The organism is Rubripirellula tenax, assembly GCF_007860125.1.
GTDB classification, from domain to species: Bacteria; Planctomycetota; Planctomycetia; order Pirellulales; family Pirellulaceae; genus Rubripirellula; species Rubripirellula tenax.
The window spans coordinates 94,372-209,714 of the sequence record NZ_SJPW01000004.1; the positions used below are offsets into that span (position 1 = coordinate 94,372).

Sequence of the window (115,343 nt, forward strand, 5' to 3'; positions counted from 1 at the left end):
AGCCCACCAGGCCCGAGCGAAGGGCCAATGTGCTCGCGGGCAAGCGATGACACCAAGAGCGAGATTGCAGCGGCATCGTGTGTGCTGGCATCGCGAATGTCTACGTGCATTTCAGTCGGATAACGCTTGCCATCACCGGGTGGCGGGGGACGACGTGACTTCGAGAAAACAAACGACCGCCACTCCGGTGCATGGCTTGGTTATCTGACTGCTGGGAACCGGGAGGCCGAAGAGCTTCGGATCAACCGACATTCTAGAGATGCAGCGTTGAGAGTGCAAATCGGAGACCCCGACGCCGGACCAGAAGTTCAAAACGGCTCTTCCCGAATAGCTAATGTCGTCGAGGCGGACTTTCCCCGCATCAGGCCGAACCCCACACTGGGCAAATCCGCGGCCAACCGAGATAGAGCCGAAGTCACCTTACTGCGAACGGGCGCGATCTCGAATATAGAACGACGACGCCATTGGAAGCAAGCCAATGTTCGGCCAGTGGAAGCGTATAAAACGATCTGAGCGGCGACGACGGTTGACGACCGTTATGACAACGCTCGCGTTCGGGAGAAAACGCCTGGAGCGACACGTTCAGATAACGGTAGCGATATGCGGGCGGCGGGAGAACGGCAACCATTTCGAACAACTGACCACCGCCGCTCCGTATCATCGCATGGTTCCACGCTTTTGTGCAGCGGCGTCAACCGTTGCGACCCATTCAATTTACACCATCGCCTGGGTTCATTGCAAACTCATCGGGAAACCGCGCTGGCCGAACGAAACGCTCGTTGCACTATTCGATGTTAAATGTATTGACGTTCGGAATCACGACAGCCCAAAAAGCGTCGGGAAGAAAGTAAGCAATTGCAACCAGTGCAATCGCAAAGGCCGCACAGATCACAAGTCGTCTTCGTCGTGGGGGCCGCGGATTCGGTTTCGGATCGTTGAGTGATGCGTTGGTTTGCATAAGTCACATCATGAATCACGCAATCAAGTTGCGATCGAGGTGTCCGGTTTAGTCCGAGCGATCGAACAAGCAGTGCAGCGCGAACAGCGATGTGTTGGCATCATCTATTCGTCGTGGAACGGCAGGGTTCAGCGGGGCCGCGCGAACGACTCACCACTTCAAAAACGTCAACTCGCGGCCTCCGTTGCAACCCATGGTTCGCCGTCCGTCGTCTGTTCGATGCTTTGACCCTGTGGCCGTACGACGATGTGTGTCAATGCTCCAACACCAGCAATCAACGCCGGTTCGAGGGCGTAGTACGAGGCATAGAATCCAAGAATAGAAACACCACCTCGAACGTACCCATACGCCAGCATGCTGAAGTAGGTTGAATACAGCAAAGAGTTTACCACGAGCGGCAATGCTGTATGGTGACGCGATAGGGTGCGAGACACCGATTGTGGAAAAACCACTGAGCAGCTGATCGCGAGGATCACGCAACAAATCGCAATTGGAATCATTCTGCCTAAGATTCCCCAGATCGTCGTTGAAAACGGCATCGCCAAAAACAAATGACAATACGTTGCGTTGCACAGAGGCGCGATAAAGGACATACCGAAACCAATGAGAGCCGATTCGAGATAGGTCCGTGACGTCCTGTACGCGGGCGGTACAAACGTGTCGGCAGCGAAAGGCGTTGGAAGATATGGATTCATCGCTTAAGTCGGCGAACGGTTGCAATCACCCGGTCGCGACGAGAGATTCTCAATTGCCAAAACGCCCGATTTCGCGACTCGGGTGCATTGCTTGGTTCGCCGCAATTATTGGGCCAAAATCCGTTGACGGCCCTGAGGCATTGAAGCCGGCTACGGACCGTCCACAAAGTGCGACACGAGCACCGATCCCTCGGTCACGTGTCCGTCGAGAAGTATAGCAACGTTCCAAATCCGTGACATCAAGAAACCAGCATTGCTGTTGGTGCGGCGGCACCGAATAAAGTCCATGTTGTCGTGGTCGGGTCCATCATCTGACCAATGCCTCATCTCACGAAACGTACCATTCCGGGTCAGGGTGCAGTCGAATCCCTCGTCTTCCATACGTGCGATTGCGTCATCAATTGATATCCCGGCTGGCACGAGCGAAGCGACGGACGTTTCCATAGCCGTTGGGTCTTCGTGACGCCAGGTGGCTCGTTTCGCGGTGCCGACGCAGCCCGCGAGTTGTGTGGTGACAAGTAACACGGTGGCTACCTGTAGGCAGTGATGTAGCGGCATCCGTGCTTCCTTCATCGGCGAACGACTAAAATCACGCGGTTGCGGCCAAGTGACTCTCCATCAGGAAACGCGCGATCCGCAACTCGCGTGCATTTTTTTGTTCTGCTGCTTTCAGCGCCAGTTTCGGTTGTCCGATGGCTTAAATCTGTTGAACAAAGACTCGTATTCGTAACCGTCTTCCGCAACCAGGACGCAGTCCGTTCCGTGGACATTGTCATGCAGAACCTTAATTGGATCATCAAGCGTTGGAATCGGCAACACATCCATGATTCGTTGCCGCGCTTCCGGCAGGTCACCGAAGTCCTCTGCGTATTCTTTCTCCATGAAGGTCGCGGTTTTGCGCATTTCATCAAGATCGCCGCCGCCAGAGAATTTGAGCAAGTCCCGCCAATACGGAATTGCCATAAGAATGGGGAGCCATTCCGTCAGGTTTGATGCCACCTTTCCGGCTTGACCTTCGGACGTGCCGTGCAGCACGGGCAACACTTCCACGTCACCGCTTCCGTAAGCAAGGAAGACGCCGCCCGTCCCGTCGCCCGCAATCACGGTGAAAGGTGTCTCGGGTTTTAGATGGATCCAATCGGAATCATCGTCTGCACGTGGCAACGAGAAATCAAACGGCCAATCGAGATCTTCGACGACTCTTGGAGACGATTTGATGTCAGCGATTGTGATCATTCGACCTTCAGCAGAACGGTGGCCATCACCGGGTGGCGGCGGTTGACGCGATCTCAAAAAAACGTGACCACCGCCACTCCGGTGCATGGCATGGTTATCGGCATTTATGGACGGGCGTTGATCGAACATCGGGAAGTGGCAACAACGCTGCCACAGCTTAACGGGCATTGGTTCGGGCGGCAAGCAATTTGGCGTTGACCGGGCCGGCAAGTAAACGGGCATTGTCGTCCGACGGCGTTTGCAGACGTTGAACGAAAACTGGAAAACGGGGTCGATGGAAAAGCAAACGACAACATCGAGCACCATCGAGGACTGGGAGCGGCGTGGGTTGTGGCAATCGCCAACGGAGGATCAAGACGTCCGAATCGGCGAGTCGCTAACGCAAATGCCGAACGACGCACCGATGACCAAGCGTTGCAGCAATCGTTTGTGCAAGCGAATACGCGGAACATCTGCGGAGTCAGTCCGATAACGTCCCGCATCACCGGGTACGGAGAGTAAAATTGACCATCAGTAAAAAGCATGCAAGCCGTACTCCGGTGCATGCGTTTGTTATCCGCCGTTGTGTGGAGCATATAAGGGACGCCAAACAAGATCGAGTCCGAAGTACACAAAACTACCATGCTCGGCGATTCCTTGGTGCGGGCGTAGTTGCGAAAGTGCGTTTTCACCTCGCTCCCAGGCGTAAAGGTATCCTAGATCGCGTGATGATGCAGCCGAAAAGGCATCAAAGAGTGAGAGTTCCGTACCGTGAACAGGGCGACGTCGAAATCCGGATGAACTTTTCATCTCAAGTTGTTTTTCATCTGACTTGATGGAAAGAGTCTCGTAAGGGACGTCAATTCCGTTGACTTCCCGTGATAGTTCTGGTTCGTTAAAGAATCCGTCGCGGTCGAGTGTGTCGACAACGCGTTGAAAGTGCCCCAGATCTACCGTGCCGGAAAGAAAGTTGTCTCGATTTTCGTGAGTGCCGGAAGACGCCCAGAGGCAAAACCCGTCGGGCCAAAGAGCGAATTTCGCGGACGGAAACAGCGCATTCCTCCGAAGCCGCCACGTTACCGGCTTCAGCGAGTGGTAAGCCATAGCGGACGCAAGACTCCTGTCATTTTCTGCGAGTCGCTCTATCGTTGTTGGCAGTTCGTAATTCATTTCAGTCGGATAACGCTAGCGATCACCGGGCCGCCGAAGAAAAGCTCTCCATTGGCAAACCGCGCGATCGGCGGCTCCGCGTGCATCGTATTGTTCTGCTCCATCTATCTTTGTTGTTTCGATCGAGAGTAAGTGTATACCTCGCCTTTGTGTTGTGACAGAAGTCTACAAACCTCAGTCACAGATTGGACGGTCAATCGTGCAAAGTGCATTGTCTGACTCAGCAGGTTGATCTTTCTGTCATACGTAAAAGTTGCTAGCTTCTTGTCGTTTCCGTCTCGCCGAAAAATCATGTCCGGTAGATAGATGTTAACAACTATTTTCTCGTTCTCGCGGCGGAAATACGCACGGGCGAATGAATCGAGCCAGTCGAAATTGCGAGTTAGATCATTGACTTCGGATTCATGTCCGTCCTCTATTACGATCGCCTGATCGGCAGTTGCAAATGTACGATGATGGACAAGGCAGTTGCGCAGATCAATCAAGTAAGAACAGTCATCGCTCTGCAATAGTGTATCGTAGATTGGACAGTCAGTTTTGTTTTGAAGTATGTCGGTAATCGATTTTGGTATCTGGCCGAAGTCGGTCGCGAATAGCGGACGAAGAAACACTCGAAGATTGTCGAGCGTGATACGAGCGAGATTGAGTCCCGCATAGAATTCAAACATCATCTCTTGGTAAAGAGAGGCCGGCATAAATATGGCATTTGGTTTTGGTTCAATGCTCGCTCTCATGACCACGCCATGCGCGAAGTCGGCGTATTTCTCTATGACGCTGTGCGTGTGATGAATCACGCCTTTACCGTGCCATTCGGCTTGATGGGCGAATAGACGTCGGTCTGGGAATTGTTCGGCGACCAATCGGCCTGCCGTTTGAAGCGAGTCTCGCGATTTCTCAAGTTCGTCGATGAATTGTTGAATGGAGGTGGCCAAAGATTACAACTCAACTTTGGTAGCAGAACTTGTTTCTCACCTGTCGCGGTGGGTGAGTACACCGTGATTTGGCTTATTATCACTGGTTGGACCTTCGGTAGCGTGGGGGGCGGTCAGACTTATTATCACCTGACGGGCTCTCGCTACCGGATTGGACATGCACCTATTATCACTGGTTCCGGTGGGGGATGCAATCACTCACCGATCACGGCCGCGGTGGTCTGTTTGGGAGTTTAGGGCGACTGGGTTGTGATTGAATTGGGGAGAGTCATCGGGCTCGGGTGTTGATGCCACTCACCCGCGTTTCGAGCCTGTATTGCCGCTAGCGTTCGGAGCCACTCTGCGTTGCGGGCGACCGCATGAAGATTCTTCATCCAAATGATTGTTTGTGATGCTGGGCTGTTGCGACCCTTCTGCGGGGCGGTGTACGTTAATGCAGTTGTCCGCAATTCTGCCGCTTGGGCGTTTTGGCGGCGAGCGGTGTTTGTTTTGGCGGGCTAGTCGGTCTCATTGCCGGTTGCCGCTTTGGTAAACGGTGGTCTAGAGGGAGCGGCGAACATGTCGATGTTTGAGAAGCCATCGCAGGCTGAGCAGGAACTGAAATGGGCCAAGATTTGGTTCAAGCAGTTCAGTCACTTCCATAAACGCGGCGGCAAGGCGAATTGGGATTTTTCGCCGGACGATGTGATCCTGTTTCTGCGATCCAAACGTGACCAGCGGATGCCCGCTTGGAAGCGAATGAAGATCCTGAAGGGACTGCTCGTCTACCGTCGGTTCGAACAAGAACTGCCGATTGATCCGTTCTCTTTCATCGTCGAGAAGATGAAGGAAATCGTGGCAAATGAGCGGGCAAAGCAAGACGGATACGACACGATCGAGGATGTGGTTGGCGTGATTGATCCGACGGAGCCGGACGCGATCCAGCAGTTCAGGCGGGCCCTTCGCAAAGACGGCATGCGGTTACAGACGGAGCGTTCGTATGTCGGCAAGGTGAAAGCCTTCATGGCGGATCGTGGCCTACGTTGTCTGGCCGATTTTGCGTCGGTGCGAGCATCGGACGTCGAGGCTCATCTGACGGATCTTGCAGTCGACGGCAATGTTGCCGCGTCGACTCAGAACACGGCGTTCCACGGCTTACTGAAGTTCTTTACGTTGGTGCTGAAGCGTGACATGGGGCCCATCGAAGCGATACGTGCGAGCAAGGGGAAGCAGGTGCCGACGGTGATGAGCACTCGCGAGGTGGCGTCCGTTTTCGAGGGACTCGAGGGAGTTCATCTGACGATCGCCCAGTTGTTGTATGGATGTGGAATGCGGATCAGTGAGGCAATCCGTTTGCGGGTGAAGGATATCGACTTCGACAATCACTTGATCGAAATCCATGGTGCGAAAGGAGGCAAGAGTCGCCTAGTGCCGCTGCCGGATGAGTTGGTGGAACCGTTGCAGCGATTCGTCGAGTCCCGCCGGGCTCTTCACGAACATGACATTGCCAACGGTACGGCGTCGGTATGGTTGCCGTATGCGTTGCATCGCAAGTATCCGTCGGCTCATCGCGAGTTCCGCTGGCAGTACTTGTTTGCTTCGCATCGATTGTCGCGGGACCCTCGCACCGGCGAACGCCATCGGCACCACATTCATTACGAAACATTTCCGCGACATTTGAAAGTGGCGGTTGATTCGGCGGGAATCGATAAGCACGTGACAAGCCACACGTTCAGGCACTGTTTTGCGACACACTTGCTTTGGTCGGGGACCGACATCCGAACGGTGCAGGAGCTGCTCGGGCACAGCGACGTCAAGACGACGATGATTTACACCCACGTGATGAACCGGCCGGGCGTGCGGATCGTTAGCCCGCTGGATCGACTGTCGGAGGCAACCGGCCGGCAGCCCGCGGGGAAAAGTTACCAGGAAGGCCGGATCGCCTACGCGGCGGGCTGAATCGTCCAACAGCCTGCTGTGTCGAACGGGCAGAAATTTTGAGTGCGATCGCGAATTCTTCACAGGTTTGCTTTACGCCATCCAGATGGCGGCATCGAAACGCCGTCGGCTCTGTGAAGCTGTCGTCAGTCGACACCTGTTAAGCGGTTGATCTGCCAACGCGTGGAAGGGTGCGAATCATTGTCGGCAATTCTGACGTCGGATGTTGGTTCGGCTGAAACTCGCCTTCGACTTGGGGTTGGCTTCCCAAGTGCATCGAAATTCGACAGAACCTTCGCGGACGTAACACGCAACCGGAACTGCCCCTTCTTGGACCGGGCTATTTGATGGCCACGATGAGCCTTCGCCGAAGACGCGTAACCTCCCGGAGGCCGGCAGTTGCGTTATCAATGGCTTCGGCATTTTGTCGTTTGGCTCGATCTTTGGATTTACCGGTTGTTATTACTGGCTCTTTTCGTGGTCCGCACGGGGCGGCGATCGCAATCTCAACTATAGCGTTACAACTCGGTCTGGATCATCTGAAGGTGACGCACCGCTGCGAAGACCAATTGAAGTTTTTCTTCGAGCTCCGTGTTCAATCGTTCAACTTCAATCGTTTTTGAAAAACCTTTTACCCTCAAGAAGTAACGCTTTCCCCGCTGCTTGACGACAGCCTTTGGATTGAGAAGGGTTCCAAACCTTCCAGCTCCTTCGAGGCTTCTCCATCGAGACCCGTCGTATAGCTCGTACACATTTCCCATGAATGACCCTTCAAAAGTTCCGTAAATGTATGAGTCGCTAATTACCATCTTGTTCTGCTGCTTTAAATATGAGTAACGGAAGGTCTCGTTGAGCATTCTGCCCAACAGTCTTGGAATGTCTTACGGTTAGTCGATTCGCCATTCCGTTGGCCGGTATTATCAATCGAGTGTTGCTTGGATGTCGTCAAATCGGTCGTCGATTGACGCTTTGGCAATCTGGAATTAGGCTCCGGGCCGACCATCGAAATCGCTGGAAATGGGAAGCCCAGTGATGAGCACTTCTCGGCGACCTTCCCCTGCGATCGACAGAAAACACCGCTTGCTCATCACCAACAAAGCCGCTTCCGGCTGATGACGATAGCTCCGGGATTCCAAACCCGACGCCAACGTGCAGCTCATACCGTTTCGAAGCAGGTACTGCACGTCGCGGCGCCAACCATTGAAATCGCCGACGACGGCAGTCTGGACATAGTCGAACATAGTATGGCGACCTGCATGTCGGGCCCGAAAATACCCCAGAGGCACGCACGTCGTGCCATTCAAGGGATGAGTGTTGGGTTTTATCTGGCAACCACCGATCCGCAAAATACGTAACGCGGTAAGAGTTCAAGCACACTTGCTTTGCGAAGTTGCGGCTGCGTCACGCACCGACCAAACGCCAAGTAAGGTGCGTGCTCGCCACGCACCACCACGGCTTGCTTAGAGGCGGCGCCTGATGCGTGACGGGCACGCACCCTACCTGAACTATCAGCATCGCTACTTGATACCGTTGGACTCAGTGGCCCACGTCGTGATGGGATCAAGTTCCGGTCGAGGACTGGTGATTTCTCCGCAGGTCGGCCATCGGCGGCAGATTCCGAATTGTGAAACCAAATCGATGCACGCCTTCAATGGCGTAGTCACTTGCGGCGGTTTGAATCAGATCTTGATAGACAAGGCAATTGGCTGCTTGGCGGCTGTAACGGGCGTGAATGACGTCACCAGAAACGCTATCAAGTTCGAGCAGCTCTGTCGCGAGTTCGTCAACGCATCTCCATACCACCGGATCGCGTAGAAGCTCCTCGGCAATTGTCGCACAGTGATCCAGTAGCAACTGCACGTCATCCCGGTCTGCTCCCAGAAACAAGCGAGCGGCTCCTACAGCGGATTCGTAGTCTTCGTATACGCCGATTCCGTCGTAGTCCTCCTCAAACAGCCCTCGTTCTATTTGATCGTCAAGATCAAGATCACCGAAGAATTCTGCTAAAGGCCCTATGCCGCGGCGAGCGCTCAGCTGGTTTGGTGAATCGTCGTCGACTTCGAAATCGAGATCCTGGGACAAAATGAGAAGTCGATGCTCCGCTGCAAAGCCGGCATAGCAATTGACGATATACCGAACGACGGTCCGTTCAATTACATCATCCGGAAGTCCCTCGTAGATGAAAGTTTCAATGTCGCACAGCATCAGGGAAAATCCCGGTTTCAGCTTTGTCAGTCCAAGCTCTTCTTCGGTTCGGCCGGTAATGGTCGCAAAGTCAATACACTCGCCATCGCCAAACAAACAGAAGATGATTGCGTGTGCAGCTTCGTGATACGCGGTATCTCGCCGCACTCCTAGGTCAACATCTTCAATTTCAACGCTACTCATGATCGCCTCCTTCAAGTGGATCTTTTGATTCGGGCTAACGATTGCTATGCCAGCCCAAGGGATAGACTTTGAAATCATTCTTAGTTTCCTCTTCGGCGACGCCGGTGTGAATGAGTATTTGCATTACGCATCGCAGATCGAATCGCCTTATACTTAGGTGTACACGACCGTCCGTGTTCTCCAAGTCCAGTTCGTCGTCCCGCCTCGTTGTTGCGTGAACCAGCATTGTCAAGCGAGTGATCGGGCCTTGCCTTGTCGCGTCAAAATTGGCACCCCTGTCCTTTCCTGCTCCCTCTTTTCCTGGTCGCGTCGCGGCTTTGGTGCGCCCATTTTGTTGAACGAATCGATCTCGCTGGACTTTCCGCGGCTGTGGGATGACCGGACACTGGCTTTGTCGGTTGCTCGGAAAGTGACCAGCAATTGCGACGCGCGATCCGAAGGTCCGACTTCGGGAATCGCTCGGCGACGAATTGCTAGTGCCTCGTGGCCGCGGCCGGCTTCCTCTTGCCCAGGCACGTGCCTGGGACAAGTGAGATGGAATTCGTAGGGCAGTGGAAGTATCCTGTGGGGACGATGTAGCCATTTTGAATCCGTTACGTGGAAGTTCACTCATTGGTGTATCAATGGGTCGCTCGATTTCTTACAAAGCGACAGTCAATCATCCGTTATTGTTCGAATCCAACCGCCAGTGCCGCCGGCGAAGGCCTCATTTGCCATGACAAACCAGAGTTCGGTACCAGACTTGATTTCAGTCTCAACGAAGGGTTTGAAGCAATTACTGTCGAAAAGACTTAATGCAGCAAACGAGTCAGCCGAGGAGTATCTGCGGAGACTCATCGAAAACGACTTGGGCATTGCAGCCAAACCTACCGCTGTGAGCCATCGTGGCAGGGAAGCGTCTGGTAGTAGAACAATCCAGTGGCGTGCGATCGCGGCGACGGATGGAAAGTACGAGGTGAGTGACCGGGGAGCAGTGAGGCGTACGGGATCGACGAAAAAGCTATCGGTCCAATTTCGTCGTGGACGTGCCGTCGTCCATTTGCAGGTAGCCAGCGCCACGAAGACGTTCATTGTTCGCCGGCTTGTCGCGGACGCATTTCTGGGCCCGCTTCCGCCCGGTTGCTGGGTGATGCACCGAGACGGAAACATGAGGCGTCTTTCCGTTTCAAATCTGATCGTCGTTCCTGCCGGCGAAGGGCCGGTGAAGGCGGCTGAATTGACCACGCAGCGGGCGGCGAAAGCCCGCCGCAAGAAATCTAAAACGAACACTTGAGATCTCACGGCGACGTTCAGGTGACTCGCCACTGGCATCGCTTTGAACGGTCTCCAATCAATGGACGACGGCTGGAGGCGCAGCCGCAAGCGGCGGCGTGCTCATGACTTTCGCGTAGTGTGGCGACGTCAACAGGTGGCAAAGTGCGGCTGCTTTTTCGATGTCAATGGACAAGAACGACGACCATTCGCTGCGTTCTCTAGCACGTGTCACCGGCGTTGCCTCACGACGCCCCTGGCCTTGAACATGCAGGGTGTGCTTGCCGTTCTCGAATCGGACTTCGACTTCTGGTTCGTAGGCGTACGCCTTCGTTTCTTTTTGCGAATGCGTCCTCCAGCATGTCTTGTCGTGCAGGATGTAGATATCGCCAGATCGCCATCCCATGAAATCACCGACCAGCTTCGTCTGATACTGAGCAATCATCGTATTCTCTCGTCAAATTGGCTCTGCCTCTAAATCGGGCTGCGAATGGGCGATCGCCGTTTCTACTTATGAGCCGACGGTTTGTTTCTACACGCCGTTCATGGTTTGCCAAAATTCGTTTCGAGTAATAGCGTACGACGACTCTGTGATTCCGCCGAAAAACAATTCCTTGGACACGGAGTACCAATCATGTAACCAAGTCTCGCGGACAATTGCCGATGATCGGCAACCAGCTCAGACATTACCGCGGGGGTTGATGGCGGGTCAGAGGTCTTGTACGGATCGCTGGAACCGACGGGTTGCCCGTTCCGCCAAGGATCGAAAATGGTTTGCGTCACCCGCTCTTTGATAGCTGCGGGCGGCAAGAACGCTACATCGCAGCGCATCAAGCCAAGCGATCGCGGCGATCTCGGCTCGCATTTGCTGAATCATGCCACCATCACTTCGATCCATGATCTCGGCGACCCGATGATCAATCTCAAGCCGCGTCGCCTGAGATAACAAAATGTCCCCGCAGGTTAGTTCGTCAATCACCATTCGTTTGACGGATTCAACGACGCGAAAGAGTGATCGCAAAAGATCGGGTGCAAGTTCAGTCAGTCGGTCGAGTTCGCTGGATGCCGCCGCGTCACCTCGCTTGGCTGCACGTCGAAGTTCGTTGAACGCATGAAATTTAGGAATCGATTCCAAAGCCATTTCGATCGTTTCGTCGGCATCGACTCCGTCGGCTTGCGCCTCATTCAGATCGCATTTCATATCGCTTTGAAGTCTAAGGCAATTCGTTATCAACTTGGAAAGGACCCTGCGCACGTTTGACGCGGAAGCCAGGATCAGCATTTTGGTTTCGATGGACTGACTGATCCGTCGATCAGCAACCGCCAAGCGTACATTCGCGGCTCGCTCGGCTTTCCGGAGTCTTTCGGTTCGAAAGACTAAAGAGGCAACGGGATCGTCGACTGCGCCGATGTGGGAACCGACCAACTTTTCGCCGACCCTTTTCGTCGCTCTGATATAGGACCATCGCCCTACGATTCGAACATTATGCGACATCTTCAGGACTTGGCCAACATTTTTCGATTTCTTCAAAACCGTCATCAGTCTTGATTTGCGATTCTTGATGGTCGTGGAGAACCCAGTGAGCGAGTTCGTCCAGTACTCGTTGATCGGTTTCGAAGCGGAGACCACCGGTGGTAGGCCTCGAAAATTCTTCGTCCGACCCCAACTGATGCAGCGCACTCACCTGCCGCAAACTCAAATTTTGCATCGGTTGAAATGATTGGAAATCGAGTTCGAGTTGTACGCGCTGCCGACCAACTTCAGTCGACATATCATGGTGGATACCGACTCCGACAAAGCGGTAGTGGACCAGATAGTGCTCGCATACGATGGGGCCGCCCCGATAAGAGTTTTGTAGGATTACTGAGGTCAGCGACACCGGCTCCCCATTATGACCATCGAAGACGTGGCTTGCGATCCAAGATCTTGCATTCATCTTGCCGATGACATCAAAAAATAGCTGAATGTAGGTTTCGACGGCGTGCGAGCTCACGTTACTAAGTGCGGCAATACGCTCGGTCGGCTGCTTGGACAATAGCCTTGCCTCGACCTGAAGCCGAAGCTCTGCGTTTTCATGAATCTCAACCGCACCGGTAAAATCGTGTTCTGTCGTATGCCTATGTGTCACGTGCCCGTCTTTCGATGTTTGAAGCCATCGTGCCGCCGACAATGTGAATTCATCATCTTGCAAATCCGACTTCATTTCCAGCTTGCGGGCAAGTCGGTTCGCTCGGACCCATCGCCAACGTGGTCCGTGCAACATTTCGCCGACGTAGGATGCATGCACCGTTGAAGGCTCTGATTTTTCGTTGTTGGTGTGGTTTTCTAGATCTGATTCTCGCGCCGAAGTTGCCATGATGTTGGCCTCATTTTAAAAGGTTTTGTAAGTGTGGTCGGGATGACTGGTGCAGATCAATGCCTGCGCTAGCCAACTCCACGGCACGAATCTATCGCGCATTCCGCGATCGCAAAAAAAGGCGCGGGATTGAGTGTTCGCGTTGACGAGTCTGCAGAATCATCGATGCGAGACAGCCTGTTTGCTGTTTTTCAGCAACCGCACCTGAATTCCGTCGTAATCTGCGCTACATCTAGGTGACGGTGGCACTGTAGCCACCGTCGTTACCTTTCTTCCAACTCTTTGGAGACGTTTATGTCGCATGTGGTGCAAATTAAGACTCAGGTTCGGGACGCTGCGGCGGTTCGGGCGGGGTGCTCTCGACTGGGGCTCGATGCGCCGGTTGAGGGCGAAGTGAAGTTGTTCAGCGAGACCGTGACCGGGCTCGCTGTTCGATTGAAAGACTGGCGGTACCCGGTTGTGTTCGACACCACGACCGGCGAATCCAAATTCGACAACTACCAGGGCCGATGGGGGCGGCAGGATCGTTTGGACGAGTTCCTGCAGGCCTACGCGGTTGAGAAGACCAAGATCGAAGCCGGCCGCAAAGGCTATTCGGTCGCCGAACAACGCTTGGCCGATGGTTCCATCAAAGTGTCGCTTCTGGTCGGGGGTGCCTCTTGAAAACCATTGACGTGATCGTCTCGCCCGTGGGTGCTTCTCGCATCGAGACGAATGGATTCACCGGCGATCAATGCCGGCAAGCGAGTGCGTTCTTGGAGCAGGCCCTCGGGCTGGCCGAGAATGAACGCCTCAAAGCGGAGTTCTACAAAACCGAAGTCCGCGATCACCAACAAGCCCGGCAGTCGTCTTAGCACGCTGACCGGGCTTTTCTTTTCAACGAACACCAACTTGTCCCAGGAGGACACACACAATGAAACTTACACAACGAATGAATGAACTGATCCGAGCCTGCTTTGCAGGCATCTGGATCGAGTCACACGAACACCTCGATGCCATCGCCGAACTGTCGGCGATGTGCCGTGACGAAGATTGGCGGTTGGCCGTTTGGGACATCGACCAAGGCCTACGGCATCCCAACGGGTCGGCGATCGACGTCGAGGTCGCCGATCCGTTGGCGGCGGTTCGGGCGATCGGATCGCTTGCGGCGGGGGATGCCCCGGTGCTGCTGGTGCTGCAGAACTTTCACCGGTTCATCGGTTCGGCCGAGATCGTGCAAGCGATCAGCCGGGCGGTCGGTGATGGCAAACAGCAACGTGCCTTCATTGTCGTGCTGAGCCCCGTGGTTCAGTTACCAGTGGAGCTCGAAAAGCTGTTCGTCGTGGTCGAGCACCCGTTGCCCGATCGACAACAACTGTGCGAGATGGCGGCCGGCATCGCGACCGAACCGGGTGAGATGCCCGATGGTCGCGAACTGGATGCGGTCTTGGACGCCGCGGCGGGCTTGTCTCGGTACGAAGCCGAGAACGCATTCAGTTTGTCGCTCGTTCGCAGCGGCCGACTGACGCCTGATGCGATTTGGGAGCTGAAGACGCAAGCCGTGAAGGCCTCTGGATTGCTAACGCTGCACCGTGGCGGCCAGACCTTCGATAGTCTCGGAGGCCTGGAGTCGCTCAAAGCGTTCACGCGGCGATCACTGCTGCAACGTCATCGCGACGCTGGCCAACCGAGAGCTCGCGGCGTGATGCTGCTTTCACCGCCAGGATGCGGCAAGAGCGAGTTCTGCAAGTGCGTCGGCAACGAGGTCGGTCGTCCGGTGCTGACGCTGGACGTGGGCAGCTTGATGGGATCGCTGGTCGGTCAATCCGAGGAGCGGACGCGTCAGGCGCTGGCGATCGTCGATGCAATGGCACCGTGCGTGCTGATGATCGACGAAGTCGAAAAGGCCTTCGCCGGTGTCGGCGCGGGCGGCAACGACAGCGGTGTGTCGTCGCGAATGTTCGGAACATTTTTGTCGTGGCTGAACGATCACACGTCCGACGTGTTTGTCGTCTGCACGGCGAATGATGTTCAGCGATTGCCGCCGGAGTTCAGTCGTGCCGAACGATTCGACGGCGTGTTCTTTGTCGATCTGCCCGATCGAGAGCAGAAGGATCAGATCTGGCGTTTGTATCTCGATCGATACGGGCTCGATGTGGACACAGCAAAACCGGATGACGACCAGTGGACCGGCGCGGAGATCAAGTCTTGTTGCCGGTTGGCGGCACTGCTGGACGTGTCGCTGATTCAAGCGGCGGAGAACGTCGTGCCGATCGCGGTCACGTCCAGCGAGTCCGTCAGTCGGCTTCGCCAATGGGCGGACGGTCGATGTTTGTCGGCCGATCACGCGGGCGTTTACCGGATGGCGACGAAGACATCTCGCAGGCGTAGCGTTTCGACTAAGCCGTCAGTCAATTGATTGTCAGATGCTATTCCAAGCCCGGTCGCCACGTTGGTGACCGGGCTTTTCTCGTTTAAGGAGACCGACCTTTGACCCCCTTACTGTTCGTTTGCTTGACGCTTTCGTTCTCGCTTGCGGTCGCCTCCGCGATGGTGTGGCAACTGCGACGACAACGACGCGGCCTGCAATCGATCCTCGAACGACTCGTTCGCAAGGAGTTTCATCATGCCGACCAAGACGACGTCGACGTGGGCGCTGATCGCGATCGTTAGTTTGCTTGGTACCGGTTGCGGACCAAGCCCCCGCGAACTGAGTGACGCTCAGTGGCTCGACCTGCAAACCGACATGCAGCAAGAGCGAGCGGAAGTCGGTCGGCAACGAGACCAACTCGAAGCCGATCGTCGCCAGTGGGACCAGCGGGAACGCACGGAACCCATCCTGGCCGCCGCAGTGGTATCCGCCGCGATGTTGATCGCGTGCGGCCTGCCGCTGATCGTGGTCGGCATTCTGTTTTGGCCACGCAAGGAACCACCGGCCAGCGACGCGATGTGCGAGGTGCTGATCGATGAAGTCGTCCTGCACGTCAGCGAACCAAAACGGATCGTGCCCTCAAGCGATCCGCCAAAGCTTGCCAGCGGCAAGTAGCGACTCCGGCCTTACGCCGTGAGTCTTTCAAGTCTTCCAAACTTTCATCCGCGCCCCGCCAGTCGTCTGACCGGCGGGGCGTTTTTGTTTTCCACTACCAACAAAGGCAATGACCATGTCCACAGACACACTCTCCCGCGAGACCGCGTTGTCGGTATCGCCAACTTCGATGGATGCACCGACACTGACCAACAGCGATGCCACGGTCGGCGAGCGGTTGCAAAACGAAACGACCGCGGTTCGGTTGAAGATCCACTGGCCGGGCGTTCGCAAGACGCTCAGCCAAGACCAAACCCGTCAAGCCGCCGGAACGTTTGACGCCGACATCAAGTCGGTGTCGGCGTCGAAGAAACTGCTCGACACCGGTCACCCGGCGTTCCGCGCCGCATCGGCCGTTCGCACCCAAGCGGCCGACCACTGGAAACAGTTGACGCTGCCCTACGTCGAGCCCGGAATGCGATTGATCCGTCGCCGCGACATTACAGCGTTCGACGATCGCATGTCGACCGTCCGGGATGAACTGGCAAGCGCCGTCGAACAACTCGAACGTCACTACGACGAGATGATCGATCAGGCACGCGAGCGACTTGGTGACCTGTTCGATGCCGGCGATTACGCGACCAACTTGCGGGATCAATTCGGCATCGAATGGGACTATCCCAGCGTCGCACCGCCGGAGTACCTGCTGCGGGTCAGTCCGCAGTTGTACTACAGCGAATGCGAACGGGTGCAGCAGCGTTTCGACGAAGCGGTGCGATTGGCCGAGCAAGCGTTTGCCGATGAGCTTGGCCAGTTGGTCAGTCACTTGGCGGAGCGACTGAGCGGCGAGGCGGACGGTTCGCCGAAAGTCTTCCGTGATTCGGCGGTAACGAACCTGCTGGACTTCTTTGATCGGTTCCAGCGTTTGAACATTCGTTCGGACGAGGATCTTGATCGGCTGGTCGAGCGGGCCCGCGGCATCGTGACGAATGTCTCGCCGCAAGACCTGCGTGACCGCGTTCCGATGCGACTTCGGGTGGCCAATCAGTTGGCGGCCGTCGAGTCGTCGCTGGACGATTGGATGACCGATCGTCCGCGACGAAGCATCCTGCGTCGGTCAAGGTGACAGCGATGGAACTCGTCATCACCACCGACGGCGACGTGCGGATGATCTACGCCGAGTCGATCGATCTGCACGCGATCGGGTTGCCATCGATCCGTCGTGGTTCGCACGTCGAACCAACGGCGGGCGGCTGCTGGACGGCAGATCTGTCTCCCGTCGGCGGTCCGGTACTCGGACCATTCCCGATTCGATCGTTGGCACTCGATGCCGAGATCGACTGGCTCCATCAACACTGGCTCTTGCCCAACTGATGAGCTTCCCATACCAATGTGCCGGTGACGTTCACCGGCACGCCCTTACGCCTGAATCCCAAAAGAAAATTCCATGAACGTCCCCAAAATCACGGTCGGCCTGCAACAGAAGATCGGACAACCCAACTTCGGCAGTCTAGGAGCGAGCTGCGTCGTCGAGGTCCAGCTCGACCAATTCGAATCCGAAGACGGCGAAGCCATCGAGCAGCGGGTGCGTCAAGCATTCGCCCGCTGCCGCCGCAGCATCGACGACGAGCTCCGAACGCTATCGCCGGCGACGGCCAAAGGTCCCGGCTGTGACAATGGAGAAACGCCACCGTCGCCAGTCAGCCGCCCTCGAGGCCACCGTCCGGCAACCGACAAGCAGATCCGAGCGATACAGAAGATCGCTGGCAAACAGGGCATCATGTTGGCCAGTGAACTGCAGGCCCGCTTCCACGTCACGTCGCCAGACCAACTGTCGATCAGCCAGGCCAGTGCCCTGATCGACGCGCTGAAAGAAACCGGAGCGGCCGTCTAACCGAGCCGCCACTCAACCGATCGCAGTGCCCTCACCGGCACCGCGATCTTCTTTAGCCCCCAGCTCTTCAAGGCTATGAGGCACCTAATCACGTACCCGACATGATTCAAAGGCCAAAAAGTGAATCCCTGGAATGGGATTCACTCGCAAAGCCGGAAAGACTAGCCGACGACGATCTCGAATTCACTGCAGTTAAGGCTGAAGCCAGAATCCGATCTGCGACTGCTTGCCCAGGCACGTGCCTGGGCAAGCAGTCGGCCAGAAGTTTGAAATCGAGTACTACTGCCGATCTATTTGACTCGGAGTAAGTTGTCCTGCAATCGCATTTTCAACTTGTTGGTTCCAAAGCTCGCAATTGTCTCGCTGCAATTGACGAATCGCAAATACATGTTCGACCCAATAAGGCAAGTCATTTTCAAATTCATTGCTTTCCGAGACATAAGCTGGAATGACGGGGCGACTCTTGAAGAAGCGACCATACTTGAGCACCGGCGTTGGCGACGGAAGCGAACCATCGTCAAGTTTTCGAGCGATCGAAATCCAGTGATTCCAAGACAACTCTTTGAACGGACGTAATGGGTAAGATATGGCCGGTTCACCGTTGATTTGCCAAATCGGCGCCTTAATAGTCAGCAACCCAAGGAAGTATCCGATCATGATGGTTGATTCGGCAACGACGTTTGCTCTCGCTACCCCCTGGGCTCTGAGTCCGCGGCGCAGTGCTTCCATGGCGTGTAGATGCCGCAGAACGGCAACTTCCTGATTCGGTTCGGTCACGAAGGGATACATAGTTTCATTCGACGAGAATTTCGCGAACCTAACGGACGCCAAAAATGCCAATTTACTATTCGCGGCGGTGTTGTCACTTAAGGAGGTTGCAATGGTCTTTGCGAAAGGACGGCAAGCTTTCAGAAAGAAGTCTTCACCAATCCAAACATTATCAGGCAGAAAGATCACCTCTCGATTTCTCGGATGATTTGTTGCTCTAGGCATAGTCCGACACTCCTTTGAAACTAGACACAAGTGTTTCTGCAGCGATCAGTTGATTGGTAAAAACTCTTGGATAGTCATCCGTCGCGACGGGCAGGTAGCCCTCCCGGTCAAGTGGAAAACAAAGTGACCGATCATTGTCTGCGGTAGGGGGAAAGCTATTCGGTAGCTGCAACTTTGGCGGATCTGTCGAATCATCAGGACTACGCCGACTGATGGTCGAGAGAGCACCAGTGTCAAGTTGTTGGATAAGGTTTGCACGCATCCGAATCAATTCCGATGGGTCTGTGATGCGATTGGTTCGCAGTGCGTACGCGAATTGATTCTCGAGGTGGTCATAGGTAACTATCTGGCCAGTTTTTCCAGCTTTCATCTTTTGATCAGACAGTTTTTTACGCCCCAGCCTGCCCTCGTGACGGTAGCAGACTTGGGGCGAGTCGCTAAATGGTTTCCTGAAGAGGGCGGCCAGTCGGTCTGTAAGACCTCCCTGCTTTAAATTCCCGATGTTTGCATGTCGGCCGGTGACCAAGAAAAGGTGGAGGTGGCTCCAAAGTAAATCCGGATTGGTTTTAACCGGTTCTAGATGCAGACCAATGGCATACTCATGGATACGTTGGTTCAGGGTGGTATTGAGCTTATTGTAGGCTCCTATCGCTACGGCAATCCTGCCACGGCCCTCGTTGGCGAAGTTGGCCGACCGTAGCTCGTCGCTTTTGTTATTCGGTTTCGGCGTCGTGAAGACGTAGCTATGAACTCGAAGTCCACGCCGTGGGACCCGACCAACGACTATTTCGGAACGTTTCGCTTGCTGAATGGATTTGCACATTAGGCAGTAACCAGTGCGGCGGCAGTAGTTCCTGCGTTTGAAGATGGTCTGATCCCGGCTTTTTGGATTGTTTCCTACGAACCGACCGCAAATCAGTGCTTCGGCAAGAGCGGTCAGGCTGAAAGCCCGCGACTCAGCTCTGAGTTGAATGTATTGCAGGTTGGCTTCTAGTTGTTTTATGTACTGGGCTGCGGTGTGGTGGTGTTGGCCTATTTCTATAGTCGGATTAGCAATCTGACCTGGGTGGGTTGTTGATAAAAGATGGGTTTCCTTAGAGGACATTTGATACCTGTATCTAGTGGCGGATATGTACTAGCGGCCCGTGCCGCAGATAGACATGGTTCTCGCACAGAGTTGCCAGGAACCAAGGCGAGTTTTTCAACAGTCGCGATATGGACCAAGGCATCGACTTCTTGGCGTTCCTACCACACATCTGTTACCAAGCAATGTCAGTTTTTGCGGGCGATTTGGGGTAGCAGCCCGACCGACCGGCGCTATGGCAAACTGCTGTTAGCAGAAGTTCCCAAGCACTCAAGGGGAGTTTTTTACAGTTGTGCGAACGTCAGAACGCCTCGATCGCAAGGTCTGTTGTCACCACCAACTCGTTGAGATTGGTGGTTGGCTTTCTTGGTCCTGTTGGCAGCGAAGAACACAACTTGGTGATTTCAAAATCTATGCAATAACCAAGTGACCCCAGTCGGACGCCGGACGCTGACGGGAAGGCAAAGATCACACACCGGCTCATTCAGAGGTAGGCAGTACTCATGAGAAGCCATTTGCGGAACCCAATACTCATGCCTGGCGAGCGGCTAGCCTGGTTCACAACTGCGGATGGCGGTGTGCAGTCTTGTTCGCCGCTAGCAGAGGCCGCGTTCCCTGCAACTTCTGATTCCCACGACCAACCTTGCCAAGGAGATGTCTCGTGGCTGACTTGTTAATTCGCGACACAGATCGCGACGAATTGATACGGGACACAGCCGAAGCGGTCGCCCAGTTGCTCCGGTCGGAGAGCGCGTCGGAAACTAAGCCGATGCTGGTCGATGGCGATGAAATGGCGCGGCTGGCGAGCATCTCGCGTCCAACAGTAGATCGCGGGGTTCGGTCTGGATTGATTCCCAGCGTCATGATCGGTCGAGCCCGCCGGTTTCGGCCGGATGCGGTGATCGCCGCGTTGGAGTCAGCGGGCAGTGAGTGAATGACCCGCAGTGATCAGCGGCGACTCGGGTCATGTTGCCCTGGGGCAACATAATGCGAACAAATAGTACATGGATCTTGGAAATGGTCCGCTGGAGTTCGATGGGTGGGCAGCCCTGCGTGGTTTGTCCACGAGTGATTTGAAAAGGGTTCGTTGGATGGCATCGTTAGAGTATTTTTCATTCGAGGGTCGGAATTGCTATCGCCTTCGGTTCCTGATGGGCAAGAAACGCAAGAGCCTTGGACTAGGGCCGGTGGATGAAGCTGCGGCCGTGATCGCCAAAGAGCATGTCGAGCACCTGCTGTCCCAGGGGAAACGGGCCCGACCGCCGCACGAGCGAACGATTCAATGGACAGAGTCGCTCGACGATGATGTTCATGGGCGACTTGCCGCGATGGGGCTGGTCGAGGCGCGTGAGCGATGCGAATTGCCTCGTACCGTCCTGGCGTTCATGCGCTCGTATATCCGGGGCCGAACCGACTGGAAGAAGCCCGCGAACCATCGTCAGTCAGTGGATCACCTTGAGGGGTTTCTCAAGAAGCGAGACGTACCTTTGTCGTCGCTCACCCGAGGAGAGGCCGAGCGATGGCACCGATGGATGATGGACCCGAAACTGGGCCCAGGCCTTTCCGCGAACACGGCAGGCCAACACATCAAGCGGTGTCGCCAGATGATGCGTCAGGCCGTAGACGAACGGCTGATCGAGGCCAATCCGTTTACTGGCATTAAGGTCGACTTGCGATCGGACGTCTCCAAGAATCGGTTCATTGACGCCAACAGTGCAATCGCTATTGCCAACGCATGCCCTGACCAAGAATGGCGAACACTATTTGCACTTGGTCGTTACGGCGGCTTGCGTTGTCCGTCCGAAGTGTTGCGGCTTCGCTGGTCCGATATCCATTGGGACCGTGGGAGGTTCAAGGTGACGGCACCGAAGACCGAACGGTATGGGAAGGGCGAGCGGATCATCCCATTGTGGCCCGAGCTCGTGGCTGAATTGAACGATCTATTTGGTATCGTCCAACCCGGTGTCGGCTGTTCAGCCGACAGTTTCGTGATCACTCGGTACCGCAGTTCGGAAACCAACCTGCGAACGTCGTTCAATAAGATAGTTGCCAATGCCGGCATCGCCGTGTTCCCCAAGCCGTTCATGGCACTCCGAGCGAGTCGCCGCACCGAATTAGAACGTACCGGTCGGTTTGCGAACCACGTGCTGAATGATTGGTTTGGGCACTCTGGGGCGATCGCAGAAACGCACTACCTGCAAACGACCGAAGCCGACTTCACCGAAGCGACGATTGCCCTACCACCTTCCGTCGTAGGGCAACTCGTAGGGCAATCTGGCGGCACGCAGGAAGCATCTGCAGAGATCAACCCACAAAAAAAGCCCGGTAAAACCGGGCTTAAAGGCTCTTCAGAAGGGCCAGGGTCGGCCGAAAAATACACCCGGCAGGATTCGAACCTGCAACCCTCGGTTCCGAAGACCGATGCGCTATCCAATTGTGCCACGGGTGCGTCTTCCCAGAGTTTAGCGTTTCTTGGAGTGCGCTTCTAGAGGCCCTGTGACGTGCCGTTACTTTAATTTCACTGTCGGTCTTGCTGGCGCGATCGTCGCCGTGCTTTGGACGAACTTCTTGACCAATGTCTCGTTGCCCTCAATGCCGATCAGTCCTACAGCGATCGCGTCATCCCGAATGGAAGCGAGAATTGCTACACTTCGCTGCTTCGCCCATGATCCAGACTCGAACCAGAGATTTATCCGATGCCGAATATTGGTCGCATGATTGCCGCTTCTGCTCACCGCGGAATTGCCTATGCCGAACGTTTGATCGTCGGTATCGAGTCCAACGATTTTGCGAGTTTCGCTCGCGTCGGTGACCGCGTCATCGAGTCGAATCATCCCGCGTTCATCTGTGGCCACCTCAGCATCTATCCTGCAAACATCTTGCAAAATCTGGACGTGGACGCTGGCCAGATCGCTCCCACGGACGAGTTCTCGCGTTTGTTTTCTCACGAGGCCAAATGCGTCGACGGCCGAAATGGGGATGTCTATCCGGCGATGGACAAAATCACTGATGCGTTTTTCGCCGCTTACAAGGTTGCGACTGCGGCCATTGAATCGACGGATGACGAGGTCTTTTTGCGTGAAAATCCGAATGAACGGATGCGAACTATGTTTCCCACCATCGGGGCGATGCACGCGTTCTACGTCGGCGGCCACTTCATGATGCACATGGGGCAATGGAGTGCTTGGCGCCGCGTGATGGGGATGCCCGCGGCCTAAACGCCGTTCACTGCAGTCGCCCGGTTGACCCCAAGCAATTTCGCGGCCAAACGCATGCTTGCGGAAATGGATTCGGCGACGGTGTAGAATTCTGATCGGCAATGCCCTACTGCTTCCCACCGCTTCCTATCGCCCCTTCATCGAATTCATGCATACACTCACGCGTCATCATCTCTCGATTGCCGTTTTGGTCCTGACTGGCCTCCTTGGGACCGCCAACGCCCAGGAACGTCCGAACATTCTGTTCATTATGTCGGACGACCATACCGCCCAAGCGATTGGCGCGTATGCGACTCTGTTGAAGGACTTAAATCCGACACCCACGATCGATTCCCTTGCCGCCGAAGGCATCTGCTTCGACAACGCCTTTTGCACCAACTCGATTTGCACTCCGTCGCGTGCTTGCATCATCACGGGACAGTACGACCATGTGAACGGCGTTTTTGATCTCGGCGGCAAAATCAAACCAGCCGACCAGGCATTGCCGATTGCAATGAAGAAGGCCGGGTACCAAACCGCAATGATCGGTAAGTGGCATCTCGGCGAGGAACCGAACTACGACTATTACAAGGTGCTACCCGGACAGGGAAAGTACTTCGATACCGAGTTCATCACGCAGGGTCAAAAGCCATGGCCGAAAAACACGGTCGCATACAAAGGTTCGCACTCGACCGACGTCATCACCGATTCGACCCTTGATTGGTTCAAGAACGAGCGAGATCCGTCGAAGCCGTTCTTCGTTTGCCATCACTACAAGGCGCCGCACGATTACTTTGAGAGTCATCCGCGGTACGACAGCTACCTTGCCGACGTGATGATTCCCGAACCGAAATCGTTTTGGAAAAAGCCCGACACTTGGGGCTCCATCGCTACTCGCGGACACAACGATGAACTGGTTCCGCACATTGGAACTTCGATCGGCCGGCGAAACCCAAGGCGTTCGTACGCTGCCGATTTGCCGAAGGAATTTCCGAACGAGTTTAAGTGGGACTATAAAGATCCGACGCTGTCCGATGCGGACGTCAAGCGATTGGCGTATCAGGCGTATCTGAAGAAGTACCTACGCTGCGTCAAAGGCGTCGACGACAACTTGAAGCGTCTGTTCGACTATTTGAAGTCGGAAAATCTGTTCGATAACACGGTGATCGTCTACACCGGCGACCAGGGATTCTGGTTGGGCGAAAAAGACTATCAAGACAAGCGTTGGGCCTACGATCCTTCCGAGCGAATGCCGTTCATTGTCCGCTATCCCAAGTCCGTAAAAGCGGGAACGCGTAGCGACGCGATTGTTGAAAACGTTGACTACCCTGCGTTATTGCTCGACTTCGCAGATGCTGAGATTCCGGCGACGATGCAAGGAAAATCTTTCCGGTCCATTTGCGAAGGCCACGGCGAACCCGACGACTGGAAGAAGGCGACGTACTATCGCTATTGGATGCACATGGCCCACCACGACAATCCCGGCGAGATGGCGATTCGTACGAAGACACACAAGCTGATCTACTTCTACGGATGCGACTACCAGGGCGGCGATCAAACGCCACCGGCGTGGGAATTGTACGATCTTGTTCGCGACCCTGATGAATTGAACAATGTCTACGACGACGCAAACTATGCCGAAGCGCGCGACGAGCTGAAGTCGCAATTTGCTTTGCTTCGCAAAAAAGTTGGCGACGACGGGTCGCACTTTCCCAAAGCCGAAGCGGTCGTCCAAGAGTTCTGGGACTACGATCAAGACGATCGCAAGAAAGCGATAGAAATTTCCAGTGCCTTTCTCCAGCGGCGGGAAGCCAGCTTGAAACCGAAGAAATAGGTAAGGGGCATGCGTTCTTCTTTTCGGTGGCTGTGCTTGATAGTTGCATGCCTCGCCTACTCTGCGGCGCGAGCCGACGAGGGGCTACGCCAACGTGCGATCGATACGATGCGGGCGGCATCGAGTTACTTTCATGGGAACGTCGCTTCGCACGGCGGCTATGTCTATCACTATTCGCTAGATCTGGCCGACCGCTCGGGCGAGGGCGTGACCACAAAGGATCAAATTTGGGTTCAACCGCCGGGCACACCCACGGTGGGATTGGCGTTTCTAAGTGCATACGCTGCGACGGGCGATCGCTTCTCTTTGGACGCCGCGATCGACGCAGGCAATGCACTGCGGTATGGACAACTGAAATCGGGCGGTTGGACCAGTTCGATCGACTTTGATCCCAAAGGCACGCAATCAGCGGACTACCGAAACGGACGGGGGCGAGGCAAGAACTATTCGACGCTTGACGACGGAAAGAGCCAGTCAGCGATTCAGTTTTTGGTTCGATTAGACGAAGCAACGGAATTCAAGAACGAAGAAATTCACGATGCCGTCTCGTTCGGATTGAACGCGATGATCGGCGCTCAATTTTCAAACGGTGGATTCCCTCAAGCATGGCCGGGTGCCAATGGCCCGCGTCCGGGACTGCATGCGGACTTCCCCGACTACGACTGGCGGATCGAACACCGAATTAAAGAGTATTGGTTCCTTCCGACGCTCAACGACGACGTTCCGGGTGAGGTTGCCCGAACCTTAGTGGAAGCATATCGCGTCTACAAAGACGAACGATTCATGGAATCGCTTCGTCGTCTCGGTGATTTCTTGCTGTTGGCTCAATTGCCGGAACCCCAGCCAGGCTACGCCCAGCAGTACACATCGGAAATGAAGCCGGCGTGGGCTCGTAAATTCGAACCGCCTGCAGTCGCGAGCGACGAGACCCAGGAGGTGTTGTTCACATTGATGTTGATCGCCCAACAGACGAACGAAAGAAAATACTGGAAGCCGATCGAGCCAGCGATGAAATGGCTGGAACGTTCGCAATTGGACGACGGATCATTCGCAAGATTTTACGAATTGCAAACCAATCGTCCACTCTATATGAACCGTTCCGGCGACACGTACTCACTGACTCACGACGATTCTGACCTGCCAGGTCACTACAGTTGGAAGATCAAATCAAAGCTGCCTCAACTGCGAAAGTCGCTGGACCGATTGCGGGCTGGCCAGTCGCTTGAGAGCTTCGATTCCCTTTCAACGCTGACAAAGAAAGCGGTCACCATTGTTGACTCATTGGACGAATCGAAGCGGTGGGTTGATGTTTCGGATGGTTCGCGAATGGTCGGTCAGTTCACAATGGCTAGCGGCCAACGTTTTCTGTCTAGCGAGACGTTCAGCAAGAATCTGACAACCCTAAGCCAGTTCGTCGGGGCGTCGAAGGAATAGCGTCCGCGATTCACTCGTTTTGGTAGAACCGGATGTCGCTGGTGGTTGCCCCGGTCAATCCGCAAACACGTGAGGCGAATTTCACGGCATTGGGCAAGATCTCGGCCAGCGGACGGGAATGGACCAATCCCGCGATGGTTGCCGATGCGAAGGCATCACCCGCGCCAACGGTGTCGGCGATCTTTTCGAGCGGTTGAACCGGCGCGTGGGTCTGACCGTCGGGGCCAATCCCGTATGCGCCTTTGGATCCGCATGTCACCAGAACTGTATTGATCCCGAACCGCTTGCGCAGCGTGTTTGATGCTTCGTAGATTTGCGATTCGTGCTGGCATGGCTCGTCCACCAATCGACTCAGCTCATCCTCACTCAGCTTCACCCACGTCGCGTCACCGATCAACGTGCTTAACCACTTCGCATCGAAGAACGGGTCACGGATGTTGATGTCGACGAAACGGCGTAGACTGCTTTGACGGATCAAATCTGTAATTGTCTCTCGCGACTGATGAGACCGGCACGCAAGGCTGCCGTAGGCGAGGATCGAGAACTCACTTGGGTTGACTTGAAAGTCAGGTCGGGAAATAAAATCGAAAGCAACGTTTTCGACGATTTCGTACTGCGGCTGGCCGTCGACAATGGTGACCGCGACGCGACCGGTTGGGCGGTCATTCTGTTGCAAACCTCGGGTGTCCATTCCCCAACTGAACATTGAATCGCGAATCTGCTTGCCGTCATCGTCATTGCCGATTGCCGACAAGAACACCGGTGGAAGGCCCAGCCCCTGCAGATTCCAAGCGACGTTCATTGGCGCTCCGCCAAGGATGCGTTGGCCATCGGGAAAATGGTCAAACAGAACTTCGCCGGCGATCAGAGGAGGCAGCGTTTGTTGGATTTCAGTCATGATGGCCTGCTTCACAAGAGAGAATCGGATCAGCAATCAGCGTCCACTGATATGCGTTCGCAGTCAAGCGTTCGAGGAGAAGGAGTTTCGATCCGTGCGCAGGATGCATTCCGATTGGAAAGCAAATGGCACGAAGGGATCATGTCAATTTGGCTCGAATTCGCTGAGCGATTTCGGTGGTCGCTTCGATCCCCGTGTCAAAAAAACCGGCGAAGTGAACAAAGCCGTGGAGCATCGAGTCGTAGCGTTTGGTCGTGGTGGTGACGCCTGCGGCGGTTAGCATTTTGGCATAGGCTTCGCCTTCATTGGAAAGCACATCGTATCCGGCCGTGATCACGTGAGCTTCGGGAAGACCGGCATGCGAGGCGGCACGCGACGGTACGGCCAAAGATGATAAATTCGGATCCCTCGGATCCTGTTCCCCCAGATACTGACGCCAAAAATACTCCATCGTCGCTCGCGTCAGCCCGTGTCCGGTGGCATAGTCTCGATAGGATTTCGTTTCGAAGTCGGGCGCGATGACGGGATAGATCAGCACTTGAAGTCGGATCGCTGGCCCGCCTTGGTCTCGCGCCTTGATCGCAACGGCAGCGGCGAGCGTGCCACCAGCGCTGTCACCGGCAACTGCGATCTTGCCAGCATCGATCGCGAAATCGGCTGCAGCATCGACGACGGCCGCCGTGGCTCGAAAGCACTCGTCCACCGGGCCCGGAAACGGACTTTCGGGCGACCGTTGGTAATCGACCGAAATGACGGTGCATTGCGACATTGCCGCTAATCGCCGGCAAACTGCATCATGCGTGTCAAGGCTACCGAGGACCCAACCGCCGCCATGGAAAAACATGACAAGCGGCGAGGCTTGACCGACAACGTCACTGTACAACCTCGCCCTGATGTCGCCCGCCAACGTGATGTCTTCGACGCGTTTGATGTCTGGACCGGTTCCGAACAACTCGGTCAACCCGGCGAACGCAGCTCGCGCCTCGTCTGGCGTCAGCTCCTGCCATGCGGGCGGATTTCTTTCGGCAATGGAATCGACGAATGCTTGAGCTTGGGGATGGAGCGACATGGATTGGATTGGTTGAGCTGAGGTGATTGAGTAGGCGAGAGATGGAGATAGCGAACGCGTTTGCAAGCAGTGTCGCCAGTCATTTTGCCTCTCATTTTCAAGCGGCGAAAGACTGTCCCATCCGAAATGTGGGCGTGCCTTCAAGCAAGTGTTCGCATTTTCCAATTCTATAAATGACGAGCTTGCGAGGTTCGAGTTCCGTTGTCAAAAGACCTTACGACTGGCTATGGCTTAGAATAGTGTCGGTAATTCCACTTCACTGAATTTCGGCGTTAAAAAATGATTCGTTTGCGTGTTATCTGTTCACTTCTCGTTGCAATTCTGGGCGCCGTGTCCGTTCAAGCACAGCCCGTTGCGAAGCAGACCAAGAAGCCCTCCCCACCGTTTCAATGGGTGAATCCACCGGCTGGAAAAATCGCGGGCGTGACGCATCACTCGTTTAAAAGCACGTCACTGAAGCAGCCTGTGGGCTACTGCCTGTACCTTCCGCCGAGCTACCGAGAGACCGGTGATGCCGTCGAGCAGAAGTATCCCGTCGTCTATTACCTTCACGGTGGACGCCCTGGATCGGAAACCAAGTCGATTCGTCTGGCAACCTATATCGATGCAGCGATGCGTGCGGGAGAAGTTCCCGAAATGGTGTACGTATTCGTCAACGGCGGGCCGGTCAGCCACTACAACATGCCCGACGATCCGACAGCCCAGGGGCAAGGCGTTTTCCTGAACGAGTTGATCCCGCACATCGAGCAAACCTATCGCGTGATTGCAAACCGTTCAGGTCGTGGCTTGGAAGGGTTCTCGCAAGGAGGACGCGGCACGAGTCGGATAATGTTCAAACATCCGGAACTCTTCTGCAGCGCGGCGCCCGGTGGCGGCGGTTACTCGACCGAGAAAAATATCTCGGAAAACAATGGCGAAGAGAACCCAAAGCTGATCTTTGCACCGGGCGACAACACTTGGGATCTCGCACGCGCCTACGCTAAGAATCTGCAGGCAAGGTTCCCGCTGCGTATTCAGTTCCACGTCGGCACCAAGGGATTCAATTACGAAAACAATCTCGCGTTCATGAGCTTCCTGGCCGAGAAGGGGATTCCCTTTGAGAAGGTCATCGTTCCGGATGCCGGCCACAGTGCAATGCAGATCTACGAAACCCGTGGCAATCAGATCATGAACTTTCACGCCAAATCATTCGGCCTGGACACGGACGTGGCAGAGTGAGCCTACAATGAACGCTCGAGGATCGGTCAAGTTTCCGGCCGCACCATCGGTTTTTTCTAATCCAGGTTGGCGGATCGATAGGCTGAATCGACATCAACGCCGCAGGCGCGGCTAGCTGAAAATTGCGGCCTCACTGTCGTCACTCAAACGGATCAAAATATTATGAAATCGAGTCTGTCTTCCTTCGCCGTCCTCGCGACCGTCGCCATCTCGCTGGCTTTTCAAACCGATGCCCCCGCCCAGGATGGCTCGCCGGCTCAGTCGAACACGACCACGCAGCCCGCCACGGGTTCGAAGGCGCAAGACTTTAAGCTCACAGCCGTTGCCGGCTCAATGGAAGGCGACGTTCGGTTGAGCGAACTGCTGGAAGATGGACCTGTCGTGTTGGTTGTACTGCGAGGTTTTCCCGGATATCAGTGCGGTATTTGTTCCCGACAGGTCGGTGAACTGATGAGCAGCGCAAAAGCATTCGCTGGGAAGAATGCCAAGGTCGTCATGGTCTATCCTGGCGCTGACGATGGCTTGGAGGCTCGCGCCCGCGAGTTCCTCAAAGGCAGCAATTTGCCGGAGCCTTTCAGCCTGTTGATCGATCCGGGCTACGAGTTTACCAATGCCTACGGCTTGCGATGGAATGCCCCACGCGAGACAGCTTACCCATCCACGTTCGTCATCGGCACGGACGGCGTGATCAAGTACGCCAACATCAGCAAGGGACACGGCGGCCGAACGTCCGCGAAGGATATTTTGGCGAATCTATAGTTGAAGAAGGGCTCGTGCCGAACTCTTCGAGGCTTCTGTTGTGACGTTCACTGCCGACTCTTCGACTTTTGGCGTCGCTCGTTCTGATCGAGCGCAGCCTGCATCAGACGTTCCAATTGCGTTCTGTCGGCTATGCCGAATCCAGTGACACCTTCGCTGGATATGGCGCCAAAGTCGCATTCGCAATCGCCTGCGGATAAAGGACACTCAACAACGCCGCGAACCGAGGAATGAATCTGGTCACAGCCGGTTTCGCGGACGATGGTTTCCAAGTTTTCAGCTCGCACGCCTCCACCCACGACGAACTGGATCTGGGAGCCGAAATCACGAATCAGTTGTTGAGTCGTCCGGATGCCCGCGACGGCGGTCGTAGACCCGCCACTTGTCAAAATTCGGTCGAATCCGACATCAATCAGTTGGCGAGCCGCGAGATGCAAGTCGGACGTTCCATCGAACGCCTTGTGAAACACAAGCGTTGCCGAAGAGCATCGGCGTCGGATGGCTGCACATCGCTGAACATCAATCGACCCGACCGAGGTGAGACAGCCGATCGCGATGCCATTGATACCCGCAGCCAGCAGAACTTCGCAGTCCGCCAGCATCAGATCGAATTCAGCATCTGAGTAAGTGAAACCAGCTTCCCGCGGGCGAACCATGGCCACGATCGGCCCGCTGAACACTTGCCGAGCGGCACCCACTAAGCCTGGCGATGGTGTGAGGCCCCCGAGAGCCATGCCACTATTGAGTTCAATCCGATCGATTTGCAGTTCCGCCGCCAGCAGAACATCGTCGATGCCACCTGCACACAACTCGATCAACAGCCTGGGATGCGTCGGCGAGTTTTTCATGGAAACGGGACAGGATGAGGGACGGGGTCAAGCGGCCGTTTCTAAGACGGCGGAGCTGTTTTCTAGTTGCTCCACGACGGCACAGCCGCAGGCATCGCTCCATACGTTGACGCTGGTACGGGCCATGTCCAGGACTCGGTCAACGGCCAGGATGATGCCCTGCATTTCGATCGGTAGACCGACGGCTTGCAGGATGATGACCATCATCACTAAGCCCGCGTGGGGGATGCCGGCGGCACCGACGCTGGCGAGTAGCGCGGTGATTGCGACGATGATCTGCTGGGTCAGCGGCAGGTTTTGTCCGAAGTGAAGTTGAGCGATGAACAGCACTGCGATGGCTTCGTACAGCGCGGTTCCGTCCATGTTGATCGTTGCACCGAGCGGCAGGACGAAAGATCCGGTCTTGTTGCTGATGCCGGCACGCTTTTCGACGCTTGACATGGTCAGCGGCAGCGTGCCGTTGCTGCTGGCGCTGCTGAACGCGGTCAACAAAGCCGGCGACATCGCTTTGGCAAATTCGATGGGACTGCGTTTGGCAACGAACTTGACGATCAGCGGAAGTGTGATGCAGGCGTGGATCGCCAGCGCGATCGTGACGGCTAGCACGTACCAGCCGAGCGCCTTGAATACGCTTGGACCTTGGGTAGCCGTCACGTAGGAGATCAAGAAAAAGACTCCGACGGGCGCAAGCTTGATGATCGCGGTCGTCATCGCCATCATCACTTCGAACCCTGCCTTGGCTGCGTCGGCGATACGCTGGCTCGTTTCGCCACCGACCGCTAACGTGAACAATCCGATCGCGATCGTGAACGCGATGATGGACAAGAAGTTGGGTTCGACGAGGGCTGCGATCGGATTCGATGGAATCATCGCTTCGACTTGTTGAAAGAGTATCTCGCCAAGGGAAGCGGCTTCACCTGTCGCGTGAGGTTTCGCGGGTGCCGCGTTGCCGTTCAAGCCGGGTCGTACGATGTTTACGACGACCAATCCCGTCGTGATGGCGATCATGCTGGTTGCGACGTAATACAGAATCGTTCGGCGAAACATTCGCCCGACGTCGTCGGCACCACCAAGGCCCAAGATTCCCGTCAACAGTGAAGTGACGATCAACGGCACGGCGACCATCTGTAGCATGCGCAGAAAAAGCCCGCCGATCTTCTTGAACCAGCCACCGCATTGTTTGGCCATGCTCTGGCCGTGCGAATAGTAAAGCTCAGCGGCAACGGGATCGACTTTGCCGAGTTCTTCGACGGTGCGAAACGTTTGCTCGTCTTTCGCGAGCGGATCAACAGCTCTTTCTACCGTGACGCCATCGGTGCGAATGTATTTGATGAACGAGTGGTCCGACGAATCATCGATCAAAGCGGACTGGATGCCGACAGGCAAGTTGTCGCTGACCGAGACGCTGCTGGTCGACGCGGCAAGGTTCAGTGCGACGCCAATGATGGTGCCGGCGACCATGCCGATCAGAATTTGCCAGTGCAAGGCGAGACGGGTCATGGGGAGGACTTTGGTGCTCCCGCGCCGCCGCTCGCGGGCCATGAGCGGTTTTCTCGCTCACCATGACACATCCCCGCGAGCGGCGTCGCGGGGGTACGCGAATGTGCGAAAGTTATGACTTGGCGGCTTTGACGACCGAGTCGGCGTTGATGCCAAAGTGGGCATAGACTTGGTCGAACGGACCGCTGGCACCGTAGCCGCTCATGCCGACGAACTTGCCGTTGCTGCCGATCCAACGATCCCAGCTCATACGAATGCCCGCTTCGATTGCGACGCGGTTGGTGACCGACGGTGGCAGCACTTCGTCGCGATAGGCTTGCGATTGTTCGGCGAATAGGTCCATGCAAGGCATGCTGACGATACGAACTTTCTTGCCTTCCTTCTTCAGCGTTTCAGCCGCTTCGACGCACATGCAAAGTTCGCTGCCGCTGCCCATCAAGATCACGTCGGGGGTGCCCGCGCAGTCTTCTAAAATGTATCCGCCCTTCGCACAACCGGCCGCGGCCGCGTACTTCGTGCGATCGACGGTGGGCATGTTTTGACGTGACAGCACGAACGCCGATGGGTTCTTTGTCAGTGTCATCGCCTTGCGGTAACACTCGGCGACTTCGTTGGCGTCACCGGGACGGAAGACCATCAAGCCGGGGATCGCACGGCATGCGGTCAGGTGTTCGACGGGTTGGTGAGTCGGTCCGTCTTCGCCGACGCCGATTGAATCGTGCGTCAAAATATAGATGACTGGTTGGTGCATGATGGCTGCCAACCGCATCGCACCACGCATGTAATCGGTGAAAACAAAGAACGTCGCACAGTAGGACTTCAAACCGGAAAGCGACAGTCCGTTGGTGATCCCCGCCATCGCGTGTTCACGGATACCGAAGTGCAGGTTGCGGCCGGCATATTGGCGAGGCAGAAATTCGCCGGCGCCTTCGAAGGTCAGGTCGGACTTGTTGCTGGGCGCCAAGTCGGCGGAGCCACCGATCATGAACGGGACATTCTTGGCGATGGCGTTGAGGACTTTGCCGCCGCTGTTGCGAGTCGCGTCGCCCTTGTCGCTGGCTTCGAAGACGGGGATGTCTTTGTCCCAACCACTGGGCAATTCGCCGGCGAAGATCGATTTTAGTTCCGCGGCTTTCGCAGGTTCGGCCGACTGGTACTTGGACCAAACCGTTTGCCATTCCGCATACGATTTCGCACCGTTTTTGCCGATATTTTCGGCGAAGTGGTTCATGACGCCGTCGGGCACATAGAACTTTTCGTCGGCGGGCAGACCGTAGGATTCTTTGGCCAAGGCGACTTCGTCCCAGCCAAGCGGTGCGCCGTGGGCGCCGTGCGTGTTCTGTTTGTTCGGGGCACCGTAACCGATGATGCTCTTGACGATGATCAGCGTTGGCTTGTCATGACAAGCGTGGAACTTGGCGACGGCTTTGTTGATTGCATCCAGGTCGTTGGCGTCAGCGACTTTCACCACATTCCAGCCGAGTCCGGTGAACTTGGTCGCCATGTCTTCGCTGAAGGCAAGTTCGGTGTCGCCTTCGATCGTGATGTTGTTGTCGTCGTACAACCAACACAGATTGTCCAGCTTCAAGTGGCCAGCGACCGATGCGGCTTCGCAGGCGATGCCCTCCATCATGTCGCCGTCGCTGCACAGGGCGAAGACGTTGTAGTTGAACAACGCCAAGTCTTTGGTGTTGTAGTTGGATGCAAGCCACTTTTCGGCCATCGCCATCCCAACGCTATTGCTGACTCCGGCGCCCAGTGGGCCCGTTGTCGTTTCGATGCCAGCGGCTTCAGCGAATTCGGGGTGACCGGCACAGACGCTGCCGATCTGGCGAAACGTTTTGATGTCGTCCATCGTGATCGACGGTTTGTTGGTCGGTTGGCCTGTTTTCTTATCGACGGCTTTGACGCCGGTCAAATGCAGCGTGCTGTAGAGCAGCATCGAAGCATGGCCGCACGACAGCACGAACCGATCGCGACCGGGCCAATGCGGTTGGGCCGGGTCGTACCGCATTTCGTGGTTGAACAATTGGTAGGCGATCGGTGCGAGCGCCATCGGCGTGCCGGGGTGGCCGCTGTTGGCGGTCTGAACCGCGTCCATACTGAGGGCGCGGATGGTGTCGACGGCAAGGGTTCGGATGTCAGTCGATGCAGTGCTCATCAGCTTGTCCACACACGCGAAAAAAGAAGGGTAAGTCGTTGGCAAAAGGGTAATGCGAACGTGCCGGTGTCGAAAGGGGCGACTGGGGCACCCGCAGCGACGACACGACGTGAAGGGCTACCCCTTCAGCCCCCAATTCTTCATCGACTCGAGTAGTTTCCGTTCGGTCAGGTCGAACTGCAGCGGTGTCAGCGTGCAGTTGCCGGCTCGCAGTTGGCTGACGTCGGCGTCTTCGGGCGGCGCGATTTCCGGTTCGGACCACAGTGCCCAGTAATACGGCCGGCCCTGAGGATCGTTTCGCTTTTCATAGCTGCGGCCGTACTGAGCCAAGCCCATCGGCACAACGTTCACGTCCTTGGGAGCCAGCGTTGCCGCGGTGGGAACATTCAAATTGAACAGTCGCCCCTGGGCCTCGGGATGCTCGGAAATCCCTCGCACCACATTGCGAGCGATCACGGCGGCGGCGGCGAAATCGGCGTCCTCGTCATATTCCAGCGACACCGCAACACTGGTGATTCCGAAAAACGCGCCCTCGATTGCCGCGGCCACGGTGCCACTGTAAAGGACGTTGATGCCCGAATTCAGGCCGTTGTTGATGCCCGAAACCACGATGTCGACCGGATCGTCCTTGAACAGTTCGCCGATCGCCAGCTTCACACAATCGGCCGGCGATCCGTCAACGGCCCAGGCCCAGTGGCGGCCGTCACGCCGAATGGATTTGCACGTCAAAGGCGTCAGAAACGTGATCGCGTGCCCCACTCCGGACTGTTCGGTGGCGGGTGCGACGATCACGACTTCGCCCAAATGCCGCAATTGCTGCTCCAGGGCCGCAATGCCCGGCGCGAAGACTCCATCGTCGTTGGTCAGCAGGATTCGCATTCATTGTCTCCTGGGTTCAGTCCCGAATCTTCGGCGGGGGCGAGCAAATGAAGGACTACGCCGTCAGCCCCTTTAGGTTTTCACTCGCATTTTCTACACTCCGTGATTCGATCCCGCGACTCCTGATGCCAAAGCGCCGGCGCCCATGCCCCAAATCGAATCCGTGTCCGTGGACTTGCCCGAAGACTTGACGGGCCAACGTATCGTCGTGCTCGACTTTGGGTCGCAGTACGCACAATTGATTGCACGCCGCGTTCGCGACCAGAACGTTTACTGCCAAATCCTTCGCCACGACATTGCCGCCGAGCGATTGGCTGAGCTTGCGCCCAAGGGCATCATCCTGTCGGGCGGTCCGTCGAGCGTTTACGCCGAAGGTGCCCCGAAGTGCGATCCCGGGTTGTTCGATCTGGGAATTCCCGTGCTGGGCATTTGCTACGGCATGCAATTGACTTGCGAAGCACTCGGCGGCAAGGTCGACAATACTCCGTCACGTGAATATGGCCCCGCGAAATGCAAGGTCGGTCGACAAGACGAACTGTTCGCCGACTTACCTGCCGAGATCGATGTCTGGATGAGTCACGGGGACCAAGTCAGTTCGATCAGTGAAACGTTTGACACGATCGCATCAACACCCACGTGCCCGTACGCGGCCATTCGGCACCGCACGCTTCCCGTTTTCGGGATTCAGTTTCACCCCGAAGTCACGCACACGCCACTTGGCGGCAAGCTGCTTGAGAACTTTGTCGTTGGCGTTTGCGGTTGCGAGCCGACGTGGAAATTGGATGACTTTGCCGATGCCGTGATTCAACAGGTCCGCGAGCAAGTCGGTGATCGCCGCGTGATTTGCGGGTTGTCCGGCGGCGTAGATTCGTCCGTGGTCGCGGCGCTGTTATACAAAGCGATCGGACCCCAATTGTCGTGCATCTTGGTCGACAACGGATTGCTTCGCAAAAACGAACAGCAGCTTGTGATCAACGAATTTACCAACCACTTCAAGGCGGACCTACGAGTCGTCGAAGCGGAAGACCGGTTCCTGGCATCGCTTGCCGGAGTTACCGAGCCCCAGGAAAAACGCCGACGGATTGGCAGCGACTTCATCGAATGCTTCAAAGCCGAAGCCACGCAAATCAAAGACGCCCATTTTCTGGCACAGGGCACGCTCTATCCCGATGTGATCGAAAGTGGTGCCGACCCGGACGGGCCTGCCGCGACGATCAAGTTGCACCACAACGTCGGTGGCCTGCCCGCGGAACTGGGATTTGAGCTGATCGAGCCGTTGAGAGATCTGTTTAAAGACGAAGTTCGTCGGCTCGGGTTGGAATTAGGACTACCAGAATCGTTGGTGTGGCGTCATCCTTTCCCAGGCCCCGGTTTGGCCGTGCGTTGCCTCGGCGAAGTGACGCGAGACAAATTGGTCGTACTGCGAGAAGCCGATGCGATCGTGATCGAAGAAATCGAAAACGCGGGCCTGTATCGCGAAACCAGCCAAACGTTTGTGGTTCTGTTACCGGTGCAAAGCGTGGGTGTCATGGGCGACGCCCGTACCTATGAAAACGCAGTCGCGATCCGCAGTGTTGATACAAACGATTTTATGACGGCGGATTGGAGTCGCCTGCCCTACGATTTGCTCGCTCGGATGAGTTCGCGAATCATCAACGAAGTCAAAGGAGTGAATCGAGTTTGCTACGACATCAGCAGCAAACCGCCCGCGACGATCGAGTGGGAATAAGATTCGTCGAGAATTGCCGCCAAGACGGCGCCGATGAAACGAACACCGAGAACCACGTTCACACAAATCCCAACTTAAAAGCCACCCAACTGTGCAAGGTGCAAGGGACGGTTTCAAACCTAAACCCCAAAACCTAGTACCTAAAACCTATTTTCAGTTATGTCAAAACAATACATCTATCAAGTCGAAAATCTCGTCAAAAAGCACGGCCAGAAAGTGGTGCTCGATGACGTTTGGTTGGCCTTCTATCCTGGCGCTAAAATTGGCGTGCTCGGCCCCAACGGTGCGGGGAAATCGACCTTGATGAAAATCATGGCGGGCAAAGACACCGAGTTCGAAGGCTCGGCACGTTTGGCCAATGGTGCAACAGTCGGATACTTGGAACAGGAACCGCCACTCGACGAAACCAAGACGGTGTTCGAGAACGTTCAAATCGCTGTCGCGGAACGCCAAGCGATCCTGGATCGCTACAACGAAATCAGCATGATGTTGGGTGAAGTCACCGACGATAAGCAGATGACGAAGCTTTGCGATGAAATGGCAGTGCTGCAGGACACCATCGATGCCGCCAACCTTTGGGAACTGGACCGCCACGTCGAAATGTCGATGGCGGTGATGAACTTGCCGCCCGGCGAAGCAAGCGTCAAGAATTTGTCGGGTGGCGAGAAACGCCGCATCGCACTTTGCCAATTGTTGATTCGCCAGCCTGATTTGTTGCTGCTGGACGAACCGACCAACCACTTGGATGCGGAAAGCGTTTCCTGGTTAGAACAGCACTTGGCCAAGTACCCCGGAACCGTCGTCGCCGTGACGCACGACCGTTACTTCTTGGACAACGTGGCCCAGTGGATTTTGGAAATCGACCGCGGCAAGGGAATCCCCTTCGAAGGCAACTACACCGCTTGGTTGGAAGCTCGCGAAAAGCGAACTCAAATCGAAAAGCGACAAGCCAAGGCACGCGATCGCATGTTGTCGCGAGAATTGGAATGGATCCGGATGAGCCCAAAGGCTCGCCAAACCAAGAGCAAGGCGCGGATCAAAGCTTACGAAGAAATGTCGGCGCAAAAATTCGATGAGCAGAACGCCGAATTGGAAATCCAAATTCCGCCAGGCCGTCACTTGGGCGACTTGGTGATCGAAGCCAAGGACATCAAGAAGGGATACGGCGATCGTGTCTTGATGGATAATCTGAATTTCCGTTTGCCACCCGGTGGTATCGTCGGCGTGATCGGTCCCAACGGTGCCGGCAAGACGACGCTGTTCAAAATGTTGACCGGCCAAGAAGAGCCCGATGCGGGATCGTTCAAAGTGGGCGACACGGTCGATTTGGGCTACGTCGACCAGAGCCGCGATTCGTTGGATCCGGACAAGACGGTGTTCCAAGAAATCAGCGGTGGAACGGAAACGATCGTATTGGGCGGACGCAACGTCAATGCGAGATCCTATGTTTCGAAGTTTAATTTCAAGGGTCCCGACCAAGAAAAGAAGGTTGGCATCTTGTCAGGGGGGGAACGAAACCGAGTCCACTTGGCCAAGTTGCTTCGCAGCGGATGCAATGTGCTGTTGCTTGACGAACCGACCAATGACTTGGACGTCGACACACTTCGATCGCTGGAAGAAGCGATTGCGAACTTTGCCGGCTGTGTCGTCGTGACGTCGCACGACCGGTGGTTCCTCGATCGACTGGCGACGCATATCCTAGCGTTCGAAGGTGACGGGAAATTGACGTGGTGCGAAGGAAACTTTGACACGTACGAACGAAATCTTCGCGAGCGTTTGGGACTCGATCCAGAAGACGAAGAAGCGATCACAAAGTCTCGTTATAAGAGCATCCACGCTGGATAGCGTGTTCAGGCCTGTGCAGGTTGCGCGAGCCAAGCAGTTTTTCCAATCAAGTAAAAGTAAAAGAGATCAATGACGATTCTTAGAGTGGGAACCAATGACGCGTATTCCAGCGGATGGGATACGGCATTCGGTGGGAAGTCGGCAAAAAAATCGGCTTCGAAGCCAACGACAACCAAGAAAACTACGAAAAGCAAAAAGAAGTCGGCCAAGGTAACGACGGCCGAGAAAAAATCGGCTGGCGTGAAAAAGAAGCCGACCAAGAAGGCAAAGACGACCACGAAAGTTGCTGCGAAGGTCAAAGCAAAAGTGACGAGCAAGGCTGTGAAGGCCAAAACCGCTAAGTCGAAGCCGGCGAAGTCGAAGCCGGCGAAGGCCAAGGCAGTGAAGACTAAAACTGTGAAGACCAAACCAGCGAAGAAGAAAGCGAAATCGGCCAAGCGAAAGTAGCCGCGTCTGCCGCAGCGAGTGCCTGTCACAAGCGTTGCGGCGAATTCCGCTTGGCTCTATTAATCCCGCCCGCAGAACCCACTGCACGATGTCGACACCCGAGCCACCTGTCATTCTCAGCGAAGCGTTGTGCCGACTGGCTGGCTATTTGAATTTTGGGTCGGGCACGTCCGACGCGGCAACCCGTGCGGCATGGAACGAAGTCTATGACGTCGCATCCCAAGGGCGTCCGTTGTCTGGGATGCCTGCATGGTTGGTGGTTCATGACTGGGTTGTTGAAACGTTGCAGCAACTCGGCCGGGAAAAACCTGCTTTCCGTGACGCCAACCAAGCGACGCGTTTGATCAAGTTGCTTTGGAGCGAGTTGCTTCCCGAGTATCTGGACTTCCATCGGGACCTTTTGTTCCACCAAGCACCCGAGTTGATCTTCAACGGGTTCTTCATGGCGCGGGCAGCGGATGCGATTCTTTCGGTGGGTTTGGACAGTGACGATTCAACGATCGTGTCATCAGCCATCGACCGATTGGACGATTTCGTAGGCTACCGTCCGGTGGCGATGTTGGAAAATCGCCAATGTCATCCGTACCGCCATGAATTCGTTTGTCCGGTGCCGTTGTACATGGCGGGGTCGGGAGTTTCGGCGGGACCCTATCGCGAAATCGTCGAATTGGCGATCGAAGCGCTGCATCAAACGGATCCCGATGTGCTGCGGGCGGCGTCGTTTGATCCTGGGCGGATGGCCGAATTATCGCTCGATCCGCGTGCGTATGATTTTGACCATCCGGTGAACCGTCGGCCCAACTATCACTTTGGCGGTTGGGACGAACGTTCGATCTCGGGGGATGGATACTACAACCGCTTCGTCGTTCGCCAAGTCACGTTAGATGCTCTATTGCACCGACTTGATGACGAGCCCGAGGCGGATCGCGGAGAGCTGATGGTCGAAGCTGCGACCGTGCTGGCGGGCACGATCCTGATGGCATCAGGGATCAGTGGATGGGGACCGGGAGCGTATACAAGCGACATCACGTTGGGGTCATTGATGAAGCCCATCGCGGGCTATCGCGACGCGTACTACGCCGGTCGCTTGTCACATATCAAAGGCTCACACGGGAAACGGTTGGTCGAAGAACAAGAACTTCGTCGACAACCCTTTGGTGCCGTTCGCCAGCATCTCAATGCGGCACTTGCCCAAAGGCGGGCCGCCCAATTGCAACACGTCGGACTTGCCCGTCTGTACGCACGAATGGGTTACCCCGATGCTGCGGCGCGTCAAACGGATACTGTCGCGGCAGCATCCGCTCGCATGATGTGCCGAATCGATTGTTTGATGACGCATGGGTTGCGACGACTGCGTGTCGGTGATTTGAAAGTAGCGGTCGCTGTTCCGAACGAGGCTTTTGATCTGATCAAACGTGGGATCGAATGCGGCGCCTTGATCGATCCGTGGGACATCTTGGGTTTCGGCGCCAATTTCAGTTTGTATCCCGGTCCGGAAAGCGGCGTGCACGATTCGCGTGCCGATAACTTGATCTACTTGACCGAGCAATTGTTCGGATACATCGCGCGGGTCTGGAGCGAGGCTGCTGCACAAAACAACAAGCCCGTTTTTGAAGCGATGGAGCTGAGCTACCGCGAAATCGCCGAGTGGTGGCGTTTGTATGCGGCGCACACGGTTGAGTCGATCGATGCAACGGATCCGCTTGAATCGTATGACTCGGCGAAATTGGTCGCACAGGCATTGCGACTTTGGCACCAAGGCGGCGCCGAAGCCGGCGATGTCAAGTTTTGGGCGCCGCACGCCGATCTGTTTGATTCGCCGCGCGCCTATTCGTTGGTCATCCAAGCGCTTCTTGAACGCGAAGACTTTGTTCCGGCGATGGCATTGCTGGTCCACTGGTTGAGCAATGCCGATCAAATCGGACTCCGGTCCGGCGCCAGCTCATTGCCCCGATTAGCCGAACGCTGGCTGCTGAAACTTCGCAGTTCGACAGAGACCAAACGCGAGTACGGCGAGCCATCGATTGACCAAATCGATCCGGGCGACACCCGCCATGTTTGGTCGCTGGTTCGAAAGTTTTTTGACTACTTGGAAGCCAACGCCGAAGAGTATTGGTCGGCACCGAAATTCGACTTGGGGCCGTCACGAACGCGCCGGCGAGATTGGGATGTGGAGTTGACCGCCATCGACGATAAAGGCGACGACGACGGCCTATTCGATGCTGCGTACGAGGGCATGACCTATCGCGATACGACCGACGATGGCATTGATGGTGCGATCCACGAATTCGGCGACGAGAGCAGCGGCGATGAATTGGAGGCCGAGTCGAAACGGTTGGTCCTGCATCTCGATTTCCTGCAGTCGCTGGCACGAATGTGGTCGGTCGCGGCGGATGTTGCGGTAACCGACCAAAATCGCGACGATCTTTCCAGTCGATGGGAATCTTTGCGTGGTTGGGCGAAACGCGCACGCGAGAACCGCATCGGACTGCTCGAATTGTTGGATGCCGTTCGTGGATTTAACATCGCACCGGCAGGCAGCGACAAGGACTCGATGCGATCGTACGACCGGCGTCGCGTCCTGCGAGATTCGTTGATGGAACGGATTATCGGCACCGCGGTGGAAATGTCGGATGCTCGGCGATTGATCAGCGGCGTGATTTCGGCGATTGCCGATGACGCGGGCATGGCAGTCGAAAGCGAAGATGAAGCGATGGCGGAAGACGATGCGCAAGCGGTTCAAATGTTTGCGGCCTTGATTGCCAGCGATCAGGAAAAGGCACAAGCGTTGTTCCCGGCGTTCTTAGAAGCCGTTCGCGACAAGAACTTGCTTTACATTCCGCTGTCGCGAGGCGGTGATCCGGTCAAGATTTATGTGGCCCGACTTCGCCAACGTGTGTTGCGTCACTTGATGCACTGGTTGCCGCGACGCGGTTTGATTTGCGAGACGTGTCGGTTGGTCGAAATGGCCCGCGAGATGGAACAGCAAAATCCGATCGGGATCGGAGCGGTGACGGAATTTGACGGACTATTTCAAGCCGGATTCCGTTCGCTCGTTGCATCGCTGGTCGAATCAACGCGACAGAGTGTTCAAGGTTCGTCGGAGTGTTCAAAAGAAGTGGATCGCGAGATCGCCGATCAATTGATCCCACTGCTGGAACGCTTGACCGAAACGATGCTTGCGAGTTGGTTGGCGCACAGTCAAACGCTTCGACTGTCGCCCCTGGAATCCGTTGCCGATCCGCGCAAGTGGGAGAAATTAGTCGCGTTCATCAAGCGTTATGGCGATCCCATTTTTACGCAAACGTTTTTACAGCTGGGGAATGTTCGCGCGATCCTGCATCAAGGCGTTGGTGCTTGGTTACAGCGAGCGGTCGAAGAAGGCGAAACGCACTTCAGTGAAACGCAGTTGTTCCAAGACTTGGAGAACGGCGTGATCGAAGTGAAGGATGTTGAACGACCGATCACACTGGTCTACGAAACGTTGATCGACCATCACGCAGAATACTTGGACTACAACAGCACCACGACGCAAAGTGACCGCGGCGATCTCGTCTACATGTTTTTGGATTTCTTGCGATTGCGAGTTCGCTACGAACGCATCGCTTGGAATTTGAAGCCCGTAATGTGGGCACATGAAGTGTTGGTCCGCAGTGGCCTCGACAATGCGGCCACAGTGTGGCGAAAAAGCCTAAGTGATCGGATCGGAAGCGAAGCAGACATCTACGTCGATAAGCTGCGGCAGTTGCAACACACGTATGCCATGCGGATGCCGACGGTGGCCGACCGAATCGCCGAACGATTCGTTCAACCAATGACGATCGATCGAATGCGAGCGCTCGTTGGGCCGGCGATGGTCGATGCAGAAGTCGGTGCGGAGGCAGGCGCAGCGACAGGTGGCGAGAGCCGTTTCTTCGACCTGCTGCAGAGCGACTCAGAGGCGTTGACGAGGCACCCGACCGGCGTCGGCTTGGATGTTCCGGCTTGGTTGGAGGCACTGGAAGAGGAAGTCGAACAGCTAGCAAAGCGGAAAGCGAGCAGCGAAATTGATCCTCAATGCCTGATGACCATTGCGATCGTTCCTATGAAAATCGAAAAATTGAACGAACAACTCAACACGGCAAAGTTTCAAGGACGACGCTTGCCGCACATGAAGTAACAATGCTGACAAATCGGCGGGCAAACTTTCTGTTGATCTGGCTTTACAAGTCGTCGCCTGCTGCCGATACTGCCGCCTCACTTGCGAACGACAACTCTCTCTTCGGTGAGACCAAGCACACGGATGACTACGCTTGCAATCAATCAGCTTTCAACCTTGCGTTGGAGCTTTCAAGAAGATGTCGCTGCTTACGCGGCGCGTGGATTCAACGGGATCGGGATTTGGCGCCCGAAATTAGAAGATTTTGGTCTCGACCGAACCATCGAATTGCTTGCCGAAGCGTCGATGTCGGTGACTTCCCTTTCGTGGGTCGGCGGCTTTACCGGCAGCGACGGACGAGCCGTTGACGACGCTGTCATTGATGCGATCGCAGCGGTGCGTGACGCGGCGAACTTGCGAGCCGATACGCTGGTGGTGTTGGCGGGTGGCCGGAATAATCACATTCGCAATCACGTCAAGCGAACGTTTTGTGATGCGTTGCAAGAGATCGCCGCAGTCGCCGAAGATTTTGGCGTGCGTTTGTCGATCGAACCGATCCATCCTGGTTGTGGCGATGAGTGGTCGTTCGTGAACGATTTGCAGTCGACGCTCGACATCATCGAACGTGTCGGCAGCCCCAACCTTGGCTTGGTGCTCGACACGTATCACGTCGGCATGGACGAAGAAGTGATGGGGTGGTTACCCGACGTGATTCCGCACTTGCATTTGGTTCAGTTCGGTGACGGCCGGCATTCGCCGATTGGCGAAATGAACCGATGTTTGCTGGGCGAGGGTTCGGTTCCCCTGCATACCATTTTTGAAACCCTGGCAAAGCATGGCTACGACGGTCCGATGGAGATCGAATTGATCGGTGAAGACGTCGAAGCGATCCCCTACGACGACATGCTTGATCACACCAGAAACTTCTTTGATCGCATGACCGGGTCGGTGAAGTCGTAGCCGACTCTATTCCGGTCGAGTAGCGATTCTTGGTTGGAACAGCGGCAAGCGTTGATCTTCGGGCAAAAATTTTCGATTGACTCGCTCGGGGTCTTCTTGCGTCCACGTCTCTCGCATCTGCGCCGCCGAAACTTGTCGTAGCAAGCCCGCGTCGTGCCACATACACTGGTAACGGTCGGGGTTCCAATGACGCGAAGGAAGCTGATTTTCGTGCTTGATCAATCGCCATGCTCGAACGTGAAAACGACGATGACTTTTCGACCAATCGTAAAAGACCAATTGGCGAAACACTTCACGTCCTTCATCGTCGACGAAGTGATTCAATTCGATCAGGTCGACTTCTTGGCGAAGCGACGCATGGCCGCTCGAATCGCCACCCGGCGCCAGACTGATCAACAAAAGCGATGCCATGGATAACCACGATTCCATCGTCGGTTCCCTGTTCGGGGTATGTCGGACGAAACAGATTCTCGTCCGTCGACGGTTTGGAAATGCGACGGACTCTCGATCGTTAGCAACCTGTCGATTCGCGTGTAAAGCCCGATTGAGCGTGCCCCCCGGCGTTTGCCGCATCATGCTTGCATTCTTCGCAGCGATTCTCACGTGCTCGTGCGTCCCTGCTTTCGGCGAAGAAATCGCTTCGCTTGACATATCGGCATTGCCGCCGCCACCGCCGATTCTGGCCGAGCGGATTGAATCGGGGCGTGTGACGTTCGAATTTGGCGACCGCGATCCGTCGCTTGAGTCCACACAAGGCCCCCGGGTTTCGGCAGAGACTCGCTATCGAATCGCCTATCACTTTCAGAGCCATTCCAGTTGGCGTATTCGAGGCGGAAAAATTGTCATTCGAGTTCGATTCAGCCAAGTGCGATGGGAGCCCAATCATGTGATTTGGTTTCGTGCGAAGCCGCGTATCGAAGGTTTTTGGGACGATCGACTGGTCCGGCACGAGTTCGATCATGTCGAAATTTCCGACGACCGGCGAATCGAAGCCCTATTTCGACGACGATTGAAAGAATTGGTCGTGATTCAGCGACCGCACAATCTGGGAGCCCGAATTCGCGAAGCGGACGTCGACAAAATCATCGAAGACACGGTTCGTGAAATTTTCGATGAAGTCAGCGAATTGGTCGCCATTCGATACAAAGAACTCGATCGAGTCACCCGACATGGGCAATTGCCTTTGCCGCCGGATGACGAACTTTCTTGGCGGAAATCCGATGCCGTGACCAGACGTGTCAACGCCGCATCAGATACTAGAAGTGTTCAGTGAGGAAACGTCATCAGATTGAGTTGTCGAGCCGCTGAGCAACCGGTACTATAAACACGTTCACTGATCGCTTGGCCGAGTGACCAAGTCCATTGGTGGCAGCTTTTCACGATTTTTCGCGACAAAGGGACTATGGAATGGCAGCCAAAAAGAAAGCAACGTCGGGCAAACCCAAAATTGATCCAGCACTGAAGGAGATTTTGGCTCGCGAGCCGGGGTTGAAAACGACGCTCGAGCAAATCGACAAGGCGTTCGGCGATGGCGCGATCATGCCGTTGGGGGCATCGCATCACTTGGACATCGAAGGGATTCCGACGGGCAGCCTGTCGCTTGACATGGCACTGGGCGGCCAGGGCGTGCCTCGTGGGCGGATGATCGAAGTCTTCGGACCAGAATCCAGCGGAAAAACGACGCTGGCACTGCACATCGGTGCGGAAGCTCAAAAGATGGGCGGCATCGCGGCCATCATTGATGCCGAACATGCGTTCGACCCAAGTTGGGCCAAGAAGATTGGCGTCGATTTGGACACGTTGCTGGTCAGCCAACCGAGCAGCGGTGAAGAAGCAATGCAGATCTGCGAAATGCTGGTCAAGAGTAACGCGGTCGACGTAATCATCATCGACTCGGTTGCCGCTTTGGTGCCCAAAAAAGAACTCGAAGGCGAGATTGGCGACAGTCACGTCGGACTTCAAGCTCGTTTGATGAGCCAGTCGATGCGAAAATTGACCGGTGCGATTTCGAAGAGCAAGTGCACGGTGATTTTCATCAACCAGATTCGTGAGAAAATCGGTGTCATGTTCGGCAGCCCCGAAACAACACCGGGTGGTCGCGCATTGAAGTTTTATTGTTCATGCCGAATCGATGTTCGCCGAATTGGTGCACTGAAAGACGGCGAAGAACAAGTCGGCCAACGCGTCAAAGTGAAGATCGTCAAGAACAAAGTTGCGCCACCTTTCCGCGTTGCCGAGTTCGACATGATGCACACCAACGGAATCAGTTACGAAGGCGACTTGCTGGACTTGGGTACAACTCATAAAGTAGTCGACCGTAGCGGATCGTGGTTCAAGTACGGCGAGACATACTTGGGTCAAGGCAAAGAAAAGGCTCGCAACTTCTTGATCGAAAACTCGGACGTTGCCGAAGAGATCAAACAGAAAGTCATGGCGGCTGGCGGTTACACCGGACCAGTCGAACCAGACAGCGGTGCTGCTTCGGATGACAGCGAAGAATTGAGCGAAGCCGAACTTAGCAACAGCTGAGTTCAGGCGTCTCTAAAAAGCAAGGACGGCGGGGGCGGGCGTTTGGAGAAACGCCCGCCCTCACTTTTTTGTGGACCACACAACCAACCTTCGTACGCAGGTCCGTCTCATTGAGACGGATGCCGAAAGGAAAACAACGCCGAAGTTGCGATCGGTGCGAGTCCCGACGTAAGTCCCCTACATGAGCGAAGTTGGCTGCTATTCGGTCTTGCCCTTCGCTTCCATCTTGCCCCATGTATCGCGCAGAGTCACGATGCGATTGAAGACTCGCTTATCGGGAGTGCTGTCTTCATCAACAATGAAGTAGCCGAGCCGTTCAAACTGCACCCGGTCACCGACGGGCAACTCGGTCAATTCGGGTTCGACATGGGCCTTGATCACCGTCAATGAATCAGGATTCAAGTGATCGACGAACGTTTGCCCTTCGTCGACCACGCTGGGGTCTTCGACGGTGAAAAGTCGGTCATACAGTCGCACTTCAACCTCCTTGCCGTGGTTGGCATCGACCCAGTGGATCGTGCCCTTTACCTTGCGGCCGGATGTATCTTCGCCGGATTTCGTTTCCGGGTCGTACGTGCAAAGCACTTCGATGACGTTTCCTTCGCTGTCTTTCACCACATCATGACAATCGATGATGTATCCGGCACGCAAGCGGACCGAACCGCCTTTCTTCAAGCGAAAGAATTTTCGGGGTGCTTCCTCACGAAAGTCTTCCTGCTCGATCCACATCGAACCCGAGAACGCCAATTGCCGATTGCCAGCGGACGGGTCTTCGGGATTGTTTGTCGCTTCCGTCATCTCGACGTGCCCTGCTGGCCAGTTCGTGATCGTCAACTTCAACGGATCCAGCACCGCCATCCGCCGCGATGCGACTTGGTTCAAGTGTTCGCGAACCGAATTTTCGAGTCGGATCACGTCGATGGTGCCGGGGAACTTTGCGATGCCGATATCAGCACAAAAGTCGCGAATCGATTCGGGGGTATAGCCGCGACGACGGTAACCGCGAATGGTCGGCATGCGTGGGTCATCCCAGCCGCTGACGAGTCCTTCTTTGACCATTCGCAACATATGACGTTTGCCCATCATTAGCGTGCTTAGCTTCAGTTTCGCGAACTCGATTTGCCGCGGATGGTGAATGCCCAGCTTCTCGCAGTACCAGTTGTATAGCGGGCGGTGGTTTTCGAATTCAAGCGTGCAAATTGAAAACGAAATGCCTTCGATCGAATCGCTTTGCCCGTGGGTCCAATCGTAGGTTGGATAGATGCACCACTTGTCTCCGGTGCGATGGTGTGTCGCGCGAAGAATTCGATACATCACCGGATCTCGCAGATTGATATTCGGCGAAGCCATGTCGATTTTCGCTCGCAGCGTGCGGGCGCCGTCCGGAAACTCTCCGGCACGCATTCCACGAAACAGCTTCAGGTTCTCGTCGACTGTGCGATCGCGGTGCGGGCTGTTGCGTCCCGGTGCGGTCAGCGATCCTCGATACTCACGAGTTTCGTCGGCGGACAGATCACACACGTAGGCGTGGCCTTCGGTGATCAGCTTTTCGGCCCATGCGTAGAGTTGGTCGAAATAGTCGCTGGCATAGTGCAGGTTGTCCCACTCGAACCCCAGCCAGCGGATGTCGTCCATGATCGAATCGACGTACTCCACATCTTCTTTGACGGGGTTGGTGTCATCGAAGCGAAGATTACAGGTGCCGCCATAAGTTTTGGCGAGACCGAAATTCAGGCAGATGCTTTTCGCATGTCCGATGTGAAGGTACCCGTTGGGTTCCGGCGGGAAACGGGTGAAGACGCCATCGAAACGCCCCGACGCCACATCGGCTTCGATCGCTTGCTCGATAAAATTTTTAGATTCGCGGGGTTCGGGAGAGTCAGTCATCGGATTCGCTTCCATGTTGCGGTCATTTAGGAACGCATCAAGGTTAGCGAATCCGTCGTGAAACGCCGACCACCCTTCGCGGGGCGCCAAAAGACACGGGTCGTTACATCGCCGCCGATTCGGGCGTTTGGATCGAACGGATGAAGTTGATCAGGTGCCAAACGTCGTCCTGTTCGAATTCACCATCGACAAATGTGGCCGCGGGCATGGGAGTTCCATCGATGCCTTGGGTGATTCGTCGATACAGATCTTGCGAAGACGAACCGCCACGGAAAATGCCTTCGGCAAAATTTCGCGGCAAGGCATTACGGGGCTCCAGGGCTCCGCGTGCCATCATTGGTATCAATGCGTCGCGATCTTCGGGTTTCAACCCAACTCGCGTCGTCCAGTCCTTGGTCCAGTCGTCGTAGTCGGTCGTCTGGCCGTTCCCGAGGCCATCATCGCCGTGGCATTTGTTGCAAGCGGCCAGCTTTCCGACGAACAGCTTCTGGCCTCGTTCAACCGATGCCTTGAACGCTTCGGCTTGCTTGCCGGTCGAAAACTTGACGACATCTTGTTGGTTTTCTGCCAACGGCAGATCCGACGGGGGCTGGGGAACCTCTAGCACTTCCTCGTCCGATTCCAACCACGCTTCGCCGATCTCACCGGCATAGTCTTCGGCATATTCCCAATCTTCTTCATATTGTTCGTAGATGGCCAATTCGGATTTGACGTCTTCGGCAAGGGTGTCTTCATCCGCATCGGCGGCCGCTTCCATCGCTGCTTGAAGCGATTCGTCACCCCGAAGCTTTTCGGCGAATTCCGAATTGATGATTCGGCCACCGTCTTCGATGATGCCATCGAACATGGCACCATCGACAGCTTGTCGTTCAAGTTCGCCTCGCCAAGACAGGTAGATGACATAGTCGACCAAGGCCTTGATGTCGTCTTCGGTCAAGCTCGGAATCTTGACCATGGCCGTGCCACCGATGCCATGACGGATCAGTTTGGCGAGGTCGTCTTTGGTCGGCTTAACACCGCGCGGTGTCGATTTGAACTTAAAAACGCCCATTCGATAATCGCGTGGGTACGGCATTTGAATCGCGCCCGTTGATCCGCGACCGTCGCCCGTCACGCCGTGGCAGACGACGCAGTGCTTTTGGAATAGGCCACGACCTTCGGCGTCCGCCGGACCAGACGCTCGCGTTAGATTTTCCATCGAAACGATCGACGCCAAGTCTCCGTCGGCAACCACCATATCAGGCAATTTCGGATCGGTCGGCGTACCGAACATCGTTGTCGCCAACCAATAAGCATCTTTGGACGCTTGGTCCATCGATACGTCTTTTTGAATTTGGTACTTCATCGTGTGAACCAGGTTCGGCTCAAACGCGAGCGGTTTTTCCGGTCGGATTCCACATCCGGAAAACCCTAAAACCGAAAGGGCCAAGGCGGCGAGGCTCGCCTCGCGTCCAAATTCACGACCGCGACTAGAAATATTCATGATTCAAACACTTTAAAGCGGGAAATCGATCCTTTGATTTTATAACGACGGCAACGGCTATGCGCCGGTGCACATTGTCGCGGCCGCCTGCAGGGCTCGGTCGATTCGGATCGCCACCTCTTTAGAACCGATAATTGCGAGCGTTTCAAACATCCCAAATCCGGCGGGTGTCCCCGTCGCGGCGACGCGAAGCGCGTGAATGATGTCCGTCAGTTCGACGCCTGCCGCATCGCAGAACCCATGAACCGCGGAATCGGCTTCCTCGGAACTGGTCCACGCCAAGCCGTCTTGGATCGCGCCGCGGAAACCGGCTAGCAAGTCGCGGGCGTTTTCCGGTTTGCAGATTCGCTTTTGAAATGCCTTTTCGTCGAATTCAAAGTTGCCTGAAAAGCAGTAATCGAAGTTCAGGATGTCTCCGGCCATCTTCAATCGGTCGCCGGCGCCTTCGACAATCAAGCGAAGCTTTTCATCGGCACCGTCGCCGTCGAGCAAGCCCGCGGACTTCGCGAACGGCCGCACTCGGGCCAGCCGCGTTTCGGTCGGCAACGCCGCGAAGTAGTCACCTTGAAACGACGTCAATTTACGAGGGTCGAACGATGCCGGTGCCTTGTTGACTCGCTCGAGCGTGAAGTGCTTGATCATTTCCTCGACAGTGAATTTCTCCGTTTCGCCGTCAAGCGACCACCCCAGCAGCAGCAGGTAGTTCAAAATGGCTTCCGGGTCGAAACCGATCTCGCGATAGAAGTCGATGATGACCGGATTGAACGTGTCGGCTTCGGTCGGAATGTTGCATCGCGCGGCGATCGCACGACCTTGGCCCAACAGCTGGGCAAAGTCTTTGTTCTTTTCGTACTTGGCCAGTTTCCGTTTGCTCAGTTTTGCTGAACCACCGGGCTCGGCGACGTACGGCAGGTGGGCGTATTGGGGACGTTCGTAGCCGAGCGATTCGAGAATGAAGATCTGCCGCGGCGTGTTGGGGAGGTGTTCTTCGGCGCGAACGACGTGGGTAATTTCTAGATCGTGGTCATCGACGACGGTGGCCAAGTGATACAAGCAACTGCCATCGGCACGTTGAATGACGTGATCCTGTTCGGTCGCCCATTCGACAACCACTTCGCCACGGACAAGATCGTCGATGATGCATTGGCCTTCGCGTGGCATCTTCAAACGCACGGTTGCCGTTCGGCCTTCGGCTTCGAAAGCCTTTGCCGCCGCATCGTCGGCCGCCATCCAACGTCGGTCGTAAAAGAACCGACCGCCCTTCTTTTCGGCTTCTTCACGCAGGGCTTGCAGTTCCTCGGGTCGCGCATAGTCGCGATAGGCGTGTCCGGACGCCAACAGCTCTTCGGCGGCGGCTTTGTGCGATTCGCTTCTTTGAGATTGGTAGTACGGTTCGTGAGGTCCGCCAACGTCGGGACCTTCGTCCCAATCCATCCCAAGCCATTTGAAACCGTCCAAGATCGGTTGCAGTGCTTCGGTCACGTTGCGTCCCGCGTCGGTGTCGTCGATTCGCAAAACGAATTGGCCACCGGATTGCCGAGCGAGCAGCCAATTGAACAAAGCCGATCGAACGCCACCGATGTGAAGGTAACCGGTCGGCGAAGGGGCAAAGCGGGTTCGAATCATGGAAGTGGGTTTCGGGTATCAGGTGGCCAGGTTCAAATGCCTGGGGAAGATGGACGCAGCCATGGTTTTAACGCTGCGGACGGACTCCTGAAACCTGACGCTTATTGTCACGTGACTTCGAACAGTTCGGCGGTATCCAAGATCGCTTGCGGTCGGCACTGGGGTGCCAATGGATCGGGAGGGACGACGACGCGAATACTTCGGTAATGTTTTCCGTCGCTGGCGGTCATGACGTGGATTCGGGATGCCGGCACGTCAACGACCCAGTATTCGGAGACGCCACTTTCGGCGTAGATGTCTGCTTTCTCCCGCAAATCCAACGACAGGCTGCTGTCGGAAACTTCGATCAGCAGCAGAACGTCATCGGCCGTGGGGCGAGTTCGCCCGTAGCGCCGCGGCTTTAGCCAGAGTAGATCCGGCTCAGGCCGATTGTCGTCGCACACGAAACCGCATTGAACGCGAATGGTCGCGTCAATCGCGGAGGTGTTCGTGGTTGACCAGCGTGTCAGGAAGTCGATGTAGTCATCGTGAATGGGTCCAGACGGGTTCATAAAGCGCAACGCGCCTCGGATCAGTTCCATTTTTCGAGGGCCGAGCCCATCGAAGGCACCACGATCAACCATCGAGTCGAATTCCGAACCCGTAATATTGGTCGATGTACACATGCTTGGCCTCCCGGATCTATTTCGTCATTCGTTTCTTTCAAGGCATTCTTCAGTAAAGGTCGACGCGGTGGGCTAGCCTAATTGTTCTCGCAGCGTCTTCATGCCTCGGTGCATCAGGCCGGCGATAGCGCCGGTTGTCTTGTCCATTTGTTCGGCGACTTCGGCCAACTTCATGCCTTCGAGATAGTGAAGCCGGATGGCTTCGGCTTGGGCGGCTGGCAATCGCTCGACGGCATCGGACAATTTTACGATGTGTTCGCCGATCATCACGTTTTGGCTGGGCGTGGGCGAATCGCCGGCGAGCAAGCCTTCCAGCCGTAGCGAGCTTTGGGCCAGCTTTTGTTCCATCGATTGTTCGCGGCGAACATCGCGTTTGTCGCGGTGCATGTCGCGATCGAGGTGACACAGATGGTGGGCCAGAATCTGACGCAACCACCCACGAAACTCGGCTTCGGTCCCGCCGCGAAATCCATCGAGTCCCTGAACGGCCTGCATCATGACCTGCTGGACCATGTCGGATGCACCAACCTTGGCTTGATAGGCTTTGCGAGCGTTGGTCCGGGCGAGCATCCGCAGGTACGGTTCGTACTTGGCGATGATCGCGGGGTCGCTGACGTCGATGGGTTCAGAATCGTTTTCGTGCATGTGTTTTTCTCGCCCCTTCAAGGCTGTTGATCGAGAACCTGTTCGATCGATTCGATCACCGCACTCGCCAGGATGTCAAGCTCTTCCATTGTCGCCACGAGCGGTGGCATCGCGACGATGACATCGGTCAACGGTCGAACCCAGACGCCGCGATCGACCGCGGCTCGGCAGACGTTGCGGCCTATTTGTCGATTCGAGTCAAACGGTGTTTTTGTTTCTCGATCAGCCACGATCTCGATTCCCACCATCAATCCTCGGCCGCGAATGTCGCCGACGTTGGGGTGGTTCAAGAGTCCCGACAAACGCTTCCGCAAATGATTCGCTTTTTGATCGACGGAAGCGACCAAGTCGGTTTCGTCGAACAGTTCGATCGACGCAATTGCCGCAGCGGCGGCCAAAGGGTTGCCGCTGAACGTGTGCCCATGAAAAAACTGTTTCGAGTCTGTGGCCGGCGCCAGGAACGCATCAAAAACATGAGGTCGAGCAATCGTCGCGGCCATCGGTAAATAGCCGCCGGTCAATCCTTTGCCCAAGCACAAAATATCGGGAGTCACCGATTCGTGTTCGCATGCGAATAGGCGCCCGGTGCGTCCGAATCCCGTTGCCACTTCGTCGACGACCATCAGCACGTTGAACTCGTCGCACAGTTCGCGAACGGCCGACAACAGACCGACGGGGTGCGTGATCATGCCGGCGGCGCCCTGCACCAGCGGTTCCATGACGACGGCGGCAAGCTGGTGATGGTGGTCGTGCAACAGTTCTCGGAATTGGCTGAGATAGAATTCCAGGGGATCAACCTCCTCGGGGACTCGATAGGTACACGGAACGGGGCCGCGGATGGGCGAAAACAGGATCGGTGCAAAAAGTTGGTGAAAGTACTCGATGCCGCCCAGCGACACCGCGCCGGTCGTGTCGCCGTGGTAGGCTCCGCCGAGGGCCAGGAATTGAGTCTTTTCGGGCTGCGGCATGGGCGTTTGCCGCCAATACTGGAACGCCATCTTCAGTGCCGCTTCGACCGCCGATGCCCCGTCACTGCTAAAAAATGTGTGGGCAAGGTCGCCGGGGGTGACTTCGGCCAACCGAGTGGCCAAGATTTCGGTCGTCTCGGCCGACATTCCCAGCGTCGTCACGTGGGCGACACGGTCGAGTTGGTCACGGATCGCGGCGTCGATTTTGGGATGCCGGTGTCCGTGGACGTTGCACCAAAGGCTGGAAACGCCGTCAAAGAGACGTCTGCCGTCGGTCGTGGTCAGCCAGCAACCGTCGGCTTTGCGAACGACGATTGGGTCGAAGTCGGCCATTGGCGTGAATCCTCGCCAATGAGCGTCGGTGGTTTTGCCAACTGCTAAATTCATCGCGTTTGAGGTTCGCGTAGACTGGGGGAAACGGTAAAGTTTGGCTGTGTCGCGGTAAGTGAACAGCGTCGCACGAATCGAACAAGGGAGTGAACACTCGATGGCACGTGAAGCAGTCTACCAACAATCAGATCCCGAGACCTCAGTCGCAGAGGAGTTGCCGCGCGAGCCCGACACGTCGCTGCGTCCGCGCCGTATGGATGAAATGGTTGGCCAGCGGGATGTGATCGAACGGTTGAAGATCGCCATCGAAGCCGCCCAGAAACGCGGCGAGCCGCTCGGGCACATTCTGTTCGACGGACCGCCGGGGCTGGGCAAGACGACCTTCGCGACGGTGATCCCGGCGGAAATGGGGACGTCGGTGCAAATGGCAAACGGCGCGGGAATGAAGGCGCCAAAGGATCTGCTGCCGTATCTGACGAATCTGTCCGAAGGCAGCGTCTTGTTCATCGATGAAATTCACCGCATCCCCAAAGCAGTCGAAGAATATCTTTATACCGCGATGGAAGACTTTCGGATCGATATCGTCCTGGGCGAAGGCGTCAGCGCGCGGACGCTGAACTATGAACTGCGTCCGTTCACATTGATCGGCGCGACGACGCGTGCGGGGATGCTGAGCGCGCCGCTGCGAGACCGTTTTCAAATCCGTGAACACTTAGGTTGGTATGCGGATCAAGAGTTGTGTGAGATCGTGCGTCGCAATTCGGTCAAGTTGAATATGCCGATCGACGATGACTCGGCCGCGGTGATCGCCGCCCGCAGTCGTCGCACGCCGCGGTTGGCGAACAACCGCCTGCTCTGGGTTCGTGACTACTCGCAAAGCAAGGCTGAGGGAAAAGTCACCGGGCCGATCGCGACTGCGGCGCTGGACATGATCGGGATCGACACGCTTGGGCTGGATAAACAGGACCGAGGATATCTGGATACGCTGATGCGAGTCTTTGTCGGCGGTCCGGCGGGACTCGAGGCGATCGCACACACGATGAACGTCAGCGGCGATACGCTGGAAGACGAAGTCGAACCGTTCCTGCTTCGCAGCGAATTGATCGTGCGTACCCGGCGCGGGCGAATGATGACGACGAAGGGATACGCTCACATGAAACAAACGCCGCCCAACCGACCGTAGTTGTCGATCGAGCAGCGTGGTCAAAACCGTTACGACGCCGGGTCTTTCCCGTCGATCCACGGTCCGCCCAATTTCATGTAATCGGGTTCTTCCAGCGTGCTTCCCGTGTCACCGGCGGTCCATCCGGAGATGTGCTTGGCCGGCATTCGCTTTTTCGAACGTTCTTCCCATTGCTTGGCCCAAGTTGCATCGGCTTCGCGAACGGTCAATTCCGTCGGGTCGATCATGTACGCTTTGCCTTCGCGATAACTCTTGGCACCCAGGATCACCGTCGCAATCGCGGCCGCACCCAGCAACGGGTCGTTGTTGCACATCGCCGGGTCATTCGCTTCCATCGCGTCGATCCAGTTGGCGAAGTGCGCGTACGTCGTATCGCCGACTTTTTCCGTTGCGATGCGTTCGGCCTTCAGCTTGCTGTCGCGAGTCACTTGAGATCGTTCGGGAATGAAATCGAACCCGTCGAACTGTTCGCCGTTACCAAATTCGAACGTTCCAAAGTGGCCTCGAATCGATTGTTTGATCGGCGTTTCCTGGCAAGCCATCGTGGCGGTGACCAAGCCTTGGACGCCTTCGTTGAAATCGGCAACCACGGTCGCGACATCAGGAACTTCGCGTCCATCGTATTCCACATAAATCCCGCCCGCGCCGACGACGCGACCGGGGAAACGCAATCCGGTTGCCTTCAACATCGACGTCGTGCGGTGGACGAACAAGTCCGTGAACATGCCCGATCCAAATGGCCAGAAACGACGCCACTGCTTGTAGACTTCGCGGTCAAAGTCTTGGTGCTCTGCCAAGCCTTCTTCGACGCCCAGCCATTTTTTCCAATTGATGTTGGTCGGGTTCATTTGCGGTTCCAACTTGTAGTACCGCCATTGACCCTGGGCCGAATTGCGGAAGTACTCGGTCTGGTACATCAAGACCTTTCCGAGCTTGCCGCTGGTCAGCAATTGATTGACTTGGTTCCAAACCGGCAAACTGGTCGACTGGACGCCGACCTGCATCACCTGACCGGTTTTCTTCCACGTGTTCATCACATCAATCGCTTCCTCGACCGTTTTCGTCATCGGCTTTTCACAATAGACGTGAAGGCCTGCGTTGAGCGAGTCGATCGTTTGCTTGGCGTGCCAGTGATCCGGCGTGCCGATGCAAACAGCATCCAAATCTTCCATCGCGATCATGTCGAGATAGTCTTCGTACTTCGTCGGCGCGACGCCCGTTTCTTTTTCGATGTGCTTGGCGGCTTTGTCACGGTGCTCGCTGTAGACGTCGCAGACGGCGACCAATTCAATGGCTCGGCCTTCGACTTGCAGTTTTGCCAGCGTCTTGACGTGTGCTCCGAATCCTCGCCCCCCCGGGCCGATGAATCCGATTCGAAGTTTGCTGTTCGCATCAGCAGCGTGGGATGAAGCGGGCTTGGCAACGGCGGCTCCGACAGTGGCGACTGCGGCACCGGCTTGAATGAATTGCCGACGGGAGGGTTGGCTAGCGGATTGGTTATCTGACATGGCGGGTTCCTGAAAACAGTGATGGGGAGAGGCTGACCATCGTAAACGAAACCCTTGCTCATTTCACGTCGTGTGATCGATTACATTGGGGAGGATTCTCCGTGCGAGACTCCCCCCTGACGAATGAACTTCGATCCTCCTGAAACGGCCCCGCCATGAAACCGATTTTCCAAGCGTTCGCGATCCTGCTGGTCGCGATCTCTCAAGCCCATGCCGCCGATCGGCCCAATATTTTGTGGATCACCAGCGAAGACAACGGGCCAGAGGTGGGTTGCTATGGCGATAGTTACGCCGACACGCCAAACATTGACGCATTCGCGGCCAAGTCGATGCGGTACCGAACATGTTGGTCCAATGCGCCGGTTTGTGCCCCGGCACGAACCACCATCATCAGTGGGATGTACGCACCGGCACTGGGCGGCGAACACATGCGTAGCGGGGTGAAGCTTCCGGAAGGAATGAAGTTGTATCCGCAAGTTTTACGCCAAGCCGGATACTACTGCACCAACAACAGCAAGACCGACTACAACTTCGCGTCCGATGAAGCCGGATGGCACCAGTCCAACGGTAAGGCGCATTGGCGAAATCGTCCCGACAAGGAAACTCCTTTCTTTTCGATCTTTAACTTCACGGTTAGCCACGAGAGCAAGATCCGCGTTCGGCCGCACACGCCAGTCCACGATCCTGCCAAAGCGGTGCTGCCGTCGTACCATCCCGACACCCCCGAAGTTCGTCGTGACTGGGCACAGTATTACGACAAAGTTACGCAAATGGATGGCGATGTTGGACGGGTTTTGAAGCAACTCGAAGCCGACGGTTTGACCGATTCGACCATCGTGTTTTATTACGGTGACCACGGTTCCGGCATGCCGCGCAGCAAGCGATGGCCGTTCGATTCGGGGCTGAGAGTGCCAATGGTGCTGCACGTGCCTGAGAAATATCAAGACCTTGCACCGGAGTACTATTTGTCCGGCGGCGTATCTGAACGATTGATTTCGTTTGTCGACTTGGCGCCGACAGCGATCAGTTTGGCCGGTGGCGAAATCCCAAGCAATATGCAAGGCGTCGCGTTCGCCGGTCCTAAAAATGGACCCGCGAAACCGTATGTGTTCGGTTTCCGCGGCCGTATGGACGAGCGTATTGACATGGTTCGATCGTGTACCGATGGCCGTTACGTCTATATGCGTCATTTCTATCCTGAGCGACCGTACTTAAAGCATGTCGCGTACATGTTCGAGACGCCGACGACTGCGGTTTGGAAACGCATGTTTGATGCCGGCGAACTGAATGAAGTGCAAGCGAAATTTTGGAAGGCCAAGCCGGTGGAGGAAATGTTCGACCTGGAAAGCGATCCGGACGAAACCGTGAACATCGCGACTCTTCCCGAACATGCCGCTCGCGTGACCCAGATGCGAAACGCGATCAAAGACTGGATGATTTCGATGGGCGATGTGGGACTCGTTCCCGAAGCTGAAATGCACCGACTTGCCGGTGACACGGCGCCAAGGACTTGGGCGATGGAACACGTCGACTTTAAGAGTCTGGTCCCGTTGGCTTTTGATGCATTGGACATCGAGGGTGGTTTGCCAACCGAAAAATTGGTCAGCTTGGCAGCGGACGAAGATTCGATCGTTCGTTGGTGGGCAGTTCGCGGGTTGTCGCTGCGACCGTCCAGCCCCGATCGAAATTCGGCGTTGGTCAAAGCGATGGCCGACGAATCACCCAGTGTCGCAATCGCGGCCTGTGACGGGCTAGTGGCGTCGCCCGATCATCGTGAAATCGTAATCGAGCGTTTGACGCAGCTGTCCGATGTCAACAAGTTCGGTTCCTACGCACCGATCGCGGCGTTGAACGTCCTGGACATGAACGCCCATTTGGATGCGGACGAAAAGTCTCGCTTGGTCGAATTGCCTCGGAAGACCAAACTTTCGCCCAAACGGGGTGGCGAGTATGTCGGCCGATTGCTGGATGACCTGAAGTAAGGTTTGATAGGAAGCTCTGGACAAACTTACTTCGAGGAACTGACATCGATGGAAATTCTTGGCGGGCCGTTCTACAGCGTCGCCGGCGCCGGCGAATCACACGGGCCGGCCGTGACGACGATCGTGATGGGTTGCCCGCCAGGACAATACATCCGGCGATCCGACGTGCAAGCGTTCTTGGATCGTCGCCGCCCGGGCGGAAACAAACATGGCACGCCTCGAAATGAAAAAGACAAAGTCATTTTCTTGTCAGGACTGTACCAGGACGACCATGAAAAACTGTTGGGCGGATCGTCGTTGTCAGCAACCGTGGACGGCGGCACGTTCGAAACCGAAGGGTTCGAAGAGGGTTACACGACGGGCGAACCGATCGCGGCGATCGTACTTTCGACGAGCAAGAAATCCGGCGACTACACCCAGTTCGCTGGCCCAACGGGCGAGGTCCGACCGGGTCACACCGATCTGGTCAAGTTTCACAAGTCGGCCGGGTTCGTCGATGTCCGCGGTGGCGGTCGATCGAGTTACCGAGCCACGATCACGGACGTCATCGGTGGCTCGATCGCCCGCCTATTGCTGCAAGAAAAGTTTGGCACGGTCATTTTGTCGTCGATCTCGCAAGTCGGTTCACTGAAGGCAAAGCAAAGCCTGGCCGATCGGTTCAATGCGTCCCCGACGCCTCGGATCGGCCGGGAACAAATCGAATCCACGCTTGCGGAACTCGCCGCCGCAGAGATCTCGTCAATCGACAAGGACTTTGCCGACGAAGCGGCCGATTTGATCAAGGAGACTCGAAAACGCGGTGATTCGCTTGGCGCGGCTGTCGAAGTGGTTGCGGTAAATGTGCCGCCGCTGTTGGGCGATCCGCTCTATCAAAGCCTGAAGGTGCGGTTGATGGGTGCGCTCGGTGGACTCAACGCGGTTCAATCGTGCGAAGTCGGTTCCGGGATCGATGTCATCGAGCGTGTGGGCAGCCAGAACAATGATCCGATTCGATCGAAGGGCTACACTAGCAACACGCACGGTGGTTTGCTGGGCGGAATGACGACCGGAATGCCATTGGTGTTGCGAGTCGGTTTTAAGCCCACGTCAACGATCAACATCGCTCAGAAGTCAGTACGGAAAAACTTGGAAGAGATCGATTTCGAACTGGAAAAAGGTCGCCATGATCCATGCGTCGGCGTGCGAGCGGGTGTGACGCTGGAATCGCGCGTGGCGATCGAATTGCTGAACGCCGCACTGAGCCATCAGGCCGGTAAATTGACCAGCGACGTGTCGAAACTGTTTTAGGTCGTTGCTTTTGGTACGGTTGGCTGGGCCGATCGTTTTTCGTATCGCACGCGATAGACCGGGATGTGCTGCTGGATGCTGCGGCGTTCAAAGTGGGTGCGGTAGTCCAGGTCGTGGGTCGCCTCGACTTCCTCTTCCGGAATCGGCACGCCAAACTCGGGTGCGATTTCCGCGATCAACTCGATCGTTTGTTCGAAGTAATCCAGCACGTCGGTCCAGAAGTGGAAACGCCCGCCAACGCGAAGAGCTTTCGAAAAGTTTTGAACGCTGGTGGTGTTCACGACACGTCGTTTGCGATGCTTTTTTTTCCACCAGGGATCGGGGAAGTACACGTGGACGGCTTCCAAGCTCTCGGCCGCAATTTTCTTCTCGAACAACGGTTCGGCATTCCCGCTGATCATGATTGCATTGGTGACGCCAGCCTTCCGTAATCGGCCGGCCGCATGCGAGGCGTACTTGCCGATGATTTCGACGCCCAGAAAATTGTGTTTCGGGTGTGCGGCGGACTCGGTCGCCATGAACAGCCCCTTCCCCGAACCCACTTCGATTTCCAGCGGCAGGTCGTTGCCGAACATCGTTTGGCTGCTAAGCGACTCAGGAAGTTGCTCGATTTCTCGAAACACGGCCGTTAAATCCACGTTCGGTTTGGGGCTGCGGATCTGTTGGCGGGGCATGGTTGACGAGGGTTGAGGGAGTGAAATGGTCGAAAGTGGAAGCTCGAAAACGGCTTTCCGAGCCACAATCGTAACTTTCTTGGAATTCCCTACAATGCTGGACCGTTCCTGCCCCCGACCCCCTCGATGCGTGCGACACGATGCCCAAGGCTGATGCCGACTTTAGCGGACTCCAAATCGCGGCCCTGGAAAGCCGTCGAGCTGCCGACATGAATCGCATGATTCGTCGCTGTGGCGGCACCGCGCACGTCAGCCCGTCGATGCGAGAGGTGCCGATCGAGCCCAATCGTGGCGCGATCGACTTTGCCTACCGCGTGATCACTGGCGACATCAACATCGTAATCCTCATGACCGGCGTCGGGTTTCGTTACCTGCTGAAGGCGATCGAACGGCATCTGGACCAGCAGCGATTTCTCGATTCGTTGTCCGACGTGATCACGATTTGCCGCGGCCCGAAACCGGCTGCCGCGATGCGTGAGTTTGGTTTGACGTCGACGCATCGAGTCCCCGAGCCCAACACGTGGCGTGAATTGCTGCAGACGATCGACGCCCACGTTCCGGTCGCCAATCAAGTCGTGGGATTGCAAGAGTACGGCATTACCAACGCATCTTTGGTCGCCGGTTTGGAAGCCCGTGGGGCCACCGTTGAACCGGTTCGCGTATACGGATGGGAGTTCCCCGAAGACGTCGCGCCGTTGGAAGCGAACGTCCGCGCCATCGCCGCGGGCGAGCGCGACATGCTGCTGCTGACCAGCGCCCACCAAGTCGTCAACATGCTTCGCATGGCCGAGCAATTGGATTTGGTCGAACCGCTGCGTGCCGGACTGCATCGAACCGTCATTTCGTCCATCGGTCCGACGACATCTCAGATGCTCGAAGAGTGCGATATCCACGTCGATTTTGAACCGAGTCATCCCAAAATGGGACACTTGGTGACGGAATCGGCCGCACGCTGCGAAGCGATGGTGGCATCGAAACGTCGGCTATTTTCAACTTCCCCCCAATACCGGAGCCAACCTGTGCCGCACGTTTCTGACCAGAGTCTATTCATGCGAGCATGTCGCGGCGAAGCGACCGAGCGGACGCCGGTGTGGTTGATGCGCCAAGCCGGTCGCTACATGGCGGAATACCGGGAAGTCCGCGCCAAGCAATCATTCTTGGAACTGTGCGCCAATCCGACGCTGTGCAGCGAAATCATGTGTACGGCGGTCGATCGATTGAAAGTCGATGCGGCGATCATCTTTTCCGATCTGCTGCCGATTTTGGTGCCGATGGGTTTCGATTTGGAGTTCGTTGCCGGTGACGGGCCGGTGATCCACAATCCGATTCGCGAAGCCGACGATCTGGCCCGCGTCAAGGAACTCGACGATCCACAGCAGCTCGATTTTGTCTATGAAACCGTCCGACAAACGCGAGCCGATTTGCCGGAAACGATTCCTCTAATCGGCTTCGCCGGTTCGCCATTCACCTTGGCCAGTTACGCGATCGAAGGTGGCGGCAGCCGGCAATACACCAACACGAAACGGTTGATGCAAACCGACTTCGGCGCGTGGAATGCCTTGATGGAGAAATTGTCCGGCGCGATCACAGTTTATTTGAATCATCAAATCGATGCCGGCGCCCAGTGTGTTCAGTTGTTTGACAGTTGGGCGGGGTGCCTTTCGCCGACCGATTACGTAAAGTTCGTTTTGCCGTGGATGAAACAGATCATTGCGGGCATTTCGCCCGGTGTTCCGGTGATCAACTTTGCAACCGGCAATCCCGAATTATTGCCGTTGTTGCGAGGCGATCGTCGCACCGTCGTCGGCGTCGATTGGCGGATCGGACTCGATACGGCCTGGCAGCGCATCGGTCACGACTGTGCCGTTCAAGGCAACCTCGATCCGTCGGTCTTGTTGGCCAATCCCGATGTCATTCGCGTTCGTGTCGCCGACGTGCTCGGTCAAGCCGGTGGCCGGCCGGGTCACATCTTCAACCTCGGACACGGCGTGCTCAAAGAAACTCCGGTGGAACATGCGATCGCCCTCGTCGACGCGGTGAAGGAACTTTCTCGTCGAGAGCCCGAAGCGTCGTGAATCCTCTCGCCATCGTCTGTCCGTTCTGCCCGCTTCATTGTGACGATCTCCTCGTCGACAAAGACGGTGAGCTGAACGTCGCGTGTTCGATCGCGTCGCAGGCGTTTGCTGCGGCCGTGGAACCGAATCCGATCGCACGCGAAGCCGTGATGCCGCCCCCGAGCGGCGTCGTACGGTTGGCGGCGTCCCAGGTTTCGCTTTCCGAAGCTCGCGACTTGGCAGGCTTGCTTCGCACCGGCCGAATCGAATTGACGGTGGACGAAACGCCGACCCAAGCAGCCCTTCGCGCCGCGATCGCTCGGGACGGCAACATCTCGGCAACGTTGGGAGATGTGCGTAAACATGCCAACGTCGTTTGGAGCGTTGGTGATTGCACGGCCTCGATGCCGCGGATCTGGGAACGAGTCGGTTGTGATCCGGTCATCGTCGACGCAATCGGTGCGAACGAATTGGCCGACCTGGTTTACGAAATCGATTCGGGCGCCACGCAGGTTGATACGCTTGGAAACGCTCTCAAATCAGCGAAGTATCTGGCCGTCATCGTGTCGCCCAGTGCTTTTCGATCCGGCGAAGAAACCGTCACGGCCGAATTGCTGGTCCGCGCGGTGTTGCGATGGAACCAGGCTTCACGTCGCGCGGTGTTGGTGTCGCTTGACCCGGCCGCGATGCTTCGTTCGGTTGCGGGTTGGCATACCAATTTGCGATTGCCCCGAACGACCGGGCCGGTGGATGTGCGTATGGGGACGCCGATAACTGGTGCGTACCCCGCGGAGTTACAGATCGGCGGGATCGATCCGGGGACACCCTTAGCTGCCTCGTACGTTCCCGCTGCGGTGGCCGGAGTTCACTTCGCTGATGCGATCATCCGAGGCGACGCAACGGTAACACTGCCGCTCGATAAAATCACGGCCGGCGTGAACGAGCGGCGTTCCGGGCGAGAAATCCTAGACGCATGCGGGCTGTTTGGGATGAACGAAAAATAAGTGTCCGCCCCCTTTTGTGCGAAGCACACGAAGGGCCGCTGTACCACTACGACGCCGACGACCGACTCGAAGGAGTCAGCCTCGATTACGTCAACCCTCAAGACGTAAGCCAAAGACCTCACTACGCCTATCACTACGACGAACGGGGCAACCAAACCGGCATCGTCGACCCGCTGGGCCGCGAGACCCGTTTCACCTTCACCGACCAAGGCCAACAGGAATCCCGCACGCTGCCGCTGAGTTTTGGCACCGACGGCATCTCCGGAACCCCCGACGATCGGTCAGCGAAACATTCAGCGATGCGAAAAGAAGCGAACTGCTCCAAAATTTGTTGCCACTTGCCTGTCCTTTTCCTTGCCAATGGTGTGGTGCAACTGAAATTCGTCGACCACGGCGTCAGAGTGACCCAGGTTGGTCATGTCCGCCAACACGTCCTTGCAACCATTGCGGCGACAGTTTTGCCGGTGTTCGCCGGTGCTAAAAAACAGGTGAGCGATGCTGTATTTGGGAAGTAAAATCTCGCGACAGCTTCGCGCGGCACACGTAAAAAAAGGGGATGCACCGCCAGATTCGGTGGCAACTTTACTCTCGGGTCCAAAGTAGAGTCTCTTTGGTAAATAGTGTCCGTCCAATTTGCATATCAAAAAGGACAAGCTGCTCGGCTGGCAAATTGAAGGGGGCTTCGGTCAACCGGATCGGTCGAGATCCTCCATCGGTTGTTTCTGAATTCGGCTCTTGGAACTCTCGCATTTTCCCAAGAAAATTCAATCGACTGCGTTTCATTTTGCGATAGTCATTGGTCAACAATGCGTAACGATAGCGATTGAGATTGCCCGACAAAAATTTTTGCACCGACTCGTTCGACAAATGCTGGAGCACGTCTTTGCAAATGCACAGATCGGCAGACGGCAATTCGTCACTGGTCAGATCCGCGCAAGCGAATCGTATCTTATCGCCTCCGTGTTCACGATTGAGTTCTTCCGATAGCGACGGAACGATGTCGACGCCGGTGTAGTCAACACGCGACCAGTCAATGTTTCTAGAAAAACTCCAGTCGCCGCAGCCAATATCAACAACGGATTGGATTTCTTCTCGCGCCACCACTTTCTCCAAACAGTCCACGTACTCTTTTAGTCGAAAAGGCTCGGAACCGGGCCCGCTTCGCGAAGTGCTTCCCCATTCGTGGTTGTTGTAAATGCTTGCAAATTTGGATTGGCGGTTCATAGCTTTGGACATTTTTGTGATGTGGGCGAGCAACCGAGTTTCGCCTTGTCCGCTTGGCACGCGGAGGGAAACTCGAAGGCCAATAAAATGCTTTGGTGTCGATACCTGTGAAGGCGATTTTAAAAGGTCGATTTCGGCCCTGCGTTGGCAGTCCTACGATATCTGGCAAGTGGCAGCTAGTCGGATCGCAGCGGGTAACTTGCTATTCTTGAAGATTTTTGATTCCTCCACAACTGAAACCTGATCGCGAAACAGGCCAATCGACATGCATTGAATCGAAACACTCTCCACCGCGAGCGTCGAAAGCTGAACAAGGAAAGGTGTCAGGACTGAATGGCACTGCCGCTGGCTTCTGACGTTTTTGGCGCAGCATTAAGAACCGCGAAGGCGACGCGTTTGTGAAAATTGAATTTTTGTCAGTGCGAACATTTTTCCTGTTCCGACGTGGACCAGTCTGCCTGTATCATTCGCATCGACGTGGCCTTCCCTGGCGTTTGGTGTATGAAAACTTTGGTCAGGGAAGGCCCATGTCGTTTTACTCCAAGTTTCCGCGTGACGCATCGTCATTTCGCATCTTCAGCGATTCGATGCTGCAAGATTCATCGCTTCCGCTCAGTGATGTGATTGATCAATCCGTGTTCGATGAGGCGTTTGAACTCTTTGATGTCGATTTCTCTTGCGACGACGATGCCGTTTACACACCCGCGCTGGTGCTGTGGGCGTTGCTCTCGCAGGCGTTGTTCAAAGATGAGCAGCGAAGCTGCAACGCCGCCGTGACACGAATCGCTGCGTGGTGGGCTGCTCAAGGCCGGGTCGTTGATGACACCAACAGCGGCGCGTATTGTCGAGCAAGGCAGAAAATCTCCGATGAGCTCGTCGCGCACTTAGTCCGTACCATCGCACAGCGTGCCGAAAAATCGAGCGACCTTGCCGAACCGCTCGATGACGAGCAAGCTGAAGCGATGCTCACGCCAAGAGCGATCGCCGACGTTAAATCCAAGCCTCTCGCGGGCCGCGTTTTGATGGTTGATGGGTTCACGGTCGACGCTGCTGATACGCCGGAGAACCAAAAAGAGTATCCGCAAAATCCTTCGCAAGAAGAGGGCCTCGGCTTTCCCCTGCTGCGATGTGTTTCATTGGTTTCGATGGCGACGGGAATGCTGGTGGATCTAGCGATCGCACCCTACTGTGGCAAAGAGACCGGCGAGACGGCATTGCTTCGACAGATGATTGATTCACTTGGCCCCGGTGACGTGTTGGTGGCTGATTCCTACTACTGCACTTACTGGTTGCTGGCGATGTGCCAGGCTCGCGGCGTCGAAGTGGTGATGAAGAATCATCACAAACGTGATGACCACCCTGAGGACGCCGTGCGAATTTGCAAAGGTCAGCGAAAGGTTGTTTGGCCCAGGCCGCAGCGTCCAACATGGATGAGCCGAGAAGAATATGCGTTGATGCCAAAGCAAGTTGAAGTCCGCTTGGTCGACATCAAAGTAGACGAACCAGGTTTTCGTCCGGAAGGATTTACGATTGCTACCACCATCGTCGATCACCGAGTCTATACCGATACTTGGATCGGTTCGGTCTATCAGAGTCGTTGGCTGGTTGAATTAGATATTCGCTCAATCAAGTGCTCGTTGGGAATGGACATCTTGCGAGCGAAAACACCGCCAATGGTTCGGACGGAATTGTGGTCGTGCCTGCTGGCCTACAACTTAACTCGATTGAAAATGTTGCAAAGTGGCATCGACGGCTCCCGCGACGTTCGGTCGATGAGCTTTACTCGGAGCATGGTTCTGCTGGGAACATCGTGGCTGCTCTGCGGCGCACGGGGCGTGAATGATTCATTGGTCGAACTTGGGCAAGCTCAGCCACTCGACGAGCTCGTGGGTCATCGCGAAGGCCGCATCGAACCGCGAGCGAATAAACGCAGGCCGAAAGTTCTCAAGCTATTGACCGCCCCACGCGCCGCCTATCAAGTTCAACTGGGCAGCGCCGCGTGAACGTAAATCATTTGATACCAAGCGGCAGTGCCATTCGGGTCAGACCCCTTTGTTTTAGCGGGCTTCTACCAACGCATCAGTGCGGTGCCCCAGGCCAGGCCGGCGCCGAAACCACACAGCAGAACCAGGTCGCCCGATTTGATTCGACCACCACGGACCGCTTCGTCGAGTGCAAGCGGGATACTCGCTCCCGATGTGTTGCCGTAGCGGTTCAAGTTGACAAACACTTTCTCTGGTGCAACGTCTAGATCAGAAACGGCTGAGTCGATGATCCGCTGGTTGGCCTGGTGAAGAATCACCATATCCAGGTCTTTCGAGTCGATACCGGCATCGGCAAGCACGTCTTTTGCACTCTCGTCAAATACGCGTACCGCCCATTTGAAAACGTTGCGACCGTCCATTGTCAAGTATTGCAGTCCTTCGGCGATCGTTTGCGGCGTCAATGCGGTGCGAGTGCCACCGGCCGGAATGCAGAGCATGTCGCCGCCACAGCCTTCGCTGCCGACTTGGTAAGACAGGATGCCTTGAGGATTCGATTCGTCCGCCACCAGCAGTGCGGCACCGGCAGCATCACCGAACAACGGATAAGTTTTTTTGTCATCTGGGTCGACGGTTCGGCTCATCAAATCTGCGCCGACCACCAGCACGCACTTGCTGTTTCCAGCGGCGATAAACTGTGACGCTGTGATCAGACCGTACATGAACCCGGCACAGGCGGCGTTGACGTCCATTGCCGGTGCGGTGGCACCGAGTCGTCGCTGCAGGTGACACGCCGTCGAAGGCGTCGGATGATCGGGGGTGATGGTGGCGACGATGATCAAGTCGATGTCATCGGCCGTCACGCCGGCCTGGGCCATGCATCGGACGGACGCTTCGTAACAAAGATCGCTCGTCGCTTGATCGTCGGCGGCACGGCGACGTTCATGGATTCCGGTTCGGCGAACGATCCATTCGCTGTCGCAACCCAGCGCCGCCAAGTCTTCGTTGGTCACGATGCGTTCGGGCACATACGAACCCGTCGCGGCGATCCGGACACTCGCGATTTTGCCCATGCGTCCGCGAGTCGGAATCGGTGACTCTCGAGTTTCGCATTCGGGAGAGTCAGTGGGTGCGGGAGACGTCGATTCGGTCATGCTGGCCGCGTGATTACAAACGGAACGGGGTACAATCGAAACAAGATCAGGCGCCCCGCCGGAGCGCCCGTAAACCGGAAGTATAGCGAGATTGAATTTTCCTTGTTAGATCACGCCAGAACCATACGTCGAGCCATTATTGGTGCAATCCTGTTGGCGATCGGTATCGTCGTGCATTGGACGCTGTCGGCCCCGAAACCGGATATCTTTCGTATCACAGGTGCCTCGATGGCACCCACGATGATGGGGGAAACACGCCAAGCTCGGTGCCAGCCATGCGGACTGGATTGGCCGGTCGACGCAGCGATGGCCGACTACGGCGTGTGCTGGCACTGTGGCGAGCCGGTGAAAGCCGACGAGCCGAAGGCGGGTGACCGCGTCGAGGTGCGGGCGATTGATGAGATTCGCACCGGTGACCTCGTCGCCTTTCATCGCGACGATCTTGCCAGCGTCAAACGCATCGTCGGTGTTCCCGGAGCCACTATTGGACTTCGCGGATTAGAATTGCGGGTGAATGATCGGGCGATTCGAAGCGAGGCTCGATTACCGGTTGACTTGGACGATCATCGTGCGGTGTCGCGATGGCGTCCGACCATTCGATCCGAGGATCGACATTGGAGCTTGGATGCTCGCGACGCGACATGGATCGTTTATCACCACGCAAGCGTGCACGACCAAAACCGCCCCAGTCCCGTGTGGGACGACTATCCGGTCAACCTGGGCCTGTCTCGTCCACTTGAATCGGTTCAAAATCTTGAACTCTGCTGCGACGTGATCGACGCTTCGACGGATGCCGTGTTGCGAGTGCTTCAGTACGGCGACTCAGGAATCTGCTTCGCGGACGTGATGCTTCGTGCGGGTGAGAAGGTTTATATCTCGGCGGACCAACTGTTCTCCGGCAAGCTACATGAGCTTGCACCGGAGACGCCCATCGCCTTCCGCATCCAGTCTGGTTCCGCCGCCGTAGCCGGTTTGTCGATCTACCGATCGGTGTTGTACCGACTTCGGCGGCGTGACGACCGCAGCCGATATCCGATCGCCCTCGGCGACGGGCAATACTTTGTCCTTGGCGACAACGTACCCATTTCGATCGACAGCCGCGATCATGGCCCGATCCCCGAGTCTAAAATCATCGGCAAAGTGGTCGTGCTGCCGTCCTCGCCTTAGGTTGATTGGCAACGGCGGTGGCGAGTCTTCTTTCCGGCCCTTATAACCAACGACGATAGAAATCGGCTGTTTTGGGAGTCTCGTCGACGATGCAACGTAGCGTTGGTTTAATTTTCTTTGGCGTCTTTGCGATTGCCGGACTGGGACTTGGTGTTGTCACGCTTGGCGGGCTGGCCCGTTGGTTCGGTGGGCTGGGTTGGCAGTCCGTGCCAGCGACCGCCGAGGTGTTGCGGATCGACGAAGACCGTGATTCCGAGGGAACGTCCTATCGGATCGAGTGTCGCTATCGGTATCAGTTTGGTGCACAGGAATTCGTGAGCGATCGAGTCAGCTTCTTTGACGTCGGTTCGTCCAGCGACACCTACGCAAGAACATTGCATCGTGAACTGTACGCTGCCAATGAGGCCGGCACGATGACTTGCTTGGTCAATCCCAGCGATCCGTCGCAAGCGGTTCTTGATGGTCGGATTCAATCGGCGATGCTCGGTTTTACGCTCTTGTTTTTGATGTCGCACGGCAGCGTCGGTGTTGCCGGACTGGCGTATTTGTGGGCGACTGTACCACCGCGCCTGGACGATGGGCGTTATCGGTTGGTTTCCGATCACGCGGGCAAACGCTCGTCGTCGATCGCGATGCTGGGTCTGCACAGTGTTTCGTTGGCCATGGCCGTCACGATCGCGATTTCGGGAATTGGGGCTGGGCAATGGGGCGCGATCGTGCCGATGGTTTTGGCGGCGGTTTCCGCCGTGGTTGTCTACTTTTGCTGGCGATACGTTTTCGAAAAGCAGCCTTCGATCGGCCGGCTTTGGTTGCCCGACCAGGACGGAAAAACCATGGGTTTGAGATTGCCGTGGTCGGCTGCGGAACCGATCGATTTGGAAATCCGATGGGTTTTGCCGCCGCGTGATTCCGAGCAAACCGGCGTGGAAAACATTGAATCCCCCGGCGAGTCGGTGCAAGGTCGCGTCCTAGATCAGCGGATCGAATTCGATGCTTCCGCACCGCCGTCGCAGTGGTGGGATAAGGCCGCTTCGGAATCGCCGACGAAGGTGAAGCTAGAAATGGTGGGGACGATTGCCGGCCGCGGCTACCAAGACTCGTTCACATTGACAGGGGATGCGTTGGCGGCGGTGCGACCGTCGCCTACTTGAGCTTCGGCGTCGATACGCATCAACTGACGCATCACCATCCGCCGCGTTTCAACCGGAGCCATCGACTTGTCGGCCAAAGAAGAACATATCCTCGTTATTCCCGCTTCCGTCATTGATGCGATCGGCGATCTCAATGGATTCGAGCCCGATGTGGATCGATTCTTGCAACCGATTCTGGCCAGTGATGCGTTGGCGTTTCACCCGCGCAGTCAGATGGAAACAGATCCGTCGTTCAAGCAATTGATCCCGTACGTTTTGCTGGAATGGACCGACGGCGACGGAGTCGTCCACCTGTTCACGTACACTCGGGGCGGCGGTTCAGGTGAAAAACGCCTTCACGCAAAACGTAGCGTCGGCATTGGCGGTCACATCAGCGAAGAAGACGCCGCCGGCGGTGCCGATCCATACGCGACCGGAATGCAGCGAGAACTCGCCGAAGAAATCCAGCTCGCCTCGGACTACACCGAATCAAAAGCCGGACTGATATACGATCCGTCCAACGACGTCGGCAAGGTTCACGTCGGCGTCGTCCACCGATTCGTGTTGAAGAGTCCGGAAGTAAAAAGTAACGAAGCCGACTTGGCCGACGGCGGCTTCGTCGCGGTCGAAACGCTGAAGGCAGAACGCGACGGTTTGGAAACGTGGAGCCAATTGGCCATCGACGCAATCTACGGTTGATCGAACGCTCATGATTTATCTGGACAATCATTCGACGACTCGCTGCGACACTGCGGTCGTCGATGCGATGTTGCCCTGGTTGACCCAGGAATACGGGAACCCACACAGCAGCCACGCCGCGGGGATTGCGGCCGCGGACATCATTGGTCGATCCATCGCCACAGTGGCTGGCCTTGTCGGTGCGAAGCCCGACTCGATCGTTTTCACCAGCGGCGCGACCGAGTCAAACAACTTGGCGATTCGCGGCGTGTGTTTGCATCCTCGCCAAAAACGCCGCCACATTGTGACTGTCACGACCGAGCATCCGGCGGTCTTGGATGTGGTCGAGGACCTGAAACGAGACGGGTTTCGCGTCACCATTGTCCCTGTGATTCAAAGCGGTTCGCCCGGCGCCGGCATCGTCGACATCGATCGATTGGCCGCGGCGATCGATGACGATACGGCCATCGTTTCGGTGATGGCCGCGAACAATGAAGTCGGCTCGATCGCCCCAATGCGAGCGATCGCGGATCTGGTTCATGACCGCGGCGCAGTGCTGCACTGTGACGCGACCCAAGTATTGGGCCGCTCGCCGATCGACATCGCGGCAATGGATATCGACTTGGTCAGCGGTTCGGCGCACAAATTTTATGGGCCCAAGGGAATCGGTGTGCTGGTGGTCGGCGGAGGCGATCGACGTATCCGGTTGCGGCCGCAAATCGTTGGCGGCGGCCAGCAACGAGGCATCCGAAGTGGCACGATGGCACCGGCGATGGCTGTCGGTCTGGCGCGTGCCCTCGAAATCTGTACCGAATCGATGGACGCCGACCGAGTCCGTATTCGGGCGATGCGAGACACGTTGTGGCAGCGACTGTGCGACGGCATCGCGGGCATCGAATTGAACGGGCCCGCGCTCGGTGGCGACGATCGGTTGGCGGGAAACCTGAACTTTCGACTGCCGACGATCGAGGGCGAATCGTGGATGGCGGCGGCAGCCGAAGTCGCGTTCAGCACCGGGTCGGCGTGCAGCAACGTTGATCCGACGCCCAGTCATGTGTTGATGGCAATGGGGTTGAGCGAGTCCGAAGCACGGCGGAGTGCCCGGTTTGGAATCGGGCGGTTCAACACCATGGATGAAATGGAACGGGCGTCCGCGATTCTGGTCGAGGCCCGAGATCGGCTGGCGAATCTGGCTTGATGCGAGCTTCGCCAAAGCACGCACATTGCCCGTTTTGTTGGGGCCGCGTTCCACGGTGCCAATTGCCCACAGAATCTCTCTTTACCCCGTCGCCGGGTCGCCGTTAGGATTGGCGTGAAACCTGAGAGAGAGGCTGCGCGGATGGCACATTAAACTCTCTCAGTTCCAAAACGTCACTGAAGGATACAGCGATGGGCGGAGTCCCGGTGCTAATGTTGATCGCCTCCATGGGCATGGGGATCACGTACGGATGGCAACCCGATGAGAGCGGCGACGGTGTGGAATACATCGTTCAAGTACCGCCCTCGGAAATTGATCAATTGCGGCGGATCGGTGAGATCAGCAGTGCGATTGATCCGCGCGTGCGCGGCCGAGTCAGCAAAATCGTGATTCGCGTCGGCGACGGCCCGTTGCCGCGGAAAACACCGCTCGGCACGGTCGCCCAATCGGACGTTTCGCCGATTCCAATCCCTCAAATGTCGAATCCAGCCTCCGGCGATGGCGTGCTCACCTCGTCCGCCCAAACAACTTTGATGAAGCCCGATCCTCAATCGGGTTCCACAGGTCAGTCCGGATTCAGTTTCCCAAATTCGCTGCCCCCGTCACTCGCCGACATCCCCGATAACGCTCGCAAGAACTTCGACCAAGCCGGACGCGAGATCGTTGACCGGGCCGGAGAGCAACTCAAACGCGCTTTTGGCGGTGGAAATGCGAACGCCAATGCGGCTGCCGCTGGCGCGGATCCTAGATTGTCGGGCGTGGTACCGCCGCCAGCGACCCGGTCTCGCACAGGAAGCAATTCATCGTTTGAACCGCCTGCGTTCGTCGGGCCTCCCAATTTGGGCAACAACCAATCGGGACAGGGTTGGCCGTCCACATCGCCCGCGACCCGAGACAATTCGTGGGGAGATCCCTCGTTGGCGTCTCGGAATGGTTCGCCGTCGACGAATCCGGCGGCACGAGATGCTAATGAAACCAATCCGTTCGCGACGACAGGCCTGCGTTCGACCGATACCTTTGGTCGGCCACCGGCTGGACTTTCGACACCCACGGCCTACGGTCGCGATGTTCAAGCCAACAGCAACCCCGCCGCTCGCAACCCCGCGACGCCGCAGCCAACCCAGTACGAACAGTTGCTGGCTGACCAGCGTGCCCGCGAGTTGCAACAGCTAGCAATGGACGACGCCGCTGCGAGAACTCGCGCCACGACAACGAGTCCACGACCGGGCTACGAATCCGTTTCAGGTGCTGCTCCGAATCGCCCCGATTACCGCGAAGCCACCAGCACGACGCCCGATTCAAGATTGTCGACCGCACAGGTGAACGCGGGTGCTTGGTTCGTTGACGAAAGCGAACGGATCTTCGACACCCGACGCAATTTGATGCCCGGCGAACGATTGGGATTGGCGAGTTCCAGTTTCGGTTACCCGGCGAGTACTTACCCGAATTCGAGTGCCTACCCGAATGCGGCAAGTCCACCTGTGGATCCGCGCTACGCGACGAATAGCACCCAGTCACGCCAGCCGCGGACTTACGATTCGACTTCCGTCGCGCCGCCCGCGTTTGCCAGTCCTTCGGACCGAGATACCAATGGGCAATCAAGGCAAGCCGCGGACGATCGTTGGCCTCCTTCGCGGCCTGTATCTGCCCCCAGCACCGGTTACGACAATCGGCGTCCGGCGTACGAGACGGATCGAAGCTATGCTGACCGTTACCCCGAAGAACAATCATCGGCTTATCGCGAAAATCCGCCGGCAAGCCGTGCAGACTACGAGACGAGAACCCGCCCCGCTGCGCAGAATCCGGTGTCGACAACGCCGGCTGTGGGGACCAGCCCCATCAGCTTTGAGCCCGCGCCGGAGATCGCTGCCCAACGTTTGTTCAACGGTTTGCTACTGATTTCTTTCGTGGCCAATGTCTACTTGGTGTTCTGGCTCAAGAACCTAAGACTCCAGTTTCGTGACATGGTCGCCACGAAGCGATTGGCCGGAAATGGTGGCTCCGCCGCGTAGCTCTGACGAGCAGGGCGTCGTCGAAATATAAAATCGAGACGTTCGGGATAGCGACCTCCGCCAAGTTCACCAGCCTGGAGAGGGCCTAAGCATGCGCTGTGATGGGGGGTCGTTCTCCACGCGATGCCCCGCGCAAACAGCCGGTAGTCCGGCGTGAGAACTTCGAAAGCTCAGGTGACTCGACGGCGATCCGGTGCGGTTTTAGTCGAAAATACGCCCGGATCACTCCTTTCAATTGTCGGAATAGCTAGTCGTACACATTTTTTGATCGCAAAGAGGGTAGGGCATTTTGTCGCACTTTCGGCGCGCATTCAAATTGTGAACTTCAAAGTTTGCCGGCCGAAGAATCGCGGATTTATCGTCAAATCCGGCATTTTTGCGATACTTTCCGGTTTTTTTCCCATCCGCATCCGTCGTGTTCGAGCCCCACCCAGCGGGTATGGCTCTCCGGTTGACCGCCAGGCACCCCACATATTTTTGACGACTTCTACTCCACGTGGGGTACGAGGGATTGTCCTAGCGGTACAATTCAACAGTTCGAGAGTTTGCGTCTGAGATTTTCAATCAATTTCGTCACAAGCTTAATGACGGGGCCTACTTGGGTACGCGTTTTGAGTGAGCAGTCATTCGTGGCTGTCGCTGTCAAATCGCGTCGATTTCCAAGCTTGTCTATCGGCTCCCCATTGAGAGAAAGTGATTAAGTTTTGAGCTGCTACGAAGGTTGATCAGTTCTTTTGTAGCGTCATCCGAATTCAGTCCGGCGTGGTTTTGAAGCGGCGATGAGTGGTCTCACTCATTCCTGTCACAAGCGATCGCCATGATCTCCGCGTTCCCTACGCCCGATTACGAAAAGATTCGTTGGACAATTCGTCCCGGGGTATCCAGTTTTACCTGTGGCTTTTCTTCACACTTGGATAATGAAATGAGTAAGAAAATTTTGATTGTGGATGATCATGAGATCATTCGCTTGGGCGTAAAAGTGATGCTCGAAGGAACCGAATTGGATGTTGCCGCCGAAGCAACAACAGCCGCAGAAGCACTTGCAGCGGTCGAAAAGTCGACTCCTGATGCCGTGCTGATGGACATCCGAATGGAGGGTGGCGATGGGTTGAACGCGCTGGGGCGAATGAAGCTGGACCATCCCGATCTGCCAATCGTGCTTTTCTCCGCCTACGACAACCCGACATACATTGCCCGCGCCGTCGCGCTCGGTGCATCGGGCTACGTGCTGAAGTCGGCGACTCGCGAGCGTTTGATCGAATCGCTCAACACGGCAGTGGCTGGTGAGTCGGCTTGGACTCGGGAAGAACTTCGCCGCGTCACGGGAGCCTTGGCGACGCCTCGCTTGAGCCAGGACATCGAAGTGCCTTTGACTCAGCGAGAGAGCGAAGTGCTTCGCCAAATGGCACTCGGTTTGACGAACAAAGAAATCGCCAAGATGTTGGGGATCAGCTACGAGACAGTGAAGGAACATGTCCAGCACATCCTCCGCAAGATTGGGGTTAGCGATCGCACCCAAGCCGCAGTTTGGGCGGTCCGAAAAGACTTGGTCTAAGCCGGCGAATAGAAATCAACCGAATCCTGCACCTTTTCAGGGTTCGTGATCCGCGTGGTTGAATTTCTCTGCCGCTCGTATCGGTATCACGACTGATCCACGAAAAGAGGCACGTCATCACTGGCGTGCCTCTTTTTTTGGCTGCCGGCAAAGCTTCTTCCTAGCCGGTCACGCTGATTTGTCGCTCGCCGTTGCACCACAATTTGCTGGAAATCCGTTTGCCCGAGATTGACTCTGACGGACCACTTCGCGGTTAGCGGTCAATCGGTGTGGACCTGCCAACAATCGTGGTTGCTGATACAGGAATTACCCGATTCGGATCGTTCGATCCCCCTGCAGGCAAGTTGTTGAGTGAGCCCTTGGATGGCGCCGAACCCGCCAAAATCATCGATCCACGCTGTTGATCGGTCACTGCGTACTGAGTGTCGAGGTTGCCGACAACCTGCTCTGGCAGTTTGAACATTGCGCCGGTAGCGCCGTCGACGATCGCCCCGAGTCCGCCACCCAAAACCAAGTTACCAGCAATCCAGGGGTCAAAGCCCGCATTCAACGCGTGACGCTGACTTGTCGATTGCTCGCCTGCCAAAACGACCGAATATTTCGCGGGCAGAAATGGCCGCGACTTGGCCGGCAAAGTGATTTTCTGGGGCGTGACACCTTGGTGAACGATTTCGTTCTTCTGGTTGTAGACGGTGAAATAAGTCGGCGCCGGGCGGTTGTCCACCAACACCGGGTACTGACTCTTGCTAACCACCGTCGCGCAACCGGTGCTCAGCAGCGTTAAACTGGCCACACACGAACACGCGAATCGAATCATTGTTGTGGCCATCGATCTTAACTCTAAGGGGCAAATGTTGATTTCCACCTACCCGCTACCTTTTATCGGCCGTTTGCTTCAATACCACCTGTACAGAATCGCCTTGCGTTCATTGGCTTAGCCACCGTCCCTGCGAATTGGGCAAAGCGACGGCTTCATCGAGGGTCACCGTTCTTCGTCCGTACCAGGCATGGGTCATGCCCGCCGCGGATTGGCTCGAGATGCTCAATCAACTTTGCTCAGTCGTGGATGCTCAGGCGTCGATGCTGGGCCTTTTCGTACGCGACTTGCGATAGTTCACCGGCGACTTCGCCAACACACCAAAGTCCGCCCGCGACGGCGATCCCAAGAGGACCGGCGAGCGCGCCGACCGACATCGCCGTAGTGACGCCGACGGCGCGGCTGGCGTTTCTGCGACGTTTCGGATCGCGAAGCCCGACGTGGTGGCCCCCCGCTTCGGTCGCCCACTGGGCCGCATCGGCTACCAGCAACCAAGGTGTCGCGCCGCGAAGGACACTTTTTGCACTCAAACGAGCCGCGACGTGCATCGATGTCGTCGCCAGAGCTTTCGCGCCAACGGAACTGGCTCGATCGAAAGCGACGGAGACTTGGCGGCTCTCCCAACGATCCAAAACGCACCATGCCGCGAAATGTTCACAGTTGTGAAAGAGCAAGTTGTAGTTGCGGGATCCGATTTTGCTGATTGCACGTTCGACGGTCTCATCAATCGGCAATCGATCCCGGTATTCGACAACGTGCATCGAATCGCGTTGATTCCGTGTAACTTCATCCAGTTCGGTTCGCTTGACTTCGAACGTGGCAGCGTCACCCGAGGGGCCCGCGACGCCACCCCTGCCATCGGTGAAGTGGACAGCACTGCCGTCACCCAGGTCAATTCCGTGGTGTTGAAACCGAGCGACGCCGAACTGACGCCGCCAAACGAAAAAATGATCGCCGCGAGCCAAATGGATTTTCCTTTGTTTGGAAGCTACTTCGCTCGGTCGTTGCGAGTCTTGGTAGTCGAAGCTGAATTATAGCCCAGACGTGTTTGATAAGCCCCCGAAAAAGCCACGATCGCCAACGCCAGCAGGTACCCAATCATAAAAGCCAGGTAGAACGGTGCCGCATCCTGAAACGTGACACTTGGCGGCTTGCCATCAACCAACGCTCGCAGATTGGCTGGATCGAATTTGGCTTGCGCTAGCCCCAGCCCCAAACCGCCGAGGACCGCGAAGGATACGGCCGCAAGCGCCATCGTGACCCGGCGAAGACGCCGGTGATCCAGAAACGCGTAATTCACCGACGCCGCCATCAATGGCCCCAGCCCCCAGATCGCCACCGTGATGGTCCAATAGTCGACCTCGGCAACCGGCGTCGCGTAGTGGCGAATCGCCGTCAAAAGCGCCGCCGCGCAGGCTGTCGCCATGATCAAGTCCGACAAGCGAAACTGCCGACTTCGTTGATCGGAGATTGCTTCACCAGCCCGCTTGGTCGTCCACTTCGGAATATGGAAAAGCAGGAAAACAACACACTGCGCCAGGCCAAGGCCCCCGATGTTCGAAAGATGTCGTAACCAATCGTTGGTGCCAAGGAAGTTCAGGAGCATCGCTGCGACCCCAACAATCAAGACTCGCACAAAAAACTGGATCCATGGCTTGCCGATGCAAGATGCGATCCAGATGGCTCCCGAAGTCAAACCAAAGACCACCCCGATGCTGGCCAGGTCCAGCATCATCATGCGTTGGCTGGACAGTTGCGAGAAGCTAGTTTTCTCGCCGGCCCAGCGAAACGCCCATCCCTGCACGAGAGCGATCGCCACGGCAAACACCATCAGGACGAGCATCGATTGTGCGCCCAGTCGCGGTATCAGCACCGAATCGGATTCGGTGGTAACATTTCGGCGGGATTCCCTTGCACGCAACGCATCATTCCTGTGTCACAAGCGGTACACCCGATGCGGGCGTCTTTCAGTCGGCTGTAAGAGTCTGCTGGGCAACCCCAAGGCTTGGGCTTAGAGTTTTGAACCTAACACCACTTTCACTCAACTCGCGCATCTGAAGCTGATCGATTGAACATGGATGGTACCACCGAACCAATCATCGCGGTCATCGGGCACCCGATCGCTGGCAACCCGAGCCAGTTTGCGATCGAGCGGGCCCTGGCGGCCCATCAACTGGATTGGCGAGTACTATCGTTCGACGTCCATCCCGAGCACATCGCGGCAGCGCTGGAGGGATTTAAAGTTACCGGAATTGCGGGCGTCGTTATCGCACCGTCCGTGATGCGAGTCGCTGCCGATTGGTATGCGACCAAAACCGGAATGCCCGCGACGGCGATTGATTGTCTGTACCGCGATGAAGACTTGCAATTCCGCGCGACCTACGAGCAACAGGCCTGGGTCGATGGCATCATGGACTCACACGCACCGGCGAATCGACTTTGGATCGGAGACCGAGACGACACCCTGCCGATCAGTGTCGATAATTTTTCGGATGCGGACTTTGCCGCCAATCCGACGATCGAAACCATTGCCGCCGCAAACTTGATCGTCCTGGCCGGAAACGTCGGCGATATCACGAACCTGGATGTCGACGAGTGGCCGTCCAATGACGGGTCGACAGTGGTGGTCGACTTGACCGAAGAGCATCCCTACGAGATGGCAATCACCGACTTGGGATATCAATGGATCGGATGTCACCAGCGGTGGGTCGGCATGCTGTCACGCTGCTTCGAGCGTTGGACGGGCATCAAGCCGACGGACGAAGTGATCAGTGATGCGATTGAAGAATACCTCGGCGTTTAAGCATGTCAGAACCCCAAGTGAATGCATCTAGACTGGATTCGAGCGGCAACGAAATGGTGCTGCGTGATGATCACATCATCGAAACCGTTGCGACGCTTCAGCGGCGGATCGAAGACCGTTTTCCCAATGCCGGCTTAGCCAGTTTGTGCATGCGGTTGCATCAAGTCGCGTGCAAGGCAGCCGAAAAATCGGCTTCGATCGCCCAGCCGATTCGTTGGATTCGCGTGTTCGTTTACTTGATCGCGGCGGCGCTCCTGGGGTCCCTGGTGGCGGCCATCTACTTCGCGATTCAATTCGTCAACATCGACCCTGCGGCAATCGCGGAAGAGATTTCCGCGGAACCCGTTGGGGTCGTGTTTTGGATCCAAGCATTGGAATCGATTCTCAACGACATCATCTTTTTGGCCATCGCGATTTTCTTTCTGTTCAGCCTCGAGAATCGAATCAAGCGTCGACGCGCGCTGGCCGCGCTGCATGAATTGCGATCGATCGCGCACGTGATCGATATGCACCAGTTGACCAAAGACCCAGAGCGTTTCTTTCGCAAGAACAGCGATACCAAGCACTCACCCAAGCAAACGATGACGCCGTTCCTGCTAAACCGATATCTCGACTACTGCAGCGAGATGCTGTCGTTGACCGGAAAGATTGCGGCTTTGTACGTGCAGCACTTCGACGATGCCGATGCCGTCGCGGCGGTATCCGAAATCGAACAATTGACGAACGGCATGTCTCGCAAGATTTGGCAAAAGATCATGGTGCTTGAACAGTCTCGCGAAGCGCTCGACCGCATCGACGCCGAACATGCGACCGCCGCATCGAAGACACACACTGCGCCGGTGACGCCAGCAATGCCGCCCACATCGGATCCGTCCGATTCGTCGGTCCGCCAAGTACCGCGACGAAGCAAAGGAGACGCCTCTTGAATTCGCCCAAACGCCAACCGGTGACATCCGGATCTCGCAAGAAGTTGGTCGCTGCGGCCACGCAACTGCGTCGCAGCGTCGACGCGTTGACCTTTGCCGAACCGGTCACGCATGTTTACAACCCGCTGGGGTACGCCTGGAAAGCTCATCAAGCCTATTTGTCGATGGCGAATGATGCGGGCTCCCGCGTCGTCTTCTTGGGAATGAATCCCGGGCCATGGGGCATGGCTCAGACGGGCGTGCCGTTTGGCGAAGTGGCTGCCGCGAGAGACTGGCTAGGCATCAATGTCCCCGTCGATCGGCCCGACAACGAACACCCCAAACGACCCGTCGAAGGCTTTCAATGCGCCCGCAGCGAAGTCAGCGGACGACGATTGTGGGGGCTGTTTGCGGATCGATTCGATACGGCCAAAGAGTTTTTCGAGGACCATTTCGTCGTCAATTATTGCCCGCTTGTATTCATGGAATCGTCAGCAAGAAATCGGACACCCGACAAGCTTTCGCCTTCGGAACGTGAATCGTTGGACGCAATTTGCGACCGGCACTTGGCAAAGGTGCTAACCGCTTTGCGCCCCGAATATGCCGTAGGGATTGGCGCGTATGCGGAAAAGTCGATGCAGCGGGTCGTCGCGTCGATCTCGTGCGATGCCGTGGTGACTCGCATCCTGCATCCCAGCCCGGCGTCACCGGCCGCAAACCGAGACTGGGCCGGAACGGCCAAATCGCAACTGATCGAAGCGGGCGTTTGGAGATGAACGTAGGAACAGGCTGATCGATTTCGCCGCTGATGTCAGAGCGGGGATGTCAAAGCGGGATGGCACGACGATCGATCTCCCTTGCGTTACAATAAAAATCTCTTCTCTATCCATGCAAAAGTGCGGCCATGATCAGCGACGATCTCGAAGAGCTCTACAAGTTGTTGCGAGGTAGCCGTTCGGCAAACGCCGTTCTGGATGCTCGCGCCCTGATTCAAGAAAACAAAGCGGTCCTCGCCTTCGCCAAGCTGGTGGACGCGAGAGAGTCGTATATGGAGAGTCGTTCGCGGTTACTGAAACAAGTTCCCGAGGAACAATTCAAAGGCACTTCCAAGGAAGACGTGCGGAATCGAAAGGTGTTGCTTCGCAAGCAAGAAAAGACACACGAGATTCTTAAAGCCTTCGAAGAAGTGATGCCTTTGGTCGAACGCGTTGCGAAACGGGAGGAAGCCGCCGCGGCGGCGGAAGCGGTCAGCGTCACGGTCGATGAAATTGAAGATGAAGATGACGAACCCGAACTGGTCGTTTCGCCAGCAGACCCGTCGATCGATGATGATGATGCACCCGCCGACGACGAAGCAGTCGATGAACCCGACGCCCCCATTCCCTCGCGATTGGCAACATCAGCGGATATTACCCAGCGGTTTGTCGAAGCATTTAACGATCATGACGACGACGGACAGCTCGATCTGGTCAACGATGAATTCGGATTTCGCGAAGTCAACTCCGATGACGACATCTACCCCAGTGCGGTGTACTTGATCCGGTTGAATGAAAAAAACTTCTTGGTTCGGACGGCGCTGACAGCGGCCAGCGACCGCACGATTGAACTGGAAAGCGTGACCGACGAACGCGTCATCAAACCGTTTTCTCGCGAAGACTTTTTTGCTCTCGGCAAGCGTCACCGGATGGTTCTATTGACCAAATCGTTGATCGTCGAAGACTCCTCGTCATTCGATGACGACGATGATGATGAGAACGGCGAGCAGCATGTGCTGGACATGGCGGCGTTCGGCCAACTGTTGACAGCGGCCCAGCGCAGTGGCTTGGTCAGTGGCGCCGACCAAATCGGGCACGTTCGCGATCGCGAATTTCGGATGGAAAAATATGACCTGGCCTACCAGGCGATCGACGCAATTTTCTCTCGTTTCACGGCCGATGCCAGCCAGCGAGCTCAGCAGTTGGTCCGTGAAGATAACGACATCTCAGCGGGCCGATTGAAGATTTCCCCCAAAGACTTACAGGCGAAACGAATCCGCGACCGAATGCAGACCCAGGAAGTCGAACGTGCACGCCGTCGGTTCCAGGTCGTCCTGGAAGGTTTGCGAGTCCTCGGATCGGGCGTTAGCTGAGCCCTGGTCTCGCCTCAGACGATGATTATTCTGCGAAAATATCGTGCCAAAGGGGCTGATTGGCGTTGACGTTCTGCGTTCGGTTCGCCAAATTCTGGCCTTCGCAGGCGAGAGCTTGTTAGAAGTGGGAGAAGTTGCCGCCACCGGCAGTGTTTTGCTGATCGCCAGCCGCGTTCAGTTTCTGGTGGGCCGGGTGACTTCGCCAAACCACCCGACCAACGAAAGTCGTGACCAGATGGGTAAAAAATCCAAGCGCTATCGCGCTTCGCTTGAAAAGCAACCTAAGAACGCTCTGCCGCTCTCTGAAGCTGTAGAAGCACTTAAAAAATACGACTCGACCAAGTTCGACCAAACCGTCGAAGTCCACATGCGTTTGGGCGTTGACCCCAACCAGGCAGACCAAATCATTCGTGGTTCGCTGGTACTTCCCAACGGGATCGGTAAAACGCAGCGCGTCGTCGTATTCGCCAAAGGCGATGCGGCCAAAGCAGCCGAAGAAGCGGGTGCTGACCAAGTCGGACAAGAAGACTTGGCCAAAAAAATCAAAGACGGCTGGACCGATTTCGACGTTTGTATCGCCGCACCCGACATGATGGGTTTGGTCGGTCCTCTCGGCCGAGTTCTGGGTCCTCGCGGATTGATGCCTAGCCCACGGGCCGGAACCGTAACGCCTGACGTTGCGAAGGTTGTTGGCGAGTACAAAGCCGGTAAAGTTGAATTCCGAAATGACAAGGGCGGAAACGTTCATGCCATGGTTGGAAAGATGAGTTTCGACACGCCAAAGCTCGTCGAGAACATCAAAGCCTTCACGAACTTCGTCGAAGGTCTCAAGCCCCAGTCGGTCAAAGGGGCCTATGTTCGAGGGGTTGCGATTTGTGCAACGATGAGCCCCAGCGTCAGAGTGACCGGTTAGGCGAGGGTCCAGTGCGTTTCGTCGAGTGTGTTTCGGGATACCGAAGCCGTTTGATGGTCGAACGCAGAACGATTTTTGCCCGCTGAAATTTAGACCGAAACGATCCTGCGAAGTGAACCCAATCGATGAGTAAATACGTCAAAGAACTCGTTACACGCGATATCAAGCGTCGACTCGATGGAGTCGAAGATGCTGTGCTCGTAAAATGTGTGGGGATGGACGCCAACACAACCAACGAGCTTCGCGGCGAGTTGGAGAAGATGGACATCCACATGGTGGTTGTCAAAAACTCGCTGGCCCGTCGTGCCACCGAAGGCACTGGGCTGCAAAACGCTTTTGAAGGCGCCAGCGGACAGATCGGTGTCTGTTGGGGCTCGACCGACTTTGTTTCGCTTGTCAAAGTCCTTGTCAAACTTGACAAGGATAAAGAGAAGTACAACAAGTTCGTCGCCGATGGCGGCGTGATGGATGGCGAAAAGCTTGACGCCGATGGCTTGAAAGCTGTCAGCAAATGGCCCAGTCGCCAAGAACAAATTTCGATGCTGGTCGGCCAAATCCTTGGCCCAGGCTCCGGACTTTCCGGTGCATTGCTTGGACCGGGTAGAAAACTTAATAGCCAGATTAAAAAGAAGAGCGAAGGCGACGAATAGTTTTTGTCACCCAGCCGACCGTCCCCTACCAAACCACCAACTGTTTTTGAGGATTTAAAGATGTCAGAAGAAACCGCCGTTGCCGAATACAGCGCCGAAACCAAATCGATGGGCGACAAAATCGCCGAATTGACTCTGAAGCAAGCCAAAGAGCTTAGCGATTACTTGAAGGATGCTTACGGCATCGAACCCGCCTCCGGTGGCGGTGGAATGATGATGATGGCAGCAGGCGACGGCGACGGTGCCGCTGCGGCCGTTGAGCAAACCGAGTTCGACGTGATCCTGACCGGATTCGGCGACAAGAAACTGAACGTCGTCAAAGTTGTTAAGAACCTGACCGGCGCTTCGCTGATGGAAGCCAAGAAGATGGTTGAAGGCGTTCCTGCAACGCTGAAGCAAGCCGTTTCGAAGGAAGACGCCGAAAAGGTCAAAGCAGAAATCGAAGAAGCTGGTGGCTCGGTCGAACTGAAGTAGTTCGAGACCGACTTCCAGTCATCAACACGCACGTGACCCCGTTAGCCATTGCCGACGGGGTTTCTTGCTGCGCGGTCCGCTCGGCGTGTGTGGATACCCAAGCCCCACCAAGGCTAGGCAAATTCGCTAGCGTGACACGGTTCGTAGAGCATGCCCGATGCCGTGCGATCTCGAGCCTTTTACGGCTACCGAAAGAACGGCAACGCCGGCAGATTCGCGACTCCGACTCCGCCGCCCGTATTGGGCGCCAGGGCCTGGCCGTAGGTCGCTGATGGTGTCGGCATCAAGTCGGTTGCGGCCATTCCCGATTGACCGATCGTGCGGCGGGGCGGATCGCTGGTCATCCGCCCGACTGTCGTTGCCGCGATTCGCGGAGCGGTATACGTCGGCGATTGCGCGTAGTTCGCCCCCATCGGCTCGACCCGCTGATCGCTCTCGAGCGGTCGAAGGCGGGCTGCGATCGCATCGGACACGCCCGAGGTCGTGGGTTGGGGCGCGACGCGACCGATGGCCTCGTATTCGACTTTCTGTTCGCGATCCATACGCACGATCTGTTGTGGAACGTCGACCTTTCGGGTCTCTGGGATCCACTGCGTCTTGGACTGGGTCCGTTGAACGACTTCGTTTCGAGCTTCCCATCGTGTCTGCGGCACATGCTCGTACGCCACGGTCGGCTGCTGGAATGGGTTCCAGCGTCCGGTGACCCGCGGTTGCCAAACATTTTCGGTGATCGGCGTGTAGACGGTTCGGTTTTCGGGCCGGGTTTCGTGAACGGTCTTGGGTGTGAAGACCGTTTGTTCCTGCGAAACCATCTTTGTTTCGACGACGGGTGTTTCGATCGTCTTGGCGACCTGGCGATAGACAATGCCAGTCGCGGGATCGGTATAGTACCCTGGCCCTGATTGGGCCAGCGCCGACGTTGATAGGATCGTGGTTGTGATTGCAGCAGCGGTGATCGAAAATCCGCGCATGACAACCCGAGACGAGATCCGAGTTTTCATGGCAATCCTTTCGCCTGGTACTGCGGACAAACGGTTGTGAGCAACGAGGCAGAGCCTCCAGACCCAAAAATCGACCAGACACGCATCCCAAACTGAGTGAAAATCGATGTTAGACCAAAAATTGATCTCGCTACTTCGCTGTCCGATCGACGGAACGCCGTTAAAAGAGGCTGATAGCTCGATCATTGACCGGGTGAATCAAGCGATCGCCGCAGGAAGTCTTCGAGACCGACACGACCAGAAAATATCTCGCCCCGTTGATGGGGGGCTGGCCAACCAGTCACAGACGCGAATCTATCCGATTCGTGAGGGAATACCCAGCTTGGTGGCCGACGAGGCGATCGACTTGTGAGCAGAATCCAGTTTCAAGTTCTCGATCACGTTGCCAATCACAGCGGCGCCTACAACCAATCGCCTTCTTCACCGCGCGGGTCGCTACACCATTTGGTCAGCGATTCGACGACCATATCGCGTTCAGCCGCGCCGGTCCAAAGCGAATCGTCGACATCCAGACGGACTTCGTAGTCGCCTTCGTGCATACAGTCCGGCTCGCCACAAAAATGGGGCACATCCGCCACCCAAACGATGCGGTAGAGCGGGACCTGCTTGTCGTCGATTCGGACCAGCGGTGAATCCATGGTGTCTTTCAGTGAATGGGAAAAGCGGATCGAGGGAACGCGGCTTCGCGGCTACGACTTTCCAAGCTCGCGGCTTCGCTTGGCCGCCGCCGCAACGGCTTCGATCACCGTACCGCGAAACCCATTGTGTTCCAGCGAAGCCAACGCAGCAATGGTTGTACCGCCGGGGCTGGCCACAGAATCCTTCAGCTCGCCGGGATGCCGGCCCGTTTCGGCGATCATTTTGGCCGTCCCCAGTACCGTTTGCGTTGCCAGCTGCATGGCCAATGGCCGCGGCAACCCCGCCAATACGCCGCCATCGGCCAGCGATTCGACTAGCAAGCACACGTACGCCGGACCGGACCCGCTTACCGCGGTGACCGCATCCATCTGGCTTTCAGCCACTTCGACAGCAATGCCGACGGCACCCAACAAGGTTTGCGCCGTATCCCGATCAGCATCCGTCACGGCGGCGGCACAGCAATATCCGCTGGCCCCCGCGCCGACCAAGGCCGGCGTGTTGGGCATGACACGAACGACCCGTCCATGACCGATCCACTCGATAAGCGATTCAAGTCCGATCCCCGCGGCGACCGAAAGCACCAACTTGCCATCCCAGAATTGCGGTTTCTGCTTTGCTACCGTCGCCATGATGTACGGTTTCAACGCCAAAACAACGACATCGGCTTCTGCCACGGCGGTTGCTAAATCCGTGATTGCGATGTCGCCATGATGATCGGCCCACCAGGAACAGCTTTCCGGGTTCGGCTCAACCAGCCGAATCCCCTCACTTTGAAGGGTTTTGGCGGCCAGCATCCCGGCCACCAAGGCACGTCCCATTTGTCCGCCACCGACGAGAGCTAGTTTGAGCGATGAATTCATGCGGGAGCTTTCGATTCTTCAGTTTTTGAGATCTGAAGTTTGAAATTTGAGATTCGATTCTTGTTCGTCGAAACCGGTCGGCATCACCAGCTCGGAATTGACCCTAGGATCGACCGGCTCTAAATTGATCGGTTTTTCCGATTCCGAACACCCCTGAAAAAAATGACATCCATGAGTGCGGACGACTTCAACGTGGACGAAGCCATTGCCAAAGCCAATACGTTGATCGAAGCGATGGGCTGGATCCGCAGTTTCCGAGGGAAAACAACGGTCATCAAGCTGGGTGGCAGCCTGCTGGATGACGAATCGGCCCTGATGCACATCCTGTTGGATGTCATTTTCATGGAATCCGTCGGGATGAAGCCTGTCGTCGTCCACGGCGGTGGCAAGGCGATCAATCGAGCTTTGGCCGAATCGGGGATCGAGCCCAATTTCATCCGTGGCCGTCGCTACACCGACCAGGCGACGCTGGAAGTCGTCTCGCGAGTCTTGGCGGGCGAATTGAACGTCGGCTTGACGGAAGAAATGGAGCGATTGGGCGGCCGAGCCATGAACCTGTCGTTCGACACCACCAACGTGCTTTTTGGCGAGAAACTGCCGACAGAGGACGATGTCGATTTGGGGTTCGTCGGCCACGTCACGCGCGTCGACCGCAGCGTCATCGAAGGCCTTTCGTACACCGACCAAGTCCCCATCATCCCGTCGATGTGCATGGGCGAAGACGGGCAGCGATACAATGTCAATGCAGACACCGCCGCGATGGCGGTCGCCCAGTCGTTGGGCGCCGAAAAGTTGGTGTTTCTTTCCGACGTTAACGGCGTGCGGACCGACAAGGACGACCCGAGCACGATCATTCACACGCTTTCGGCGGCCGAAGCGAGGCAACTGATCGAAGACGGTGTGATCGCCGGCGGCATGATCCCGAAAGTCGAAGCGTGCTTAGAAACGCTTGGTCGCGGCGTCCGCAAGGTTCACATCGTCGACGGTTCGATTCGCCATTCGCTGTTGCTGGAAATCTTCACGACCAACGGCGTTGGAACCGAGATTCACCAGTAGGCGACGCGCGACGCGGTTTCGTTTTACCCTTTATACATTCCGGATACCTTTATGAGCGATACGAACGACGACGAATCGCTCGCCCCGATCGATGGAGCCGAGTTTCCCCAACTGGAGGACGCCGTGATGGGGCCAGCCAATGAACCGGAGCCGGAAATCGAAACGGGAGCGGAACCCGATGCATCCGTTGCTCGACCATCCCCGCGTAAACGCTTCACCGGACGCGCGATCGGAATTCGCCGCGGCGACGCAAACGGTTACGAGATTGTCGACGCTTTGGCGGGCCGTGCTTCCGTTTTCGGCTTCGGCTTTGATTCGACTGCTGATGCGATTCGATCGGTCGCCGATCAGTACTTGGGCGACGCGTCGGCTTGGCAAGATCGTGGCAATCATTCGCCGTCGTCTTTGTCACTTCGTGATGCGTTTGGTGAGTTCTTGAAACCGTTCGGCGGCGTCCAAACCGATTCGGTTTCGCTCGCTTCTTCATCCGACGCGGCGATCGAACAGATGCTCGCCAACGTTCGCCATCGTCACGGCGGAAAACGCTATCGCACCATCGCGATGGTGGGCAGCGACCACGGGCGGACCGGCATGTGCCGAACGGCCAGTGGTCGACCGGAACTGCACGACGGCTTTGGTCCAATGATGGCCGGTTTTGCCCACGCACCGACGGGCGATTTGGCGGCCATCGAGTCGATGATCGACGACAACACGGGCTGCATTTTGTTGTGCCCGATCGACTTTGCCGCTGGCGCTGTCGCGTGCGAGACGGGGTACTTGAAAGGCCTACGACGACTTTGCGATCAACATGACCTGTTGCTTGCCGTCGACGAGACCCAGTTGATGTTTGGTGCGTCCGGATCGCCGCTCACTTGGACATCGATCACCGACGTGCCGGCCGATATGTTCGCGGTCGCAGGCGGATTATTCGCGGGCATGTCCGGCGGTTTGGTTTTCGCAAACGAACGAAGTACCTCGCGACGTCCTGCTCACTCGATCGACAATCCGCTGCTTGCCGCAGTGGCGGTGCAGACGATCGAATCGATGTTCGAACATGATTTGCTGGAACCGTCCGCCGACCACGCAAGAACGTTTGCAATCGAGTTGGCAGAATCCATTTCATCGTTCGAGTTTGTCCGTGACATCCATGCGACAGGCATGACGATCGGTGTCGAAACGGACATTGAATCGACCGACGTTGTCGCTGCCGCGACCAAGCAAGGCTTGCGAATCGAGTCGGCAGGAGACGTTGGCATTCGCATCCAATTGCCATTGGCTCTAACGCCAGACGACCGAACACAATTCCTATCACGTTTCGCATCGACGCTGGGCGAACTCGAACAATCCACCGCAAACATGAATGCTTAGAACATGATGCAACATCTTCTCACACTCTTTGAACTCTCGCCAAATGATCTCAATCGGATCTTGGATGTTTCCAACGAGCTGAAAAAGCGATTGGCGGTAGGCGATCGACCTCCGATTTTGGAACGGCGAATGTTGGCGTTGCTGTTCGAAAAGCCGAGCCTGCGAACACGCGTCAGTTTTGAAACCGGCATGGTCCAATTGGGCGGCGCAAGTTTGTTTCTGGGCGACGACGTGGGTTGGGGCAAGAGAGAATCGGCCCGCGATTTCACTCAAGTGCTGGGTGAGTTCGTTGACTTGGTTGTTTGCCGCGCGAAATCGCATGACCGCGCCGAACAACTGGCCAGCTTCAACGCCGTCCCGGTGATCAACGGGCTGACCGATTTGTGTCATCCCTGCCAAGCACTGGCCGATGTGTTGACGATCCAAGAATCACTTGGAACGCTCACGGGAAAACATCTGGTCTTCGTCGGCGATGGAAACAACGTTGCCCAGTCGTTGGCCCTGATCTGTGCGATGTTGGACATGCCGTTCACCTTGGCGTGTCCAAACGGATACGAAATGGACGCGGATTGGCTATCGCAAGTTGCCAAGGCGTACCCCAAGGCAAAGATCGAAACGGTTCGCGATCCGATGACCGCAGTGAAGACGGCGGACGCGATTTACACCGACGTCTGGACCAGCATGGGCCAAGAAGCCGAATCGGCGATTCGCAAAGAAGCATTCGCGAATTATCAAGTCAATGAAAAGTTGATGGGCGCGGCGCTCTCTCACACCCGCGTGCTGCACTGCTTGCCGGCGATTCGCGGCCAAGAAATCACCGACGACGTCATCGACAGCGGGCAAAGCGATGTCATCCGTCAAGCGGGCAATCGCATGCATGCCCAAAAGGGTCTAATGGTGTGGCTACTCAACCGCCCCTGGATCGACAAGAACGTCGCTTAAACCGGGTGGCAGCGATCGGCAAGTCCGACAACCAATTCACCGAAAACAAAAAGCCTCCCATGCGCCCCGCCGACCAACTTCGCGAAATTGAAATCCAATGCGGATACCTCGATTCGAATCCGGCAAGTGTCCTGTACCGCTGCGGACGAACGATCGTTCTTTGCACCGCGTCGATCGAAGCCAAAGTGCCGCCGTGGTTGGAAGGTAAGGGCAAGGGCTGGGTCACGGCCGAATACAACATGCTTCCGGGCAGCACCAGCCCGCGAAAACGGCGAGATCGTGATGGCAAGGTCGATGGTCGCACGACTGAGATCCAGCGGTTGATCGGACGTAGTCTGCGGTCGGTCGTTGACATGAAGGCGCTGGGCGAAAACATGATCACGGTGGACTGTGACGTGCTGCAAGCCGATGGCGGCACGCGTACCGCGTCCATCACCGGGGGATTCATCGCTTTGGCCAAAGCGATCGAGATTGCGGTTCCCGGTTCGACAATCGGCAACGGACCGATCACCGATTCGGTTGCCGCGATCAGCGTCGGATTGATCGACGGCGAAGTCAAATTGGACCTCGACTATGTATTGGACGTCGCCGCCGATGTGGACATGAATGTTGTGATGACCGGCAAGGGTCGCTTCGTCGAGATTCAAGGGACGGGTGAAGAAGCCACCTTCGACGATTCCGAATTGGCCGAACTGCTGCGACTTTCCAAGAAGGGCATCGTCGAATTGACGGCCAAGCAACTCGCAAGCATTCAATCGCATGGCCGATAAAAACCAAGAACTGTTTCCCGAGACAAAGAAACTGTTTCTGCTTGACGGGATGGCGTTGTTTTATCGCGCCCACTTTGCGCTCGTTCGAAGCCCGCGAATGACATCGGCGGGTCTTTGCACGTCGGGCGTGTTCGGCATGGCCAACACGGTCATGGATATTTTGGCCCGTGAAGAACCGACCCACATCGCGGTTGCGTTCGACACATCGGAACCGACCCAGCGACATATCGATTACGAGCCCTACAAGGCCCAGCGGGATGCGATGCCCGAAGACATGTCGCAACAGCTTCCCTACATCGACAAACTGTTCGATGCGATGAACATCCCTTCGATCCGAATGCCCGGATACGAGGCGGATGACATCATCGGAACGCTGGCTCACCGCGCCGCCGGGGAAGACTATCGAACATGGATGGTCACGCCCGACAAGGACTATCACCAATTGGTCACCGAGGACGCGGTGGTTTACAAACCCGGTCGTCGTGGTGACGAAGTCGAGATACTCGGCGTCAAGGAAGTCCTGGCCAAGTGGGAAGTCGAACGAGTTGATCAAGTCATCGACATTCTTGGATTGATGGGTGATTCCAGCGACAATATTCCCGGAATTCCGGGAATCGGTCCCAAGACGGCCCAGACGTTGATCGCGAAATACGGCAGCGTCGAAAATCTGATCAAGCATGCGTCCGAGTTGAAGGGCAAACAACGCGAGCGGGTCGAACAGAACGTGGACATGGCGTTGCTGTCGAAAAAGTTGGTCACGATTCTGTTGGACGTTCCGGTCGCAGAATCGTTGGATTCGTTCGCACGACAACCGCAAGACATCGAAAAGATGAAAGCGTTGTTCATGGAGCTCGAGTTCGATTCGTTGGGAAAAAAACTGTTCGGCAAATCGTTCTCGTCCGCGACCACGCGAGCCCAGGTCATTCGCGAAAAACGCGAAACGGAAATTCAAGCCACCTTGTTCGACGAACCCGTCGACGAAAAGACGATCGATGACGTCCGCCATGTTTACAAGGCGATCACCACGGCCGAACAGCGTGCCGAGCTGATCCAAGAATTACAGAAGCAACCCACGATCTGTTTCGATTCCGAGACGACGGGATTGGATCCGCGTACGGCGCTGCCGTTGGGCTTGGCGTTCTGCTTCAAGGCGTCCGAAGCCTACTACGTCGTCTGTCCGCCGGATCTGGATGAGGCGCGAGGTGTGCTTGGCGAATTCTGTTCGATTTTCGAGAACGAATCGATCGGCAAGATCGGTCACAACTTGAAATACGACCTGACACTGTTGAAATGGAACGGCATCGAAGTCCGCGGCGAACTGTTCGATACGATGCTGGCGCACTCGATGAAAGAACCCGAGATGCGACACGGCTTGGATTACTTGGCCAAGCTGTATCTGGGTTACAAACCGATCTCGATCAAAGAGTTGATCGGCGAAAAGGGGCCCGACCAGAAGAACATGCGAGACGTGCCGATCGAGCAACTTTCCCAGTACGCGTGCGAAGATGCGGACGTCACGTGGCAAGTCGCCCAGGCGTTGCGTCCCGACATCGAAGCACGTGGCGTCGCAAAGGTCTGCTATGAAGTCGAGTGTCCGTTGACGCCCGTGCTGGTCGACATGGAATTCGAAGGCATTCGATTAGACACCGCGGCACTGGCGATCTTTTCAAAGAAATTGGAAGTCGAAATCGAGGACCTGCAGGCACAAATTTTTTCGGCCGCTGGGCATGAGTTCAACATCGATTCGCCAAAGCAGCTTGGCGTCGTGCTTTACGAAGAATTGGAACTCGAAGCGAACCCGAAAAAGACAGCCACGGGTCAATACTCGACCCGTGAGGCCGAATTGGAACGATTGTCAGGGCGTCACGAGGTCATCGCCAACGTTCTGGATTATCGCAACGCTCGGAAGTTGAAGTCAACCTATGTCGATCAACTGCCCAACGCGGTGAATCCAAACACGGGCCGGCTGCATACGCATTACAGCCAATCCTGGACCGCGACGGGGCGGATGCAATCGAACGATCCCAACTTGCAAACGATTCCGGTACGAAAAGAACGGGGCCGTGACATAAAAGCGGCGTTCGTTGCTCGCGACGACGACCATTTGATTTTGAGCGCCGATTATTCGCAGATTGAATTGCGCGTGATGGCCGAACTGAGCGGCGATCCCGGCATGCTGGAAGCGTTTCAATCGGGCGAAGACATTCACACAGTGACTGCTTCGAAGGTCTACAAAGTGGACGTCGCCGATGTGACTCGCGAAATGCGAGATAAGGCGAAAACAGTCAACTTCGGCATCATCTACGGCATCTCGGCGTTTGGGCTGCAGCAACGTTTGAATATTCCGCGTGCCGAAGCCAGCGAGTTGATTCACAATTACTTTGAAAAGTATCCGGGCGTTCAAACTTACATCGACAAAACCATCGCCTTTGCCAAAGAGCATGGTTACGTCGCCACGCAAACGGGCCGGCGACGCTATCTGCGTGACATCAACTCGCGAAGTCGTACCGTCGTCGCGACAGCCGAGCGGTTGGCAATGAACAGCCCAATCCAAGGCACCGCCGCCGACATGCTGAAGCTTGCGATGATTCGAACCCATCGTGCATTGCGCGAAGGCGGCTTTGCAACAAAGATGGTGCTGACCGTCCACGACGAAATCGTCTTCGACATGCTGGCCAGCGAGCAGGACACCGTGATGCCGGTGATCGAAGAAGCGATGAAAACGACGCTTCCGATGACGGTCCCAGTCGTCGTCGAAATGGGCGTTGGAAAGAACTGGCTCGAAGCCCACTGATCAGCCTAAAGATTGTGCGAGTAAAAGTTCGAGGTTCCGAGACGCTCGCATCTCGGCATGCAGCAATGTATCCGAGCGTTTACTTCTTCTTTTCCAAGCCTTGATTGGTGATCAACGAGACTCCGAGGCCGGTGCGGAACTCGGGGTTGATGATCGACTCGGGAACATTCACGGTTGAGAAGAAACCGATATCGGGTGCCTGAGCTTCATCGACCTTCCGCTGCAATGATTCACCCTCAGCGATCCGGACCACCGGCGGCACACCACTGCTCGATCGTCCGCGCCACGCCGGTTGACCGTCGATGGTAAGTTCGATCGTTGATAGATACGGTTGAACGGATGCTGATTGAACCGGCGCGGCCGGGGTCTCGGGTTGCCCGCCGTATGGCGACGAGCCGCCGAATCCCGGTGGTCTTCCGAACCCCGGCGGTGGACCAAAACCGGGTCGCGGACCGAATCCGGGTGGACGCATCCCCGACGGGCCACCGAATCCCGACATCGGGGAAGAGCCGAATTGATAACGCACGGTTTGCGATGGCCCTCGTTTTAATTTAGCGGACAACACGTTTTTCGACGCATTGTCGATCGTCCAACCGTTCCTTTCCGCTTGATCGACCAAGGCAGTTTGAATCTGGTCACTGTTTTCAATCGCTTGGACATCGATACGCACTGAATCACCGCGATCAAAAACGATCAGCTCGTCGCGTTTCAAATACTTGACGTAACCGGCCGCATCGTCCCCCGGAAGTCTGACCGCACCAACGCCAACGCCCGTTTTGGTGCGACCGGCATGAATGCCTCGTTCGACTCTTGACTGGGCGGACGCAGCGTAGATCAAGTGACCGTCGACCGTCCGGCGCACCCGGTCGTCACCGACGCTCCGGGTCGAAACCCCATCGTCGAATTCGTATCGCCAAAGCGGAATGCCGCGTTCCAGACTGAACAACAGCATCTCGTTGCCGGTCGTCGACAAGCAGACGACGTCGCTATCGAGCCAATGAACCGTGGTTGTCGTCGGCAAATCCATAAATCCAACATCGACGGATCGCTGTTCGCTTTGGCCAGTGATGTCAACGGCCAGCAGACTGCTGTCCAACAATATCAAGACGTGCTTGCCATCATCGGCGATGGCGAGCGAACGAATCTCGCCTTCACATTTCACGGTTGAAAGTTCGGTGCCGGCAATCGGGTCAACTATTCGAAGACTTCCCGATTCGGGAATCAACAGATAGCGTCGCCCCGGTGACAACTCGGGCGTCGGCGCTTGGGCCGACTGTTGTGTCGCGGTCCAAATCGCTTTTCGTTCGGCCGCGTTCCAGGCAACCAATCTACGTTGCGAGTCGCGAAAAATGACGACTCGATCACTGGCAAACCGCGCCCAGCTTCCGTCGCCGCTGCCGTAGTGAGCTTTCGAGGCCACGTCGGAACCATACCAACTGATCTTCTGTTCGGCCTGGGGCATCGACGGCGAACTCTTCCAAAGCGTCAAGATCGGCTTGTCCGTTCCCGCGTCATAGGTCAACGCCATCTGCGACGGCGCGTGGTAATCCTTCAATTGGATCGCGGGCGGCAGCGGATGCATTTGAGTCATCTGCGCCTTGCGGATCGAAACCCACATCAAACGCGTCGGCATTTTGTCTTTCACTGACGAGAACGTATTTTCGAGTGACGCCAGCAACCACTGGTCCGAGCCGCCCAGCGGAATGATCGCACCGACTTTGTCAAAGAAGTTGCCGACCTCGAACGCTGCACCGCCTTCGGCGAGCTGCATCGAAGTTCTTAGCGGGTCGGCAGCAATTGACGCGGATACCGAACCGGATTCGGCAATCTCCGTTGCCGTCGACAAATCCATTTCGACGACGCTGCCACGATGAGCCCCCGGCGCCGTTGGCGCAACCGCACCTAACTTTTTCGCGAACGCTTGATCGACGGTAGACAATCGCTCGAGGGGCACCGTGATCTCTTTGCCCAATTCCGTCCTCAGCGTCAATTCAGTCGCTGTGACGCGGATCGGCGCGGCGATGACCGAGAACTCTCCTTCGCCTGCTTTCCAAACGCGAGCGTGTGCCAGGGCATCTTTCTCGTACTCTCGGCGAACCGCGTTGACACCGAACCATCCCTCTTTCAACGAAATGAATGTGTACTGGCAATAAATGCCTTTTCGACGATCCGTGTTCAACACGCGGGCCGGCCGCCATTTGCTCAGATAGTAGACTTCGACTTCTTCACCCGGTTCAAACGGCAGATCGGCTCGAATCGCAATCGATGTACCGAAGAAGACGAAAACGGAAACGATCAATACCCGAAACATGGGACCAAGAGTTCGTGGAGAAAATTGCGAGACCGCCCACCGCTGGGTGAAAAACATGCGTTGTTACGGATCTGTACCAATCTTAGTAGCAAACCTGACAGGAAAAAACGCGGTAAACTAAGATCCCTTCGAATCCATCTTCTTTTTCTTCCCCGTTCTAGGGAAACCCACCGTGCCACCGAGCGATTGGAATTGGTTGCCCACGCCACGGTCCGAAATTCTACCGGTCATTTCGGAATCGCTTCGGCAACGGTTCGTTTATGCCGATGAGATTGCGGACCTTTTATCAGCCGCTTTCTATGAACCTTGCAATTTATTGTTGTGGGGACCGGGTGGGCACGGCAAGAGCGAAATGGTGGTCACGGCGCTGAAGGCACTCGGCTTGTCGGACGATGAAATCTTCATTCAATCGTTCGGCGAGGGAATGAGCGAAGACCGGTTGTGGGGCGGCCCCGACATGGCTTCGCTCGACACGTGCTTGCGGTACGACACTTCCCGTTCATTCTTGGCACCTCAGTATCGTGCGGTCATCTTTGAAGAGATCTTTGACGCACCGGCTCAATCGCTGTTGCCGCTCAAAGATGTTTTGACGCGGCGGATCTTCATCAACGGTGCCGAACGCGTTGCCATGAAGGCGAAGGTCGTCATCGCATGCACGAACAAGGACCCTCGTGAATTTAGCGACGGCAATGACGCGATCCTGGCGTTGATGGAAAGGTTTTTATTGCAAAAAGAGGTTCGTTGGCCCGCCTATGAAGCAAAGAACTATGCCGAGCTGTTCGCAAAAATTCGGCCAACCGCATCGGAAGGAGGGCGTGAACTGCACCAGCGATTAGCGGCTGTGATCGCGGGACTGAACGAAACAAAGACGTTTGTGATGTCGCCGCGGATGGCGATTCAGGCACTGGAAGTCGTCACGCGCAGCGCACGGATTCGCGGCGATGATCGCGTTACCGGCCCCGCGTTCCACAACATTCGGTTTGTCCAAGGAATGCAGTCCTACACCGCGGACTTGGATCGCAAGATCGATCGCCACCTGCCCGACGATACCAACTTTCGAATTCAATTGGACGACGGTGACTTTTCGTCCGTTGGTGATGGGCCGCTGCGGAAGACTCGCCGCGAGATTCCAAAGCTGATCGCGTCGGCGCTGCAACCGAATTTTATCCATTGCGACGAAATTGTCCGCGTGTTGACGCTGGCTTTCGTACAGCCTTGCAATGTGCTGTTATGGGGACCGGGCGGCCATGGCAAGAGCGAGATGGTGATGGCGGCCCTTCGTGTGATGGGATACGACGACGAAGAAATTTTTCTGCAATCGTTCGGCGAAGGCATGAGCGAGGATCGGCTCTGGGGCGGCCCCAACATTGCCAAACTGGACGTTTGTTTGGAATACGATACTGACCGATCATTTCTGCCTCACGAAGTTGTCGTGCTGGAAGAAATTCTCGACGCTTCGTCCCAGGCTCTCTTGCCGTTGAAGGACGTTCTTACCCGTAAGTCGTTCATGAACGGCAATAACGCGGTGCCGATGAAGTCCAAGGCGATCATCGCATGTACGAACAAAGATCCGCGGCAATACGCCAAGGACAGCGACGCGGTGAAAGCGCTTTTGGAAAGATTTCCTCTGCAACTGGAAGTGCGTTGGCCCTCTTACGAACAATCCGACTACGAGGGGCTGTTCCATAAAGCCAACCCGACCGCCAGCGCCGATAAGCGCAAGCTGCATCGAATCTATGCGCACGTCATCGCCAATTTGAACGAAGACCGCGAAACGGGATTTCACGTCTCGCCGCGAATTGCGCTGGGCGGATTGCGTTTGGCGGGCAATAGCGTCGGTCGGCATGGCCGCAAGAAGATGATTGTCGAAGACATTTTGACGATCCGAAATGTTCAGGGAATGGAATCCTACAAGCGCGACGTCGAAGGACTGATCCGATCGGCGTTGCTAGAAGGCGGTGTCGAAGTCTTGCTCAGCGACATTGACGAACGGGCCGAGCGACTGCGAGGAAAGATGGATGACGTCGACAAAATTTTCGCGGCCGGTCGAGGGTTAGACGCCGCGCAGCGAGGCGAGGTGAATGATGAAGCGATCGCGGCGATGTTGGAATTGATGTCCAGCATTGATCGATTGCAGCATGAGTTGAACTACTTGCAGATATCCGATCCGAAGCTGCTGGCGTGGCAAAAGGTTTCAGCGGCTCGCGTCGCTGAGATCGCGGCCGAAATCGAGGCGGGAACGTAGATTCAGTGTCGCAAACCAAAATCGAACGACGTCTTCGCGACTTCATCCGCTTTCACACTCACGTGACGCTGCCGGAAACCAGCGAGCGTCGCCAGCAAATCAATACCAACGAAGTCGTGCGGAAACTCGACGCGATCGGGATGCACCACTTGCCCTTGCCGATCATTTGGGACGGCGTGCATTTAATCGACGAAGGAAAAGTCGCCAGCAAAACCGAGATCGCACGTCGGACTCGGTTGACGTACCGCATGCGGATGTGGCCGATCGCTCGGTGGCTTGACGACTATTTGGATTGGTCGGTGCGTGACGCCGACATGTACTATCAGTTGGCATCGCTGCTTCGCGATGTCGAATTCGTTCGAATCAAGGGCCGCACCGACATCGATCGGGCGATCGCGAATGTCGCAGTGATCGCGACGGCCAAGCGTTCGCTGGTCGTTGGCATCCCGCCCGAGAAAGTTAGCGAACAGATCAATTGGGCGCTCGCCGAGGTCGGCGGACTCGAAGCCGACGAGATCGAATTGCTAGAGTGTTTGCCGGACGAACGGATGCTCAAACCCACCGACAAAATCGATCCCGACCAAATGGCGAGGGATCGTGGCGTCACGTCGATCCAGTTGATCGAAACGATCGACACCCGAGGTCGGATCGCATCGCTGTTTAGCGAGTGTTTCGGCGGCATGCGCAAGGTAACGTCCGAAAAAGAAATTCATCCGCTTTCCGTCCGTCGATTGAATGTCGCATCACGAATGCTGGCCGAACCCAGCTTGGAAGCGCTGATGCGGATCTCGCGTGTCGCCAATGAATACGTCGCGTTTCAGCCGCGGTTCGAAAAGAAGATGATCCCCGCGGCCGACGGCGATCAAACTCGCATGCGGATGATGCAGTCGTTCGACGAACTTCCGCGAATGGCGCCGGCGGCGTGGGCCATCAAAGTGGCGTCGTCCAAGTATTTTCGCTATCGATTGGCGACCAAGAGTTTCATGGTCCGCGAGAAGATCAAACGCAGCGATAAAAAGCAGTTATTTTACGCGATGCTGGATCGAAGTAAATCGATGCAACAGGGCGAACGAATCTACAAATTGCTGGCGATCTTGATGAACCGACTTCGCGCGGTCGGGCGTCGTGAAGCCGTCTTGGGTTACAGTTTTTTTGATTCCATGGTTCACGACGAAATTTTGGTCAACGAGGTAGCTGAGGTTCGCGAAGAGATTCGTAAGCTGAACTACGAATTCTTTATCGGCGACGACACGGACATCAACTTGGCACTTCGCGAGGGCGTCAAGCGGATTCGGCAGTTGGTGACCGACATCGATGCAGAACGACCCGAGTTGATCATCGTGACCGACGGTGATCACGGTATCAATGTGCAAGTCAAAGAGCTGAAGGGCATCGTGCTTCACGTTTTCATCGTCGAAGAAGCCAACGACGATCTGATGAAGCTGGCCATCGCGACCGGCGGTGTCGCGTTGCAAGGGCTTTGATGTCGCGTGCTTACCGGCCGAGCGTTCGACCGGGTTTCTTCTTACGATACTTGTTCGGGTTTTCCGCTTTGCCAACGATTTCGTACAGGAATCGGCTAGGCGTTGTTGGTCGCGGCTTTCCCCATTTGCGACGGGTCAGAGCCAGCGACATTGTTAAGTCTTCTTGGGCTCGCGTGATTCCGACATAACACAAGCGACGTTCTTCGGCGATGTCTTCTTCATTGCCGCTCTTGACGCTGCGGCTGTGTGGGATCAATCCGTCTTCCATCCCCACCATGAACACGACCGGGAATTCCAAGCCCTTGGCGGCGTGCAGCGTTAGCAACCAAACGGCGTTCTGTTTGGCCAGCTTGTCTTTCTCGCTGCCCATGTCTTTACCGGACAACAAGATCTCGCCAAGAAATCCTGTCAGATCGCGTTCGCCGTCACCGTCTTGGTAAGCCCCCACGGCGTTGGTCAATTCGCCGATCGACGCCATCCGTGATTCGCGTTCTTCGGGTTTGTCGTACAGTCGCGTCAATTCGTCGGCGTACGCAGTTCGGACAAGCAACGTTTCCATTGCTGCGGTCAACGATTCGTTCTTGGCGCGTAGTTGCACGTCTTTGGCGATCGATGCCAAGCTTTCGATGCCCGCCCGCGCGGCTGCCGGCAATTCGGATGTCGCTGTTGAATCGGTCATCACGTCCCAGACCGGGACGCCACGATCGACTGCTTTGGCGATCAACGTCTGCACCGTCTTGTTCCCCAATCCACGCGGCGGCGTGTTAATCACCCGCAACAGCGCGACTTCATCGTTGGGCTGTTCGATCCATTTCAAATACGACAACAGATCGCGGACTTCTTTTCGGTCAAAGAACGACTGGGCGCCCAACATGACGTAGGGCACCTTCGCCTTTCGCAGTTCCGTTTCGAATAATCGAGGCTGCTCGTTGGTGCGAAACAGGATCGCAATGTCACGCGGTTGGACGTGTTCGTTGTCGATCAGGTGGCTGATCCGTGCGACGACCGATTTGGCTTCCGTGATCTCGTCTTTATGTTGGTCGATTTTAGGGCGTTTTCCGGCCGGCCGGCTGGGAATCAGAGTCTTGTCGTGCCGTGTCGTATTGAATTCGATCAACCGATTGGCCAGCGTCAAGATTTCGGCCGTGCTGCGATAGTTATTTTCCAAACATACGACCTTGGCATCGGGCCAATCTTTGGAAAAGTTCAAAATGTGAGTCACGTCCGCGCCGCGCCAAGCGTAAATCGATTGGTCGTCATCGCCGACGACGCAAAGATTGCGGTGCTTCGACGACAAGTGTTTGGTGATCCGGTATTGTGAACCGTTGGTGTCTTGGTATTCGTCGACCAGCACATGATCGAACTTCGCCGCTTCTTCGTCACGGATCGCTTCATGTTCATCGAATAAGGTTTCGGTGTTGAGCAGTAGATCATCGAAATCCATGGCTCCGCACGCCCGCAGTCCATTTTGGTAGCGGCGGTAACCCGACGCGGCAAAGTGCTCTTTGTCGGTCGACGCGACGTAGGCTGCTTGATCGGGTTTGATCGATTGGTTTTTCCAACCGCCGATGATGTTCAGCATGTCGCCGGGGCTCAGTGCGGTTCCCGGCAGACGCAACTCGCGCAAGATTCCTCGCGCCAAAGTTTCTTGATCGCTGCGATCGTAGATTGAGAACTTCGCCGGGTACCCAAGCGCCTTGGCGTGTCGTCGTAAGATACGGACGCAGTGAGCGTGAAAGGTGCTGACGGTCGGCTTGGGTGGGGCGGGTTCGTTCTTTCGTCGCCGCTTGCCGGTGCCAATCAGTTCACCGACCCGCTCCTGCATTTCACCGGCCGCTTTGTTGGTAAACGTCACGGCCAGAATCCGATCCGGTGCTGTACCATGCCGAATCAGGTTGGCGATGCGAAACGTTACGACGCGGGTCTTGCCCGTTCCGGCGCCGGCAAGCACCAACATCGGCCCAGACAGCGTCCGGACCGCTTCGGCTTGGGCATCATTCAATCCGTCGGTGAGCGATTTCAATCCGTTGTTCGTCGACATCGTTAGCGCAGTGCGTCGCGATCGATCACAGGGTTAGCAGAACCCGTGGCAATCAATTTGATGAGGTCTTGTTGGGCACGGCCGGTCGTTACGGCTTGGCGATTGAACGGCACGTAGTAAGACGCGTAATTGCCCGTCCCCGTATCCATCACGTACACGACCGTCGAACCGACGGGGTTATTGCTTGCCCGCGGGAAATCGGCGCGACCGGTTAACATCAAATAGCTGCCGCCTTTTCCGCCGGTTCCCAATGCATCACCTACGTTGACGGTGAACTGGCCCATGAATCGCCCCAATCGCGGGTAGATCACCGAGCATTGCAGCAAGCCTGAATTGTGATCCAAGACGAATAGTCCATCGGCTTCTTCGCTGATCGTTCCCGTCGCGATCGAGTATTTTTCGCTCGACACAGCGGCATTGGCGTGCAGAAGCGGCAAGTCGAATTCCGCCAAACGCGATTCGGCTCGGTCGGCGCGACCTGCAAAATAGGCGGCTGATGCGATGGCCACGACGACCACAGACAACATCGCCCAGCGTCCCCATCCGCTACAGCATGACGTTTGGTTCATGTCGATTACCGCCATCGGGGCGGTCGCGGGGCTGGACTCGACTTGATTTTCGCTTGAAAAAGTGTCTGGAAACGACATCGGGAATTGCTCCGGGAAAAGGGACGAGACGAACGATACGCGACTTTGGCCGAGAATCGACGGGTGATCGACAGGCCAAGTGGAAATTTGGGGGCCGAGTTGGAACAGGGTAGGGAATTGTACGCATTGGAGCTGAACTTTACGATTGCATCTGAAACAACTTGGCGTGACTCCAGCCCGACCGCACCTCCCCCCGCACTCATAGGCTAACAAATCTGATGGGAATCAACGCACCTCTGAATCGCAAGCTCCGGATGGCTCTCGTCGGCGGCGGCGCCGGTTCGTTTATCGGCCGTGTTCACTCGATCGCAGCATGCTTAGACAATCGTGCCGTTTTGACCGCGGGGGCCCTGTCGAGCAACCCCGAACGGTCAAAAGCCTCTGCGGCCGATTACGGGATCGCCGATTCTCGGGCATACGGAAGCTATGAAGCGATGCTCGACGCCGAGTCGAAACTTCCCGAAGATGAACGCATCGACTTCGTCAGCATCGCAACGCCAAACCATTTGCACTTCGAGGTCGCCCGCGCCGCAGTCGAAGCGGGGTTCAATGTCGTTTGCGACAAACCGATGACGTTCGACCTTGCGCAAGCAGAGTCTCTTTTGGAAACCGTAAAAAACAGCGACGTCGTCTTCGCAGTCACTCACAACTACACCGGCTATCCGTTGGTTCGCCAAGCTCGCGAAATGATTTTGGGCGGTGAGTTGGGCGAGATCAACGCGATCCGAACTCAATACATTCAAGGTTGGCTGCGAACGAACCTTGAAAAAGAAGACCAAAAACAAGCCGCTTGGCGGACCGATCCGACCAAGAGCGGTGCGGCCGGTGCGTTCGGTGACATCGCCACGCACGCTTACAATCTGGGCCGTTTCATGACGGGCGAGATGCCCGATACGGTAAGCTGCCATTTGAAAACATTTGTCGAAGGCCGAAAGCTTGATGACTACGGAACCGCGGTCATTCGTTATCAAAACGGCGCGTTGGGAACTTGCACAGCGTCACAGATCAGCCACGGCCGCGAAAATGACGTCGAGGTAGAAATTGACGGTACCAAGGGTTCGCTGAAATGGCGGCAAGAGAATCCCAACGAAATGATTTTTCGTCAGAACGGAAAACCGCACCAGATTTACACCCGCGACCCGAACGCACCACACACCAACGCCGCGGGCGCGGGTGCTTGTCGGTTGCCAGCGGGGCATCCCGAAGCGTTCTTTGAAGCGTTTGCCAACGTCTACGTTGCTGCGTTTGACGACATGGCAAAGCGTGCGGCGGGCGAGTCGTTTGAACGTGTCAACACGGTCTATCCGAATGTTTACGACGGCGTCGAAGGCATGTACTTCATCCAACAATGCGTCAACAGCAGCAACGAAAATGCTGCTTGGTTGCCACTGAAGCACGCTGCGGCGCGAAGATAATCGATACTCCGCCACTCAAAAGTACGACGCCGATCGAATCGCCAGCGTCGATTCGCAAGGGACCAGCGATGTTGATTTTGATCGCCGTGTTAGCGGCGGTCGCAGTCATCACATCGCTGCTGATGCCGATGCCGTTCTATGGACGAACGTCGTCGGCGATCGGCGACATGGTTCATGCGCCATTGTTTGGCTGTCTTGCCATCGGTTCCATTCATCTTTTGAGCCGTTGGCTTGCAAGGTTCCATATGCTTCCGTCGGCGGTCGGAATCGCGGTCATCGCGTTGCTACTGTTCGCGTTCGGAGTTGCGATGGAATACGCGCAGTCTTTCGCAAGCCGAAGCCCATCGCTACACGACGCACTTTCCAACGGGTTGGGCATACTAGCGGGATGTTGTCTCTACATCGCCTATCGCCGCAGAAAGCTGAATCCAGCGGATCGAATCGTTCCGCGCTTTTTGTGGGGAGCCGCAGGATTCTTGATCGCATTGGTTTGGTGGGGGCCGGTTGGGACGCTTCGTGACGTCCGGGCGCTGGAAAAGGATTTTCCGCTGCTCGCATCGTTCGAATCGAAAGCGGAATTGGAACGATGGTATTTCAACCAAACCGAGGGTCGCTTAACAACGACTGACGCAACGCACGGAAAACGCAGCCTGGAAGTTACCTTTCCAGTCGCCGAGCATCCCGCGGTGACACTGATCGATTTGAAGCATGATTGGTCGAAACTGAAAACGATCGAATGGGACGTGGTACTGGATTCGGACCATTCGTTCGAGACCGCAGAAGTATGGATCAATGTGATCGACTATTCCCGAGCCGATGACTACCGCGATATTTTCCGAAAACGATTCACGCTCCGCCGTGGCGAACCGACCCTTTTGGTCATCTCACGAGACGAACTGCTCGATCCGGCGGACGGCAAACGACCGGTCAAACTCGGTCGCATCGAGTTCATTGAAATGCAAATGATTCAGCCAACGACCGAAACCATCGTTAGGGCGGATTTTTTGCGTCTACGAATGTGACAAACACGCTCGCGTACCCACTATGATGGAACCGGCGAGCGGACGACTTCCGCCTTCTCGACACCATTGACAAGTGGAACGCGATGACGGACTTAGCCGGCCGATCGGACGACAGTACCGCGACAGATGCGCCCAACGCCTTGAAGAGGTTGGCGACCGAGTTTCGGTGGATTGCGTCAATCGATGGCGACTGGAAGTGGGTTGGACCATCGGCTGAGCATGTTTTTGAATGTTCCGCGGCCGAATTGATCGGCGATCGCGATCAACGACTCAGCCGCATCCACGAAAACGATCGTGCAAGTGTCATCGCGGCGATCAACCGAGTCGCTGACGCTTCATCGGCCATTGATGATGAAAACTGTGGAAGCCCGATCGAGATCGAGTATCGGATCACTAAACCGGACGGCAAGGCATTTTGGCTTCACGACACAATGGTTCGACAGATCGATCGTGCAAACAATGAATCCGATCAATCCGGCGACAATGCATTCATTCACGGCCTGACGCGAATCGTCGAAGATCGGCGCCATATCGAGCTAGCACTCAACGATGCCGAGGCGGTCTATCTGTCGCTGGTCGAAAGCTTGCCCTTGAGTATCTTGCGCAAGGATGTGCGCGGCCGAATTCAATATGCAAACGCTCGGGCCTGTGAACAGATCGGACTTGACGTCGAAGATCTAATCGGAAAATGCGATTTCGATCTATTCCCGGCCGATCTGGCCAAAAAGTATATGGCCGACGATCTTGAGGTCATACAGTCCGGAAAACTCTATCACGATGTCGAACGGCATCAAGTTGCGGACGACAAGCAAATGCATGTCGAGGTGTGGAAGGCGCCCGTTCACAGCGCACGTGGTGATGTGGTCGGAATCCAGATCATGTTTTGGGATATCACCAATCAGATGGATGCCGAACATCAGGTCGAATTCGAACGCTTTCTTCTTTCCACCTTGTTAGAAACGGTTCCCGATTCAGTTTATTTTAAGGACGCCGAAAGTCGGTTCATTCGATTGAGTCGTAGCTGCGCCGCCAAGTTTGGCCTCGACGAACCGCGACTGGCAATCGGAAAATCGGACGCCGATTTCTTTTCACGCGAGCACGCACGCAACGCGATGGCGGATGAACGCCAAGTGATGGAAACCGGTCAACCCATCTTGGCCCAAATCGAGCACGAAACCTACGACGACGGCATCGAAACGTGGTGCAGCACAACGAAAGTGCCGCTTCAGGACAAAGGCGGACGCGTGATCGGGACGTTCGGCATTTCGAGGGATGTCACAGAGGAGAAACGTGCGGAACGAGAACTGGCTCGCGAACGCGACCTGTTGAAGACAATCATTAACAACGTACCCGACTTGATCTATGTCAAAGATCGAGCCGGGCGTTTCGTCACGGCCAACGCATCACTCCTGAATCTGCTGAAACTCGAAAGTGCCGAACATCTGTTGGGACGCACGGACTATGACTTTTCGCCTCCCGAGTTGGCATGCGACTACGTCGCCGATGATCAAAACGTTATGCGACACCGCCGTCCACTGCTGGATCGCGAGGAATCGCATCGCACCAGCGATGGCAGCGCCATTTGTTTGCTGACGACCAAGGTCCCATTGTTCGATCCCAACGGTGACGTGATCGGTGTGGTTGGAATTGGGCACGACATCACCGAGCGAAAACGGGCTGACGAAGAACTTTTGGCAGCGAAAGAGATCGCCGACAAAGCCAACCGCGCAAAGGGTGATTTCTTGGCCAATATGAGTCATGAGATCCGAACGCCGATGAATGCGATCATCGGAATGACGGACTTGGTGCTCGACACGCCTTTGGATCCGAACCAAAGGAGCTTTTTGTCGATGGTTCAAGAATCGGCGGATTCGCTACTTTCGATCATCAACGACATTCTCGACTTTTCAAAGATTGAAGCGGGTAAACTGGATTTAGACCCAAGCGTCTTTGAAGTCCGCGAGTGTCTAGGCGATACGATGAAGACGCTCGGTGTGAAAGCACATACCAAAGGCATCGAGTTGGCGTTTCGCATCGCACCCGAGGTGCCCCGTTTTGCGATCGCCGACGCCGGACGGCTACGGCAAGTGCTGATCAATCTTGTTGGTAACGCGATCAAGTTTACCGAGAAAGGCGAGGTCGTGGTGGACGTTCGCTTGGCAGACGATGTCGCCAGTGATGCATCCACCGGCGATCAATCAGTCGAGGTCGTCGTCCGAGATACCGGCATTGGTATCGAGCCGGAAAAGTACGCGTCCATCTTTCACGAATTCGAGCAGGCCGACACCTCCACGACGCGAAAATTCGGTGGTACGGGCTTGGGTCTGGCAATTTCATCGCGATTGGCACGATTGCTTGGCGGCGAAATTCAAGTCGAAAGCGAAGTCGGCGTGGGCAGCTGTTTCTCGTTCCGTGTCGATTTGAAGTCGGCACCGGAGCACATCGAATCCACGCAAAAGCGTGGCGTTGTCGTCGTTGGTGGAACCAAGGTGCTGGCCGTCGATGACAACGAAACGAATCGTTTGATTCTGAGCGAAATTCTTACGAATTGGGGGATGATCGCGACCTTGGCCGAATCGGGGCAGCAAGCGTTGGACGCGATGCGATGCGATGCCTCATCCGGTGTCCCATATGCGCTCGTGATCAGCGATGTAAATATGCCTCACATGAGCGGCTATGACTTCATCACCGAAGTCCGTTCTGATGACGCGATCCGATCAACGCCAATCGTAATCTTGACCAGCGGTGACCGAGAAGGTGAACGCAAGATCGCGGAATCATTGGATGTGCGTCAACGATTGATGAAACCGGTCAAGCAATCAGAACTGTTCGACGCAATCGTTCGCGTCTTGGGCGTCAATGCGTCCGAAGATGCCCATACGATTGACAGTCAAGATTCCGACAAATGGATCGACGGACTGCGGATTCTGTTGGCCGAGGATAACGAGATCAATCAGCGTCTTGCGGTCGGTTTGTTGACCAAGGACGGGCACTCGGTCGATGTTGCCTGTGACGGCGGCGAGGCGGTCAAAATGCTGGCGCTGAAGAAATATGATGTCGTGCTTATGGATGTTCAGATGCCGGTGATGGACGGATACGAGGCAACCCATCAGATCCGCATGACAGAGCAGTCCAGCGGCGAGCACATCCCCATCATCGCCATGACCGCCCACGCCATGAAGGGAGATCGGGAAAAATGTTTGGATGCTGGGATGGACGAATACGTTCCCAAGCCGATTCGCGTGGCAAGCTTGCGAGAAAAACTACTTGCCGTACGCGCATCCGGTTCTGCGAAATCGACTGAAGTCGTCAACCCAAGTGAAACGCCAAACAACCGAAACCATCCAATGACATCGGAAAATCAGGACAAACCAATGGCTGATCAAGTCGATACAAACGAATCGGAAGCGGACGCTGGGCCATCGGCGATTGATTGGCAACAAGCGCTCGTTACCGTCGGTGGTGATGAGCATTTGATGAACGAATTGATGGGCGTCTATCTGGGCGAAGTCAGTAGTTTGTTGCGAGCTTTTGAACGCGCGATACAATCCGACGATCGCGGCAGCTTGCGGCGAGCGGCACACACACTGAAGGGAGCTTCGCTGTCCGTTGGTGCGATGCCGACCAGCCGCGTTGCCGAAGTGTTGGAACTCGGCTGTGAAACGGCATCCACGGATGAGCTTACCGAACAGCTGGCGATGACCAAAGCGTCCGCTCAAATGGCCGTCCGGGCAATCGAACAACATTTAAACAAAGAAGCACCATCAAAGTGACCTTATCGACTCGGATCGGAATTCTAACGGTTTCAGATCGCGCTAGTCGCGGCGAGTACGAAGACCTTGGCGGCCCCGCAATTGCGAACTATCTGGCCGAAGTCTTGGACAGCTCCTGGGCGCCGGTGCAACGCATTGTTTCCGACGACCAAGCTGGAATCGCCGAAGCGATGGTCCAGATGTGCGATGACGAAGGTTGTTGTTTGTTGATCACAACGGGCGGTACGGGGCCAGCGCCAAGAGACGTGACCCCAGAAGCAACCGAGGCGGTTTGTGAAAAAATGATGCCCGGATTCGGCGAGTTGATGCGAAAAGTATCGCTCGAAAAAGTGCCAACAGCCATTCTGTCTCGACAAACGGCTGGCATCCGTGGAAAAACGCTGATTGTGAATCTGCCAGGCAAGCCCCGTGCGATCGCCGAATGCCTCGATGCGGTGTTTCCGGCAATTCCTTACTGCATCGATTTGATCGTTGATGTTGGTTCGGATGGTCCATCAGACCCACCGCCACCAAGATTGGAAACGAATTCAAGTCGCTGGGTCGCCTTTCGACCCAAGCAGTAAACGGCAAGCGGCGATCACAGATTCGGCGAAAACATTCGCAGCGGCGCTGCACCAGCCATTTCCAGGTCCAGCAGCCTTTCTTTGGCCGAAAGACCGCCAGCGAATCCAGTCAATTTTCCTGACGATCCGATCACACGGTGACATGGAACGACGATCGAAATCGGATTTCGCCGGTTTGCTCCACCAACCGCACGCACGGCCTTTGGGTTGCCGATGGATTGTGCAATCGCCAGGTACGATTTCGTATGCCCGTAGGGAATCGCCCGAAGCGATTCCCAAACGCTCAATTGAAACGGAGTGCCGGTCATCGAGATCGGAATGTCAAACGCAGTGCGTTCACCGGCGAAGTACTCCATAAGTTCGTTCGCAGTCTGGATCAACACGGGATGGTCATCAGCCGGTATCGAAGGCTGTAGTCTTGTGCGGCAGAGATCTTCGTCTTCCCACAAAATTCCGACCAAATCGTTGTCTCGGGCAACGAGTGTTAGCTCACCGACCGGCGAACGGAAACGGGAATAAAAGTGATTCATCGTGCGACCATGTGGCAAAGGAAGTGTGCCGTTCCGACGTCCATGTTAGCGAGTCGTCTGCGCCAGCGGTTGGTCATTCGCGGCCAACATCTTTCATTAGCGAGTGCCGCCGTCCAGGTGGACGACACGACGAGGGTGGCTGCGGAAGCAGGATCAAGCTTGTTCACAGCACCGAATTCCCGTAAATGGGAGGCATTCGGATCGGGGATGCCGGGTTTGTCGTACCCACAATGCTTCACGCCGAATCTCGCAAACATCGCGAGGAATTTGGATTGCCCCGCTGGCTTCTGTCGATTTCCCGTTGCCAATTCAGTGAGCGAAATGCCAGAGTTTTTCATGACAACGAGCCTCCGCGCGGCGATGACGGCTTTTTTGCAGAAGCCCGCGAACACTCACGGAAGCCAGTTTCACGCGCGTCGCGTGGCACGTGCGCTGGGCGCTCGAACCCGGATGACCGTTAAAGCTTTCAGCGACTTGTCCGGATGTGCGGCCTTCACGGATTTTGACGACGATATTTCGAGTCCGGTTGTTCGAGTCATGCAAGTGGTATGTCCGATACGGCTAGTAACGGCCAGTCCCGCAAAGTGGATCGTCCGATTTGGACCGGTCCCGTGACCGGGCGCCAACATCAGAGCCCGAACCTCACATTCACCGCAACGAAACCATGCGTTTGATTTCATCGAACTTGACAAGCGAACGAAAACGAGCCGTACGTCGCCGCGTCGCTCGCGCATTGCTGTGTGGTGTGATCGTGGCTGTGGGTGGGTGTCGCCAGTTGGAAAAAATCCCGGATGGGCCGCACGACCATACGCCGTCTTACCATGACAATGTCGGCTTGGAGATTGAGTATCCACAGGTGGCTGAGTGTGCGACGTCGCCCCAACTTGCGGCGAAATCGGCGACCGAACCGCTAGCGCTTGAGGATCCGTCCAAGATTCCCGCTTACGAATTGTCGCTTGAACAGGCGATTCAATTGGCGGTCCAGCAAAGCCCCGTACTGCGATCCATTGGTGGCGCGATCGTGTCGTCGCCGCAATCCGCACGCACGGTCTATGACCCCTCGGTGACGGCATCAAGCGTTAATCAGGGCACCGAGGCGGCATTATCGGCTTTCGATGCCCAGTACACCCAGCAATTGTTTTGGAACAACGTCGATCAACCCACCAACCGCCAGCCGTTCACCATCGCGGGTGTGGGCGGTGGGCCGCCTTTGGTATTCGCGCCGTTTTCGCAAAGCCAGAATGCCACCTTCACCAACGAACTGTCCAAACAAACAGCCACGGGTGCTAGATTTGCGCTCCGTCACAACGTTCTATACAACCGCACTCAAGACCCGTCGGTCGCCCAACTCCTGTTCCCGAGTGTCTTTTCGGGCTCCATCGAAGCCGAATGGCGACAACCGCTTCTGCAGGGCTCCGGAACGACGTACAACCGAATCGCAGGCCCCAGCAATGTGCCGGGCGTCTACAACGGCGTGCTGATCGCTCGCATCAACGAAGACGTTTCGCTAGCAGATTTCGAAGCCGCAGTGATTCAATTGGCTGCTGACGTCGAACAGGCGTACTGGGACTTAGCGACTGCGTACCGAATTTTAGACGCCAACATCAAAGGCCGCGAAGCGGCTCAGCAAACGTTTCAGTTTCAACAAGTGCGGCTGGAGGTTGGGTCCGGACGCAGCGACGAAGAAGCTCAAGCTCGCTCACAATTTTATCAGTTCCAAGCACAAGTCGAATCGTCGCTCGGCGGCACGGCTGGTCTCTATGCACTGGAACAACGACTGCGTTACTTGATAGGGATGGCTGCTTCCGACGGCCGATTGATTCGTCCGACGACCAACCCGACCGATGCGAAGGTTGTCTTCGATTGGGAAAGCGCCTTGGGCCAGGCACTGGATCGACGTGTCGAGGTCCGGCGGCAACGATTCTCTGTCAAACGACGCGAACTGGAAGTCATTGCGTCGAAGCTGAACCTGCGACCGCGACTCGACTTCTTAGCGCAGTATCGATGGCGAGGCCTGGGCAATCACTTGATCGGGGACACCGACAAGTCTCAGTTCGACAACCTTTACAAAACGATCACCGACGGCGACTACCAAGAAGGCCAAGCAGGCTTTGAGTTGAGTTTTCCGGTTGGCCTTCGCCTGGCTAGCTTGGCCGTCCGCGAAGCCCGTTTGAACTTGCAACGCGAGCGTGCAATTCTGGATGAAACAGAACTGCGTGTCAGCCACGATTTGTCCGACGCGACGCGGCAGATTGCTTTGACGTATCAGTTGTTGGAAACGAATTACAACCGCTACCAGGCTGATCTGCGGCAAGTCGATGTATTGAGGCGGCGCTATCGCGACGGGAACGACAACATCAACTTCCTGTTGCAGGCGCAGCGTCAGGTCGTGACAAGCGAGTCCGAGTTCTATCGCTCGCTTTTCGCTTACAATTTGGCGATCCGCGACATCCACCGTCAAAAGGGATCGTTGCTGGCGTACAACCAAGTTCAATTGGCCGAGGGGCCTTGGGCCGCAGGAGCGGCAGCGGATGCCAATACCGTGGGCCGGTTCTTGGAACCACGATTGGATCCTTCGGCGGTCAGTGTGCCGGCCCCACTCACCAGCGGACCGTTCATGCCGTCGGCGGTGCAAAACACAAACCCCGCCATCAGCGCAAGCACATCAGGCCAGATCATCGGCGATGTCACTCAACAAGCCGTTGCACCGTCCTATGCGACGGTTAGCGAAGCGGACGGTGTGGATCCCGTGATTGTCGAGCCGTTTCGAAATTCGGCGGCTCGCGAAGCCGAAGCATTCAGCGATTCGCCCTAGCACTATAGCCATCCAGTTTTGCGAAACGACTTGTAAAGTATCAAACAAGCCGAGAGCATCACCAAGAGCGAAGCAGGATACCCCCAAGCCCAGCGAATTTCCGGCATGAATTCAAAATTCATCCCGTAAAGGCCGGCAATCATTGTTGGCACCGCTAAGATCGCCGCCCATGCGGCAAGTCGCTTCATGTCGTCGTTTTGGGCGACCGAGATCAACGCGAGGTTGCTTTCCAGAGCCGTGTGTGAAAGTTGCTGTAAACCATCGATCAAGTCGGCGATACGGATCACATGATCGTGAACGTCCTGAAAGTACGGCCTTGCGTCAGCCGAAATTAGATTCGAATTGGTTCGGGTGAGCTGTGAGGAAACTTCAATCAACGGAGTCACGGCCTGCTTGATGGCTAGAAGGTCGCGGCGCAGGTGGTAGATCCTTTCCGTGACGCTACGGACGAATTTTCCGCTGAAAATATGCACTTCCAATTCATCAAGCTCGGCCTCTAACGCATCGATCACCGGAAAATACTGATCGACGATAAAGTCCATCACCGCATGCAAGACGAATCCCTCTCCCTTAGCCAACAGCTTAGGAGTCGCTTCACAGCGGGCACGCACACCCGCGTGCGATTTCAACGAACCGTGACGTACGGTGATGATATAGCGTGGCCCCAGAAAAACATGCGTTTCGCCAAACTCGATGCGGTGTTCACCACCATCGGACAATCGCGCCGTGCGGATGACGACGAACATCGAGTCGTCGTAGACTTCTACCTTTGGTCGCTGGTGTGCGCGGTGAGCGTCTTCAACAACCAGATCGTGCAAGCCGAATGCATGTTGAAGGTGCATCAAAATCGATTCACTCGGCTCGCAAAGCCCCACCCAGAGAAGTCGATCGGAATTTTTCCAGGCGTCTTCTAAGTCCGCGATGGGTACGTCCGCAACCCTTACACCGTCACAGTATGCAGCCGAGTTGATCACGCTCCGATGCAATTGCTTTCCAGTTGAATCGCTGCTGTGAGTCGTCATGATTGGTTGTCGCGTTGGATCCCCGCGCTCGCTTTGCGTGGCACGCGATGGATTTTTGATTCGGCGGTGGTGAGTGGTGCGCGGTGTCGCCAAGCAAAATCATTGGCTGCAACAAGATCGTCGTTGGCACTCACAACATAGCAAGCAACATTGGGGCCGTTTCCGAGGTACCGCCCATTCGAAGCTTCCGCACAATGGGAAACATATCTCCGTTCCGGCGATTCCGCTCTGCGATGGTGATCCGAGGTCGCAGAATCCCGGTCACGCGTCCGGCGGTTCTGAGGAACGATCAAAGTTTATGCGGCGCGAGCAAAAACCAATCGGAATCGAGTGTGTTGGGTCTGCCGTTTGATCCGTTTTTCGAGAGTTCGATGAACTTCCCGGGACTGGCGCAAAACGTGCATCGCAAGTTCCTTCGTTGTGAAGTTCGCTTCTATTAAATAGGAATCTCTGATGCGTCGTTCAATTGCCCTCTCGTTGTTGGCCGCTCTTTCGGGTAGCACGTATGCCCAACCCACATCGTCGATCGCCTCGCACCCCACCCGTACGGTTACTTCCCAGGCTCAAACCGCCGAGCCTTCCGAGTTGACCGAGAAGCAAAGGATCATGATCGAAGTTCGACGCCAAGTCGGCAGCGAGCTAAACGAGAATTGAGC

Annotated in this window: 100 protein-coding genes, 1 tRNA gene and 1 pseudogene; 59 read left to right on the forward strand and 43 right to left on the reverse strand. The window is 56.1% G+C overall.

Annotation, left to right across the window (positions count from 1 at the left end):
• Nucleotides 1-1,125: 1,125 nt before the first annotated feature.
• The 3 genes from Poly51_RS14840 to Poly51_RS14850 form a co-directional block, all read right to left on the reverse strand.
• On the reverse strand, nt 1,126-1,350 hold the full coding sequence (locus Poly51_RS14840; RefSeq protein WP_146458601.1) for a hypothetical protein: 225 nt from the start codon (nt 1,348-1,350) through the stop codon (nt 1,126-1,128).
• Nucleotides 1,351-1,803: 453 nt separating this feature from the next.
• On the reverse strand, nt 1,804-2,178 hold the full coding sequence (locus Poly51_RS30450) for a hypothetical protein (protein WP_186775573.1): 375 nt from the start codon (nt 2,176-2,178) through the stop codon (nt 1,804-1,806).
• A 144-nt stretch (nt 2,179-2,322) separates the two neighbouring features.
• Complete coding sequence (locus Poly51_RS14850; RefSeq protein WP_146458603.1) at nt 2,323-2,889, reverse strand: hypothetical protein; 567 nt, start codon at nt 2,887-2,889, stop codon at nt 2,323-2,325.
• A 274-nt stretch (nt 2,890-3,163) separates the two neighbouring features.
• Here Poly51_RS14850 and Poly51_RS14855 point away from each other — a divergent pair, with 274 nt between their 5' ends.
• Nucleotides 3,164-3,361 (forward strand): hypothetical protein, encoded by a 198-nt coding sequence (locus Poly51_RS14855; protein ID WP_146458604.1) that lies wholly within the window; start codon nt 3,164-3,166, stop codon nt 3,359-3,361.
• Nucleotides 3,362-3,441: 80 nt separating this feature from the next.
• Here the strand turns inward: Poly51_RS14855 and Poly51_RS14860 are convergent, their stop codons facing one another.
• Nucleotides 3,442-4,038, reverse strand: a complete 597-nt coding sequence (locus Poly51_RS14860; RefSeq protein ID WP_146458605.1) for a hypothetical protein — start codon at nt 4,036-4,038, stop codon at nt 3,442-3,444.
• A 104-nt stretch (nt 4,039-4,142) separates the two neighbouring features.
• Nucleotides 4,143-4,970 carry a hypothetical protein gene (locus tag Poly51_RS14865; RefSeq protein WP_146458606.1) on the reverse strand — a complete coding sequence of 276 codons (828 nt, stop codon included), beginning with the start codon at nt 4,968-4,970 and terminating at the stop codon, nt 4,143-4,145.
• A 558-nt stretch (nt 4,971-5,528) separates the two neighbouring features.
• Here Poly51_RS14865 and Poly51_RS14870 point away from each other — a divergent pair.
• On the forward strand, nt 5,529-6,908 hold the full coding sequence (locus tag Poly51_RS14870) for an integron integrase (RefSeq protein ID WP_222435871.1): 1,380 nt from the start codon (nt 5,529-5,531) through the stop codon (nt 6,906-6,908).
• A 497-nt stretch (nt 6,909-7,405) separates the two neighbouring features.
• Here Poly51_RS14870 and Poly51_RS31025 read toward each other — a convergent pair whose 3' ends face one another.
• From Poly51_RS31025 to Poly51_RS14885, 3 genes are all read right to left on the reverse strand, one after another.
• On the reverse strand, nt 7,406-7,744 hold the full coding sequence (locus tag Poly51_RS31025; protein WP_146458607.1) for a hypothetical protein: 339 nt from the start codon (nt 7,742-7,744) through the stop codon (nt 7,406-7,408).
• A 126-nt stretch (nt 7,745-7,870) separates the two neighbouring features.
• Nucleotides 7,871-8,128, reverse strand: coding sequence for a hypothetical protein (locus tag Poly51_RS14880; RefSeq protein ID WP_146458608.1), 258 nt, complete (start codon nt 8,126-8,128; stop codon nt 7,871-7,873).
• 319 nt (nt 8,129-8,447) lie between these two features.
• Nucleotides 8,448-9,290 (reverse strand): hypothetical protein, encoded by an 843-nt coding sequence (locus tag Poly51_RS14885; RefSeq protein WP_146458609.1) that lies wholly within the window; start codon nt 9,288-9,290, stop codon nt 8,448-8,450.
• Nucleotides 9,291-9,990: 700 nt separating this feature from the next.
• Here Poly51_RS14885 and Poly51_RS31800 point away from each other — a divergent pair.
• Nucleotides 9,991-10,548: an NUMOD4 domain-containing protein gene (locus Poly51_RS31800; protein WP_390621787.1), complete on the forward strand. Its 558-nt coding sequence runs from the start codon at nt 9,991-9,993 to the stop codon at nt 10,546-10,548.
• Nucleotides 10,549-10,605: 57 nt separating this feature from the next.
• On the opposite strand, the gene Poly51_RS14895 is transcribed toward Poly51_RS31800, so the two are convergent.
• The 3 genes from Poly51_RS14895 to Poly51_RS14905 form a co-directional block, all read right to left on the reverse strand.
• Nucleotides 10,606-10,971, reverse strand: a complete 366-nt coding sequence (locus Poly51_RS14895; RefSeq protein WP_146458611.1) for a hypothetical protein — start codon at nt 10,969-10,971, stop codon at nt 10,606-10,608.
• A gap of 264 nt (nt 10,972-11,235) precedes the next feature.
• Nucleotides 11,236-11,727, reverse strand: a complete 492-nt coding sequence (locus Poly51_RS14900; protein WP_146458612.1) for a hypothetical protein — start codon at nt 11,725-11,727, stop codon at nt 11,236-11,238.
• A gap of 283 nt (nt 11,728-12,010) precedes the next feature.
• On the reverse strand, nt 12,011-12,730 hold the full coding sequence (locus Poly51_RS14905; protein WP_146458613.1) for a hypothetical protein: 720 nt from the start codon (nt 12,728-12,730) through the stop codon (nt 12,011-12,013).
• A gap of 447 nt (nt 12,731-13,177) precedes the next feature.
• On the opposite strand from Poly51_RS14905, the gene Poly51_RS14910 reads away from it, so the two are divergent.
• From Poly51_RS14910 to Poly51_RS14945, 8 genes are all read left to right on the forward strand, one after another.
• Nucleotides 13,178-13,546 carry a hypothetical protein gene (locus tag Poly51_RS14910; RefSeq protein WP_146458614.1) on the forward strand — a complete coding sequence of 123 codons (369 nt, stop codon included), beginning with the start codon at nt 13,178-13,180 and terminating at the stop codon, nt 13,544-13,546.
• The gene (locus Poly51_RS14915; protein WP_146458615.1) at nt 13,543-13,737 is read left to right on the forward strand and encodes a DUF2997 domain-containing protein; all 195 of its coding nucleotides are present in this window, start codon (nt 13,543-13,545) and stop codon (nt 13,735-13,737) included. Before Poly51_RS14910 ends, Poly51_RS14915 begins: the two co-directional genes overlap by 4 nt.
• Nucleotides 13,738-13,796: 59 nt before the next feature.
• Nucleotides 13,797-15,281 (forward strand): AAA family ATPase, encoded by a 1,485-nt coding sequence (locus Poly51_RS14920; RefSeq protein WP_146458616.1) that lies wholly within the window; start codon nt 13,797-13,799, stop codon nt 15,279-15,281.
• 71 nt (nt 15,282-15,352) lie between these two features.
• Nucleotides 15,353-15,535 (forward strand): hypothetical protein, encoded by a 183-nt coding sequence (locus tag Poly51_RS14925; RefSeq protein ID WP_146458617.1) that lies wholly within the window; start codon nt 15,353-15,355, stop codon nt 15,533-15,535.
• Complete coding sequence (locus tag Poly51_RS14930; RefSeq protein WP_246114519.1) at nt 15,489-15,908, forward strand: membrane or secreted protein; 420 nt, start codon at nt 15,489-15,491, stop codon at nt 15,906-15,908. The genes Poly51_RS14925 and Poly51_RS14930 overlap by 47 nt, the downstream gene beginning before the upstream one ends.
• 115 nt (nt 15,909-16,023) lie before the next feature.
• A complete protein-coding gene (locus Poly51_RS14935; protein WP_146458618.1) occupies nt 16,024-17,013 on the forward strand; it encodes a hypothetical protein in 990 nt (329 codons plus the stop codon).
• Nucleotides 17,014-17,018: 5 nt separating this feature from the next.
• On the forward strand, nt 17,019-17,261 hold the full coding sequence (locus Poly51_RS14940) for a hypothetical protein (protein ID WP_146458619.1): 243 nt from the start codon (nt 17,019-17,021) through the stop codon (nt 17,259-17,261).
• Nucleotides 17,262-17,334: 73 nt separating this feature from the next.
• Complete coding sequence (locus Poly51_RS14945; RefSeq protein ID WP_146458620.1) at nt 17,335-17,781, forward strand: hypothetical protein; 447 nt, start codon at nt 17,335-17,337, stop codon at nt 17,779-17,781.
• A 279-nt stretch (nt 17,782-18,060) separates the two neighbouring features.
• Here Poly51_RS14945 and Poly51_RS14950 read toward each other — a convergent pair whose 3' ends face one another.
• Both Poly51_RS14950 and Poly51_RS14955 read right to left on the reverse strand, forming a co-directional pair.
• On the reverse strand, nt 18,061-18,738 hold the full coding sequence (locus Poly51_RS14950; RefSeq protein ID WP_146458621.1) for a hypothetical protein: 678 nt from the start codon (nt 18,736-18,738) through the stop codon (nt 18,061-18,063).
• A gap of 28 nt (nt 18,739-18,766) precedes the next feature.
• Nucleotides 18,767-19,879, reverse strand: a complete 1,113-nt coding sequence (locus Poly51_RS14955; protein WP_146458622.1) for a hypothetical protein — start codon at nt 19,877-19,879, stop codon at nt 18,767-18,769.
• A gap of 640 nt (nt 19,880-20,519) precedes the next feature.
• Here Poly51_RS14955 and Poly51_RS31315 point away from each other — a divergent pair.
• Nucleotides 20,520-20,792 (forward strand): excisionase family DNA-binding protein, encoded by a 273-nt coding sequence (locus Poly51_RS31315; RefSeq protein WP_246114520.1) that lies wholly within the window; start codon nt 20,520-20,522, stop codon nt 20,790-20,792.
• 244 nt (nt 20,793-21,036) lie between these two features.
• Here the strand turns inward: Poly51_RS31315 and Poly51_RS31605 are convergent, their stop codons facing one another.
• On the reverse strand, nt 21,037-21,171 hold the full coding sequence (locus tag Poly51_RS31605) for a hypothetical protein (protein ID WP_261344120.1): 135 nt from the start codon (nt 21,169-21,171) through the stop codon (nt 21,037-21,039).
• A 15-nt stretch (nt 21,172-21,186) separates the two neighbouring features.
• Here Poly51_RS31605 and Poly51_RS31805 point away from each other — a divergent pair.
• Nucleotides 21,187-22,023: pseudogene (locus Poly51_RS31805) on the forward strand (tyrosine-type recombinase/integrase); the annotation flags it as partial.
• Between the two features lie 210 nt (nt 22,024-22,233).
• Here the strand turns inward: Poly51_RS31805 and Poly51_RS14970 are convergent.
• Nucleotides 22,234-22,307: transfer RNA gene (locus tag Poly51_RS14970), tRNA-Arg, on the reverse strand.
• Between the two features lie 265 nt (nt 22,308-22,572).
• Here Poly51_RS14970 and Poly51_RS14975 point away from each other — a divergent pair.
• The 3 genes from Poly51_RS14975 (at nt 22,573) to Poly51_RS14985 (ending at nt 26,323) form a co-directional block, all read left to right on the forward strand.
• Nucleotides 22,573-23,076: a DinB family protein gene (locus Poly51_RS14975; protein WP_146458623.1), complete on the forward strand. Its 504-nt coding sequence runs from the start codon at nt 22,573-22,575 to the stop codon at nt 23,074-23,076.
• Between the two features lie 148 nt (nt 23,077-23,224).
• Nucleotides 23,225-24,889 carry a sulfatase family protein gene (locus Poly51_RS14980; protein WP_146458624.1) on the forward strand — a complete coding sequence of 555 codons (1,665 nt, stop codon included), beginning with the start codon at nt 23,225-23,227 and terminating at the stop codon, nt 24,887-24,889.
• 9 nt (nt 24,890-24,898) lie between these two features.
• Nucleotides 24,899-26,323 carry a pectate lyase gene (locus tag Poly51_RS14985; RefSeq protein ID WP_146458625.1) on the forward strand — a complete coding sequence of 475 codons (1,425 nt, stop codon included), beginning with the start codon at nt 24,899-24,901 and terminating at the stop codon, nt 26,321-26,323.
• 10 nt (nt 26,324-26,333) lie between these two features.
• Here the strand turns inward: Poly51_RS14985 and Poly51_RS14990 are convergent, their stop codons facing one another.
• Both Poly51_RS14990 and Poly51_RS14995 read right to left on the reverse strand, forming a co-directional pair.
• A complete protein-coding gene (locus Poly51_RS14990) occupies nt 26,334-27,221 on the reverse strand; it encodes a carbohydrate kinase family protein (protein WP_146458626.1) in 888 nt (295 codons plus the stop codon).
• Between the two features lie 139 nt (nt 27,222-27,360).
• Nucleotides 27,361-28,290: an alpha/beta hydrolase gene (locus tag Poly51_RS14995; RefSeq protein WP_146458627.1), complete on the reverse strand. Its 930-nt coding sequence runs from the start codon at nt 28,288-28,290 to the stop codon at nt 27,361-27,363.
• A gap of 330 nt (nt 28,291-28,620) precedes the next feature.
• On the opposite strand from Poly51_RS14995, the gene Poly51_RS15000 reads away from it, so the two are divergent.
• A complete protein-coding gene (locus Poly51_RS15000) occupies nt 28,621-29,508 on the forward strand; it encodes an alpha/beta hydrolase (protein ID WP_246114521.1) in 888 nt (295 codons plus the stop codon).
• Nucleotides 29,509-29,670: 162 nt separating this feature from the next.
• On the forward strand, nt 29,671-30,267 hold the full coding sequence (locus Poly51_RS15005) for a peroxiredoxin family protein (protein ID WP_146458629.1): 597 nt from the start codon (nt 29,671-29,673) through the stop codon (nt 30,265-30,267).
• 47 nt (nt 30,268-30,314) lie between these two features.
• Here the strand turns inward: Poly51_RS15005 and Poly51_RS15010 are convergent, their stop codons facing one another.
• The 4 genes from Poly51_RS15010 to surE all read right to left on the reverse strand — a co-directional run bounded on the left by Poly51_RS15010 (nt 30,315) and on the right by surE (nt 35,655).
• The gene (locus Poly51_RS15010; protein WP_146458630.1) at nt 30,315-31,115 is read right to left on the reverse strand and encodes a copper homeostasis protein CutC; all 801 of its coding nucleotides are present in this window, start codon (nt 31,113-31,115) and stop codon (nt 30,315-30,317) included.
• Nucleotides 31,116-31,142: 27 nt separating this feature from the next.
• Nucleotides 31,143-32,615 carry a dicarboxylate/amino acid:cation symporter gene (locus tag Poly51_RS15015; protein ID WP_186775574.1) on the reverse strand — a complete coding sequence of 491 codons (1,473 nt, stop codon included), beginning with the start codon at nt 32,613-32,615 and terminating at the stop codon, nt 31,143-31,145.
• A 112-nt stretch (nt 32,616-32,727) separates the two neighbouring features.
• Nucleotides 32,728-34,776, reverse strand: coding sequence for a transketolase (gene tkt / locus Poly51_RS15020; RefSeq protein ID WP_146458632.1), 2,049 nt, complete (start codon nt 34,774-34,776; stop codon nt 32,728-32,730).
• Nucleotides 34,777-34,893: 117 nt separating this feature from the next.
• Nucleotides 34,894-35,655: a 5'/3'-nucleotidase SurE gene (gene surE / locus Poly51_RS15025; RefSeq protein WP_146458633.1), complete on the reverse strand. Its 762-nt coding sequence runs from the start codon at nt 35,653-35,655 to the stop codon at nt 34,894-34,896.
• A 145-nt stretch (nt 35,656-35,800) separates the two neighbouring features.
• Here surE and guaA point away from each other — a divergent pair, with 145 nt between their 5' ends.
• The 5 genes from guaA to Poly51_RS15050 all read left to right on the forward strand — a co-directional run bounded on the left by guaA (nt 35,801) and on the right by Poly51_RS15050 (nt 44,774).
• Nucleotides 35,801-37,384 (forward strand): glutamine-hydrolyzing GMP synthase, encoded by a 1,584-nt coding sequence (gene guaA, locus Poly51_RS15030; RefSeq protein ID WP_146458634.1) that lies wholly within the window; start codon nt 35,801-35,803, stop codon nt 37,382-37,384.
• Between the two features lie 159 nt (nt 37,385-37,543).
• On the forward strand, nt 37,544-39,229 hold the full coding sequence (gene ettA / locus Poly51_RS15035; protein ID WP_146458635.1) for an energy-dependent translational throttle protein EttA: 1,686 nt from the start codon (nt 37,544-37,546) through the stop codon (nt 39,227-39,229).
• Nucleotides 39,230-39,342: 113 nt separating this feature from the next.
• Nucleotides 39,343-39,570 carry a hypothetical protein gene (locus Poly51_RS30460; RefSeq protein WP_186775575.1) on the forward strand — a complete coding sequence of 76 codons (228 nt, stop codon included), beginning with the start codon at nt 39,343-39,345 and terminating at the stop codon, nt 39,568-39,570.
• Nucleotides 39,571-39,764: 194 nt separating this feature from the next.
• Nucleotides 39,765-43,835 (forward strand): hypothetical protein, encoded by a 4,071-nt coding sequence (locus Poly51_RS15045; RefSeq protein WP_146458637.1) that lies wholly within the window; start codon nt 39,765-39,767, stop codon nt 43,833-43,835.
• A gap of 123 nt (nt 43,836-43,958) precedes the next feature.
• Nucleotides 43,959-44,774: a sugar phosphate isomerase/epimerase family protein gene (locus Poly51_RS15050; protein WP_146458638.1), complete on the forward strand. Its 816-nt coding sequence runs from the start codon at nt 43,959-43,961 to the stop codon at nt 44,772-44,774.
• A 6-nt stretch (nt 44,775-44,780) separates the two neighbouring features.
• On the opposite strand, the gene Poly51_RS15055 is transcribed toward Poly51_RS15050, so the two are convergent.
• The gene (locus tag Poly51_RS15055; protein ID WP_246114522.1) at nt 44,781-45,203 is read right to left on the reverse strand and encodes a hypothetical protein; all 423 of its coding nucleotides are present in this window, start codon (nt 45,201-45,203) and stop codon (nt 44,781-44,783) included.
• 145 nt (nt 45,204-45,348) lie between these two features.
• Between Poly51_RS15055 and Poly51_RS15060 the strand changes: the two genes are divergently transcribed.
• Both Poly51_RS15060 and recA read left to right on the forward strand, forming a co-directional pair.
• Complete coding sequence (locus Poly51_RS15060) at nt 45,349-46,047, forward strand: hypothetical protein (protein WP_146458639.1); 699 nt, start codon at nt 45,349-45,351, stop codon at nt 46,045-46,047.
• A 134-nt stretch (nt 46,048-46,181) separates the two neighbouring features.
• A complete protein-coding gene (gene recA / locus Poly51_RS15065; protein WP_146458640.1) occupies nt 46,182-47,303 on the forward strand; it encodes a recombinase RecA in 1,122 nt (373 codons plus the stop codon).
• 198 nt (nt 47,304-47,501) lie between these two features.
• Here the strand turns inward: recA and Poly51_RS15070 are convergent, their stop codons facing one another.
• The 6 genes from Poly51_RS15070 to bioA form a co-directional block, all read right to left on the reverse strand.
• Entirely contained in the window at nt 47,502-49,190 is a 1,689-nt protein-coding gene (locus tag Poly51_RS15070; protein WP_246114523.1) for a glutamine--tRNA ligase/YqeY domain fusion protein, read from the reverse strand.
• A 103-nt stretch (nt 49,191-49,293) separates the two neighbouring features.
• Nucleotides 49,294-50,673 (reverse strand): c-type cytochrome, encoded by a 1,380-nt coding sequence (locus Poly51_RS15075; RefSeq protein WP_146458642.1) that lies wholly within the window; start codon nt 50,671-50,673, stop codon nt 49,294-49,296.
• A gap of 57 nt (nt 50,674-50,730) precedes the next feature.
• Nucleotides 50,731-52,299, reverse strand: coding sequence for a glutamate--tRNA ligase (gltX, locus tag Poly51_RS15080; protein ID WP_146458643.1), 1,569 nt, complete (start codon nt 52,297-52,299; stop codon nt 50,731-50,733).
• Between the two features lie 107 nt (nt 52,300-52,406).
• Nucleotides 52,407-52,964, reverse strand: coding sequence for a Uma2 family endonuclease (locus Poly51_RS15085; protein WP_146458644.1), 558 nt, complete (start codon nt 52,962-52,964; stop codon nt 52,407-52,409).
• 72 nt (nt 52,965-53,036) lie between these two features.
• The gene (locus Poly51_RS15090; RefSeq protein ID WP_146458645.1) at nt 53,037-53,609 is read right to left on the reverse strand and encodes a sigma-70 family RNA polymerase sigma factor; all 573 of its coding nucleotides are present in this window, start codon (nt 53,607-53,609) and stop codon (nt 53,037-53,039) included.
• Nucleotides 53,610-53,626: 17 nt separating this feature from the next.
• Complete coding sequence (gene bioA / locus Poly51_RS15095) at nt 53,627-54,964, reverse strand: adenosylmethionine--8-amino-7-oxononanoate transaminase (protein ID WP_146458646.1); 1,338 nt, start codon at nt 54,962-54,964, stop codon at nt 53,627-53,629.
• Between the two features lie 100 nt (nt 54,965-55,064).
• Here bioA and ruvB point away from each other — a divergent pair, with 100 nt between their 5' ends.
• Nucleotides 55,065-56,090, forward strand: coding sequence for a Holliday junction branch migration DNA helicase RuvB (gene ruvB, locus Poly51_RS15100; protein ID WP_146458647.1), 1,026 nt, complete (start codon nt 55,065-55,067; stop codon nt 56,088-56,090).
• Between the two features lie 29 nt (nt 56,091-56,119).
• On the opposite strand, the gene Poly51_RS15105 is transcribed toward ruvB, so the two are convergent.
• A complete protein-coding gene (locus tag Poly51_RS15105) occupies nt 56,120-57,598 on the reverse strand; it encodes a Gfo/Idh/MocA family protein (protein ID WP_146458648.1) in 1,479 nt (492 codons plus the stop codon).
• A 155-nt stretch (nt 57,599-57,753) separates the two neighbouring features.
• Here Poly51_RS15105 and Poly51_RS15110 point away from each other — a divergent pair, with 155 nt between their 5' ends.
• Both Poly51_RS15110 and aroC read left to right on the forward strand, forming a co-directional pair.
• Nucleotides 57,754-59,580 (forward strand): sulfatase-like hydrolase/transferase, encoded by a 1,827-nt coding sequence (locus Poly51_RS15110; RefSeq protein ID WP_146458649.1) that lies wholly within the window; start codon nt 57,754-57,756, stop codon nt 59,578-59,580.
• Between the two features lie 48 nt (nt 59,581-59,628).
• Complete coding sequence (gene aroC / locus Poly51_RS15115) at nt 59,629-60,867, forward strand: chorismate synthase (RefSeq protein WP_146458650.1); 1,239 nt, start codon at nt 59,629-59,631, stop codon at nt 60,865-60,867.
• Here aroC and trmB read toward each other — a convergent pair.
• A complete protein-coding gene (gene trmB / locus Poly51_RS15120) occupies nt 60,864-61,541 on the reverse strand; it encodes a tRNA (guanosine(46)-N7)-methyltransferase TrmB (RefSeq protein WP_146458651.1) in 678 nt (225 codons plus the stop codon). The genes aroC and trmB overlap by 4 nt on opposite strands.
• 140 nt (nt 61,542-61,681) lie before the next feature.
• Between trmB and hemE the strand changes: the two genes are divergently transcribed.
• From hemE to Poly51_RS15135, 3 genes are read left to right on the forward strand one after another with little or no spacing between them, the layout of a single operon-like run.
• On the forward strand, nt 61,682-63,616 hold the full coding sequence (gene hemE / locus Poly51_RS15125) for a uroporphyrinogen decarboxylase (RefSeq protein WP_146458652.1): 1,935 nt from the start codon (nt 61,682-61,684) through the stop codon (nt 63,614-63,616).
• The gene (locus Poly51_RS15130; RefSeq protein WP_146458653.1) at nt 63,613-64,599 is read left to right on the forward strand and encodes a hypothetical protein; all 987 of its coding nucleotides are present in this window, start codon (nt 63,613-63,615) and stop codon (nt 64,597-64,599) included. The genes hemE and Poly51_RS15130 overlap by 4 nt, the downstream gene beginning before the upstream one ends.
• A 14-nt stretch (nt 64,600-64,613) precedes the next feature.
• Nucleotides 64,614-65,114 (forward strand): RHS repeat domain-containing protein, encoded by a 501-nt coding sequence (locus Poly51_RS15135; RefSeq protein ID WP_186775576.1) that lies wholly within the window; start codon nt 64,614-64,616, stop codon nt 65,112-65,114.
• A 67-nt stretch (nt 65,115-65,181) separates the two neighbouring features.
• Here Poly51_RS15135 and Poly51_RS15140 read toward each other — a convergent pair whose 3' ends face one another.
• On the reverse strand, nt 65,182-65,700 hold the full coding sequence (locus Poly51_RS15140) for a class I SAM-dependent methyltransferase (protein WP_186775577.1): 519 nt from the start codon (nt 65,698-65,700) through the stop codon (nt 65,182-65,184).
• A 650-nt stretch (nt 65,701-66,350) separates the two neighbouring features.
• Between Poly51_RS15140 and Poly51_RS15145 the strand changes: the two genes are divergently transcribed.
• Nucleotides 66,351-67,826: an IS4 family transposase gene (locus Poly51_RS15145; protein ID WP_146458656.1), complete on the forward strand. Its 1,476-nt coding sequence runs from the start codon at nt 66,351-66,353 to the stop codon at nt 67,824-67,826.
• Between the two features lie 65 nt (nt 67,827-67,891).
• Here the strand turns inward: Poly51_RS15145 and Poly51_RS15150 are convergent, their stop codons facing one another.
• Entirely contained in the window at nt 67,892-68,959 is a 1,068-nt protein-coding gene (locus tag Poly51_RS15150) for a beta-ketoacyl-ACP synthase III (protein ID WP_246114524.1), read from the reverse strand.
• A gap of 102 nt (nt 68,960-69,061) precedes the next feature.
• Here Poly51_RS15150 and Poly51_RS15155 point away from each other — a divergent pair, with 102 nt between their 5' ends.
• From Poly51_RS15155 to Poly51_RS15180, 6 genes are all read left to right on the forward strand, one after another.
• A complete protein-coding gene (locus Poly51_RS15155; RefSeq protein WP_146458657.1) occupies nt 69,062-70,126 on the forward strand; it encodes a S26 family signal peptidase in 1,065 nt (354 codons plus the stop codon).
• An 89-nt stretch (nt 70,127-70,215) separates the two neighbouring features.
• A complete protein-coding gene (locus tag Poly51_RS15160) occupies nt 70,216-71,277 on the forward strand; it encodes a DUF3592 domain-containing protein (protein WP_146458658.1) in 1,062 nt (353 codons plus the stop codon).
• A gap of 66 nt (nt 71,278-71,343) precedes the next feature.
• The gene (locus Poly51_RS15165; protein WP_186775578.1) at nt 71,344-71,955 is read left to right on the forward strand and encodes a phosphoesterase; all 612 of its coding nucleotides are present in this window, start codon (nt 71,344-71,346) and stop codon (nt 71,953-71,955) included.
• A gap of 10 nt (nt 71,956-71,965) precedes the next feature.
• A complete protein-coding gene (locus Poly51_RS15170) occupies nt 71,966-73,132 on the forward strand; it encodes a cysteine desulfurase family protein (protein WP_146458660.1) in 1,167 nt (388 codons plus the stop codon).
• A 191-nt stretch (nt 73,133-73,323) separates the two neighbouring features.
• Nucleotides 73,324-75,144, forward strand: a complete 1,821-nt coding sequence (locus tag Poly51_RS15175; protein ID WP_146458661.1) for a hypothetical protein — start codon at nt 73,324-73,326, stop codon at nt 75,142-75,144.
• 922 nt (nt 75,145-76,066) lie between these two features.
• Nucleotides 76,067-76,699 (forward strand): response regulator, encoded by a 633-nt coding sequence (locus tag Poly51_RS15180; RefSeq protein WP_146458662.1) that lies wholly within the window; start codon nt 76,067-76,069, stop codon nt 76,697-76,699.
• Nucleotides 76,700-76,952: 253 nt separating this feature from the next.
• Here the strand turns inward: Poly51_RS15180 and Poly51_RS15185 are convergent, their stop codons facing one another.
• The 3 genes from Poly51_RS15185 to Poly51_RS15195 form a co-directional block, all read right to left on the reverse strand.
• On the reverse strand, nt 76,953-77,528 hold the full coding sequence (locus tag Poly51_RS15185; protein ID WP_146458663.1) for a hypothetical protein: 576 nt from the start codon (nt 77,526-77,528) through the stop codon (nt 76,953-76,955).
• A gap of 227 nt (nt 77,529-77,755) precedes the next feature.
• Entirely contained in the window at nt 77,756-78,481 is a 726-nt protein-coding gene (locus Poly51_RS15190) for a lecithin retinol acyltransferase family protein (protein ID WP_186775579.1), read from the reverse strand.
• A gap of 23 nt (nt 78,482-78,504) precedes the next feature.
• The gene (locus Poly51_RS15195) at nt 78,505-79,389 is read right to left on the reverse strand and encodes a hypothetical protein (protein WP_146458665.1); all 885 of its coding nucleotides are present in this window, start codon (nt 79,387-79,389) and stop codon (nt 78,505-78,507) included.
• A 201-nt stretch (nt 79,390-79,590) separates the two neighbouring features.
• On the opposite strand from Poly51_RS15195, the gene Poly51_RS15200 reads away from it, so the two are divergent.
• From Poly51_RS15200 to rplL, 7 genes are all read left to right on the forward strand, one after another.
• A complete protein-coding gene (locus Poly51_RS15200) occupies nt 79,591-80,319 on the forward strand; it encodes a hypothetical protein (protein ID WP_146458666.1) in 729 nt (242 codons plus the stop codon).
• A gap of 17 nt (nt 80,320-80,336) precedes the next feature.
• Complete coding sequence (locus Poly51_RS15205; RefSeq protein WP_246114525.1) at nt 80,337-81,245, forward strand: hypothetical protein; 909 nt, start codon at nt 80,337-80,339, stop codon at nt 81,243-81,245.
• A complete protein-coding gene (locus tag Poly51_RS15210; RefSeq protein ID WP_246114526.1) occupies nt 81,242-82,000 on the forward strand; it encodes a uracil-DNA glycosylase family protein in 759 nt (252 codons plus the stop codon). The genes Poly51_RS15205 and Poly51_RS15210 overlap by 4 nt, the downstream gene beginning before the upstream one ends.
• Nucleotides 82,001-82,128: 128 nt before the next feature.
• Complete coding sequence (locus Poly51_RS15215; RefSeq protein WP_146458667.1) at nt 82,129-83,352, forward strand: hypothetical protein; 1,224 nt, start codon at nt 82,129-82,131, stop codon at nt 83,350-83,352.
• Nucleotides 83,353-83,587: 235 nt separating this feature from the next.
• Nucleotides 83,588-84,265, forward strand: a complete 678-nt coding sequence (gene rplA / locus Poly51_RS15220; protein WP_146459172.1) for a 50S ribosomal protein L1 — start codon at nt 83,588-83,590, stop codon at nt 84,263-84,265.
• A 125-nt stretch (nt 84,266-84,390) separates the two neighbouring features.
• Nucleotides 84,391-84,915 (forward strand): 50S ribosomal protein L10, encoded by a 525-nt coding sequence (rplJ, locus tag Poly51_RS15225; protein ID WP_146458668.1) that lies wholly within the window; start codon nt 84,391-84,393, stop codon nt 84,913-84,915.
• A gap of 60 nt (nt 84,916-84,975) precedes the next feature.
• Entirely contained in the window at nt 84,976-85,389 is a 414-nt protein-coding gene (rplL, locus tag Poly51_RS15230; protein WP_146458669.1) for a 50S ribosomal protein L7/L12, read from the forward strand.
• Nucleotides 85,390-85,574: 185 nt separating this feature from the next.
• Here the strand turns inward: rplL and Poly51_RS15235 are convergent, their stop codons facing one another.
• Nucleotides 85,575-86,390 carry a hypothetical protein gene (locus Poly51_RS15235; protein WP_146458670.1) on the reverse strand — a complete coding sequence of 272 codons (816 nt, stop codon included), beginning with the start codon at nt 86,388-86,390 and terminating at the stop codon, nt 85,575-85,577.
• A 106-nt stretch (nt 86,391-86,496) separates the two neighbouring features.
• Here Poly51_RS15235 and Poly51_RS15240 point away from each other — a divergent pair, with 106 nt between their 5' ends.
• Nucleotides 86,497-86,742: a Trm112 family protein gene (locus Poly51_RS15240; protein WP_146458671.1), complete on the forward strand. Its 246-nt coding sequence runs from the start codon at nt 86,497-86,499 to the stop codon at nt 86,740-86,742.
• A 49-nt stretch (nt 86,743-86,791) separates the two neighbouring features.
• Here Poly51_RS15240 and Poly51_RS15245 read toward each other — a convergent pair whose 3' ends face one another.
• Both Poly51_RS15245 and proC read right to left on the reverse strand, forming a co-directional pair.
• Nucleotides 86,792-87,028, reverse strand: coding sequence for a hypothetical protein (locus Poly51_RS15245; protein WP_146458672.1), 237 nt, complete (start codon nt 87,026-87,028; stop codon nt 86,792-86,794).
• A gap of 51 nt (nt 87,029-87,079) precedes the next feature.
• Nucleotides 87,080-87,889, reverse strand: a complete 810-nt coding sequence (gene proC / locus Poly51_RS15250) for a pyrroline-5-carboxylate reductase (RefSeq protein ID WP_146458673.1) — start codon at nt 87,887-87,889, stop codon at nt 87,080-87,082.
• 192 nt (nt 87,890-88,081) lie between these two features.
• On the opposite strand from proC, the gene argB reads away from it, so the two are divergent.
• Genes argB through polA form a run of 5 tightly spaced genes read left to right on the forward strand, consistent with a single transcriptional unit; the run spans nt 88,082 to nt 94,819 of the window.
• The gene (gene argB / locus Poly51_RS15255) at nt 88,082-88,945 is read left to right on the forward strand and encodes an acetylglutamate kinase (RefSeq protein WP_146459173.1); all 864 of its coding nucleotides are present in this window, start codon (nt 88,082-88,084) and stop codon (nt 88,943-88,945) included.
• Between the two features lie 51 nt (nt 88,946-88,996).
• Entirely contained in the window at nt 88,997-90,313 is a 1,317-nt protein-coding gene (locus tag Poly51_RS15260) for an aminotransferase class III-fold pyridoxal phosphate-dependent enzyme (RefSeq protein WP_146458674.1), read from the forward strand.
• 6 nt (nt 90,314-90,319) lie between these two features.
• Nucleotides 90,320-91,255: an ornithine carbamoyltransferase gene (gene argF / locus Poly51_RS15265; protein WP_146459174.1), complete on the forward strand. Its 936-nt coding sequence runs from the start codon at nt 90,320-90,322 to the stop codon at nt 91,253-91,255.
• Nucleotides 91,256-91,314: 59 nt separating this feature from the next.
• Nucleotides 91,315-92,025, forward strand: a complete 711-nt coding sequence (gene rph, locus Poly51_RS15270) for a ribonuclease PH (RefSeq protein ID WP_146458675.1) — start codon at nt 91,315-91,317, stop codon at nt 92,023-92,025.
• Nucleotides 92,015-94,819 (forward strand): DNA polymerase I, encoded by a 2,805-nt coding sequence (polA, locus tag Poly51_RS15275; protein WP_146458676.1) that lies wholly within the window; start codon nt 92,015-92,017, stop codon nt 94,817-94,819. Before rph ends, polA begins: the two co-directional genes overlap by 11 nt.
• 79 nt (nt 94,820-94,898) lie before the next feature.
• On the opposite strand, the gene Poly51_RS15280 is transcribed toward polA, so the two are convergent.
• Nucleotides 94,899-97,130, reverse strand: a complete 2,232-nt coding sequence (locus tag Poly51_RS15280) for a PQQ-binding-like beta-propeller repeat protein (RefSeq protein WP_186775580.1) — start codon at nt 97,128-97,130, stop codon at nt 94,899-94,901.
• 172 nt (nt 97,131-97,302) lie between these two features.
• Here Poly51_RS15280 and Poly51_RS15285 point away from each other — a divergent pair, with 172 nt between their 5' ends.
• Nucleotides 97,303-99,375 (forward strand): AAA family ATPase, encoded by a 2,073-nt coding sequence (locus tag Poly51_RS15285; RefSeq protein ID WP_146458678.1) that lies wholly within the window; start codon nt 97,303-97,305, stop codon nt 99,373-99,375.
• Nucleotides 99,376-99,380: 5 nt separating this feature from the next.
• The gene (locus Poly51_RS15290; RefSeq protein WP_146458679.1) at nt 99,381-100,859 is read left to right on the forward strand and encodes a hypothetical protein; all 1,479 of its coding nucleotides are present in this window, start codon (nt 99,381-99,383) and stop codon (nt 100,857-100,859) included.
• A 10-nt stretch (nt 100,860-100,869) separates the two neighbouring features.
• Here Poly51_RS15290 and Poly51_RS15295 read toward each other — a convergent pair whose 3' ends face one another.
• Entirely contained in the window at nt 100,870-102,900 is a 2,031-nt protein-coding gene (locus Poly51_RS15295) for an ATP-dependent helicase (RefSeq protein ID WP_146458680.1), read from the reverse strand.
• 2 nt (nt 102,901-102,902) lie between these two features.
• Complete coding sequence (locus Poly51_RS15300) at nt 102,903-103,547, reverse strand: hypothetical protein (protein WP_146458681.1); 645 nt, start codon at nt 103,545-103,547, stop codon at nt 102,903-102,905.
• A gap of 218 nt (nt 103,548-103,765) precedes the next feature.
• On the opposite strand from Poly51_RS15300, the gene Poly51_RS15305 reads away from it, so the two are divergent.
• The 4 genes from Poly51_RS15305 (at nt 103,766) to mog (ending at nt 110,320) form a co-directional block, all read left to right on the forward strand.
• Complete coding sequence (locus Poly51_RS15305; protein ID WP_246114527.1) at nt 103,766-104,962, forward strand: Gfo/Idh/MocA family protein; 1,197 nt, start codon at nt 103,766-103,768, stop codon at nt 104,960-104,962.
• Between the two features lie 68 nt (nt 104,963-105,030).
• Complete coding sequence (locus Poly51_RS15310) at nt 105,031-105,984, forward strand: hypothetical protein (RefSeq protein WP_146458682.1); 954 nt, start codon at nt 105,031-105,033, stop codon at nt 105,982-105,984.
• Nucleotides 105,985-106,067: 83 nt separating this feature from the next.
• Nucleotides 106,068-109,757 carry a PAS domain-containing hybrid sensor histidine kinase/response regulator gene (locus Poly51_RS15315; RefSeq protein ID WP_146458683.1) on the forward strand — a complete coding sequence of 1,230 codons (3,690 nt, stop codon included), beginning with the start codon at nt 106,068-106,070 and terminating at the stop codon, nt 109,755-109,757.
• Nucleotides 109,754-110,320, forward strand: coding sequence for a molybdopterin adenylyltransferase (gene mog, locus Poly51_RS15320; RefSeq protein ID WP_246114528.1), 567 nt, complete (start codon nt 109,754-109,756; stop codon nt 110,318-110,320). Before Poly51_RS15315 ends, mog begins: the two co-directional genes overlap by 4 nt.
• Before the next feature lie 14 nt (nt 110,321-110,334).
• Here the strand turns inward: mog and Poly51_RS15325 are convergent, their stop codons facing one another.
• Complete coding sequence (locus Poly51_RS15325; protein ID WP_146458685.1) at nt 110,335-110,850, reverse strand: methylated-DNA--[protein]-cysteine S-methyltransferase; 516 nt, start codon at nt 110,848-110,850, stop codon at nt 110,335-110,337.
• Nucleotides 110,851-111,514: 664 nt separating this feature from the next.
• Here Poly51_RS15325 and Poly51_RS15330 point away from each other — a divergent pair.
• Nucleotides 111,515-113,665: a TolC family protein gene (locus tag Poly51_RS15330; RefSeq protein ID WP_146458686.1), complete on the forward strand. Its 2,151-nt coding sequence runs from the start codon at nt 111,515-111,517 to the stop codon at nt 113,663-113,665.
• A gap of 2 nt (nt 113,666-113,667) precedes the next feature.
• On the opposite strand, the gene corA is transcribed toward Poly51_RS15330, so the two are convergent.
• Entirely contained in the window at nt 113,668-114,687 is a 1,020-nt protein-coding gene (gene corA, locus Poly51_RS15335; RefSeq protein ID WP_146458687.1) for a magnesium/cobalt transporter CorA, read from the reverse strand.
• A gap of 453 nt (nt 114,688-115,140) precedes the next feature.
• Between corA and Poly51_RS15340 the strand changes: the two genes are divergently transcribed.
• Entirely contained in the window at nt 115,141-115,341 is a 201-nt protein-coding gene (locus Poly51_RS15340) for a hypothetical protein (protein WP_146458688.1), read from the forward strand.
• The last annotated feature ends 2 nt before the right edge of the window (nt 115,342-115,343 follow it).

What these genes read in the sequence shown, in the direction of transcription:
- Poly51_RS14935 (WP_146458618.1), top strand. Translation starts at nt 16,024, where the DNA reads ATGTCCACAGACACACTCTCCCGCGAGACCGCGTTGTCGGTATCGCCA.
- Poly51_RS15185 (WP_146458663.1), bottom strand. Translation starts at nt 77,528, where the DNA reads ATGGCCACAACAATGATTCGATTCGCGTGTTCGTGTGTGGCCAGTTTA.
- recA (WP_146458640.1), top strand. Translation starts at nt 46,182, where the DNA reads ATGGCAGCCAAAAAGAAAGCAACGTCGGGCAAACCCAAAATTGATCCA.
- Poly51_RS31800 (WP_390621787.1), top strand. Translation starts at nt 9,991, where the DNA reads ATGACAAACCAGAGTTCGGTACCAGACTTGATTTCAGTCTCAACGAAG.
- rph (WP_146458675.1), top strand. Translation starts at nt 91,315, where the DNA reads ATGCGCCCCGCCGACCAACTTCGCGAAATTGAAATCCAATGCGGATAC.
- Poly51_RS14990 (WP_146458626.1), bottom strand. Translation starts at nt 27,221, where the DNA reads ATGACTGAAATCCAACAAACGCTGCCTCCTCTGATCGCCGGCGAAGTT.
- Poly51_RS14975 (WP_146458623.1), top strand. Translation starts at nt 22,573, where the DNA reads ATGATTGCCGCTTCTGCTCACCGCGGAATTGCCTATGCCGAACGTTTG.
- Poly51_RS14920 (WP_146458616.1), top strand. Translation starts at nt 13,797, where the DNA reads ATGAAACTTACACAACGAATGAATGAACTGATCCGAGCCTGCTTTGCA.
- Poly51_RS15315 (WP_146458683.1), top strand. Translation starts at nt 106,068, where the DNA reads ATGACGGACTTAGCCGGCCGATCGGACGACAGTACCGCGACAGATGCG.
- Poly51_RS15200 (WP_146458666.1), top strand. Translation starts at nt 79,591, where the DNA reads ATGGATGGTACCACCGAACCAATCATCGCGGTCATCGGGCACCCGATC.
- Poly51_RS15110 (WP_146458649.1), top strand. Translation starts at nt 57,754, where the DNA reads ATGAAACCGATTTTCCAAGCGTTCGCGATCCTGCTGGTCGCGATCTCT.
- Poly51_RS31605 (WP_261344120.1), bottom strand. Translation starts at nt 21,171, where the DNA reads ATGAACATCATCGTCGAGCGACTCTGTCCATTGAATCGTTCGCTCGTG.
- proC (WP_146458673.1), bottom strand. Translation starts at nt 87,889, where the DNA reads ATGAATTCATCGCTCAAACTAGCTCTCGTCGGTGGCGGACAAATGGGA.
- Poly51_RS14945 (WP_146458620.1), top strand. Translation starts at nt 17,335, where the DNA reads ATGAACGTCCCCAAAATCACGGTCGGCCTGCAACAGAAGATCGGACAA.
- tkt (WP_146458632.1), bottom strand. Translation starts at nt 34,776, where the DNA reads ATGAGCACTGCATCGACTGACATCCGAACCCTTGCCGTCGACACCATC.
- guaA (WP_146458634.1), top strand. Translation starts at nt 35,801, where the DNA reads ATGCCCCAAATCGAATCCGTGTCCGTGGACTTGCCCGAAGACTTGACG.
- polA (WP_146458676.1), top strand. Translation starts at nt 92,015, where the DNA reads ATGGCCGATAAAAACCAAGAACTGTTTCCCGAGACAAAGAAACTGTTT.
- Poly51_RS14995 (WP_146458627.1), bottom strand. Translation starts at nt 28,290, where the DNA reads ATGTCGCTCCATCCCCAAGCTCAAGCATTCGTCGATTCCATTGCCGAA.
- Poly51_RS15145 (WP_146458656.1), top strand. Translation starts at nt 66,351, where the DNA reads ATGTCGTTTTACTCCAAGTTTCCGCGTGACGCATCGTCATTTCGCATC.
- Poly51_RS15245 (WP_146458672.1), bottom strand. Translation starts at nt 87,028, where the DNA reads ATGGATTCACCGCTGGTCCGAATCGACGACAAGCAGGTCCCGCTCTAC.
- Poly51_RS15090 (WP_146458645.1), bottom strand. Translation starts at nt 53,609, where the DNA reads ATGCACGAAAACGATTCTGAACCCATCGACGTCAGCGACCCCGCGATC.
- Poly51_RS14985 (WP_146458625.1), top strand. Translation starts at nt 24,899, where the DNA reads ATGCGTTCTTCTTTTCGGTGGCTGTGCTTGATAGTTGCATGCCTCGCC.
- Poly51_RS15010 (WP_146458630.1), bottom strand. Translation starts at nt 31,115, where the DNA reads ATGAAAAACTCGCCGACGCATCCCAGGCTGTTGATCGAGTTGTGTGCA.
- Poly51_RS15085 (WP_146458644.1), bottom strand. Translation starts at nt 52,964, where the DNA reads ATGTGTACATCGACCAATATTACGGGTTCGGAATTCGACTCGATGGTT.
- argF (WP_146459174.1), top strand. Translation starts at nt 90,320, where the DNA reads ATGCAACATCTTCTCACACTCTTTGAACTCTCGCCAAATGATCTCAAT.
- Poly51_RS14860 (WP_146458605.1), bottom strand. Translation starts at nt 4,038, where the DNA reads ATGAATTACGAACTGCCAACAACGATAGAGCGACTCGCAGAAAATGAC.
- Poly51_RS14910 (WP_146458614.1), top strand. Translation starts at nt 13,178, where the DNA reads ATGTCGCATGTGGTGCAAATTAAGACTCAGGTTCGGGACGCTGCGGCG.
- Poly51_RS14870 (WP_222435871.1), top strand. Translation starts at nt 5,529, where the DNA reads ATGTCGATGTTTGAGAAGCCATCGCAGGCTGAGCAGGAACTGAAATGG.
- Poly51_RS15005 (WP_146458629.1), top strand. Translation starts at nt 29,671, where the DNA reads ATGAAATCGAGTCTGTCTTCCTTCGCCGTCCTCGCGACCGTCGCCATC.
- Poly51_RS15180 (WP_146458662.1), top strand. Translation starts at nt 76,067, where the DNA reads ATGAGTAAGAAAATTTTGATTGTGGATGATCATGAGATCATTCGCTTG.
- Poly51_RS15215 (WP_146458667.1), top strand. Translation starts at nt 82,129, where the DNA reads ATGATCAGCGACGATCTCGAAGAGCTCTACAAGTTGTTGCGAGGTAGC.
- Poly51_RS14880 (WP_146458608.1), bottom strand. Translation starts at nt 8,128, where the DNA reads ATGTTCGACTATGTCCAGACTGCCGTCGTCGGCGATTTCAATGGTTGG.
- Poly51_RS15260 (WP_146458674.1), top strand. Translation starts at nt 88,997, where the DNA reads ATGAGCGATACGAACGACGACGAATCGCTCGCCCCGATCGATGGAGCC.
- Poly51_RS14930 (WP_246114519.1), top strand. Translation starts at nt 15,489, where the DNA reads ATGCCGACCAAGACGACGTCGACGTGGGCGCTGATCGCGATCGTTAGT.
- Poly51_RS14850 (WP_146458603.1), bottom strand. Translation starts at nt 2,889, where the DNA reads ATGATCACAATCGCTGACATCAAATCGTCTCCAAGAGTCGTCGAAGAT.
- Poly51_RS15105 (WP_146458648.1), bottom strand. Translation starts at nt 57,598, where the DNA reads ATGTCAGATAACCAATCCGCTAGCCAACCCTCCCGTCGGCAATTCATT.
- Poly51_RS15300 (WP_146458681.1), bottom strand. Translation starts at nt 103,547, where the DNA reads ATGTCGTTTCCAGACACTTTTTCAAGCGAAAATCAAGTCGAGTCCAGC.
- Poly51_RS14940 (WP_146458619.1), top strand. Translation starts at nt 17,019, where the DNA reads ATGGAACTCGTCATCACCACCGACGGCGACGTGCGGATGATCTACGCC.
- Poly51_RS15070 (WP_246114523.1), bottom strand. Translation starts at nt 49,190, where the DNA reads ATGACTGACTCTCCCGAACCCCGCGAATCTAAAAATTTTATCGAGCAA.
- gltX (WP_146458643.1), bottom strand. Translation starts at nt 52,299, where the DNA reads ATGATTCGAACCCGCTTTGCCCCTTCGCCGACCGGTTACCTTCACATC.
- trmB (WP_146458651.1), bottom strand. Translation starts at nt 61,541, where the DNA reads ATGCCCCGCCAACAGATCCGCAGCCCCAAACCGAACGTGGATTTAACG.
- Poly51_RS14900 (WP_146458612.1), bottom strand. Translation starts at nt 11,727, where the DNA reads ATGAAATGCGATCTGAATGAGGCGCAAGCCGACGGAGTCGATGCCGAC.
- Poly51_RS15050 (WP_146458638.1), top strand. Translation starts at nt 43,959, where the DNA reads ATGACTACGCTTGCAATCAATCAGCTTTCAACCTTGCGTTGGAGCTTT.
- Poly51_RS15015 (WP_186775574.1), bottom strand. Translation starts at nt 32,615, where the DNA reads ATGACCCGTCTCGCCTTGCACTGGCAAATTCTGATCGGCATGGTCGCC.
- Poly51_RS15330 (WP_146458686.1), top strand. Translation starts at nt 111,515, where the DNA reads ATGCGTTTGATTTCATCGAACTTGACAAGCGAACGAAAACGAGCCGTA.
- aroC (WP_146458650.1), top strand. Translation starts at nt 59,629, where the DNA reads ATGGAAATTCTTGGCGGGCCGTTCTACAGCGTCGCCGGCGCCGGCGAA.
- Poly51_RS14855 (WP_146458604.1), top strand. Translation starts at nt 3,164, where the DNA reads ATGGAAAAGCAAACGACAACATCGAGCACCATCGAGGACTGGGAGCGG.
- ruvB (WP_146458647.1), top strand. Translation starts at nt 55,065, where the DNA reads ATGGCACGTGAAGCAGTCTACCAACAATCAGATCCCGAGACCTCAGTC.
- surE (WP_146458633.1), bottom strand. Translation starts at nt 35,655, where the DNA reads ATGCGAATCCTGCTGACCAACGACGATGGAGTCTTCGCGCCGGGCATT.
- Poly51_RS15045 (WP_146458637.1), top strand. Translation starts at nt 39,765, where the DNA reads ATGTCGACACCCGAGCCACCTGTCATTCTCAGCGAAGCGTTGTGCCGA.
- Poly51_RS15295 (WP_146458680.1), bottom strand. Translation starts at nt 102,900, where the DNA reads ATGTCGACGAACAACGGATTGAAATCGCTCACCGACGGATTGAATGAT.
- rplL (WP_146458669.1), top strand. Translation starts at nt 84,976, where the DNA reads ATGTCAGAAGAAACCGCCGTTGCCGAATACAGCGCCGAAACCAAATCG.
- Poly51_RS15075 (WP_146458642.1), bottom strand. Translation starts at nt 50,673, where the DNA reads ATGAATATTTCTAGTCGCGGTCGTGAATTTGGACGCGAGGCGAGCCTC.
- Poly51_RS15175 (WP_146458661.1), top strand. Translation starts at nt 73,324, where the DNA reads ATGGGCGGAGTCCCGGTGCTAATGTTGATCGCCTCCATGGGCATGGGG.
- ettA (WP_146458635.1), top strand. Translation starts at nt 37,544, where the DNA reads ATGTCAAAACAATACATCTATCAAGTCGAAAATCTCGTCAAAAAGCAC.
- Poly51_RS14905 (WP_146458613.1), bottom strand. Translation starts at nt 12,730, where the DNA reads ATGAAGTCGGATTTGCAAGATGATGAATTCACATTGTCGGCGGCACGA.
- Poly51_RS14895 (WP_146458611.1), bottom strand. Translation starts at nt 10,971, where the DNA reads ATGATTGCTCAGTATCAGACGAAGCTGGTCGGTGATTTCATGGGATGG.
- Poly51_RS15170 (WP_146458660.1), top strand. Translation starts at nt 71,966, where the DNA reads ATGATTTATCTGGACAATCATTCGACGACTCGCTGCGACACTGCGGTC.
- corA (WP_146458687.1), bottom strand. Translation starts at nt 114,687, where the DNA reads ATGACGACTCACAGCAGCGATTCAACTGGAAAGCAATTGCATCGGAGC.
- Poly51_RS15150 (WP_246114524.1), bottom strand. Translation starts at nt 68,959, where the DNA reads ATGACCGAATCGACGTCTCCCGCACCCACTGACTCTCCCGAATGCGAA.
- Poly51_RS15055 (WP_246114522.1), bottom strand. Translation starts at nt 45,203, where the DNA reads ATGGAATCGTGGTTATCCATGGCATCGCTTTTGTTGATCAGTCTGGCG.
- Poly51_RS14955 (WP_146458622.1), bottom strand. Translation starts at nt 19,879, where the DNA reads ATGTCCTCTAAGGAAACCCATCTTTTATCAACAACCCACCCAGGTCAG.
- bioA (WP_146458646.1), bottom strand. Translation starts at nt 54,964, where the DNA reads ATGAATTTAGCAGTTGGCAAAACCACCGACGCTCATTGGCGAGGATTC.
- Poly51_RS15325 (WP_146458685.1), bottom strand. Translation starts at nt 110,850, where the DNA reads ATGAATCACTTTTATTCCCGTTTCCGTTCGCCGGTCGGTGAGCTAACA.
- rplA (WP_146459172.1), top strand. Translation starts at nt 83,588, where the DNA reads ATGGGTAAAAAATCCAAGCGCTATCGCGCTTCGCTTGAAAAGCAACCT.
- Poly51_RS14980 (WP_146458624.1), top strand. Translation starts at nt 23,225, where the DNA reads ATGCATACACTCACGCGTCATCATCTCTCGATTGCCGTTTTGGTCCTG.
- rplJ (WP_146458668.1), top strand. Translation starts at nt 84,391, where the DNA reads ATGAGTAAATACGTCAAAGAACTCGTTACACGCGATATCAAGCGTCGA.
- Poly51_RS15235 (WP_146458670.1), bottom strand. Translation starts at nt 86,390, where the DNA reads ATGAAAACTCGGATCTCGTCTCGGGTTGTCATGCGCGGATTTTCGATC.
- Poly51_RS15305 (WP_246114527.1), top strand. Translation starts at nt 103,766, where the DNA reads ATGGGAATCAACGCACCTCTGAATCGCAAGCTCCGGATGGCTCTCGTC.
- Poly51_RS15280 (WP_186775580.1), bottom strand. Translation starts at nt 97,130, where the DNA reads ATGTTTCGGGTATTGATCGTTTCCGTTTTCGTCTTCTTCGGTACATCG.
- Poly51_RS15060 (WP_146458639.1), top strand. Translation starts at nt 45,349, where the DNA reads ATGCTTGCATTCTTCGCAGCGATTCTCACGTGCTCGTGCGTCCCTGCT.
- Poly51_RS30460 (WP_186775575.1), top strand. Translation starts at nt 39,343, where the DNA reads ATGGGATACGGCATTCGGTGGGAAGTCGGCAAAAAAATCGGCTTCGAA.
- Poly51_RS15160 (WP_146458658.1), top strand. Translation starts at nt 70,216, where the DNA reads ATGCAACGTAGCGTTGGTTTAATTTTCTTTGGCGTCTTTGCGATTGCC.
- hemE (WP_146458652.1), top strand. Translation starts at nt 61,682, where the DNA reads ATGCCCAAGGCTGATGCCGACTTTAGCGGACTCCAAATCGCGGCCCTG.
- Poly51_RS15340 (WP_146458688.1), top strand. Translation starts at nt 115,141, where the DNA reads ATGCGTCGTTCAATTGCCCTCTCGTTGTTGGCCGCTCTTTCGGGTAGC.
- Poly51_RS31025 (WP_146458607.1), bottom strand. Translation starts at nt 7,744, where the DNA reads ATGCTCAACGAGACCTTCCGTTACTCATATTTAAAGCAGCAGAACAAG.
- Poly51_RS15310 (WP_146458682.1), top strand. Translation starts at nt 105,031, where the DNA reads ATGTTGATTTTGATCGCCGTGTTAGCGGCGGTCGCAGTCATCACATCG.
- Poly51_RS15240 (WP_146458671.1), top strand. Translation starts at nt 86,497, where the DNA reads ATGTTAGACCAAAAATTGATCTCGCTACTTCGCTGTCCGATCGACGGA.